Genomic DNA, 104,255 nt, shown 5'->3' on the forward strand with positions numbered 1-104,255 from the left:
GCCCGTTGAGCAGCGCGTGCAGGCCGCGGTAGATGGACATGCCGGGCAGGAACGGCGTGACGCCGGCGATGGCGGTGACCAGCGGCGGGATGGAGGAGCGGCGGGAGAGCAGGCCGCCGGCCAGGCCGACGGCGGTGGCCGCGGCGCCGGCGGCGGCGACCGGGTTGACGCCGGCGGGCAGCAGCAGCCAGTAGTAGAGGATGGAACCCAGCAGCGCCGTGGCCCCGGAGACGCCGAGCGCCTTCCACCCGGCGTTGGAGGCCAGGGCGAAGCCGACGCTGGCGAACGTGCCGGCCAGGACGCGCACCGTGGATTCGGCGAAGTTGGGGTCCGAGGCGACGCTGATCGGCGGCAGGGCGATGCCGATGAAGGCCGTGACCTCGAAGCCGATGGCGATGCCCGCGACGATGCCGCCGGTGAGCAGCATGGTGTCGAAGAACCGGGCCGAGCCCGTCACGGGTGCGCCGGTGATCCCGTCCTGCAGCGATTGCACCAGGGTGAGGCCGGCGAGCATGACGATGATGCCCGACGCGATAATTCTCGACGGCTGCAGCTCGATGCCCACGTACGCCGATCCGGCATACGCCAGCGCCGCGGTGAACGTGGCCAGGAAACCGCCGGTGGCGTTCTGGAAGAACGGCGGCAGCGCGCGGACGTTGAGCTCGCCGATCGTGGCGACGATGACCGCCGTGACCACCGCCGCGATCACCGCGACCAGAGGTCCGCCGCCGAGCAGCACCGACACCGATGCCGCCATCGCGGCCCACCCGAGGTAGATGATCCGCAGCCGGTAGAGGGGTGGTGCGGCCTCGATGGCGTCGGCCCGCTCGACGGCGTCGTCAAGCGACACCTGCCCGCCGCGGATCGCCCGCAGCAGGGCATCGACCCGGCGCAGGCGGTGGAAGTCGACGGCCGGCGCATCGACGACGCGCATGGCCGTCACCGGCGTCCGGCGGGCGCCGATGAGGTGGTAGACCGTCACCGACGTCAACGTGATGTCGACCTGCACGCGCGTGAGGCCATACGCCGACGTCACCGCCTTGATCTGCAGGGCCGTATCCGAATTGCCCGTGCCGCAGGACAGCAGCAGGCCGCCGAGCTGCGCCGCGAGGTCGAGGACCGAGGTGACCTGGTCGGGATCGGTGTAATCGATCGGCGCCAGGGGCAGCGGGGTCCGCGTCGACTGGACCAGGTCCACCGTCGACTGCGGGCCGAACAACGCCCCGCGCACCTTCGTCCGCAGCTTCCCCGCGAATCCGGGGACCGCCGCGGCCGTGGTCGCCTGCTGCTCCTCTGCCATGATCCTCCCGTCGAGTCCCGCGCGGTTGCCGCGCCGCGGGGAGTCTACATGCGAGTTCGCCCGCGTACACGCGCCGGTGCGTGTCCGGGACGGCGAGGCGACGGGGTAGAATCCCGAGCCATGCCGGAGTGGCGCAATTGGTAGCGCGCCCGCCTTGTAAGCGGATGGTTGTGGGTTCGAGTCCCATCTCCGGCCCCAATCGTGGAGACATTGCGCAGGCCAGGACGTTCAGCGTCCTGGCCTGCGGTCGTCGGTGGTGGTGGGCGGCGGTGGTGGTTGGCGGCGGGGTGCCGGGAGCTCGGGATGTGGGCGGCACCCCCGCGGGGCGGTGGGCGTCGCGAAGCAAAAACCGCGTGACCTGGGGCGCGCCCAAACTAAACCGTTAATAGTGATTCACCCCCGCAGGTATTTCGGTCGGCGAAACCTTGCCCGTTAATGGCGATTCACGCAATACTGTGGCCCACGCAACACATGTGATCCAGGCCACGATTCCGGCCCACCGCTCCCGCGCACCCCGCCGCTCCCACGCACAAGGACCCGACATGAACGCTCCCGTTTCCCCCGCCCCCGGTCTCGACCGCACCGTCCATCCCGGCGCCCCGCACCAGCCGCACCATCCGAAGAGGGTGCGCGCGCTGTCGCAGGACGACGAACGCTTGTCGACGCCCGGCCACACCCGCGACAGCGAAGCATTCCGGGCGGCGCGCGACACTCTGCTGGCCACCCGCGCCGATTACGACGGTGCGCGCGACGCCTTCGAGTGGCCCGAACTCGAGGACTTCAACTGGGCGCTGAACTGGTTCGACGTCATCGCGTACCACAATCCCGAGCCCGCCCTGTGGATCGTCGAGCCCGACGGCTCCGAGGCGATCTACTCCTTCGACCTCATGCGCCGCCGCTCGAATCGCGTGGCCAACCACCTGCGCGGGCTGGGCATCGGCCGCGGCGACCGGATCATGCTCATGCTCGACAACCAGGTCGAGCTGTGGGAGACGCTGCTCGCCGCGATGAAGCTCGGCGCCGTGGTCAGCCCCGCTTCCATTCAGTTGCCCGCCGCGGAGACCCCGGAGCGGCTGGAGCGCGCGCGGATCAAGATGGTGGTCACCTCGCGGCGCTACCTCGACCGCTTCGCCGACGTCTCCGAGGGCGACGACGTCATCCTGCTCGCCGCCGACGAGGACGAGGAGCCGATCACCGGCGACGGCCGCATGCCCACGATCCCGGTGCTCAACTTCCACGACGCCTACATCGCCTCCGACGAGTTCGAGGCCGACGGCCCGACCCGCCCCGACGACCTGCTGCTGCTCTACTTCACCTCCGGCACGACGTCGAAGCCGAAGCTGGTCGCCCACACCCACGCCAGCTACCCGGTGGGCACGCTGACCACGATGTACTGGCTGGGCGTGCAGCCCGGCGACGTGCACATGTCCATTTCGCAGCCGGGCTGGGCCAAGCACTCGTGGTCGCAGGTGTTCGCGCCGTGGTCGGCGGAGGCGTGCATCTTCATCTACAACACGGACCGTTTCGACGCCGCCGCGCTGATGGGCCAGCTCGACCGCTGCGGCGTGGACACGTTCTGCGCGCCGCCGACGGTGTGGCGCATGTTCATCCAGGCGGACATGACGGGCATGTCGCGCGTGCCCCGCGAGGCCCTCGGCGCCGGCGAGCCGCTGAATCCCGAGGTGATTTCGCAGGTCGAGCGGGATTGGGGCGTGACCATCCGCGACGGTTACGGCCAGACCGAGACCACGGCCCTGGTGTGCAACTCGCCGGGCCAGAAGGTCCGCCCCGGGTCGATGGGCCGCCCCTGCCCGGGCGTCGACATCGTGCTCGTCGACCCGGAGACCGGCGAGCTGGTCGACGACGGCGAGATCTGCGTGGTCATGGACGGCCATCCGCTGTTCCTCACGCCGGGCTACCACGAGGACGAGGCGAAGACCGGCGCCGTCATGTTCGACGGGCACTATCACACGGGCGACCGCGGCATCCGCGACGAGGACGGCTACATCACCTTCGAGGGCCGCATCGACGACGTGTTCAAGGCGTCGGACTACCGCATTTCGCCGTTCGAGTTGGAGTCGGTGCTGCTGGAGCATCCGGCGGTTGCCGAGGCCGCGGTCATCCCGTCGCCGGATCCGCTGCGCCTGGCGGTGCCCAAGGGCGTCGTCCGCCTGGCGGCCGGTGCGGAGGAGAACCTGGACACCGCGAAGTCGATCATGGCGCACACCGCCGATCGCCTCGCCGGTTTCAAGCGCGTCCGCCGCCTGGAGTTCGCCGATGACCTGCCCAAGACCGCGTCGGGCAAGATCCGCCGCGTCGAGCTGCGCAACAGCGAGCTGGCCCGGCCGGAGCCCGAGACCGATCCGAAGGCGCCCGTCGAGCTGCGCCGCGAGCGGGAGTACTGGGAAAAGGACTAGAACTTTCCTGCTTTGCGACGGCCCGCGCCCCCGTCGTCCCCGGTTCATCCCCGGGGCGCCGGGGGCGTTGCGCTGTCGTCACAACTGTCACATCAGTCCCATGCGTCCCAATTGTGGAGTATGATGGCATGTGCTCAATGGGGCGCCCCGACGGCGTCCCGCACAAGACGAGTTCCCGGGAGGGCGCATGTCGGACCACACTTTCGCCAGGCAGTCGATGACCATTCCGGCCGACGATGCCCGGGGCGGACGGCGTCGTCGCAAAGCGACCACCGTCGCCGGCGCGGCGCTGGGCGCGCTCGTGCTCGCCGGGGGAGGGTTCTTCGCCGGCGCCGCCGTGGCCGGATCGGGCGACGGGGCCACGGACATCGCGTACGAGTCGGCGTTCTTCGGCTCGGCGTCGCTGGGCTCCGGGTCGCTGGGGTCGTCGTCGGGGCGCGATGAGCCGGCCCCCGAAGATGGCGAGACGGGCGCGGGCGAGGACGCTGTGGACCGCTCCGCGGATGGCGCCGGCGCCACCACTGCCGACACGTCCGAGGCCGCCGACGCCGACGCCGAGGCGCCGTCCCCGGAGGCGGGCAAGAGCAGTGGCCGCACCGGCTACGCCGTGCGCGGCGACGTCGTCGAGATCGAGGGCGAGGACGTCCTGGTCTGCGCCACCGGCAATGGTCTGGGGCTCAGCCACGTCGGCGTGACCCTGGCGGCCGGCGCCGACGGCGAGGCGACCCGCGCGGAGGCGGACCGCCTGTGCGGCGAGGCGTTCCGCGTCATGGGCGCGCTCGTGCTCGGCGATCCGGGCGGCGACCTGCTGGGGACCTCCCGCGACATCACGGTGTCCGACCGCGGCTACCAGTGCCGCCCGGTCGCCGAGAAGGTGCTGCGCTGCACCGGCGACGACGGCTCGCTGGTCACGCTCTGGTCGGCCGCTCCCTAGCCACTCCTTGGCCACTCCCCGCACCGCGCGGATGCTCCCCCGGACAAAAGCACCTATGCTGGGGGCGATGTCGGAGGGGCGCTCGAGGGCCTCTGCAAGGCGCCGCTCCCTCCATTGCCGTGGCGCCGCCGTGCGCCCGTGCGGGAACAGGGAAGGCAGGGTGGCGAATGTCGGAGATATTGTACGTCAGTGGGGCGAACATGGGGATGTCGCGCATCGCCGAGGGCCTGACGCGCCACGTCGCGCCGGATGTGACCGTGTATTCCGCGGGCATCGACGTCGATCCCGGCCACCGCGGCGTCGACGAGGATGCGCGCCGGGCCTGCGCCGAGATCGGCGCCCGCTGCGACGGTGATCCGCTGCAGTTGACGCCGTCGCTGGCCGACCGCGCGGACGTGGTGGTCATCCTCGGCAACATCGACGTCTCGGACCACGTCGCGCCGGACGTCGACACGCAGCGCTGGGACATCCGCGACCCCGCCGACGACGGCGTGGAGGGCGTGGACAGGTACCGGCTGCTTCGCGACGACCTGCGCATCCGCATCCTCGCCGTCCTCGAGGAACTCGGCGAGGCCCCGAAGGCGCTGTAAGGTCCGGCCGTCTCCGCAGGAACAACTCCGTCCGCCCCACTGCAGCGGCGCGCGGTTGCGCCGCCTAGTGTTGGTAGGCATGAAAATAGGACCGTCTCTTCGCCGCACCCTCGTCAACGCCGCGGGGACGTCGCTGACGCCGAATCGCCTGCGCCACCTGCTCAACGCGTGGCCGCCGCTGGCGGCGATGGGCATCCGCATCACGCACATCGCGGACGACTGGTCGCGCGGCCGCCTGGACCTGCGGCTCAACCGCCTCAACGCGAACATGCACGGCGCGGCCTTCGGCGGCACGCTGTTCTCCATGACCGACGTGCTCTTCGGCACGCTGGTCATGCAGCGCCTGGGCGTCGACCGTTACGAGGCCTGGACCCGCACCGGCTCCTTCGAGTACATCCAGCCCGGCCGCCGCGGCGCCTACCTGGAGGTCGAGGCCTCCGACGAGCTCATCGCGCAGATCCTCGACGAGACCAAGGGCGGGTTTTCCACGGTCGTGCCCTACACCTCCGTCATCCGCGACCGCGATGGCGGGATCGTGGGCATCGGGCAGCAGGACCTGTACGTGCGGGCGCGGGGGATCGGCAAGCCGCCGGCGAATCCGGCGCAGATCGAGCACGTCGCCGGCTCCAACCTCATCGCCGCCGGCCGCACCCTCGCCCGGCTGGGGCTGCGCGGACCGGAGCACCGCGAGCGCCTCACCGAGCACGAGCGCGTCGCCCGCCGGTGCGTGCGCCCCGAGGCCCGCGCCGTCGCCTGGCTCGACGGGGTGCTCGACCTGGGCGAGGTGACCGTCGACGATTACCGCGCCGCCGGCCTGCCGGGCGTCGTCATCGAGGCGCTCACCGCCGAGCGCCCCTCGGCCGCGGCGATGTCGCTGCGCGCCGAGGTCGTCGAGGCCCGGGAGTCGCTGGGCAAGTACTGACGCCCGCCTGCACCGCCCCGCCGCCGGGAGTACCGTGGCGAACACCGTTGAATCGCGGTCACCATCGTTGGCCGGTTTCGGCGGCGCACGACGGCAGCAGATGAACGACGGAAGGTGGTTCGGCGTGAGCGGGATGAAGGGCAATTACGCGCGGCAGTTGGTGGAGACGCTGGCGGCGCAGGGGGTGCGCCGCATTTACGGGCTGGTGGGCGACAGCCTCAACCCGGTCGTCGACGCGGTGCGCCTCAACGACGACATCGAGTGGATCCACGTCCACAACGAGGAGTCCGCCGCCTTCGCGGCCGGCGCCGAATCGCTGATCACCGGCGAGCTCGCCGTGTGCGCGGCGTCGTGCGGCCCCGGCAACACGCACCTGATCCAGGGGCTTTACGACGCCCACCGCAACGGCGCCAAAGTCCTGGCCATCGCCTCGCACATCCCATCGCCCATGATCGGCTCCTCCTTCTTCCAGGAGACCCACCCCGAGCTCATCTTCCAGGAGTGCTCGGGCTACTGCGAGATGGTCAACTCCGCGGAGCAGGGCGCGAAGATCCTGCACGGCGCCATCCAGTCGACGATGGCCGGCAATGGCGTGTCCGTGCTGGTCATGCCCGGTGATCTCGCGTCGGAGGATGCCGTGGCCGCTCCCGCGCTGGGGTCGAAGGTGGTGGCGGCCGGGGGCGTCGTCAAGCCGGACCCGTCCCAGGTCGACGACCTGGCCCGGGCCATCAACGACGCGGAGACGGTGACCTTCGTGGTCGGCGCGGGCGCCGCCGGTGCTCGCGATGATGTCCTGGAGCTGGCGCGCAGGCTCAAGGCGCCGGTCGGGCATTCGCTCGGCGGCAAGGAGATCATCCAGCACGACAACCCGCACGACGTGGGCATGTCCGGGCTGCTCGGCTACGGCGGGCTGCAGAAGGCGATGGACGACTCCGACCTGCTCATCATGATCGGCACCGACTTCCCGTACACGGATTTCCTGCCGAGCGACAACGTCGCGCAGATCGACGCCAACGCCGCCAACCTCGGCCGCCGCACCACCGTGGCGCATCCCGTGCACGGCGACGTCGGCGAAACCGTCCGCGCCCTGCTGCCGCTGGTCGCCGAGAAGAACGACGACTTCCTGGTCAAGATGCTGCGCCACCACGAGCGCGAACTCGAGCACGTCATCGAGGCCTATACCCACGACGTCGAGGACAAGACGCCCATCCACCCGGAGTACGTCGCCCGCGTCCTCGACGAGCTTGCCGACGACGACGCCGTGTTCACCGTCGACACCGGCATGTGCAACGTGTGGGCCGCCCGCTACATCACCCCGAACGGCCGCCGCCGCGTCCTCGGGTCGTGGCGCCACGGCACCATGGCCAACGCGCTGCCGCACGCCATCGGCGCGCAGGCGCCCGACCGCGGCCGACAGGTCATTTCGATGTCCGGCGACGGCGGCCTGGCCATGCTGCTCGGCGAACTGCTCACCGTGCGGCGCTCCGGGCTGCCGGTGAAGACGGTGGTGTTCAACAACTCCTCGCTGGGCATGGTCAAGCTGGAGATGCTCGTCGAGGGCATGCCCGACTACGGCACCGACCACGACGACGTCGACTACGCCGCCGTCGCCTCCGCCCTGGGCATGCGGTCGGTGCGCATCACCGACCCGAAGCGGCTGCGCCAGCAGCTCGCCGACGCGCTGTCCCACGACGGGCCCGTGCTCGTCGACGTGGTCACCGACCCCGACGCGCTGTCGATGCCGCCGGAGATTTCGCTGGAGCAGGTCGCCGGGTTCACCAAGGCGTCCGTGCGCACCGTCCTCGACGGCGGCGTGGGCAAGATGGTCGAGCTCGCCCGGGCCAACCTGCGCAACATCCCGCGGCCGTAGGGGAAGGCGGAGGGGAGTAGCTCAGCTCAAGAAACTCAGCCCAGCAGCTCCGCGATCAGTGCGGCGACGCCGCGATCGTGGGGCTGCCGGTGGTGGGGCACTCCGCGGCCGAGGCGCTCCTCCAGCCTGATGACGGTGGCGCCCGGATACTCGTCCGGCGTCAGCGCGCAGTCGCCGGGCACGATGCGGTCGGCGTCGGTGATCAGGTCGAACCACTGCGGCAGCGCCGCATCGGGGAACTCACGCGCGGCCCGCACCACCTCCGGCACGCCGCCATCGCCGGCGAGCAGTTCGTCGCGCAGCCTCATCTGATCGGCCAGCGCCGGCCCGAACGTCGCCCTGACCAGCGGCATCGGCACCCCGCGCGGCCCGCGCACGCCACGGTGCGAACCGGAAAGGCAGATGACGCGGCGGACGGAGGCGTCGTCAAGCACGGGACCGTCCCCCAGCACCGGCCGGCCCCGCAGCATCCCCGCGACCATCAGCCCCGCCAGCAGGCCGCCCTGCGAATGCCCGACCAGATCCACGCGATCGGCGCCCGTGGCCCGCAGCGTCGCGCGAACGATGCCGGTGACCTCCGCCAGATTCGCGGCCAGCGGCGCCGTGCCGCGATCACCGTAGGTCGGCGTGACGACGACCCTTCCCCCGCCCAACAACCCCTCCGCCAGCGCACCCCAATTGCCGCCGTTGGCGACCGTCCCGTGGAGGCAGACCACCGGCGGGGCGGGAGGGGGCGTTGGGTGGTCGGGCGCTGGATGGTCGGGCGGGCCTCCCACGTCGAGCACCCCGGCGGGGATGAACCCCGTCGGCGGGAACTTCAGCAGCAGGGGCTTCACTGCTCGGGGGCGTCGGTTTCGTTGGGGGCGTCAGTGGTGGCGTCGCGCTTCGAGGGGGCGCTGCTTGAGGTGGCGGTGTCGTCGTCAAGCTCTGTGTCATCGTCACCGCCGCGGCCCCACTTGAACTTGGTGCCGTTGCCCTTCGACTCCGCCAGCTGCTGCAGGCCCGACAGGCCGGCGCGCTCGGCCCAATCGGAGAAACCCTCCCGGTACATGAACGCCGACAGCAGGGAGGCGAAGCTGGTGAGGTTCGCGGCGTCATCGTCGCCGTTGCCGTTATCCCCGCTGCCGCCACCGGCACCGACTCCGTCGAGGAGGCCCTCTTCGCCGAGCTCCTCGCGTGCCGCATCCGCGCGGGCATCCGAGCTGGAGCCGCCTCGCGAGCCGCCGGCCCCGCCGTCACCGTCGCCGTCATCCCCGTCTGCGACGAACGCGCCGCCCGAGAACGACTCGTTGACCAGCTGCAACAGCTGCTCGCGCACCAGCGCCCGGACGCGGCGGTCGGTGGCGACGTGCTCATGCATGACCACCGCCTGCGGGAAACGGTCCTGCACCCAGATGTTGTCGACCGCCCCGCTGCCGCCATCGTCGAGGAAACACGACGACGGCGGGCTGATCAGCTGATCCGTGCGGCTGGCGATGCACGTGTACGTCACGCCCGGCGCCGTGACGTCGCGGCGCGCGATGTCCTCCAGCAGCGGCGAGCCCGTCAGCTGCTCGATGCCCGACTGCCCCCAATACGACTGCACGAAGTTGTTGACCAGCGACTTCGTGCCCGGGATCTTCAGCAGCCCCGCCGCCACCCCGCCCAGCGACGTCCCGTGGTTCGGCGCCGCCAGGCACACGACGTGGCGGGTGAACTGGGGGTCGCGGAACGACAGCAGCGTCGCCAGCAGACCGCCCTGCGAATGCCCGACGATGATCGCCCGCCGGCCGCCGGTGGCCACCAGCACCTGCCGGATGTACGCCGCCAGCTGGTCCATCGAGTCCGTCAGCGGCCCCGTCGCCCGGTACCCGTAGTCCGGGGCGAACACCGCCCAACCGTCCTTGCGCAGCTCGGCGCCGAGGTCCTCCCACACGCCCTTGGCGTGGCCGGTGCCGTGGATGAGCACGATCGGCCACGGGCGTTTCGGCGACAGCGTCGCGCGCCAGTCGTCCTCGAAGATCCCGCGCCGCGTGCGGTACGTGGCGTAGGGGACTTGCGGGGTGTCGTCGGCCATTACGCCAGGTCCGTGGTTCCCAGTGCGGCGCGGAGCTTGTCGGCGGCCTCGTCCATTTTCGCGGGGTCGGGGTCGCGGTCGATGGTGGAGAAGTCGTAGCCGCTCATGTCCGACGCCGGGAAGACGTGGATGTGGGCGTGCGGCACCTCGAAGCCGGCGATGAGGTAGGCGGCGCGCGGGGCGTCGAACGCCTCGACGACGGCCTTGCCCACCTTCTGCGCGACCTCGTTCAAGTGTGCCCACAGTGCCGGGTCGGCGTCGGTCCACTTGTCCACTTCCTCGACGGGAATGACCAGCGTGTGGCCGTAGGCGACGGGTTCGATGGTCAGGAACGCGACCACCTTCTCGTCGCGGTAGACGAAGCGGCCGGGCAGTTCGCCGTTGATGATCTTCGTGAAGACGGTGCTCATGCCGCCCAGGGTAGCGGCCAACCCGGATGACCCGCAGGGGAAAGGTTGTGCACAGGGCCCGGGTTCTCCACAGCTTGACGACGCCCACCTCCTCCACCACCGCCCTCCATCCCCGCCTTCGGCGACACTGGTGCAGGGGCGGGGAGCGCACCGCGGGAAGACACGGAGTGGGGGACACGACCATGGGGGAGAGGGCAATGGGGAATTCGGCGGCGGGGGAACCGGCGGTCGGGGATGACCGAAGGAGCGGTGTGGGCGAAGGGGGTGGGAGGGTGGCGTCGTCAAGCAATGATGAGGTGCCCCGGACCTGGCCGCCGCCACCGTGGACCGTGCCGCGCACGCGCGCCGAGATGATCGCCGGGCACGGCATTGGCGCCGAACGATCGTGGACCCGCGTGCGGCAAGGGATGTACCTGCCGCGCGACGTCGACGTGACGCCGCAGGTCACGGCGCTGGCGGAAGTGCGAGCGCGGCCGTCGGCGACACTGTCCGGCGCGACCGCCGCCCGCGCCTGGGGGCATCCGTGGGTCGCCGCGTGCGTGCCCGAGATCGTGCTCGTGCCCCGTGTGCCAGCGGAGGCGTCGAAACGTGCCGCTGCCGGCGGTCAGGGCGACGGGATCACCGTCATCACGAGCAGCCGGCGGCCCGTCCACGGGACCGAACGATGTGTGCTGTCCATCGATGCCGCGGCAGCAGGCGCGAAGGGTGGCAGCGCGAATGGTGGAGGTGCGGAGGTGAGCATCCCGATCGCGTCGGTCGTCGACGTCACCATCGACTGCGTGGCCGCCCTGCCTGACGACGAGGCCATCGCCTTCCTCGACGGCGCTCTCCGCGCCTGGGGCATCGGCGATCAGCTGCGCACGTGGGCCGGCAGTAGCCGTCGGGCGGGTGCGAAACGCATGCGCGAACTGCTGGACTGGGCCGACTGGCGCGCCGAGTCGCGGCCCGAGAGCCTCCTGCGCACCAAGCTCCGGCGCGCCGGGCAGGGGCAATGGGTGCCGCAGTTCATGGTGAACGTCGCGAGCGGAAAAAGGTGGGTTGACCTGGGGGATCCCGACTACCGCATCGACCTCGAGTTTCTCGGGCAGGGGCATTGGCAGGACGCCGAAGCGCGGCGCGCCGATGCACAGCGCGTCAACGAGCTGCGCGAGGTCGGCTGGACCATCATCGAGGTGACGATCCTCGACGTGTTCCGCGATTTCGACCAGCTCCTCGAGCGCATCGAGCAGCATCGCCGACGCATCGACGCCGAGCGGGCGCGGGATCTCGCATGGCGCCGCAACAAGACCGTCGAGGCGGCACGGAGGATCGTCAATCGCTGGTTCTCGTGATCGGGGCGGTGTCGAGGCGCGGATTGGCGACCGCGTCGACGCTGGTAGTGACCATTTCTGCGGTTCGAAAACGCGAAGCTCGCCGTATGGCGCTGTGCCGGACTGTCGGCTCGCCCTCGACCGAACGTTCGATGCGAGGGGTTAATGCCGTTGCGGGGCCTTCACGCGCGATTTTCGGCATGTGCTCCACTTAGGGCTTCACATAGAACGATTGGAGAGCTCAACGGATTCAATTTCCTGCACTTCATGGTGATCCGGAGGGGCACCGATGCTCTGAGGTTGAATTTTGAAGGGTGCTTTTCTTCAAGTTCAGAGTTTTCGTGACCGTTAAGGGGCGCACGAAAACTCGGAAATTGAATTCAGGCGTTTTCAGGGTCGTCGGATGGTCTGGGTCGCGCCTCGGGAGGGGCTCGCGGAGGGCACGTGAGGTGGCTGGGCGGCTCGATGGGCACGGGTCGGCGAGAGCTTGGCGCGACTCGGGGCAGAACGTTCGCGCGCGGGGTGCCGGCGGAGGGGTCTGGGTTGGTGCGGGGAGGCTTGGGGAGTTGCTGGGAGTTGGCGCGCGGGGTGCCGGCGGAGGGTTGGGGAGTTGGGGGGAGGAGGGTTGAGGAGTTGGTGCGGGGAGGGTTGAGGGTGGCGTGGGGAGTGCGGCCGGTGCGCGGGGAAGAGGGCCGGGATCGGCGAATCACATTCGTGACATTCGCGGAACGGGGGTAATTTTCGGCCGAATTTTCAGGCCTCGATTCGCGTGCTTTACGACGTCCCGCGCCCCACTTTTTCGATCATCCGATTGATTTCCGGTGTGACGGATGTGAACTGGAAACGAAAGCGATTACCGATTTCGGGGGTGTCCGCACGGGCGGGTTCTTCGGGAAATCCATGGAAACCGCACCGAAACTGCGCCAGTTCGGGGCTTGACGTGCGCGGATGGCGATCATCGATTATTGCGCAAGGGTGGCGTGGCAAGGGCGCGGGCGGTCGACTGTAAAGCGGGGGTAATCGACCGCTCCGATCGGATGCGCGGATTAATCGCCCTGGCGAAAATTGTCCGCGGGGTGAGCCCGTGGGGCGGTCGAGGTAAGAGGGCCGCGAAGGGTGCGAATCGCCCCCGCCGGACACGGCCGGGCCCCGAAACATGGTGGTCACGGTGGTGTTCGGCGGGGACGAGGGGGAGGGGACGCACCCGCGCTTCGGGGGGAATTGCAGCGCTGTCCCCGGCAATCGACCGAGCATCGGACCCGGCATACCGGGCACCGGACGGTCGGCGCGAGGGGAGAGCGCGGCAACCGAAGGCCCGACCGGCATCCGGGAACGATGGGGGCATTCCGCCGGATGCGGGAATCGGGCACCGCTCACCCCCGCGAGATCGGCCGCCCGCGCCGCGCATGGGGGAGGGAGCGTGCGCGGGCGGCCAGAAGAAAAGGACGCCGCACATTCAGGCCCTGCACTCACCGGCCGCCGGGAGAGGAGGGGCGGAATGGGGTGGAGGTGGACGTCGCAAAGCAATGGGGTGGTGCGAAATGTGGGCCGCGACCTGGTGCGTAGAATCGCGGGCATGCGCATCCTCGTTATCGGTTCCGGTGCCCGCGAGCACGCCCTCCTCCATTCCATGAGCAAGGACCCGCAGGTCGGCGAGTCCGATCTGCACGTCGCGCCGGGCAATGCCGGCATGTCCGAGTTGGCCACGATGCATCCGGTGAAGGTCGACGACCCCGCCGCGTGCGTGGCGCTGGCCGATGAGATCGCCCCGGACCTGGTCGTCATCGGCCCGGAGGTTCCGCTGGTCGCGGGCGTGGGCGACGCGCTGCGCGACAAGGGCTACGCGGTGTTCGGGCCGAACAAGGATGCCGCGCGCATCGAGGGGTCGAAGGCGTTCGCGAAGGACGTCATGGCGGCGGCGAACGTCAAGACCGCCCACGCCGAGGCGATCCAGCCGGGCGCCTCGGACGCCGACATCGATGCGGCCATCGACCGTTTCGGCCCGACCTGGGTGGTCAAGGACGATGGTTTGGCCGCGGGCAAGGGCGTCGTGGTCACGCCGGACCGCGCGGAGGCCCGGGCGCATGCCGCCGATGTCCTCGCCGCGGGCAACCCGGTGCTGCTGGAGTCCTTCCTCGATGGCCCCGAGGTCAGCCTGTTCTGCCTGGTCGACGGCGAAACGGTCGTGCCGCTGCAGCCGGCGCAGGACCACAAGCGCGTCGGCGACAACGACGAGGGCCCCAACACCGGCGGCATGGGCGCCTACGCCCCGCTGGAGTGGCTGCCGGCCGACGGCGTGCAGCGCATCGTCGACGAGGTCTGCGTGCCGGTGGCCAAGGAGATGGTCGAGCGCGGCTGCCCGTTCCAGGGCCTTCTTTATGCGGGGCTGGCGTGGGGCGCGGATGGCCCGTCGGTGGTCGAGTTCAATTGCCGTTTCGGTGACCCGGAGACGCAGGCGGTGCTGGCGCTGCTCGAGTCGCCGCTGGCCCAGGTCCTCCACGCCGCGGCAACGGGCACGCTGGCCGAGCAGCCCGAGCTGCAGTGGCGCGACGGGTACGCCTTGACGGTGGTGCTCGCGGCCCACGGTTACCCGCAGGACACCCGCACGGGCGACGCCGTCACGGGTGCGCAGCCGGGCCGCGAGGACGAGGGCGTGCTCCACGCCGGCACGGCGCTCGACGCCGACGGCACCATCGTTTCCGCAGGTGGCCGCGTGCTCAACGTCGTCGGCGTCGGCGACACGCTGGAGCAGGCCCGCGAGCGCGCGTACGCGGTGCTGCCGACCCTGGGCCTCGACGGGTCGCATTACCGCACGGACATCGCGCTGCCGGCGGTGGAGGGCCGCATCACCATCCCCGGCTAGGCGGGTGCGGCACGCGCCGCTTCTGCTTTGCGACGCCCCCGCGCACAGGTCGGAAGGTCTGGGCGCGGGGGCGTCGTAAAGCATGGATAAGCTGGGGCCATGATGCCTTCGACGCGCTCGGCCGTTGCCCCGTTCCATGTCATGGACGTGCTGGCGGCGGCGCAGGAAAGGCAGCGCAGCCACGGTGACGCGCTGTTCCTGTGCGCGGGGCAGCCGTCGACGCCTGCGCCGCGGCGGGCGCTGGAGGCCGTGCGGGATGCGGTGGGGGCGCAGATCCTGGGGTACACCGAGGCGACGGGGATTCCCGAGCTCAAGCGGGCCATCGCCGACGACCACAACCGGCGGATGGGGCTGCGCGGGGGAGCCGGGCAGGTGGCGCCGCAGGTGGCGCCCGAGGATGTGGTGGTGACGACGGGATCGTCGGGAGGGTTCGTCACCCTGTTCCTGGCGGCGCTGGATCCCGGCGACGACATCGTGCTGGCGCGGCCCGGCTACCCGGCGTACCGGAACACGCTCGGCGCGCTCGGGGCCAACGTCGTCGAGATCGACTGCGGGCCGGAAACGCGGTTCCAGCTCACCGTCGAACTGCTGGAGGGGCTGGAGCGGGTGCCGAGGGCGGTGATCGTCACCAGCCCGGACAACCCGACGGGCACGATCATCGACGGCGACGAGCTCGGCCGGATCGCCCGCTGGTGCGAGGCCAACGACGTCCTGCTGGTCAGCGACGAGATCTACCACGGCATTTCCTTCGGCCGCGAGTGCGTCAGCGCCCGGGAGTTCAGCGACGCCGCCGTCGTCGTGGGCTCGGTGAGCAAGTACCACTCGATGACGGGGTGGCGCGTCGGCTGGCTGATCATCCCCGAATGGCTGCGCGGCCCGTGCGACCGGCTGGCGGCAAACCTGACCGTGTGCCCGCCGGCGGTGTCGCAGTTCGCGGCGATCGAGGCGTTTCACCCGGAGTCCATCGCCGAGCTCGACGGGCACGTGCGCCGCTACGCCGCCAACCGCGAGCTGCTCATCGAGCGCCTGCCCGAGGCCGGCTTGGGCACCTTCGCCCCGCCGGACGGGGGCTTCTACATATACGCCGACGTGTCGCACCTGACGGACGACTCGCTGACGTGGGCGCGGCAGCTTCTCGACGCCACCGGGGTCGCCGTCGCGCCGGGCATCGACTTCGACACCGCCGCAGGTCACCACTGGGTTCGCCTGTGCTTCGCCGGGTCGACGGAGGACATGGCGGAGGCGTGCCGGCGGATCGGGGAATTCACCGGGCGGTAATCCGCGCGATCCGGGGCTCGTGGAATACTTGGGTCCGTGGCCAACAAGAAGAAGATCGCAAACGTCCTGGCAAACCGCTACGCGTCCGCGGACCTCGCGGAACTGTGGAGCCCCGAGCACAAGATCATCCTGGAGCGGCGGCTGTGGATCGCCGTGCTCAAGGCGCAGGCGGCGCGCGGCATCGAGGTGCCGGAGGGCACCGTGGAAAAGTACGAGGCCGTCATCGACCAGGTGGACCTCGACTCCATCGCCGAGCGCGAGCGCGTCACGCGCCATGACGTGAAGGCCCGCATCGAGGAGTTCTGCGCCCTGGCGGGCACGGAGCACATCCACAAGGGCATGACCAGCCGCGATCTGACGGAGAACGTCGAGCAGCTGCAGATCCTCCAGTCGCTGCGGGCCGTGCGCGACAAGGCCGTCGCCGTCGCCGCCCGCACCGCCGAGAAGGCCGCCGCGTACCAGTCGCTGGTCATGGCGGGCCGCTCCCACAACGTCGCCGCGCAGGCCACCACGCTGGGCAAGCGCTTCGCGTCGGCCGCCGACGAGATGCTGCTGGGCATCGAGCGCGTCGAGGGGCTCATCGATCGCTACCCGCTGCGCGGCATCAAGGGCCCGATGGGCACCGCGCAGGACATGTTGGATCTGCTCGACGGCGACGAGGCCGCGCTGGCCTCGCTGGAAACCGAGATCGCCGAGGGCCTCGGCTTCTCCCGCGTCTTCGACTCCGTCGGCCAGGTCTACCCGCGCACCCTCGACTTCGACGCGCTGTCCGCGCTCGTCGAGCTCGGCGCCGGCCCGTCGTCGCTGGCCACCACCATCCGCCTGATGGCGGGCAATGAGATCGTCACCGAGGGCTTCAAGGAAGGCCAGGTTGGATCCTCGGCCATGCCGCACAAGATGAACGCCCGTTCGTGCGAGCGCGTCACCGGCTTCCAGGTCATCCTGCGCGGTTACATGACCATGCTCTCCGAGCTCGCCGGCAACCAGTGGAACGAGGGCGACGTCTCCTGCTCCGTGGTCCGCCGCGTCGCGCTGCCGGATGCGTTCTTCGCCATGGACGGCATGTTCGAGACCTTCCTCACCGTCCTCGACGAGTTCGGTGCGTTCCCGGCCATGATCGACCGCGAGCTGGAGCGCTACCTGCCGTTCCTGGCCTCCACGAAGGTGCTCATGGCCTGCGTGCGCGCCGGCGTCGGCCGCGAAGAGGCCCACGAGGTCATCAAGGAGCACGCCGTCGGATCCGCCCTGGACATGCGCGAAAAGGGCGCCGAGCAGTCGCTCGTCGAGCGTCTCGCCGCCGACTCCCGCATCCCGCTCGACGAGGAGGGCCTGCGCGCCGCGCTGGCCGACCGCCACGCCTTCATCGGCGCCGCGGAATCCCAGGTCGATCGTGTGGTGGCGCGGGTGAACGAGCTCGTCGAGAAGCATCCCGAGGCCGCGGCCTACGCACCCGGGGACATCCTCTAAACCGGAGATTCTTCTGGTCCGCCGACCAACGGGGTACCCCCGCATCTCCCCCGAGGAGTGCGGGGGTTGTCCTATCTGTGCACGTGCCATGCAAGGAAGCGTTGGCGAAAGTCCAGGTCGATGCCAGTTCCGGGGTGAGGCGATGACCGGGCGGAATATCCCGTGGGGGTTCCGTGCAGGGCCCTTGGCAAGATGAATGGCTTCAGGTTAGCCTTACTTCGGCTTGCTGGACGCTGTTCAATTTTTGCACTGCCGGTGCAACGACACCGCGTCCGGCATGTCCAGCACTTCCAGCACTGCCACCGACACCACCGACTCCACCGTAAAAGAGGTTCTTTGATGCGCTTCACCACGCGCCTGACCGCCGCCGCCGTCGCGGTCTGCGGTCTCGCCGCCGGCCTGGTCGCCTGCGGCACGGACGACGACACCACCGCCGCCGGCCAGGGCTCGTCGCCCGCCGATGGCCCGCTGGTCATCTACTCCGGCCGCAGCGAGGACCTGGTCGCGCCGCTGATCGAGGACTTCGAGGAGGAAACCGGCATCGACGCCGAGGTCCGCTACGGCAAGACCTCCGAGCAGGCCCAGCTGCTGCTCACCGAGGGCGACAACACCCCGGCGCACGTCTTCTTCTCCCAGGAGGCCGGCGCGCTCGGCCTGCTGCAGGACAAGGGCATGCTCGCCGACATGCCGAAGGACCTGATGGACAAGGTCCCGGCCGGCTTCTCCTCCGAGGAGGGCAAGTGGGTCGGCGTCACCGGCCGCGCCCGCGTGGTGGCCTACGACAAGGACACCGTCGACGAGGCCGACGCCCCGGCGACCGCCGCCGACATGGTCGACCCGAAGTGGAAGGGCAAGATCGCCGTCGCCCCGGGCAACGCCTCCTTCCTGTCCTTCGTCACCGCCATGCGCGTGGCCGAGGGCGAGGACGCCGCCCGCGAGTGGCTGGAGAAGCTCGCCGCCAACGAGCCGAAGACGTACGAAAAGAACGGTGACGTCCTCGAGGCCGTGAACACCGGCGAGGCCGAGGTCGGCCTGATCAACCACTACTACTGGTACTCCGCCGCCGCCGAGCAGGGCGCCGACAACATGCGCGCGCAGCTGAAGTTCGGCGCCGACGGCGACCTGGCCGCGCTGGTCAACGCCACCGGTGCGGGCATCCTCACCGGCGGTGCGGATCGCGAGGACGCGAAGAAGTTCGTCGAGTTCCTGCTTTCCGACGCCGGCCAGAAGTACTTCGCCGACGAGACCTACGAGTACCCGCTCGTCGACGGCGTCGAGGGCCCGGAGGGCGTGCCCGCCCTGGATTCGCTGAAGGTCCCGGACGTCGACCTGTCGCAGCTCGGCACGGTCGAGGAGACCGCCGCCCTCATCGACGAGGCCGGTCTGACCGTCAATTGATCCCCGCTCCCGCCACCGTCGGCCGCCGCGCATCCGCGCGTCGGCCGTTTCGGCGTTTCCGGGGCAGGGGCACGGCCGGCTCCAATCCCGTCCTGCTGACGCTGGCGCTGCTCACCGTCGCGGTGGTGGCGACGCCACTGGTGTTCCTGCTGTCGGAGGCGCTGGCCGCTCCCGGTGACCGCATCGCGGATGCGCTGCTGCGCCCGCGGACGCTGCGGTTGACGGGCAACACGCTGGCGCTGGCGGCCGGTGCGGTGGCGGGCACGTTGCTGGTGGGCGTGCCCACGGCGTTCGCGCTGGTGCGCACGAATCTGGTGGGCCGCCGCTGGTGGCAGGTGGCGGCGTGCCTGCCGTTGGCCATCCCGTCGTATGTGGCGGGACTGGCGTGGGTCAGCGCCACGCCGCTGCGCGGGTACTGGGGTTCGCTGCTGGTGCTGGTCCTGGTGACCACGCCGTACGTCACCCTGCCGGTCGCCGCGGCGCTGCGCAGGGCGGACACGGCGGTGGAGGACGTCGCGCGGACGCTGGGCCTCGGCCCGCTGCGCGCGTTCCTGACCATGACGCTGCCGCAGATCGCCCCGGCCGCCGGCGCCGGTGCGCTGCTGGTGGCGCTGTACGCGATTTCCGAGTTCGGCGTCGTGGCCATCATGCGCTACCCGACGCTCACCCCGGCGGTGCAGACCGCCTTCGCCGGCACCTTCAACCGCGAGCTCGCGATGGTGCTGTCGCTGCTGCTGGTGGTCATGGCGCTCATCGTCGTCGCCTGCGAGCGCGCGCTGCGCCGCCCGGCCACGGCGATCCGCGTGCGCGGGGATCACGCACCGCCGGTCCGGCTGTCGCCGATGGGCCAGGCGGGGGCCTGTCTCGGCTTGGCGACGGTCTTCGTCTCCTCCGTCGGCGTCCCCGTCTACGTGCTGCTCGATCGTCTGGCGCGCAGCGTCGCCGGCCATGAGATCGAGACCGAGCGCATGCTCGCCGCGGCGCGGACGACGGTGCTCCTCGGCTTCGCCGGCGCGGCGGTGGCGACGCTGCTGGCGTTGCCGATCGGCATCCTCGCCGCCCGCCGCCGCTCGCGGGCCGTGTCCGGCCTGGAGGCCGCGACGTTCCTCGGCCACGGGCTGCCCGGCATCGTGCTGGGCCTGTCCATGGTCTACCTGGCGCTGGCCGTCGTCCCGGCGCTGTACCAGACCCTGGGACTGCTGGTCATCGCCTACGGCATCCTCTTCGTGCCCAAGGCCATGGGCTCGGTGCGCACGTCGATCGCGCAGGTCCCGGTGTCGCTGGAGGACGCCGCGCGCACGCTCGGCCGCTCGCCGTCGCGCACGTGGGTGGAGGTCACCGGCGCCCTGTCGTGGCCGGGCATCGCGGCCGGCGCGATGCTGGTGGCGCTGACGGTGATGAAGGAATTGCCCGCCACCCTGATGATGCGCCCGACCGGCGTGGATACCCTGGCCACGCGCCTGTGGCAGTTGTCCGACATCGCCGCCTACGGCGCGGCGGCCCCGTATGCCCTGATGCTCATCGCGGCCGCCGCCGTGCCCGCACTGGTGCTCGCCCGCAACCCCGGAGGAACGCGATGACAGCCTCGTCCACCACCGCCGCAGCTCCCGCCCTTTCCGTCGCCGGCCTGTGCGCCGGTTACCCGGGCGCCGTCCGCGGCGCCGCCGACGCACCGGTGCTCCACGACGTCACCCTCGACGTCCCCGAAGGCGAGCTGTTGGCGGTCCTCGGCCCCAGCGGCTGCGGCAAGACGACGCTGCTGCGGGTGCTGGCCGGCCTCATGCCCGCCACCGCGGGCACCGTCGATTTGGCGGGCCGCCGCGTGGTCGACGGCCCGTCGGGCGTGCCGCCGGAGCGCCGCCGGGTGGGGCTGGTGCCGCAGGATGCGTCGCTGTTCCCGCATCTCGACGTCGCCGACAACGTCGGTTTCGGCCTCGGCCGCCGCCTGCCGCGCCTGCCGTTCACGCGCCGCGGCCGCCGCGTCCCCGACCGGGTGATGGAGCTGCTCGAGGTCGTCGGCATCCCGGAGCTCGCCCACCGCATGCCGTCGGAGTTGTCGGGCGGCCAGGCCCAGCGGGTGTCGCTGGCGCGGGCGCTGGCCCCGGAGCCGGATCTGGTGCTGCTCGACGAGCCGTTCTCCGCCCTCGACGCGTCCCTGCGCACCCGCCTGCGCGGCGAGGTCCGCGACATCCTCGCCGCCCACGGCGCGACGGGCCTGCTGGTCACCCACGATCAGGACGAGGCCCTGTCCACCGCCGATCGCGTCGCGGTCGTCGATGCGGGCCGCGTGGTCCAGTGCGATGTCCCGCAGGAGGTCTACGCCCGCCCCGCCACCGCGTGGGTGGCCGGTTTCGTGGGCACGTGCTCGCTGTTGCGCGGCCACGCCGAGCCGGGTGGCGCGGGGGTCACGTGCCGGTTGGGGCGGGCACGTCTTGCGGTTCCGCGTGACGACGCCCCGGCGTCCGTCGTCGTCCGCCCCGAACACGTCGTGCTCCGCGCCGGTGGGGAAGCGGGGGCCGCGGGCGTGCCCGCGGAGGTCACGAGCGTCGAGTACTCCGGCCACTCCACCATGTACGGGCTGCTCGCGGGTGGGGGCGGGGACGTCGAAAAGCTCCTTGCCCGCGAGCACGGCCCGGCCCGCTTCGCCATCGGCGACCACGTGATCGCCGAGGCGGCGGCACCGCTGCACGCGGTGCCGGCGGGCTAGAGCTCGGCGGCCGTCACCGATCGCACGTGGTCGGCGCCGACCCCGGGCGCGGTCTCGACCAGGCGCAGGCGGGGGCGCGTGCCGGACCGGTCGACGTCGATGACGGCGAGGTCCGTGATGATCCGATCGACGATGTCGCGCCCGGTCAGCGGCAGCGTGCACCGCTCGACGATCTTGGGCGAGCCGTCCTTGGCCACGTGCTCCATGAGCACGATCACGCGGCCGGCGCCGTGGACCAGGTCCATCGCGCCGCCCATGCCCTTGACCATCTTCCCGGGCACCATCCAATTGGCCAGGTCGCCGTTGTCGGCGACCTGCATGGCGCCGAGCACCGCGACGTCGATCTTGCCGCCGCGGATCATGGCGAAGCTCTCGGCGGAGTCGAAGAACGACGCCCCCGGCAGCGTGGTCACCGTCTCCTTGCCCGCGTTGATCAGGTCCGGGTCGACGGCGTCGCGGGTGGGGTAGGGGCCCACGCCGAGGATGCCGTTTTCCGACTGCAGGACCACGGTGCGGCCCTCGGGGATGTGGTTGGGCACCAGCGTCGGCATGCCGATGCCCAGGTTGACGTAGGCCCCATCGGGCAGCTCGGCGGCGGCGCGGGCCGCCATCTGGTCGCGGGTCCAGCCGGTCATCGGACGGTCACCTTCTCGATTCGCTTGTCGACGTCGTGCCCGACCTCCACGATCATGTGCACGTACACGCCGGGCAGATGGACGTGGTCGGGGTCGATCTCGCCGGGCTCGACGAGCTCCTCGACCTGGGCGATGCAGACGCGCCCGGCCATGGCCGCCGGTGGGCCGAATTGGCGTGCGGCCTTGTTGAACACCAGGTTGCCGTGCCGGTCGCCGCGGGCTGCGTGGACCAGCGCGAAGTCGGTGACGATCGACTCCTCGAGGACGTAATCGACGGGCTGGCGGTGATGGGTGGCGAAGGCGCGGATCTCCTTCGGGGCCGAAGCGCGGGCCACGGTGCCCGTGGCGTCGTAAAGCATCGGGATGCCGCCGTCGGCGACCTGCGTGCCCACGCCGGTGCGGGTGTAGAACGCGGCGATGCCCGCGCCGCCGGCCCGCAGCTTCTCCGCGAGCGTGCCCTGCGGCACCAGCTCCACCTCGAGCTCGCCCTCGAGGTACTGGCGCGCGAACTCGCGGTTCTCGCCGACGTAAGACGAGGTCATCTTCCGGATCCGCTTCGCGTCGAGCAGCTTGCCCAGCCCCCAGTCGTCGATGCCGCAGTTGTTGGAGACGATGGACAGGTCGCGGGTGCCGCGCTCGAGCAGGGCCTCGATGAGGGCGATCGGGTTGCCGCAGACTCCGAAGCCGCCCACGGCAATCGACGCCCCGTCGGGGATGCCGGCGACGGCCTCGGCCGCGGTGGCGATGGTCTTGTCCAGTGCCATCAGCTCGCCGTCCATCCGCCGTCGATGGTGTAGGACGCGCCGGTGACCATGCCCGAATGGCCCGAGGCCAGCCACGTCGCCAGCGACGCGACCTCCTCCGGCTCCACCAGGCGCTTGACGGCCGATTCGGTGAGCATGATCTTCTCCACGACCTCCTCGGGGGCGATGCCGTGGATGTCGGCTTGGTCGGCGATCTGCTTTTCGACGAGCGGCGTGCGCACGTACGCCGGCTCGATGCAGTTGGACGTCACGCCGTGGGGCGCGCCCTCGAGGGCGGTGACCTTGGAGAAGCCCTCCAGCGCATGCTTGGCGGACACGTACGCCGACTTGAAGGCGCTGGCGCGGGACCCGTGGATGGACGAGATGTTGATGATGCGCCCGAAGCCGCGCTCGTACATGGCGGGCAGCGCCGCGCGGGTGAGCAGGAACGGCGACTCGACCATGAGGCGGTGGATCAGGCGCCACGCGGCCGGGTCGAACTCGTGGATGGGGGCGATGCGCTGGATGCCCGCGTTGTTCACCAGGATGTCGACGTCGAGCCGGATGTCCTCGAGCGCGGCGGTGTCGGAGAGATCGAGGGCCCAGGTGTCGCCGCCGATGCCGTCGGCAAGCGAGCGGGCCGTGTCGCCGTCGATGTCGCAGACGGTGACGTGGGCGCCCGCCCTGGCGAAGGCCCGCGCGCAGGCGGCGCCGATGCCGGACGCCGCCCCGGTGACGAGGGCCCGGCGGCCGGAGAGGTCCAGTCGGTTCGGATCGAGGGGGATGCGTGCCATGCGTGGTCCTGTCTGGTTGGTGGTTGATTTAGAAGGCGCCGAGGGAGACCGCGGCGACGAGCAGCGCGACGACGAGGACGGGGCCGACCATGGTGATCATGGCGACGTCCTTGTACGACTGCCGGTGAGTGAGCCCGCAGACGATGAGCAGCGTGACCACCGCTCCCGAATGCGGCAGCGTGTCCAGGCCGCCGGCGGCCATGGCGGTGAGGCGGTGCATCACCTCGAGGCTCGTGCCGTCGGCCTCGGCCATCGCGCGCAGTTCCTCGCCCAGGGCATTGAGGGCGATGGTCATGCCGCCGGACGACGACCCCGTCAGGCCGGCCGTGATGGAGATGGTGACCACCGAGGTGATCACGGCATTGGCGCCCATGTTGAAGATTGAGTCGCGCACCAGCGCGAACGCCGCGACCGAGGCGACGACGGCGCCGTAGCCGACCTCCGAGGCCGTGCTGAAGGCGGGGAGCATCGACTGCTTCGCGCCATCGGCGAACGCCCCGGCCAGCTTCCGGCGGTGCCGGACGTTGAGCGCGAGGATGACCAGGATCGCGGCGACGATGCCGACGAGGACCGCCCACAGCGCCGCGCGGGCGGACAACTCGATGGAGCCGTACTTCTCGTCCGCGAGATATCCCCAGTCCATGGCCGGGAAGATGACCAGGGTGCACAGGAAGTTGACCGCGAAGACCGTGAACAGCGGCAGGAACGGCACCCAGCGGTTCGGCGGGGACAGAGCGTCGCCGGAGTGCGCGGGGGCCGTCCCACCGGCCCCGGAACCGGCGGCATCGTCGATGGCGTGGTGGGCGGCGGAGAAGGTCTCGCCGCCGCGGGCCATCGCCCGGCGCCGGTATTCCAGCCAGGCCATGCCGAAGGCCAGGATGCCCGCCGAGCCGACCAGGCCCACGGCGACGCCGGCGAAGGAGCCGGTGCCGAAGAACTGGCCGGGGATGATGTTCTGCACCTGGGGCGTGCCCGGCAGCGCCGTCATGGTGAAGGTGAAGATGCCCAGCGCGATCGTCGCCGGGATCAGCCGGCGCGGGATGTCCGCCGCGCGGAAGAGCTCGCGGGCCAGCGGGTACATGACGAAGGCGACCACGAAGAGGCTGATTCCGCCGTACGTCATCAGCGCCGAGGTGATGACGGTCGCCGCGATCGCGCCGCCCGCGCCGACCCACGAGGTGACCGTGGTGGCGATGGACTTGGCGTAGCCGGTGACCGTCATGAGGATGCCGAAGATCGCGCCGGTGAGGAACACCGGGAAGTAGCTGCCGATGAACTTCGCCATCGCCGGCATGAAGATCTCGGTGTACGACGCCAGGATCGGTGCGCCGGAGAACAGCAGCGCGACGATCGACGAGATGGGCGCCGCGATGATCACCGGGACGCCGCGGTAGGCGAGGGTGATCAACAGCGCGAGGGACAGCAGGATTCCGATGATCCCGAGGATCATGGGCGCCTCCTTGTGGGGGAAGGGACTGGGGTCCCCGGTGCGGCGCCCGCATCTTCAGGAGGTGATGCGGGTCACTCGCGCCGGGCGACGCTGATCAGGATGTCCCGGCGCATGTGGCCCGCGCTACATCGCGGCGTTCAATGTTTCGGCGTGAAATTCGTATCCCGCTACGAAGTTCATCGGCGGGAGGGGCCCATCGACGCCAGCGCCCACGACACCTCGATGAGGTGCTCCACGTCGCCGAGGTCGGCGCCGGTCAGCTCGGAAAAGCGCCGCAGCCGGTAGCGCAGCGTGTTCGCGTGGACCGGGATCGATGCGGCGGCGGCCGGGATGCTCATGCGGTTGCGCAGGTAGGCGCGCACCGATTCGATGATGTCCTCCCGGATGGCTCCGGCGCCGTCGAGCGGCGACAGGTAGCGGTGGCGGAGCAGGTCGGTGGTGGCGGGGCTGGCGTGGACGCCCATCCGCCAGGACAGGCGCTCCAGGTCCACTAGCCGGCTCGCCCCCACGGCATCGGCGGCGCGCAGGGCGACCGACGCTCCCTCGAAGGAGCGCGGCAGGTCGGCGAGCAGCGCCGGCTCGCCGAGCGCGATGGTTTGGCCGGGCTCCGGCGCGGACTCGTCGACGTCCCCGACGAGGATGCCCACGATCATGTTGGAGCGCACGGCCGTCAGCGCGCGCACGCCCGCGGCATGGGCCCACTTGTGAATCTCGCGCTCGCCGGCGTGGCCGGACCGCGGCCGGGCGGGGGCGGCGAGCGCCCGGACGGGGACGTCCGCGGGCACGTCGTAGGCGGCCGCGCCCCTCATCAATTCGGCCGCGTCCATGGAGTCGGACACGGCGGCGCCGATCCACGCCGAGCGCCGGGTCGAGTCCGCCACCGCCCGGGCGATCTCGCGGTCGCGGTACACGGCGGTGGCGCGGGTGGAGAAGACGTCGCCGAGGGACCACAGCAGCGTCGAGCATTCCAGCACCTGGTCCGACGGGATGCCGGACGCGGGCGCGAGCTCGATGAGCCGCTGCAGGATCACGGTCATCGACGTGCGGAAACCGCAGAGCACGTTGCCCAGGGACACGCCCTGCCCGAGCCGTTCGATGGCCAGCGCGTCGGCTTCGGGCACGCCCTCCGGGGAGGGCTCGCCGCCGTTGCGGATCGTCCGGATGCTCAGCTCCAGATTCCGCCGCGCCGACGCCGCGAGCGCCTCGGTGGGCACGACGTCGTACCCGGGCACGGAGGCCCGCAGGCGCTCCACGGTGAGCGTCACTATCCCGCGGTCCTGCTCCAGCGCGGTGAGCAGCTCATCCCATCGGGCCTGCGGCGCGGCGGCGGTGTCGGTGGTCATGACGGAACAGGGTAACCGTCCCCGTCCCGAATCGATTCCGCCCGCGCTCGTGGCGCGACGTTAGTTGGATTCCTCCACCACGCCGCACAGGGTGCGGTCGCCGGCGTCGCCGGTCTTCTTCGTGTCCGCGTCCGGGCCGTCGGGTGCGTAGCGCTCGGGGACGTTGGCGAAGTTGTCCGGCTTGGAGTGGACCATGACGGCGGAGCCGTCGTCGTCGACGAGCAGGTCGCGGGTCAGCCGGTCCGTGGTGAACTCCATGGTCGCGGTGCCGTCCTCGCCGACCAGCAGTGGCGGCATGTCGCCGGCGTGGCCGGTGGAGCCATCGGGGTTGCCGTGGCCCTCGGCGTCGGCGTCGCCGGTGAGGTGGCCGCCCGCGGAGAGGAAGTCGCCGGTCTTGTCGCCGTCGGGGGATTCGCTGTCCGGCTCGCACTTTCCGGTGCCGTGGATGTGGAAGCCGCGGAAGCCGGGCTCGAGGTCGCGGGCCTCGACGGTGACGGTGACCATGTCGCCGTCCTCGGCGAAGGTCACGGTGCCGGCGTCGTCGCCGTCGGCGGTCTTCAGGGCCGCGGTGGCGAAGCCCTCGTCGTCAGCGGCGGCCGACGTGCTGGTATCCGACTCATTGCTTTCCGACGTTCCGGCGGCCGCGGATTCGGTGACGGTGGTGGTCTCGGTCGTGGCGTCGCCGCCGAGGTTGAATCCGCCGTCGGCGCAGGCCACGAGGCCGAGTCCGAGGGTGGCGGTGCCGAGCGCGGCGGCGGTCGTGCGGGTGGTGGTGCGCAGTCGCATGGTGTCTCCCTGTGGGCCGTGCTTCGTTGTGATGGTCGTCACAGAAGTTTACCTGCGTTCACCCGGTCCGTGTGGCGCCCGGGCGCGGGCCGGCCGATCCGGGCGAGGTTGTAATGTCGGATCCGTAGCCCGGCCAGTCCCCGGCAGTCACCCGGAAGAAAGCGTGGAGAACGTCATGTGCCTCGGCATTCCCGCCCAGATCGTCGAGATCCCGGATCCCGCCCGCGCGAAAGTCGCGATCAGCGGGGTCGAGCGGATGATCGCCACGGATCTGCTTCTCGACGAAGAGCTGGCCGTCGGCGATTGGGTGCTCGTCCACGTCGGTTTCGCGCTGAGCAAGATCGACGAGGAAGAAGCAGCCCAGACGTTGACGCAGATCGAACGGCTCGGCGGGGACGTGTTGGCCGACGAAGTCGATTCCTTCACCACCAGCCGGATCGAATGAGCGGGGGAGCGCCATGAAGTACGTCGATGAATTCCGGGACCCGGAGGCCGCGAAGAAGCTGCTGCGGGCCATCGAGGCCAACGCGGCGAAGCTGGAGCGGTCGATTTCGCTGATGGAGGTCTGCGGCGGCCACACGCACACCATTTACCGCTATGGCCTGGAGAATCTCCTGCCGGAGAACATCGAGCTGGTCCACGGCCCGGGTTGCCCGGTGTGCGTGATCCCCATGGGCCGGGTGGACGATGCGCTGTGGCTGGCGGCGCAGGACGACGTCATCCTGACCACCTTCGGTGACATGATGCGGGTGCCGGGCTCGGACGGGTCGCTTCTCGACGCCCGCGCGAGGGGCGCGGACGTCCGCTTCGTGTACTCGCCGCTGGACGCGCTGAAGATGGCGGAGGACAACCCCGACAAGCACGTCGTCTTCTTCGCCGTGGGATTCGAGACAACTGCGCCGTCGACGGCGGTGACGTTGGAGGCTGCGCGTCGCAAAGCAATCCCGAACTTCTCGGTGTTCTCCAATCACGTCACCATCGAGCCCCCGCTGCGCGCGATCGTCGACGGCGGGGAGACGGGCGTCGACGGGTTCATCGGCCCGGGCCACGTGGCCACGGTGGTGGGCACGAAGGCGTTCGATTTCCTGCCCGGCGAGTTCGGCATGCCGTGCGTCGTCGCCGGCTTCGAACCGCTCGACGTGCTGCAGTCGGTGGCGATGCTCGTGGAGCAATTCGTCTCCGGCGACGTCGCGGAGGGCCGGGCGACCGTGGGCAACCAGTACGCCCGCGTGGTCCGGGCCGAGGGCAATCCTGCGGCAGAAGCGCTGCTCGACCGCGTGTTCACCGTCCGCGACCGGTTCGAATGGCGCGGGCTGGGCTGGCTCGACGACTCCGGCCTGGGCATCGCGGAGGAGTACGCGCAGTGGGACGCGGAAAAGCGCTTCACCGTCCCCGGCGCGCTGATCCCCGACCCCGTGGCCTGCGAATGCGGGTCCGTCCTGACCGGGCGGATCAAGCCGTGGGAGTGCCGCGTGTTCGGCACCGCGTGCACGCCGGATACGCCGATCGGCACGTGCATGGTCTCGCCGGAGGGCGCGTGCGCGGCGTACTACAACTTCGGCCGCATCGACCGCAAGGTCACCGTCGAGCTGGGCTCGCGCCCGAGCTGACCCGACAGCAGGAGAAGCAGTGGATCCCAAAAACCGCCTCAACGACGACGAGGACCGGGTCAACGCCAACATCGGCCGCGTCCGCGCGCGCAGGCACAGGCTTCGCGACGATCACGTCACCCTGGCCCACGGCGCCGGCGGCAAGGCATCGGCCGCGCTGGTGGAGAACGTGTTCTGGGAGATCTTCGGCGGCGACGTGCTGCCCGACGGCGGGGACTCGGCGGTGCTGCCGCTGGACGGTTTGCTGGGCGCGGGCGCGGGAGATGGAGGTGCGGCCGCCGGCTCGCTGGCCATGTCCACCGACTCCTACGTGGTCAACCCCATCGAGTTCCCCGGCGGCGACATCGGCGAGCTGGCGGTCAACGGCACGGTCAACGATCTGGCGGTTGCGGGTGCGGTGCCCAAGGCCATCACCGCGGCGTTCGTGTTGGAAGAGGGCCTGCCCATCGAGGTTCTGCGGCGCATCGTCGAGTCGATGGCGCGCGCGGCGGAGGCGGCGGGCGTGGGCATCGTCGCCGGCGACACGAAGGTCGTGCCGCGCGGGGCGTGCGACAAGCTGTACATCACCACCGCCGGCGTCGGCGTCGTGCCCGCCGGCCGCCGCACCGGGTACTCGGAAATCGAGGAAGGCGACCGCATCATCGTCTCCGGGCCCATCGCCGATCACGGCATGGCGGTGATGATGGCCCGCGGCGACCTGGCCATCGACGCCCCCATCCAGTCCGACACCCGCGCCGTCAATGGCCTGGTGGAGGCCCTGTTCGCCGCCGTGCCCGACGTCCGCTTCCTGCGCGACGCCACCCGCGGCGGCCTGGCCACCGTCATGAACGAGCTCGCCCGCGGCTCCGGCAAGGGCATCGCGCTCGATGACGGCGCCATCGCGGTGCGCGACATGACCCGCGCCGCCTGCGACATGCTCGGCATCGACCCGCTGTACGTGGCCAACGAGGGCACCTTCGCCGCCGTCGTCCCGGAGGCCGCCGCCGACGCCGCCGTCGCCGCGCTCCACGACGCCGGTGCGCCGGAGGCCCGCGCCATCGGCCGCGTCGTCGCCGAACCCGCGGCGTCGGTCGTGCTGGTCACCGGCTTCGGCGGCACCCGCATGGTGGACATGCTCGTCGGCGATCCGCTGCCGAGGATCTGCTAGCCCGGCGTCGTCCGGGACGCGAGCAGTCCCGCCATCGCCTGGCCCACGGCGAGCCCGCCATCGTTGGCGGGCACCACGCGGTGTTCCAGGAGCGCCAGCCCACGGGCTGCGAGGTCCTCGCGCAGCGCCGAGACGAGGATCCGGTTGAGCGCGCAGCCGCCGGTCACCCCGACGATCGTCGTGCCTGCAGTCTCTGCGGCCAGCGTTATCTGTTCGCCGATGATGCGCGCCAGGCCAACGTGGAAGCGCAGGGCGCGAACGGCCGGATCGCCGGGTTCGGCCAGCTCCTCGAATAGCTCGGGGATCGTGGTGGCGGCACCTTCCGTCACGCCCACCTCATCCACCGCCGTCCGCGCCAGATGCTCGAACTCCATCGCGGCCTGCGCCTCGTAGCTCACCGCGCCGTCGTCCCAGGTCGCGCCGCATCCGGCGAAAACGGCGGCGGCGTCGAAGATCCGGCCCAGCGACGTCGATGCCACCACGCCTACGCCCGCGGCCAACTGCGATTCGAGCAGCGCGCGCTCGGGGGCGGCGTTGGCGGGAATCACCTCATCGAGCACCTCGCGGACCACCGCATCCAGCCCCCACGACCGCGCGACGCACACCGCGGTCCGCCACGGCCGCTCCACCGACCGGTCGCCGCCGGCGAAGTCGAAGGCGGGCACGTGCCACGTCCGGGACCAGCTGCGGAGATCTCCGTGACTGCTTCCTCCGCCCAGCGTCAGAATCTCCCCGCCCCAGATCGTCCCATCGGTGCCGTACCCGGTGCCGTCGAGCGCGGCGACGACCGCCGGCCCCTCGGCGATCCCGTGTTCTGCCAGCAGCGACAGCGCGTGCGCGTAATGATGCTGCACCCCGACCAACCGCACCCCCGGCTCATCGTCGGCGAACCGCTCGGCCCACGCCGTCGTCGCGTAGTCGGGGTGCAGATCATGGATCACGAGCCCCGGCTCGACCCGCCGCATCGCCAGCATCCGCTCGACCGACTCCCCGAACGTCGCCTGCGACACGGCCGAGCGCATGTCCCCGATGTGCGGCGACACGTGCGCCATCGCACCCACGCCGCCCTCACCGCACACGCCATCGACGACGGCGAACGTGTTCTTCAGCTCTCCCCCGACGGCGAGGACGGGGGCGGGCGCGGTGTCGTCGGCACGCGAAAAAGGGAGAGGAAGCGGCAACGGCGCGACGCCGCGCGACCGCCGCACGGGGCGCTCGCCGAGGAACACCGAATCCTCCACGGGCACGTGAATACCCCGATCATGCAGCAGAAACGCATCCGCGATATGCCCCAGCCGCGCCCGCGCCGCCGCATTGCCGTGGCACAGCGCCTCGCCGGGCGGGTTGCCGGACGTGGCCACGAGAGGCTTGTCGACGACAAGCTCGTGCAGCGGCGAATACGCCACCATCACCCCGATGTCGCCGAGGCCCGGGGCGACCGATGGGGCCAGCCCGGTGCCGGCGCGGATCGGCGCGATGACGATCGGATGCGCGGGCGAGGTGAGCAGGGCAAGCTCCGCGTCCTCGAACCTGGCGAGGCGCTCGGCGGTCGTGGCATCGGGGACCATCACCGCGAAGGGCTTGGCGGGGCGGTGCTTGCGGCGGCGGAGCTTTGCGACGGCCTCGTCGTTGGCGGCGTCGCACATGAGGTGGAAGCCGCCGATGCCCTTCACCGCGAGGATGGCGCCGTCGTCGAGGAGCGCGCGGGCGCGGGCGATGGTGGCGGCGACGGACGCGGGGGAAGACGCGGAGCCGGGTTCCTCCAGCCACAGCCGCGGGCCGCAGTCGAAGCAGCTGATCGGCTGCGCGTGATGGCGGCGGTTGCCCGGGTCCGCGTACTCGGCGGCGCAGGCCGGGCACATGGGGAACTCTCGCATCGTGGTGTTCGGGCGGTCGTAGGGGACGTCCTCGATGATGGTCAGCCGCGGGCCGCAGTTGACGCAGGTGATGAAGGGGTAGCCGAAGCGCCGGTCGGCCGGGTCGCGCATCTCCGCCAGGCAATCGGGGCACGTGGCGACGTCCGGCGGCAGCAGCGTGGGGGCCCCGCCCGCGCGCCGGGAGTCGAGGATGGTGAAGCCGGACTCGCCGTCGTCCAGCGGCAGATCACGGACCTCGTGGGCGAGGATGTGGGACAGCGGAGGGGCGTCGTCAAGTACGTCCTCGATGAACGCATCGACCACCCGAGATTCGCCCTGGACCTCGATGAACACCTCGCGGTCGTCATTGCCGCAGAAGCCCGAGACGGCGTGCCGCGCGGCGACGGCGGCGACGTGCGGGCGGAACCCCACACCCTGGATCACGCCGCGCAGCAGGTGCTCGCGCCGGATATCGCTCATGATGCGAGCTTAACCGTGGGGGCTGGGGCTCAATCGCGCAGTTGAAACGGCGTCGCCGGTCGGCTGGGATTCCACCATTGATCAAAGGACTCCACGGCTTGTAGGATCAGGGGCGTAGAGATCGTTCATGTGAACGACTCCGCATTGCCGGACCCCGTTACCCCTGGTAGCGGGGTTTCGTGCGTGTGGGCCAGACGCGATATCGGCCTCGGCCACGGATCGTGGCCACGCGCTCCCACAGCTGGTTCTGGAGCTTCACCACCTTCGGGGCGGCCTTTTTCTGGGTGAGAATCCTGTTTGCGATGTACGTGCACAGGTCGGCGGCTTGGAGGCCGCGGTGGACACGTGAGTCGTAGAAGTCCAGTGAGCTGATCCTCGCGAGTTTCGAGCTTTTGAATCCGTAGGTTCCGTTCGCTTGGTAGCTGACGAACTCCTTGCGTCCTTCTTCGGCCGTGTAATGGTCATCGAGGTAGACCGTCACGGTCTCGTCGTGCTTTTCGGCGAACTCGTTGATCCGTTCGAGGATGAACCCGATGCTGATCGTCCGGTGATTGAATGGCCGCGCATAGCGTTGAGACTGCGCGACTCGGTCGATGCACTCGACGTAGAGCGATTCCGCGTGTTCGTCGATGATGGTCATGGCCTTGAGATAGACGGCGGCGCATAGCCGGACCGGCAGGCCCTTCCAATCGCACTTTTGCTGCATCATGTCGTGCCCGTGCAGTTCCGCTGCCCTCGGAATGGGCGTCGACCTGCTGTACTGCACCATCAAGTCATCCAATGCTCGGTTCAGTGGTTCGAGTTCGTCTTCGCTGACGATGAGAGCCGACAGAAAGAAGTAGTCGGCATCGGATTCCGACTCGTCGATGAACGCGTGCAGCATGGGGCGAGAGTATCCCGGGCGACGGATGACGTCGCTCGGCCAAAAGGCGGTGCCAGAGCGGCGGCCTGCCATCACCGGCCTGTTGGCGCCGTGTGGATGTTGAGTCCCCGATAACAGGTGTTCAGCGCCCGCTTCGCGAATGTGCCCAATCTAACGCCGGGCCCAATTTTGCTGATCCGGCCATATCGTTGCAGGTCACGGCTCCGCCCGTGTGCACGTTCCCCGCCAGCACCTCGCCATCACCGCACCCGCACCCCGAGCGGGCTACATGGAATTCAAATACGGGTCTAAGGTGGGTCATATGCATGAGGTGGCCTTGAGCATGCAACTGGCCCGAATCGTGGCCAAGGCTGCCGATAACCGAAAAGTCCTGGTCGTTCGGCTGGAGATCGGTGCACTGCGTCAGGTGGTGCCCGAGACGCTGGCCCACGCCTGGGGGTTCGTGGTCAAGGACACCAACCTTGGTGCGTCGCGCCTCGACGTCGATTGGAAGCCGGTGGTGCTGGAGTGCCCCGCCGGGCACGTCGCGGAGCTGCCCGAGTCGTGGGGGTTCGACTGCAGGACCTGCGGGGAGCCGGCGAAAGTCGTGGGCGGCGAAGAGTTTCGGGTGCTGGACATCGAACTTGGGCCGCCAACAGAGCCAACGCGGGAAAGAGCGTGAGATGGGTCGCTTCCACAGGCACGACGACGGCACGGTGCACGCGCATGACCATGGGGACCATGCGCACGAGCACCCTCACACCAACGCCGACAGCGCCGAGCACGGCGACCACACCGGGTACGACACGGGCCGCGAGCGGGTGCAGATCCTGGAGGACATCTTCACGGAAAACGATGTCCGCGCCGCGGAGAACAGGGCGCTTTTCGACGACCACGGCGTCGTCGCCATCAACGTCATGAGCTCGCCCGGCTCGGGCAAGACCGCTCTGCTGCGCCATGCGCTGGAGGATCTGCGGGGGAAGGTCCGGGTCGGGGTGATCGAGGGGGACATCGAGACGCCGCTGGATGCGGAGCGGCTGGAGGGCTTCGGGGCGCAGATTTCGCTGCTCAACACGGGCAATGGCTTCGGCGGCGAGTGCCATCTGGACGCGCCGATGATTTCCTCGGCGCTCAAGGGCCTGGATCTGGCGGAGCTGGATCTGGTGTTCATCGAAAACGTGGGCAATCTGGTGTGCCCGGCCGAGTTCGAGGTCGGCGAGCACCGCAAGATGATGGTCTACGCGGTCACGGAGGGCGAGGACAAGCCGCTGAAGTACCCGGTGATGTTCCGCTCCGTGGAGGTGGTGGCGGTGAACAAGGTGGATCTGCTGCCGTACCTGGATTTCGACATGGATTTGTTCCTGGCCAATCTGCGCGCGGTGAATCCGGGCGCGAAGGTCTTCGAGGTTTCCGCCAAGACGGGCGAGGGCCTGGGGCCGTGGCTGGAGTGGCTGCTCGCGGGGGAGGGGAACTGATGTCCCTGGCATCTCCTTCGCCGAACTGCCCCGACAATGCTTGCTTTACGACGAACTCATGGGCGGCAACACCACCCGCCCGTTACGAGGATGACGGGGGTGGTCTCCGCCGATCGCGGCGCCGGCCCTCGGATCCGCTGCGGACTGGGAGGACGCGGATATGAACATCGGCCATGGCTGGCGGGGTGAGACGCTCGCCGAGAATCTGGAGAAGTCGGGCGTCTCGCGCCGGGACTTCATGAAATTCTGCGGCGGGCTCGCCGCCATCTTCGCGGCGGGGTCGCCCGCCATGGCCGGGGCGCAGGAGCTGACGCCGGCCGCGGAGGAGATCGCCGACAAGCTCGGCGCGGTGAAAAAGCCCAACGTCGTGTGGCTGCAGCTGCAGGAGTGCACCGGCTGCATGGAGTCGGTGCTGCGCTCGGGCGGGTCGACGGTGGAGGACCTGGTGCTCAACCACCTGTCCATGCCGTACAACGAACTGCTCATGGCGCCGTCGGGCCACGCGGCCGAGGAGGCGCTGGACGAGGCCAACAAGGAACCGCACATCCTCGTGGTCAACGGTTCGGTGCCCATGAAGGACGACGGCATCTACTGCACCATCGGCGGCAAGTCGTCGGAGCAGGTGCTCATGGAGGCCGCGGAAAACGCCACCGCCATCCTGGCGGTCGGCGCCTGCGCGGTGTGGGGGTCGGTGCAGGCGGCGAAGCCGAACCCGACCGGCGCGGTGGGCATCGACGAGCTGATCACGGACAAGCCGGTCATCAACGTCGCCGGCTGCCCGCCGATCGGCGAGGTGATCACGGCGACGATCACGTACATCCTCACCCACGGCGAGTCGCCGAAGGTCGACGCCGAGGGGCGCCCGCTGTTCGCCTACGACCAGCGCATCCACGACTCCTGCCCGCGCCGCGCGCATTTCGACGCCGGCCAGTTCGTGCGCACCTTCGACGACGAGGCCGCCCGCAACGGCTGGTGCCTGTACGAGGTCGGCTGCAAGGGCCCGTCGACGTTCAGCCCGTGCCCGATCATCCAGTGGAACCTCAAGTCGGGCTGGCCGATCGGCCAGGGCCACCCGTGCATCGGGTGCACGGAGAAGGATTTCTTCGACAAGTTCACCCCGTTCTACGAGGAGCTGCCCAACGTCAGCGGCTTCGGCGTGGAATCCACCGCCGCGAAGGTGGGGCTGGGCGCCGTCGGCGTCGCGGCCGCCGGCGTGGCGGTGCACGCGGGGATCACGACCATCAAGCAGATCGGCATCCGGCAGAAGTCGGGTGACGAAAGGGTGATCGCCAAGTTCGGCGAGGGACCCGACGTCGGTTCGGCCGGCCGCGCCGTCGACGCCCACGACAACATGCCCGGCGATGTGACGGGGAAGGACAGCTAAATGGCCACCGAGAGACTCGTCATCGACCCGCTGACCCGCATCGAGGGGCACCTGCGCATCGAGCTGGAGCACGAGGACGGCAAGATCACGGACGCCTGGAGCGAGACGACGATGTTCCGCGGCATCGAGGAGATCTGCCGCGGCCGCGACCCCCGCGACGTGTGGGCCTTCGTCGGCCGCATCTGCGGCGTGTGCACGGGCGTGCATTCGGTGGCCTCGGTCGTCGCGGTGGAGGACGCCATCGGCTCGACCCCGCCGCCGCAGGCCCGCCGCATCCGTGACCTGGTGCTGGGCTCGCAGGAGGTCCACGACCACGTCGTGCACTTCTACCACCTGCATGCCCTGGACTGGGTCAACGTCGTCTCGGCCGCCGAGGCCGACGTGGACAAGGCCCTGGAGTTCGCCAAGTCCATCGGCTCGACGTGGCGCGGGAACACCTTCGACAAGTTCACCAAGGTCAAGGAGACCCTCAACCAGGTCATCGAATCCGGGCAGCTGTCCATCTTCACGGGCGGTTACTGGGAGCACCCCGATTACCGCCTGCCCGCCGAGGCCAATCTCATGGCGGTGTCGCACTACCTCGACGCCCTGGAGTTCCAGCGGTCGATCATCCGCATCAACACGGTGTTCGGCGGCAAGAACCCGCACCCGAACTTCCTGGTCGGCGGCATGGCGTGCTCCATCGACCCGGACAAATCGGAGACGGTCAACCAGGTCCACCTGGACCAGGTGGAGACGTGGGTCGCCGAGATGCTCGAGTTCGTCACCGACTGCTACTACCCGGACGCCGTGGCCATCATGGGCGTCTACGACGACTACTTCGACATCGGCGCCGCCGCCCCCAACTTCTTGGCCGTCGGCATGGCCGGCGCGACGTTCGCCGGCGATCCGGCCAAGTCCCGCCTGGACACGGTCCACTCGGACGTGACGCCGGGCGTGATCCTCGACGGTGACTTCAGTAGGGTCGCCCCCTTCGATCCGTCGAAGATCGAGGAGTTCGTCGCCTCCGCGTGGTTCTCCTACGAAGACGGCGACGACAAGGGCCTGCACCCGCTGGTCGGCGAGACGACGGTGGACTACACCGGCCCGAAGCCCCCGTACGACTGGTTGGGCGACGACGAGAAGTACACGTGGTCGAAGGCGCCGCGCTACGACGGCCGCGTCATCCAGGTCGGCCCCGTCGCCCGCGTGCTCAATGCCTACATCCAAGGCGAATCCCGCACCAAACAGCTCGTGGATGAGGCCGTCGACAAGCTCGGCATTCGCATCGAGCAGATGAATTCCACGGCGGGCCGCACCTTCGCCCGCGCCGTCGAGGCGGTGACCACGGCGGAGTACATGGCCGAGGTGACCATGCCGGCGTTCGTCGACGGCATCCGCGGCGGCGACATCGACGTCTTCGACGCCACCAAGTGGGAGCCGTCGAGCTGGCCCGACGAGTGCTCCGGCATGGCGTTCACCGAGGTCGCGCGCGGCATGCTCAGCCACTTCACGTCCATCAAGGACGGCAAGGTGAGCAATTACCAGGCCGTCGTGCCCACCACCTGGCTGGCGGGCGGGCGCGACCCGCAGGGCCGGCTGGGGCCCTACGAGGAATCGCTTGCCGACGGCCACCCGCTCGTCGATCCGGAGCAGCCCCTCGAAGTGATCCGCACCATCCACTCCTTCGACCCCTGCATGTCCTGCGCGGTCCACGTGCTGGATGCCGAGGGGACGGAGATCTTCAAGACGGTGACGTCATGACCGCCCCCGACAAGAGCCCAGACAAGAGCCCGGATAAGGGCCGCGAGGCCGAGGCCATGTCGGCCGAGTCGATGCGGGAGCCGGGGTCGCCGAGGCGGATCATCGACGGCGACGAGTACGTCCGCATCGACCTGTGGTCGGCGGGGCTGCGGTTCCAGCATTGGGCGTCGGTGCTGCTCATCGTGGTGATGTCGGCGACGGGCTGGTACATCATGGACCCGTTTTTCGGCCCGGATGCGGCGAGCGCCGCGGCGTCGGGGGAGACGGGCTACCTGATGGGCTACATCCGGTTCATCCACATCCTCTCCGGGTTCCTGTGGTGCGGCGTGGCCCTGGCGCGGCTGTTCATGCTGTTCTTCGCGCGCGGCCGGCAGTCGCGGTGGAAGGCGCTGTCGCCGTTCCACTCGAAGGCGGACGTCAAGGGGCTGTGGGACGTGACGCTGTACTACGCGTTCCTGAAGAAGCACGCCCCGCTCTACATCGCGCACAATCCGCTGCAGCAGCTGTCCTACACCGGCATTTACGTGATGTGCCTGTTGCAGCTGCTCACGGGCCTGGCGCTGTACGGGTTGTACGACCAGTCGAATTGGTTCCTCATGGTGCTGTCGTACCCGGTGCATTGGCTGGGCATTCCCACGGTGCGCCTGATTCACGCGGTGCTCATGTTCCTCATCTGGGTGTTCGTGGTCATTCACGTGTACCTGGCGGTGAGGTCGGATGTCGTCGAAAAGCACGGCGGCATTTCCTCCATGATCAACGGCGGAATGTGGCTGCACCGTGACGCGCGCCCGGTCGACGGCGAGCGCGTCGGCCCGCCGGCGAGGGCCGACCGCAGGCGCGGGCGGAGGGCGCGGTGAGCGGTCCGGGGATCACGGTGCTGGGCGTCGGCAATGCCGTCATGGGCGACGACGCCGCGGGCCTGGAGATCCTCCGCCTGCTCAAGGCGCGGGTCATGGGCGGCTCGGGCAGCGTCGACGTCGATGCCCTCGTGCCCCTGGCCAGCGCGTCGGCGTCGCCGTCGGTGCCGGGAGGGCTGGGGCTTTACGACGCCCACCTCGACCCCGCTTCGGCCACCGCCACCGATGTTGCCGCGGGCCCCGGCGGCCGGATCGGCGACGTGGCGTTCGTGGAGGGCGGTACGTCGGGCCTGGAGCTCGTCGGCGTGGTCGGCGAGGCGCGCAAGCTGTTGGTCCTCGATGGCCTGACGGGGCCGGGGGAGCCCGGTGACGTCGTGGTGCTGGAGGGCGACCAGGTGCCGCGGCTGTTGCGGTCGAAGTTGTCGCCGCATCAGGTGGGGCTGCTGGATCTGCTGGCCACGGCGCGTCTGCTGGGCCATGAGCCGGAGCTCGTCGGCGTGGTCGGCGTCGTGTGCGCCAGCGCGGAACTGGAGGTGCGGCTGACCCCGGAGGTCGCCGCCGGGCTGCCCGCGGCGGTCGATGCCGCCGAGGAAGTGCTGGCGCGGTGGGCCGCGGGCTAGGTGTCCACGTCCACTTCCCGGATGGCGAACTCCCGCCCGTGCCGCAGGTCGGCGGTGGGCGCGCCGCATTCGGGGCAGGCCAGGGCGAAGAACTCGTCGATCTCCCGCTCGGCCTCGCACGCCGGGCACCACACGGTGGCGGCAATGACCTCGACGTCCAGGTCGGCGCCCTCGCAGACGGTGCCGCCGGCGGCCAGAGGCCACGCGGCGTACAGGGCGTCTTCGATGACCCCGGCGCGGGTGCCCACGTCGAGGGCCACGCGCCGCACCCGGCGCCCGTCCGCCGCATCGGCGATGACCTCGACCACGCCCGTCAGGAGCCCCAATTCATGCATGCCCCAAGTGTGGCACGGCGTCCCATTGTGAAAGCGTTGATCCCATGAGCGAGACCATCCACCTGGACCAGTTGGTCGACCCGTTCGAGGCGAAGGTCGTCGTCGTGCGCGATGACGCGGGCGCCATCGTCGACGCCCGTTTCGACCTCGCCGGCCTGCCGCGCCTGGACCCGATGCTGGCGGGCAAGGACGTCGCCGGCGTGCCGGACCTGGTGAAGATGCTCTGCGGCATCTGCCCCGTCGCCCACCACCTCGCGGGCGTCGCTGCGCTGGAGTCTCTGGCGGGCACCACCCCGGATGACCTCCCGCGGCCCGTGCGCGATCAGCGGCTGCTGCTCCATCACGGCAGCGTCCTCGATTCGCTGGCCTCCCGCTTCATCGGCCGCGACCGCGAGCTCGCCGTGCGCCTGCGCCGCCTGGGCAAGCTGGCCATGAAGGCCGCGGGCGCGCCGGGCCATTTCCCCGGCGTCGCCATCCCCGGCGGTGTGCGCGTCCCCGTCGATGCGGAGGCGCTCGCCGACCTTGCGGGCCAGCTTCCCCCGCTTGACGACGACCTCGCGCACCTCCTCGGCCACCTCCCCCAGTCGGCTGCACGGACGAGTTTCGCGGGCCTCGACGTCGCCGTCGTCGATGCCGACGGGCGCCTCGATCCGCTGGGCGGCCACGTCGGCGTGCTCGGCCCCGGCCCCATCCACCAGACCTTCACCGCCGCCGAATGGGCCTCCCGCGTCACGGAGTCGCGCCCAGGCGCCCCCGACCCGCGGCCCGTCATCGAGGTGGGCGGAAAGACCTGGCTCTACCGCGTCGGCCCGATGGCGAGGGCCCGTTTTCGCGACGGCGGCGCGGCCGTCTCCGATCCTTTCCGGGCGCAGCTGCTGACGCTGGCGGATTCGGTATCCGCGCTAATGGGATTGGCCGAATCTCTGGCGGGCGTACGCAATGCGAGCGCGGCGGTGGGGGAGACGGCGTCGTCGTCAAGCAAGCGTGCGGGGACCGGGATCGGCGTGGTCGACGGCCCGCGTGGCCTGCTCGCGCACGAGTACGCGGTGGATGAGGCGGGGACGGTGGCCGGTTGCCGGATCCTCACGCCGACCGCCCAGAACGAGGCGTGGCTGGCCGGCATGCTCCGCGAATCGCTTGCGGCAGTCGGCGACGACAATGCGGAGGCCTGGGCGGAGTCGGCGATCAGGGCGGCGGACCCGTGCCTGCCGTGCACCTCGGCACCCGAGGGCGGGATGGGCGTTAAGTTGGAGGACGAGCGGGACGAGCTGAAGGAAGGCGGCCGCTGACATGTGCATCGGGGTTCCCGGCAAGATCCTGGCCATCCGCGACGGGCTGATGCCCATGGCCGACCTCGACTTCGGCGGCACCGCCCGCGAATGCTGCCTGGCCTACGTGCCGGAAGCGCAGGTGGGGGACTATGTGCTCATCCAGAACGGGTTCGCCATGGACGTCATCGACGAGGCGTCGGCGAAGGCGTCCCTGGAGGCGATCGCGGAATTGGGTCTTGCACCTGACCCTGCGTCAGGTGATTGAGTCCAGTTCATGCGAGACACGACTCACCAAGGCGACGGCACCGAGCTGACCATCGGCGAGGCCGCCGAGCTGCTCGGCATCACCGTGCGGGCGCTGCGGCACTGGGAGTCGATCGGGCTGCTCGTGCCGTCGTGGCGGACGCTCGGCGGGCACCGGCTCTACGTCGACGACGACCTGGAACGCGCGCAGCGGATCCTGGTCTACCGCGAAATCGGGCTGCCGCTGTCGGAGGTCCGGGAGCTCGTCGACGGCGGCGGCGACGCCCGGGAACACCTGGAGCGCCAGCGGCGCCTGTTGGCGGAGCGCGCCTCGCATCTGCGCCGGATGATCGGCGCAGTCGACGACATGTTGGAGGAGATGACCGTGTCCAAGAACGGCAAGAACAACAAGAACGGAAAGAAGATGGATCCCCGCGCCGCGGCCGAGAAGTTCGGCGGCGGGTGGCGCCAGGACTACGCCGACGAGGCGGAGGAGCGCTGGGGTGGCACGGAGGCGTGGGCGCAGTCGCAGGAGGCCAACGCCAACCGCACCGAGGGCGAGTGGGCGGAGATGTTCGCGGACCAGGAGAAGATCGTCGCCACGATCGCGGAAGCTGTCGCCGACGGCACCGATCCCGATTCGGGGACCGGCCGCGAGGTGTCGGCGATGCACCGTGCGGGCATCGCGAAGCACTACGAGTGCACCCACGGCCGGCAGGTGCTGCTGGCCCGGATGTACCTGGCCGACGAGCGTTTCCAGCAGTCCTACGGCGGCATCGAGCCGACCCGGTGGTTGGTCGCGGCCATCGAGGCCGACGCCCGCGCCAACGGCGTGGACCCGGAGAACGCTTCCTGGGGCTGACCTCCCTCTTTCCCCTTCGGCTTTTCACCTTCCGCGTGCCCTCCGTTCAGCTCAGAACGGCGGGACCTCGGGGTACTTTGCCTGCTTCTCCTTGTCCTTGATCGGCAGCCCGGTCTCGGGGTCGGTGCCGTCGGCGTCGGGACCGTAGAGCTTCGGCCAGAGGTCGACGGCCTCCTCCCGGGCTTTCTCGGTCCTGGCGTTGGCCGCCTCTTCCGCGGCCATCCGCCGGCGGTTGTGTTCGGCCCGGGCGCCCGTCAGCCGCGTGACCCGTGCGTCGAACGTCTGGCGGCCGAATCCGGCCAGCGGCCCCTGCGGAACCGTGGAGAAGCGATGCTCGCCGTCGGCGCTGGTCCAGACCTCGTCGCCGTCGGGGTGCAGTTCGATGTCCCACAGCTTCGAGGTCTTGACGTTGTGATGTCGCCGGCACAGGCAGTGCATGTTCTTCGTGTCGGTCGGGCCGCCATTGGCGGGGTCGTTCGCGTCGAAAGCGGCGACGTGGTCCTTGTCGCCCCGGTGGGCCGGGCTGTTGCAGCCGGGGAACCGGCACACGCCGTCGCGGCCCTCGAGGAACGCGACCATCGCCTCCGTCGGCGCATACCCCTCGGTGTCGCCGTGGGACGCGATGCGCAATCCGGTGATGCGGGCGACCCACTCGTCGGTGGCCACCGCGTCGAGCCAGCCGGGGCCCGACATCCACGCCGGTCCGCCCGCCACATCACGGTAGAGGTTGAACGTCACCTTCACGCCGGCGGCGGTGCCGCGCAGAGCATGCAGGAGCGCATCGTTGCGGGAGCAGTGGTGGGCGGCGGCGATCGCATCGACGATCGCCAGCGCCTCCCTCGCCAGATCCGCCCGCATCCCGATGTGCCACAAGGTGTACCTGGGGGACCGGTCGTCGATGTCGAAGTCCGCTCCGGTGGCCGGGTCCGGCACCGGTTCGTCGTCGGGGTCGGGTGGCCTGGCCATGGGCTGCAGGTCGCCGATGATCCGCGACAATTCCGACGCCAGCGACCGGTAGCCCACCAGCGCCTGACCGTGCCGCTTCGGCGCGAGATACCGCAGGAGGCGATCGGTGAACGCCTCCAGATGCTCGTCATCCAGCGGAATCACGGCGCGGGCGATCATCCGCACATGGGACAGCGGCAGAAACGGCCGCTGCTCCAGGAGATCGCCAAGATCGGTGAGCCGGTCGAGCATGAGCCCGATGTCGCAATAGTCCAGCCCCGCCGCATGCGTGATCCCGAGCCGCGGGGCAATGCGCGCGAGGTGATCCTCGACGTCGGCGGGGCCGCTCGGGCAGGCGAGAACCGCGACGCGCAGGTCGCGGGCATTGCGTTCCAGTCCCGCCGCACACAGTGGGTCGCCCGGGGTCTCGTGCGCGAAGAGGGTGCCGGGAAAGCTGCATCGGTCGTCGTGGTGGTCCGGGCAGGGGCAGGTGTCATCCGCCATCGTCAATCCCCGAAAATCGAAGGTGTCGAAAGACCGTATGAATCCATGGCCGCGCGCCAGGGCCGGCGATGACGCCATGAACTCGTGGGTGCCCTCCCAGTCCCTGTCGTGAGAGGGGCGATGACAGAACCTCCCCTTGCCATCGACCCCCACGCTACTCCCATTCGAACGCCTGCGCTACCCCAGGCCCCAGAATCTTCCGGCGAATCGGGTCCCGATGGGCGTCGCAAAGCAAAGGACGCGGTCAGGCGCGGTGCCGTACCCTCGCTGCCATGAGCGAAAAGCACCACGAGCCCGTCACGGACCTGCCGGACGCGGGCGCGGACCGCCCCCGCGCCGTCATCGTCCATGGCTACAACGGCTACCCGGCCAAGCATTGGTTCCCGTGGCTGGCCGCGGAGCTGGTCGGCGCCGGCTTCCCGGTCACCCGCGTGGCCCTGCCGAATCCGTCGCGCCCGCACCCCGTGGCCTGGGCGGATGCGCTCGCGGAGCAGGCGGGGTCCCTCGATGGCGCCGTCGTCGTGGCGCATTCCCTCGGTTGCTTTACGACGCTCCGTCACCTGGCCCACAACCCCGATCAGGCGTTGGCCGGGCTGGTGCTGGTGGCCGGATTCGATCAGAAGGGCAGTGAGCTCGTGCGGGGGTTCGCCGATGAGCGCGAGGCGCTGAGCCAGCTCGACCCGTTCATCGGTGACGGCGTGGACACTCCGGCGCTGCTGCCGCAGTTGGGGGAGGTCACGGTGATCATGTCGGATGACGACCACATCGTGCCGAAGGTCTTCTCCGAGTCGATGGCCGAGCGCCTCGGCGCCGAGCCGGTCGTGGTGTCCGGTGCGAAGCACTTCCTGTATTCGGATGGCGTCACCGAGGTGCCCGCCGCACGGGATGCGGCGCTGGCGGTGTTGCGGACCAGGGAGCCCTGATGCTCGAGCTCACGCCCTCCGCCGCCCGCGCAGCCCGGTGCCGCGCGCAGCTGTTGACCGCGAAGGACCGCGCCGCCGATCCCGTGTCGGCGGTGCGCCACATGCTGGCCTTGCAGGCGCAGAACGCGAAGGCGGCGCGGTGGGCCGTGGGCATCCGCACCAGAAACCCGAAGTATTCGGAGGGGCAGGCGGCGCTGGAGTCCGGCGCGCTGATCCGCACGTGGCCCATGCGCGGCACGCACCACATCATGGCCGCCGAGGACGTCTCCTGGCTGACGGGGCTGTGTTCCCACCGGGCCCGCTCGGGTGTCGAGACGCGCCGTGCGGCGCTCGGCCTGACGCTTGACGACGTCCTCCGTGCAGGCGCCGCCCTCTCCGAGGCCACCACCGACCCCGATCGGCTGCCCGAGCACATCGCCGAGAAGGCCGTGCCCTTCGTCGGTCCGCGCGGTGCCGCGGTGGCGCTGACCCGTGAGGGGGTCCGGGCGTTGTGGGAGAGCGTGGGCATCGATTCGTCGTCGAGCCGCGGCTCCCACATGCTGCGCTTCCTGTGCGAGGAGCGCGTCCTCGTCCAGGGCCCGCCCGTCGGTACCGCGGACACCTTCACCGTGTTCGAGGCGTGGGTGCCCGAGTCTGAGGAGGGGGAGACCGAGGAATTGCTGCGCCGTCTCGTCGTCACGCATCTGCGTGGCCGGGGACCCGCGCAGGTGTCAGATATCGCGTGGTGGTCGGGGCACACGCGGGCGACCATCGCGAAGGCGGTGGAGGCCGCCGGCGATGCCGTGACGGAGGTGTCCGTGGCCGGGCGGCCGCACCTGATGCTGGCAGAGGCCGCCGAGGAGGCCGCGGCGAATCCGAACGCCCGGCCGCCGCGCGGGCCGATCGCGCTGCCCGCGTTCGACGAATACATGATGGGCTACGGCGACCGGACGCTGGCGCTGGACAAGGACGCCGAGCCGGAGCTGTTCACGCTGATCGGCCCGACCATCAACGGCCTGGTCAATCGGGCGACGATGAAGGCCGGGCGGATCGTCGACACCTGGGACGACGACCACCCGGCCGCATCTGACTACCTGAAATTCGCGGGGCGGTGAACTACACGTCCCGCACGTGACCCGTGAAGTGCGGGCGCCGCTTCTTGCGGTCCCACGCCACGATGTCGGTGCCGCCGCGGCCCTCGCCGTCGACGACCTCGCCCGCGCGGGTGATGGCGACCATCACCGTCGCCGGCACGATGACCGGCGCCGCGAACTCGATGTGGAACTCGAACGGCGCGCCGCCCGGGACGTCGGACTCCGCCAGCGCGCGCGAGGCGGTGTACATGCCGTGGGCCACGACGCCGGGCATGCCCAGCGCCTTCGCCGTCAGGCCCGTGACGTGGATCGGGTTCCAGTCGCCGGAGACCTTCGCCCACGTGCGGCCGATGGAACCGGGGATCCGCCACTGCGCCGTCGGGCGCGGCACCTTGAACTGCGGCCGCTTCGAGGAACCGGCCGAATCGTCGAGGGGCTCGACGTCGTCAAGCTTCTTGCCCTTGGCCAGGTACACCGAGGTCTCCTCGACGAGCACCTCGCCATTGCTGGTCACGGTCGCCTCGTGGACGATCTCCGTGCCGGAGCGGTGCGCGCGGAAACCGGCCACGCGGACCTCCACGTCGACCTCCGAGCCCACCGGAACCGGCTTCAGCTGGCGGTACGTGTTCGACGTGTGGATGAGGCCCATCATCGGCAGCGGGAAATCATCCGCGGCCATGAGCTCCATCTGCAACGGCATGATCAGCGCGTGGACGTGGCCGAAGAAGGCGGAGCCCGCCACGTGATCGACCGGCGGGGCGCCGGCGACGCGGCGGAAATCCTCGTCGCGCGACGCCGAGACCTTGACGCCCTTGACGGCCAGCGCCGGGGTCTTCAGGGTCGACGAACGGTTGGTGCGCTTGCCGCCCGTCGCGGCCTTCGCGTACAGCGGGACCAGCGACGGAACGGAGGACAGGACTTTGGCTTCAGTCATGCCGGCGCCCCCTACTGACCCACGATGTTCTGGCCACAGACGCGCAGAACCTCGCCGTTGACGCCCAGGCCACGGTCGGAGACCAGGAACGAGATCGCCTGCGCGACGTCGCCCGGCTGGCCGCCCTGCTGCAGCGAGTTCACGCGGCGCGCGACCTGGCGGTTGACGAACGGGATCGACGCGGTCATGTCGGTCTCGATGAAGCCCGGGGCGACGGCGTTGATGTTGCCGCCCAGGCCCGCCACGCGCTCGGCGGTGGCCTCGACCATGCCGATCACGCCGGCCTTCGAGGTGGCGTAGTTGGTCTGGCCGCGGTTGCCCGCGATGCCCGACGTCGACGACATGGTGGCGATGCGCGGCGAGTTCTGGAACGCCTCGTGCGCCAGCAGCTGCTCGTTCATGGTCAGCTGCGCCTCGATGTTGACGGCGATGACCGAGCCCCACTTGGCCTCGTCCATGTTGGCCAGCATCTTGTCGCGGGTGATGCCCGCGTTGTGCACCACGATGTCGAGCTTGCCGAAGCGCTGCTGCGCCGCATCCGCGATGCGGTTGCCGGCGTCGGCCGAGGTGATGTCGAGCTGCAGGGCCAGGCCGCCGAGCTCGTTGGCCACCTTGGACAGGGCGTCGCCGGCCGGGGGCACGTCGATGACGATGACGTCGGCGCCGTCGGCCTTCATCTGGCGGGCGATGGCCGCGCCGATGCCGCGGGCGGCGCCGGTGATCGCGGCGACCTTGCCGGCCAGCGGCTTGTCCCAGTCGGCCGGGATCTCGCCGGCATCGGAGGAAACGGTGAGGAACTGGCCGTCGACGAACGCCGAGCGGCCGGAGAGGAAGAAGTGCAGCGAGGACACCACGGACGGGGCGGTGACGCCGACGCCGTCGTGGACGAGGATGCCGTTGGCGGTGGCGCCGCCGCGGACCTCGTGGCCCATCGAGCGGACCAGGCCCTCGGCACCGCCGCGGGCGGCGTTGACGGCGACGTCGATATCCTCGCCGTGCTCCGCCTTCGCGCGGGAGATGACGATGAAACGCCCGCCCTTGTCCAGCTTGCGCAGGTGCTTCGCGGCGTTGAGCACCGGCTCCTGCAGCTCCTTCGGGCGCGCGGCCTCGGTCACGACGACCACGATGGCGCCGATCTTGTCGTCGCCGGCCTCGTCGCGCCGGACGTTGAGGTCCCAGTCGGCCAGCTGCTTTGCGACGGCATCGGCGTCCGCGCCGGAACCGGTCACCAGCACCTTGTCGTTCTTCAGCAACGGGTCGCCCGCCTTGTGGCGGCGAAGGTGCGGGGGCTGGGGAAGGCCGAGGGACTTGGCGACGCCCGTGAGCGGACCGCCGGTGACCAGTTCCTGGTACTTGTCTGCCATGTCAGATGCTCCTTGTTCGGTATTCGCGGGGGTTACGGGCGGGCTTCGAGGATGGCGACGACGCCCTGGCCGCCTGCGGCGCAGACGGAGATGAGGCCGCGGGCGACCTCGCCGGTCTCGTCGGCCTTGGCGCGCAGCATCTTCGCCAGCGAGGCGGTGATGCGGCCGCCGGTGGCGGCGAAGGGGTGGCCGCAGGCCAGCGAGGAGCCGTTGACGTTGAGCTTCTCGCGCGGGACGGAGCCCAGCGCGCCGTCGAGGCCCAGCTTCTCGCGGCAGTACTCCTCGTCCTCCCACGCCTTCATCGTGGCGCAGACGGTGCCGGCGAAGGCCTCGTGGATCTCGAAGAAGTCGATGTCGTCGAACGTCAGGCCCTGGCGGGCCAGCAGGCGCGGGGTGGCGTAGGCGGGGGCCATGAGCAGGCCCTCGTCGCCGTGGACGAAGTCGACGGCCGCCGACTCGACGTCGACGACGTCGGCGAGCACCGGCAGGCCGCGCTCGGCTGCCCACTCCTCGGAGGCGACCAGCACGGCGGAGGCGCCGTCGGTCAGCGGGGTGGAGTTGCCGGCGGTCATGGTCGGCTCGGTCTCCAGGCCGCGGCCGAAGACGGGCTTGAGCTTGCCCAGCTTCTCGGCGGTGGAGTCGGCGCGCAGGTTGGTGTCGCGGGAGACGCCCTTGAACGGGGTGATCAGGTCGTCGAAGAAGCCCTCGTCGTAGGCGCGGGCCAGGTTCTGGTGGGACTTGGCGGCGAGCTCGTCCTGCTCGGCGCGGGTGACGTTCCACTCGGCGGTGGTCAGGGCCTGGTGCTCGCCCATGGACAGGCCGGTGCGCGGCTCGCCGGTGCCCGGGGCGGCCGGGGCGAAGTCGGCGGGGCGGATGGCGGACAGCGCCTTGACGCGGCCCATGGTGGTCTTCTGGCGGCTGGCGTTGAGCAGCGCCTTGCGCAGGCCCTCGGACACGGCGATCGGGGCGTCGGAGGTGGTGTCCACGCCGCCGGCGATGCCGGCGTCGATCTGGCCGAGCTTGATCTTGTTGGAGATCGACGACAGCGCCTCCATGCCGGTGGCGCAGGCCTGCTGGATGTCGTAGGCCGGGGTCGTCGGGTCCAGGGCGGAGCCGAGGACGCACTCGCGGACGAGGTTGAAGTCGCGGGAATGCTTGAGCACGGCGCCGGCGGCGACGGAGCCGAGGCGCTCGCCGGCCAAGCCGTAGCGGGCGACGAGACCGTCGATGGCGGCGGTGAGCATGTCCTGGTTCGACGCGTCGCTGTATTCCTTGTTGGAGCGCGCGAACGGGATGCGGTTGCCGCCGACGATGACGGCGCGGCGCGGTGCGTTCTGAGTGGGCTGGGTCGTCATGTGACTGGTGCCTTCCTTGATCCCTATGTGTGATCTGAGTAACTAAATGTAGACATTATCCCGAATTGCGACCCATGTCACCCCGTTGCGCAAAAGATCGTGCGACCACCCCCCGGGGGAGGAGGGGTAAGAATGTCCGCGTGAGCCCACTCGAAAACCTCCCCGGCATCGCCGATCTGTCGCTGACGGGGCCGAAGGCCCAGATCGCCGTGATCCTCGCGCTGCTGCTGGCCCTCGCGCTGATCATCCGGCCGCCGAAGGCGCGGCGCGGGCCGCGCGGCTGGTTCACGGGCCCGGTGCTGGTCACGGGGGTGGTGGCGTGGTCGATCGTCGCGTGCGTGTGGCTCCTGCTGGAGGTCATCTGGCGGCCCTTCCCCGAACAGGTCCCCGGCGCCATGTACCTGGCCGGCGGGGTGGCGCTCCACGTGGGGTTCTTGGCCGTCGTCAAGCCCTTGGCCACCCGCCGCAGGAACCTGGCCCTGACCCTGCCCGTGGCGCTGGTCGCGGTGGTCGCGGCGCTGCTGCAGGCGAACATCACCTACCAGCTGTATCCGACGGTGGCCACGCTCGACCCGACCGCGGGGCCCGAGGAGTACGACTACGCCGCGCTGCCGTCCGTGCGCGATCGGCGCGACGGCGGCGTGGTCACGCAGGTGAAGCTGGGCAATTCCGCCAGCGGTTTCGCCGCCCGCGATGCGCAGGTCTACCTGCCGCCCGCGTACTTCGACCGCGACCGCCCCCGGCTGCCCGTCATCGTGCTGGTCCACGGCGTCCCCGGCTCGCCGGCACAGTGGTTCGACGAGGGCCGCGCCGGCGAGGCCCTCGACTCCTTCGCAGCCGCCCACGAGGGCCGCGCGCCCGTCGTCGTCGCCGTCGACGCCAACGGCGAGACCTTCAAGGACACCCTCTGCGCCGACTCGCCGGTCACCGGCGACAAGCCGATGACCTACCTGGCCACCGACGTCCCCCGCGCGGTCAAAGAGCTTTTCGACGTCTCGGCCGACCCCGCCGAGTGGGCCATAGCCGGGCTGAGCCGCGGGGGATCCTGCGCACTGCAGGCGTCGCTGCAGAACCCCGGCACGTATCCGACATTCTTGGCCATGTCCCCGCAGAAGCACCCCGTCGACGAGAACCTGAAGCAGACCGTGGACAAGTACTTCCGCGGCGACCGCGCCGCCTACGACGCCATCGACCCGCTGGCCATGCTCGAGCGCGGATGGGCGCAGCCGTCCGGCGATGGCGCGGTGCCCGTGGCGGGCACCATCATCGCCGCCGTCGACGACGAGGAGGACGGCGACGCCGGGCGGGCGCTGGCCGACGCCGCCAACCGCGCCGGGTTGCCGGTCGTGTACTCCGAACGGCCCGGCGGGCACACCTGGCGGATCTGGGCCGCGGGCTTCCGCGACTCCCTGCCCTGGCTGTCCGCCCGATTGGGGTTGACCGGGGAAGACTGACCGGGCGGGGTCTATGCTCTATCCCCATGCGACCCGAACTTTCCGCGTACAGCCACCTGACGGCGGGCAAGGTCCGCGAGATCTACGAAATCGACGACGACACCCTGCTCATGGTCGTCTCCGACCGCATCTCCGCGTACGACCACATCCTGGACACGCCCATCCCGGACAAGGGGCGCGTGCTCACCGCGATGAGCGTCTTCTTCTTCGGGGAGCTCGACTTCCCCAACCACCTCGCCGGCCCCGCCGACGACGAGCGCATCCCGGCCGAGTCGCTGGGCCGCGCGCTGGTGTGCAAGAAGCTGGAGATGCTGCCGTTCGAGTGCGTCGCCCGCGGCTACCTCACCGGCTCCGGCCTGGCGGAGTACCGCGAGTCCGGCACCGTCTGCGGCATCGAGCTGCCGGAAGGCCTCACCGAGGGGTCGAAGCTGCCCGAGCCCATCTTCACCCCGGCCACGAAGGCCGAGATCGGCGACCACGACGAGAACGTGCCGTTCTCCCGCGTCGTCGACGCGCTGGGGGAGGACCGCGCCAACGAGCTGCGCGACGCCACCCTGTCCATCTACTCCCGCGCCGCCGAGCTGGCGCTGGAGCGCGGCATCATCCTGGCCGACACCAAGTTCGAGTTCGGCGTCGGCGCCGACGGCTCCCTGGTGCTCGCCGACGAGGTGCTCACCCCGGACTCCTCCCGCTACTGGCCAGCGGACTCCTACGTGGAGGGCCAGGTCAACCCGTCGTTCGACAAGCAGTTCGTGCGCAACTGGCTGACGTCGGCGAAGTCCGGCTGGGACAAGAACGCCGGCACGCCCCCGCCGCCGCTGCCCGGCGGCGTCGTCGAGGCCACCCGCGAGCGCTACATCGAGGCCTACGAGCGCATCTCCGGCCGCCGGTTCTCCGACTGGATCGGGGACCCCGCGTGACGGATGCCCCCATCGCCGCCCGCCGCCCGCACGTCCGCGCCCACCACGGCCGGGAGTTCGCCGACGACTACGAGTGGTTGCGCGACAAGTCCGACCCGGAGGTCATCGCGCACCTCAATGCGGAAAACGCCCACACCGATGCGATGACCGCCGATCTCGGCGATCTGTCGGAGGCGATCTTCGGCGAGATCAAGTCCCGCGTGCAGGAGACCGACATGTCGGTGCCGGTGCGCTCCGGGGACTGGTGGTACTACTCCCGCACGCTGGAGGGGAAGTCCTACGGCCTGTCGTGCCGCATGCGCGCCGACGGCGACGACTGGACCCCGCCGACCATCCCCGATGCCGCGCCGGGCGAGGCGGTGGAGGGCGAGGAGATCCTCCTCGACCTCAACGAGCTGGCGGAGGGCCACGAGTTCTTCTCCCTCGGCGCCGCCTCCGTCACCGTCGACGGCACGCTGCTGGCGTACTCGACCGACGTCGTCGGCGACGAGCGCTACGAGCTGCGCATCAAGGACCTGCGCACCGGCGAGCTCTACGGCGACGTCATCTCGGGCATCGCCGCGGGCGCGACGTGGGTGGGCTCGGACCACCTCTTCTACCAGCGGCTCGACGAGGCCTGGCGGCCGGATTCGGTGTGGCGCCATACCGTCGGAAAGCCCGCGTCCGAGGACGTCCGTGTCTTCCACGAGCCGGACGAGGCCTACTGGGTCGGCGTCGGCACCACCCGCAGCGAGAAGTACCTGATCTTCGAGGCGGGCTCCAAGATCACGTCGGAGACCTGGTTCCTCGACTGCACCGACCCGACCGCCGAGCCGGCGTGCGTGCGCCCCCGCGAGCGCGGCGTCGAGTACGACGTCGACCACGCGGTCATCGGCGGCGAGGACGTCTGGCTGGTCACCCACAACATGACGGGCCCGAATTTCGCGCTCGGCGCCGTGCCCGTGGGCAGCTTCGATTCGGTCGCCGACCTGCGCGAACTCGTCGCCCACCGCGACGATGTCCGCGTCGAGGGCGTCGATTGCTTCGCCGGCCACCTGGTGCTCGCGTACCGGTCGGGGGGCATCGGCAGGCTCGCGCTGGCGGACTCGCTTGACGACGCCACCGTGGAATTCTCCGAAATGGACTTCCCGGAGGAGCTGTACACCGCCGGTTCGTCGGGCAACCCGGAGTGGGAGGCGCCCGTGCTGCGCTATTCCTACGGGTCGTTCACCACGCCGACGGAGGTGTGGCAGCTCGACGTCGCCACGGGCGAACGCGAGATGCTCAAGCGCCAGCCGGTGCGCGGCGGCTACGAGCCGTCGGAGTACGTGGCCACGCGGCGCTGGGTCACCGCCCGCGATGGCGCGCGGGTGCCGGTGTCGCTGGTGCACCGCGCCGACCTTGATCTGTCGCAGCCGAATCCGCTGCTGCTCTACGGCTACGGGTCCTACGAGGCCCCGATCGACCCCGGGTTCTCCGTCGCGCGCCTGTCGCTGATGGACCGCGGGATGATCTTCGCCATCGCCCACGTCCGCGGCGGCGGCGAAATGGGCCGCGCCTGGTGGGAGCAGGGCCGGGGCCTGACCAAGAAAAACACGTTCACCGACTTCATCGACGTCGCCGACGATCTGCTGGCCGCCGGCATCACCGCCCGCGACCGCATGGTCGCCGACGGCGGCTCGGCCGGCGGCATGCTCATGGGCGCGGTGGCGAACATGGCCGGCGACCGTTTCGCCGGCATCGAGGCCGTGGTGCCCTTCGTCGACCCGCTGACGTCGATGCTCATGCCCGAGCTGCCGCTGACCGTGGTGGAGTGGGACGAGTGGGGCGACCCCTTCCACGAGGAGGAGGTCTACGACTACATGGCCTCCTACGCGCCGTACGAAAACGTCGAGGCGAAGAAGTACCCGCCGATCCTCGCGGTGACCAGCCTCAACGACACCCGCGTGCTGTACGTGGAGCCGGCGAAGTGGATCGCCAAGCTCCGCGAGGTCGCCGGCGGCATCGAGGGCAACGGCCCGTTCCTGCTCAAGACGGAGATGAGCGCCGGCCACGGCGGCGTCTCCGGCCGCTACGCCAAGTGGCGCGAGACCGCGTTCCAGTACGCGTGGCTCCTGCGCGCCGCCGGAGCCGCCTGACCCGAAAGAAGATGATGGACATCTACGAGGCCATCGGCCGCCGCCGCGACGTGCGACGCGAGTTCGATGGCGGCGTCATCGCCGACGACGCGCTGATGCGCATCCTCGGCGCCGGCCACGCCGCGCCGTCGGTGGGGCTGTCGCAGCCGTGGGATTTCCACGTCGTGCGCCGGCCCGAGCGCCTGCGCGCGTTCGCGGACCACGTCGCCGGGTGCCGCGAGCGGTTCGCCGATTCGCTTCCCGACGACCGCCGCGGCACCTTCAACCCCATCCGCATCGAAGGGATCGTGGAGTCGGGCACCGGCATCGTGGTGACGTACGACCCGGACCGCGGCGGCCCCAACATCCTCGGCCGCCACACCATCGACGACACCGGCCTGATGTCGGTGGCCCTGGCCATCCAGAACATGTGGCTCGCCGCGACGGCCGAAGGCGCCGGGATCGGGTGGGTCAGCTTCTACGAGGAAGAGTTCCTGGCGGAGTTCATCGGCGTCGCAAAGCCCGTGCGTCCCGTGGCCTGGCTGTGCCTGGGACCCGTCACCCACCTGGCCGAGGTCCGCGACCTGGAGGCGTTCGGGTGGCGCAAGGGCCTCGAGCTCGACGAGGTCGTGCATTGGGATTGAGTGGCGGGGGATTAGCCCTCCGTTAGCGCGGGCGTCGGGTGGCCGTCACCGGGAATTCACCCCGGGGTGCTTTCCTTGGCCGCATGACCGCCATCTCGCCCGCCCTCGTGGTGTCGGTGTCGGGCATCCGGGATGACCGGCTGCTCGACGCCGCACGTTTCATCGCCGCCCTGGAGTACCGGGGCATCTCGCCGTCCCTGCTGGTCGCCCCGCATTTGGGCGGGGACTGGTCGCTGCGCGATTCGCCGGCGGTGCTGGATTGGGTGCGACGGCGGCGCGACGAGGGCGCCGAGATCCTGCTGGCGGGCTACGACCAGTCCGACCGCGGCCGCCGCGGCGAGTTCGCCGCGCTCGACCCGCACGAGGCCCGGCTGCGGCTGACCGCGGCGACCCGGCAGATGCGGGCGCTGAGCCTGGACACCGACATGTTCGCCCCGCCGCGCTGGCTCATGTCGCCGGGCACGCTGGAGGTGCTGCCGGACCTGGGCTTCCGCATCGCCGCCGACCTCCACGGCGTCCACGACCTGGTCACCGGCGCCACCGACCCCACCCGCGTGCTGGCGGTGGGCGAGGGCTTCGGCGCGGCGCGCTGGTGGCGCCGGGCGATGCGCAACTCCGTCAACCGCGCCATCGCCGACGGCCGACCCATCCGCATCTCGGTGTCGGCGGCGCGGCTGCGCGACGAGAAGGTCCGCCGCGACATCCTGCGGCTGCTGGATCTGGCCATGTCCGCCGGCGTCGCCCCGGCGGGCTATGGCGCGGTGCCCCTACGATGGGCGGCATGAGTTCCCTTTACGACATCCCCGTCACCACCATCGACGGCCGCGAGACCACGCTGGCGGACTGGGCGGGCCACGTGCTGCTCATCGTCAACGTCGCCAGCGAGTGCGGCCTGACGGAGCAGTACCGGGCGCTGCAGGAGCTGCAGGACGAGTTCGCCATGCGCGGCTTCTTCGTGCTCGGCTTCCCCTGCAACCAGTTCGGCGGCCAGGAGCCGGGGGACGAGGGGCAGATCGCCGAGTTCTGCTCCTCGAACTTCGGCGTGACCTTCCCCATGTTCGCCAAGATCGACGTCAACGGCGAGAACGCCCACCCCCTGTATCAGCGGCTGACGCAGGTCGCCGACGCCGACGGCGAGGCCGGGGACGTGGCGTGGAACTTCGAGAAGTTCGTCGTCGACGACGCCGGCGAGATCGTCGGCCGCTTCCGCCCCCGCACCGAGCCCGACGACGACGCCATCGTCGACCTCATCGAGGAGCATCTGCCGGTGTAGCCTCCGGCTGCTCCAGCCGCCCGGTCGCGCCCCAGCCCATGATCCCGCCGCGATTGCGTAGGTTCATGCTGGCCAGGCCGACGCCGCCGAGTTCGTCGCCGCCGACGGTGACCACGTCGCCGTGCACCGCCACCACCATGTTCACGTGGTGGCCCAGCGGCCCGGGGTAGTCGTAGAAGATCAGGTCGCCGATCTGCGGCGAGAACTCCGGGGCGTCCTCCGCCGACACGTAGGCGCCCCGCGCGGCCATGGCGTCGGCGAGTTCGAGGGTGTCGGCGATGAGCCACGCATCGGTCTTCCCCGGCTTCTCGCCGCGCACCGGCAGTCCGGCCTCGTTGAGCACCCACGAGACGAATGCCGCGTCCCACGGCCCCTCCGGATCGGGGGAGGTGTCGCCAAGCGAAGAGTCCCCGCCGTCCTTGGGCCCGACCGTGCTTTCCGACGGCCCGGCCCCCTCGTCGCCCCGCGTGAAGTACCGGGCGCCGCCGGGCTGATCCTCGTGCTGGACGCGGGTGATCTCCACGATTTTCTGCTGGTAAACGGGGCGTTCGGGATCGGGGTCGGGGAAGGTGCCGCCGCGCCACGCCAGCAGGTTGACGGGGCCCCAGAGCGTCATCACGGCACCGAAGGCGAAAACGAGGGCCAGCAGCGCAACCGGCCACGGGGCGGGGCGGAAGCGGCGGGGGCGGTCGGCGTCGGTCATGGGGTCAGGATAGCGGCGGCGGGGGACGGGCCCGCCCCTAGTAGAGTTGTCCGCGGATATGCGTCCCGCGACCAGGCGGGGCTTCCCACCAAACAACAGGAGCACTTACGTGGCGCGTGTAGTTGTCAATGTGATGCCCAAGGCGGAGATCCTCGACCCGCAGGGCCAGGCAGTCCACCGGGCTCTGGGGCGCATCGGCGTCTCCGGCGTGTCCGATGTCCGGCAGGGCAAGCGGTTCGAGCTCGAGGTCGACGATTCCGTGTCCGACGAGGACCTGAACCGCCTGGCGGAAACCCTCCTGGCCAACACGGTCATCGAGGACTTCGAGGTCGTGCGCGGGGAGGGCAAGTGACCGCCAAGATAGGCGTCATCACCTTCCCCGGCACCCTGGATGACGTCGACGCCGCCCGCGCCGTGCGGCTCGCCGGCGCCGAGCCCGTCGACCTCTGGCACGCCGACGCCGACCTGAAGGGCGTCGACGCCGTCGTCGTCCCCGGCGGCTTCTCCTACGGTGACTACCTGCGCAGCGGCGCGATCTCCGCGCTGGCGCCGGTCATGCGCTCGGTCATCGACGCCGCGGGCACGGGCATGCCGGTGCTGGGCATCTGCAACGGCTTCCAGATCCTCACCGAGGCCGGCCTGCTGCCGGGCGCCCTGACCCGCAACGAGGGCCTGCACTTCGTGTGCCGCGACATTCACCTGAAGGTGGAGAACACGGCCACCGCGTGGACGTCGTCGCTGTCCGCCGGCCAGGAGATCCTCATCCCGTCGAAGCACGGCGAGGGCCGCTTCCAGGCCACCCCGGACACCATCGCCGAGCTGGAGGGGGAGGGCCGCGTGGTGTTCCGCTACGCCGACAACCCCAACGGCTCCGTCAACGACATCGCCGGCGTGTGCAGCGCCGATGGCCGCGTCGTGGGCCTCATGCCGCACCCGGAGCACGCCGTCGAGGCGCTGACCGGCCCGTCGCTCGACGGTCTCGAGCTGTTCCTGTCCGCCGTCTCCACCATCGGCGCGTAAAGGGAGGATCGACATGACCGATAATCACGTCAACGTCCACGACGACACCGTCGACAACGCCGCCGTGACCCCGGAGCTGGCCCAGCCCTGGGCCGAGCTGGGCCTGAAGGAGGACGAGTACGGCCGCATCCGCGAGATCCTCGGCCGCCGCCCGACCGACGCGGAGCTGGCCATGTACTCCGTCATGTGGTCGGAGCACTGCTCGTACAAGTCGTCGAAGGTGCACCTGCGCTACTTCGGCGAGACCACCACGGACGCCATGAAGGAGAAGATGCTGGCGGGCATCGGCGAGAACGCCGGCGTCGTCGACATCGGCGACGGCTGGGCCGTCACCTTCAAGGTCGAGTCCCACAACCACCCGTCCTACGTCGAGCCGTACCAGGGTGCGGCGACCGGCGTCGGCGGCATCGTCCGCGACATCATGGCCATGGGCGCCCGCCCGGTCGCCGTGATGGATCAGCTGCGCTTCGGTGCGGCGGATGCCCCGGACACGCAGCGCGTGCTGCCGGGCGTCGTCGCCGGCGTCGGCGGCTACGGCAACTGCCTGGGCCTGCCCAACATCGGCGGCGAGACCGTCTTCGACGAGTCCTACGCCGGCAACCCCCTGGTCAACGCCCTGTGCGTCGGCGTGCTGCCGGTGGAGGACCTCCACCTGGCGTTCGCGTCGGGCACCGGCAACCGCGTGGTGCTCTTCGGTTCGCGCACGGGCCTCGACGGCATCGGCGGCGTGTCGGTGCTGGCCTCGGACACCTTCGAGGAGGGCGCGGAGCGCAAGCTCCCGGCCGTGCAGGTCGGCGACCCGTTCGCCGAGAAGGTGCTCATCGAGTGCTGCCTCGACCTGTACAAGGCCGGCGTCGTCGTCGGCATCCAGGACCTCGGCGGCGCGGGCCTGTCCTGCGCGGTGTCCGAGCTGGCGGCCTCCGGCGACGGCGGCATGAACGTCAACCTGGACAACGTCCACCTGCGCGCCGAGAACATGACCGCCGCGGAGATCCTGTCGTCCGAGTCGCAGGAGCGCATGTGCGCCGTCGTGAAGCCGGAGGACATGGACGAGTTCATGGCCATCTGCGCGAAGTGGGACGTCATCGCGTCCGACATCGGCGAGGTCACCGACGGCACGAACCTGGTGATCACCCACGGCGGCAAGACCGTCGTCGACGCCCCGCCGAAGACCATCGCCGACGAGGGCCCGACCTACCACCGGCCCTACGCCCGCCCCGAGTGGCAGGACGCGCTGCAGCGGGATCCGGAGCTGGCCCGCCCGGCCTCCTCCGAGGACCTGCGCAAGGCCGTGCTCGATCTCGCGGCGTCGCCGGCGCTGTGCTCGCGCGCGCACATCACCGAGCAGTACGACCGCTACGTCCGCGGCAACACCGTCGCCGCCAAGCACGCCGATGCGGGCGTGCTGCGGGTCAACGAGGAGACCGGCCGCGGCGTGGCCATCGCCACCGATGCGTCGGGCCGCTACACCAAGCTCGATCCGCGCACGGGCGCCCGCCTGGCGCTCGCGGAGGCCCACCGCAACGTCTCCGTCACCGGCGCCATGCCGTACGCGGTGTCCAACTGCCTGAACTTCGGTTCGCCGGAGAACCCGGACGCCATGTGGCAGTTCGCCGAGGCCGTCCGCGGCCTGGCCGATGGTGCCGCCGAGCTGGACGTCCCGGTCACGGGCGGCAACGTGTCGTTCTACAACCAGACCGGCGATGAGCCGATCCTGCCGACCCCCGTCATCGCGGTGCTGGGCATCGTCGAGGACGTGGAGAAGGTCATCGGCAACCGCCTCGCCCAGGACGGCGCCGGCGACGAGGTCCTGTACCTCCTCGGCGACACCGCCGATGAGCTGGGCGGGTCGATCTGGCAGCAGGTCGCTCACGGTGCGCTGGGTGGCATGCCCCCGGCCATCGACCTTGCCGACGAGGAGAAGCTCACCGAGTTTTTCCACGGCACCATCGCCGCCCGCGGCTCGCATTTCGCCACCGCGGCGCGCGACCTGTCGGAGGGCGGGCTGTCGCAGGCGGTCGTCGAGGCCGCGGTCCAGTCGGGCGTCGGCATCGAGCTTTCGCTTGACGACGTCTCCGCCGACCCGTTCGTCGCCCTCTTCTCCGAGTCGGCGTCCCGCGCCCTCGTGGCCGTCCGCGAGGCCGACGCCGCCGAGTTGGAGGCCCGCGCCTCCGAGGTGGGCGTGCCGTTCGCGCAGGTCGGCCGCGTGCTGGATGAGCAGGTCATCCGCGTCTCCGGCGGGGACGTCTCCTTCGAGATCCCCGTCTCCGAGGCGGAGTCCGCCTGGCGCGACACCCTGCCGAACCTGTTCGCCCACGCCGCCGGCGCGAACTCGGTGGTCGAGGGGTAGCACCCGAGACCCGCACAAGTGGGGCCGCTCCGATAATGGAGCGGCCCCACTTTCGTGCGCGTGGGTTATGCCGGCGTCGTTCCGCTGATCATGTGGTACGCGGTGAAGATCAGCCAGGATCCGAACATGAGGATCGCCGGCGAGAAGGCCGCGACGACGGCCAGCACGCCGAGCCCGATGCTCTTCGCCCGGATCGCCGCGACCAGCGCGATGACGCCGAGGATTCCGCTGGCCCACCAGTGATACAGCGCGTCGTCGTCGACGAAGAAGCCGAATACGATGGCGATGATGATCGCCGCAGCCGACGCGACCAGCGAGACCGTCCGTGCCGGAGTGTTCATGTGATTGGCCCTTCCAGTTGATTCGCAAGTACAACCTAAGATAGGTGCTAAGGAGAGAATATAAAAGCGTAAAAGTATCAATCTTGCCGGGCGTCCCCCTCGAGGCAGTGTCCGCCCCTCGGATACGGTGGGGGAATTGAAACGGGCCGGGACGTCGTAAAGCAAGGCCCATCCCGTGCGACAGGAAAGTGGAGATCAGATGAGCAACACCGCCACCCCCAGGAGAAAGCCGGCGCCCGGCATGGTGCCCGCCGTCATCGCGCTGGTGGTGGTCGTGCTGCTGATCATCGGCGTCGGCGGCTACATGATGTGGGGCGATTCGGGCTCGAGCACGGCCGCGGGCCCCGCGACGACGACTGCCGCGTCCGGCGAGGGCGGCACCCCCGACGAGGGCCTGAGCTTCCTCGCCCGTCGCGACGAGGGCGACCCCATGGCGATCGGGCCCGTGGACGCGCCGGTCGTGCTGATCAACTACTCCGATTGGCGCTGCCCGTTCTGCGCGAAGTTCGCCCGCGACATCGAGCCGGCGCTGGTGTCGGACTACGTGGAGACCGGGAAGCTGCGCATCGAGTGGCGCGACATGCCCATCTTCGGCGACGAGTCGATGATCGGCGCGCGGGCGGGGCGAGCAGCGGCGGAGCAGGGCAAGTTCCATGAGTTCCACGAGGTCGTCATGGCCGCCGCCCCCGAGCGCGGGCACGCGAACCTGACCGAGCAGACGCTGATGGGCTTCGCCGAGCAGGCGGGCATCCCGGACCTGGAGAAGTTCCGCGGGGACATGACGTCGGAGCGTTTCGACGAGGCCATCAACAAGGATGCCGAGGAGGGCGCGCTGTACGGCGTGAACTCGACGCCGACGTTCATCGTGGGCAAGCGGGCGATCGTCGGTGCCCAGCCTTTGGAGCAGTTCCGCGAGGCCATCGAGTCGCAGCTGCCGGCCGGGGCTGGGGAGTAGCCGCGTGGGAGTCGGTTCGATCGGGTTCGCGGGGGCGTTCCTCGGCGGGTTGTTGTCGCTGCTGAGCCCCTGTTCGGCGTTGCTGCTGCCGTCGTTCTTCGCGTACGCCTTCGACGGCGTGGGCAGGTTGGCGCAGCGTACCGCCGTGTTTTACCTGGGCATGGTCCTGGTGCTCGTGCCGGTGGGCGCGGGCGTCGGGGCCGTCGGGTCGTTGCTGACCATTCATCGGGGGACGGTGACGCTCATCGCCGGCCTCGTGGTCATTGCCTTGGGCATGTTCACGGCGCTGGGTGGCGGGTTCAGCGTCGGCGGGAGCGCGGGGCGCAGTGCGACGGCTCGGGGGACGGGCGTGCTCAACGTCTTCGTGCTCGGCGCGGTCTACGGATTGGCGGGGTTCTGCTCGGGGCCGTTGTTGGGTGCGATTCTGACGGTCGCGTTGGCCGGTGGTTCGGCCGTCGTGGGCGGTGCGCTGATGGCGGTGTATTCGTTGGGCATGGTGGCGCCGTTGTTGGTGCTGGCGGTGTTGTGGGAGAAGTTCGATCTTGGGTCCCGGTCCTGGCTGCGCCCGCGCACGGTGAAGCTCGGCCCGGTGCGCACGAATTCCCTGTCCCTCCTCGCGGGCATCGTGCTCGTGGTGTTGGGCCTGCTTTTCCTGGTCACCGGCGGCACCGCCGGGCTGGGCGGTGCGACGACGGTGGATCAGCAGTTCGCGTTGCAGCAGTGGTTGTCCGAGGTGTCCGGCGCCGTGTCGGATGCGTGGCTGCTCCTCGGAATTCTCCTCATCGTTGCCGTTGGGTTGGTCGTGTACCTGTTCCGCGCTCGCCGTTCGGGGGACGGGCGGACGGAAAACTCCGCCGCCGCGTCCTCCGAATAGCTTTCTTCGTGGGGCCGACCCGAGGAAGGGGACGGGCCGCTGAGGGGGCCGGCCCGGTTTTCTGGAACCGGGCGGGGGCCGGGCAGATGCTCTCGTGCCCGTCGGAGGTCCCGTTGAAAGGAAAAGGTCGGGAACTGGGGGAATCAGAACGGAACCGTCGGGTCGGGGCCCAGCGGGTCCGGCGGCTCCGGCCGCATCGTCGGGTCCGCATCGATCGACGCACGGCGGATCCACGTTAAGCAGTTCTCCGACCAGCCCCGCCTACTGCCGGCGCGCTGCGGTGAGACTCCCCAGAATGCGTCGGCCTCCGGATTCTCATCGGCCAACCATCCAAATCGTGCCCCGGACTCGTCGCGTGCCTTCTCATCGGGCACTCCGGATTCGCCCCGTCGTCGGGATTGGTTGGTCCGCCCCGATGATCGGGCCTCCCACCCCGGATCCCACACGGGATCCTCGACTGCCGGCCATCCGTCATCGGCGGCGTCGGCCAGGCACCGTGCCTCTTCGGCGACCTCCCTGTCCGGGTCATTGAGGGGGCCGGCGGTGAACTCGGCAAGTGCCCTCTCATAGTCCGCGGTGGCCTTCGCATGCGCGGCCAGCGCCTCGGCAATCTCTGCTCGGTGCATCGCCTCAGCCGCCTCAGCTTCGGCCCGCATCCGCTGTGCATTGGCGCCGCGGATGGTTTTGGACAGTCGGGTGGCGCGCTGATCGAAGGTCTGCCGCTTGATGTGCGCGATCGGCCCATGGGGCACCGAGGTGGCGAAGGCGGCACCGGTGTGGTCGAACCAGTCGACGGAACCGTCGTCGTTCATCACCGCGTTCCAGTGTCGGCTGGTTTTCAAGTTGTGGTGGTGCTGGCACAGGCACTGCAGATTCCACGTCGCCGTCACGCCGAGCAGGTTGGAAGTGTCGCCGGCGATGAACGCAGCACCAGCAGCTCCACCAGCGGCATCTCCCTCACAGGTTCCGCCACCGATGACCATCCCCGGTGCACCCTTCATGGCGTCGGGGTCGTAGTTGATGACGTGGTCGATCTGGCACCTGTGCGCCGGCACATCACACCCAGGGAACCGGCACCCGCCATCGCGGGCACGCACCCTCGCCTTCTGCGCATCCGAGGGCACGTAGCCATCGACCTGGGAGTCCGCGGACAGGCGAACGTCATCGCAGCGCTCGAGCCATTGCTTGGTCAGGTACTTGGGCAGCCAGCCGGCGCCGTCGAGCCACAAGCGCAGCTCGCCATCATCGGCGCCTGCGTCGGTGTAGACGTTCATGGTGACCTTCGCCCCGGCGAAATCACCGCGCGACATGGCCATCAAGGCGTCGGCGAGAGTGCAATCGACGCCTGCCTTGATCTTCGCGTCGCGGATGGCGCGGACGGTGGCCTCGAACTCGGCCATGCGGTCCTGGCGCAGACACACCTCCATCGCCCCGAAGTCGCACGGGTAGTCATTGACGATGGTCACCTTCTCCGCCTCCAGGGCCTTCTTCTCCTCCTCATCGGGAGGTGTGGAGATGGGTTCGACTGCCTCGATCATGGCGCGGAGCTTGCGCATGAAGTTCTTCTGGCCCGGCAGTGCCTGAAACTCCTTGTTGGGGATCAGGTACTCGAGGATCAGCTTTTCGACGTCGGCGAGGTGCTCGTCGGAGACGGCGATGGTGGCATCGGCGATCTTCGCCAGGCGTTCCAGGGGCAGTGCCCCGGAGTAGGCGAAGTCGAGGATGCGGGGCATGTGGGCGAGCATGGTGCCGACGTCGCAGTAGATCTCCGCCCAGTACGGTGTGACACCGAGGCGGGTGGCGATGGAGGCGATGTGGGAGTCGACGTCGGCACCGCCGTCGGGTGTGGCGGCGATGGCGGCGTCGATGTTGGCGATATTGCGGGCCCTCCCCGTGGTGGCGACGGGTTCATCGCGTTCGGTGACCCACCGCTTGCGGGGAGGAGGCGGCTCGGATGGCCGTTGCCTGTTCTGCTCGTGTTGGTTGTGGTGGTGGTCCGGATCGTCGTGCTCTTCGGCTGCGTCATGGTCGAAAGCCATGAAGATTCCCCCGGGAATGCGAGTACGGATCGAAAGTGGATCTACGTGTGATCGCTGGTGCTGATCTGCCCTGACGCGGAACCAAACCCCCGGCCCCGCCCCTATGTCTTGCTGTACTGCCTTGCTTCACCATTGATCATACACCCGTTCGAGCGATCGAAGGTGAACGGGAGGTGACGGTTTGGCAACTTTTAGCAGCGCAAACGGGACATAATCCCACCTGGCGCCGTACAATGTTCCATCCCGTGAGGTCGAACGTAAGCGCTACTTTGGGCGTTTCTGTGCGGTCGACTGTGGGGTCGGCTGCATGCAGCACGGCATGCAGCACGGCATGCAGCACGGCACGCAGCACGGCACACCGCACCCGCAGGCCGCACGGCCGGGCACGGGATCGTCGTCAAGCACAGGCAGTGCGGCACCGGCACGTATCCTTGGCGGGCCCCATCCCACGAGCGAAAGCGACGATCGATGACCGACAAGCCCACCGTCTACTTCCTGTGCAACACCAACGGCGGCAAGTCGCAGATGGCCGAGGCCATCCTGCGCCTGCGCGCCGGTGAAGCGGGCCGGGACATCGAGGTCCTCTCCGCGGGCCGCACGCCCGCCGACGCCATCAACGCCGGCTCCGCCGCCTCCGTCGCCGGCATCGGCGCCGACATGTCCGCCGGCACGCCCGCCGCCATCGACGGCGACGTCATGCGCTCCGCCGACCGCGTCATCGTCGTCGGCGGCGCGGACATTCCCGCCCACGACGGCATGAAGGCCACCATCGAGCGCTGGGACGTCGACGAGCCCAGCCGCCGCGGCATCGAGGGCGAGGAGCGGATGGACATGATCCGCGACGAGATCGACGGGCGGGTCAGGAAGCTTCTCGACGAACTGTGACCGCCCCCGCGGCCACCACCACCGCCACGGCCGCCACGGCCAGCGACAACCGCTGCCACAGGCCCAGCCACAGGTTCGGGCCACCGATCTCGTGGAGCCCCGACGTCACCGCCACCGCGGCCAGAAGCACCAGGAACACGGCGGCCAGCACCCGCCGTCCCAGCACCCACAGGCCGACGCCGACCAGCGCCATCCCGGCGGCGGCCGTCGACGAACAGATCGAATGGGCCAGCACGGCGGACTTGTCCGCCTCCGACAATGCCGCCGACGCCCCCGGCCCGACGGTGGTCACCGTGGGCATGCGGAAGATCGAATCCGCCACCGTCGCCCCGCCCCACAGCACCAGGCCGGCGGGCACGAGCAGGCGGCGCCACACGGCGGCGATGACCAGGCCGATCACCGCCAGCAGCGTCCCCGACACCGTGTCCAGGCGCGCGAACAGATCCCCGTGCGGCTCGGTGCGCGCGGCCAGCTCGGAGGCGTAGGACCGCAGCGGATCCACCCCGTTGGGCAGGAACCACTCCAGCACCCACCCCGAATACACCACTGCCGCGACTATGGAGAGGGCGATTGCGGCGGCGCGGGCCGTCGTCAAGCGGGAACCGGACAACCTAGACCCGGCCCAACGGACCGACCAGCGGCAGGGGCTGGTAGGCGTCGCGGAGTTCCTTCAGCGACAGGTCATGGGCGTGGAGGCGCTTGTCCTCGTCCGTCGTCGGCTGGAAATGGGGGACGGGCTGCGGCTTGAAATCATCGTCGATGGCCACGTACGTCATCGACGAATGCAGCGCCAGCTCCAGGCCACCGCGGCCCTTGCGCGGCTCGCCCGAATGGACGTGGACGCTCATGTGCATCGACGTGTTGCCCGTGCGCAGGATCCGCGCCCGGACCTCGACCAGATCGCCGATGTGGATGGGCTTGTAGAACCGCACGCCGCCCGCGTACACCGCGATGGTCTGGCGGCCGGCCCAGTTCATGGAGCACGCCGACGCGGCCTCGTCGATCCACTCCATCGCCGTGCCGCCGTGGACGTTGCCGCCCCAGTTGACGTCGGACGGCTTGGCCAGGAAGCGCGTGACCAGCTCCGGCGCCGACGACTCCGCGGTGTACACCTGGGCGCGCATGGCGGCCTCGATGTCGCGGCGCAGGTCGAAGCGGGAAATGGCCGCCTCCTTGATGCGCTCTTCCTCGTCGGTCGTCGGCTCCCACATGGGCACCGGCGTCGGCTTCCGGTTCTCGTCCATGGCCACGAAAATGACCAGGCAGTCGGCGGCGCGCGTGAACTCGCCCTCGCGCGGGTCGCGGGACAGCACCTCGTTGACGATGTGCATCGACGTCCGCCCCGTGTACGCGATCTTCGAGCGGACCTCGACGATGTGGCCCGACGGGATCGGGCGGTCGAAGTGGATGTGGCCGAAGTAGGCGGTCACGCAATACTGGCCGGACCAGCCGGTGGCGCAGGCGTAGGCCGCCTTGTCGATCCATTGCAGCACGCGGCCGCCGTGGACGCTGTTGGAGCCGGCCATGAGCACGTCCGTGGGCGCGGCGAGGAAGCGGAGGGTCACCGAAGGCGAAGGCATGGCGTCAACCATAATGCGGGCATGTCCAAGAAGGTCGATGCAGTCGAGTTGAGGGCCGCGATGGCCGCAGTGGAGGGCTGGTTGCTTGACGACGCCCCGGCGTCCCCGCGCCCCGCCCGCGCCCAGGTGGCCGCGGCCGTGCGCCTGTCCGCCCGCATGCTCGCCGACGAAGCGCCCGGGCACAGCGTGGAGCTGCGCGTGCCCCCGTTCGTGGCGGTGCAGTGCATCGAGGGGCCGCGGCACACCCGCGGGACGCCGCCCAACGTCGTCGAGGTGACGCCGCGGACGTGGCTGCGATTGGCGCTCGGCCTGGTCGGATTCGACGAGGCGGCGCGGCGGGCGGGGGAGGAGCCCGGCGAATCGATGGACGTCTCGGGCACCCGCGCGGGGGAGCTGGCCGGGCACCTGCCCGTGTGCCGTTTGGGGTGAGCGGGCCCGGCCGGTTTGGCCCGGGGCCCGGCGGCGCGACTATCCTTGTCCGCGTGGCCGATACCCTGAACTACGGTTCCCCCGCCCCGGCGTCATCCCCGTCACCAGCCTCCCCGCTCGACGATCTCGGGGAGCAGCAGCCCCGCGAAGAGTGCGGAGTGTTCGGCGTCTGGGCGCCCGGCGAAGACGTCTCCAAGCTCACCTACTACGGGCTGTTCGCGCTGCAGCACCGCGGCCAGGAGGCCGCCGGCATCGCGGTGGGCGACGGCGACCAGATCCTGGTCTTCAAGGATCTCGGCCTGGTGTCGCAGGTCTTCGACGAGCAGTCGCTCGACGCCCTCAAGGGGCACATCGCGGTGGGGCACACGCGGTACACCACGGCCGGTTCGCCGTCGTGGGAGAACGCCCAGCCCATGTTCCGCATGGCGCCGGACGGCACCGACATCGCCCTGGGGCACAACGGCAACCTGATCAACCACGTCGCGCTGGCGGAGGAAGCCGCCGGGCTGGGGCTGGTCGACATCTCCGACCACCTGCCCAGCGACTCCGACATCATGTGCGCCCTGCTGGCCCACGAGACCGGGCTGGTGGCCGAGGAGCGCCGCGACGACGAAAACGTGGCGCACACCGACACCACCGTCGAGGCCGCGGCGACGCGCCTGCTGCCGCGGCTGGAGGGCGCGTTCTGCCTGACCTTCACCGACGGCGAGACCCTCTACGCCGCCCGCGACCGGCACGGCGTGCGCCCGCTGGTGCTGGGCCGGCTGGCCAACGGCTGGGTCGTGGCGTCGGAGACCTGCGCGCTCGACATCGTCGGCGCGTCCTTCGTGCGCGAGATCGAACCGGGCGAGCTGGTGGCCATCGACGCCTCCGGCGTGCGCTCCAGCCGCTTCGCCGATGTCGCGCACAAGGGCTGCATCTTCGAGTACGTCTACCTCGCCCGCCCGGACTCCGTCATCCGCGGTCGCTCCGTCAACGCGGTGCGCCTGGAGCTGGGCCGCCAGCTGGCCCGCGAGTTCCCGGCGGAGGGCGACCTGGTCATCCCGGTGCCGGAGTCCGGCACCCCGGCTGCGGTCGGCTACGCGCAGGAGTCGGGCATCCCCTTCGGGCAGGGCCTGACCAAGAACGCCTACGTCGGCCGCACGTTCATCCAGCCGTCGCAGACCATCCGGCAGTTGGGCATCCGGTTGAAGCTCAACCCGCTCAAGGAGGTCATCGCCGGCAAGCGCCTGGTCATCGTCGACGACTCCATCGTCCGCGGCAACACCCAGCGCGCGCTGATCCGCATGCTGCGCGAGGCCGGCGCGGCGGAGGTGCACGTGCGCATCGCGTCGCCGCCGGTGAAGTGGCCGTGCTTCTACGGCATCGACTTCGCCTCGCCGGGCGAGCTCATCGCCAACGGGCTGCCGGAGGAGGACGTGGTCGACGGCATCGCCACGGCCATCGGCGCCGATACGCTGGGCTTCGTGTCCGTCGAGGGCATGACCGAGGCCTCCGAGCAGGCCCCCGCGGACCTGTGCCGCGCCTGCTTCGACGGCAAGTACCCGCTGGGGCTGCCCGACGGCGACGCCAACGCGGAGGCCGTGGCGCGCATGCAGGCGGCTACGCTAAACGGCGGATCCTAGAAATTCACACGACAAGCGGGAGACGAGAAGCGGACATGACCGACAACCAGAACACCGGCGCGTCCTACGCCGCAGCGGGCGTGGACATCGAGGCGGGCGATCGCGCCGTCGAGCTGTTCGCCCCCATCGCCAAGAAGGCGACGCGGCCGGAGGTGCGCGGCGGGCTCGGCGGGTTCGCCGGACTCTTCGCGCTCGGCGAGTACAAGAAGCCGCTGCTGGCCGCCGCCTCCGACGGCGTCGGCACGAAGCTGGCCGTGGCCCAGGCGATGGGCAAGCACGACACCATCGGCCGCGACCTGGTGGCCATGGTCGTCGACGACCTGGTGGTCTGCGGCGCGGAGCCGCTGTTCCTGCAGGATTACATCGCCATCGGCAAGGTCGTGCCCGAGCACGTCGCGCAGATCGTCGCCGGCATCGCCGAGGGCTGCATCGACGCCGGCTGCGCCCTGTTGGGCGGCGAGACCGCCGAGCACCCGGGCGTCATGGAGCCCGACGAGTACGACGTCTCCGCCACCGGCGTCGGCGTCGTCGAGGAGGACAAGGTCCTCGGCCCCGACCGCGTGCGCGAGGGCGACGTCATCATCGCCATGGCGTCGTCCGGCCTGCACTCCAACGGCTACTCGCTGGCCCGCCACGTCCTGCTCGAGCACGCCGGACTGCCGCTGGACGAGCACATGGAGGACTTCGGCCGCACCCTCGGCGAGGAGCTGCTCGAGCCGACCCGCATCTACGCCAAGGATTGCCTGGCGCTGATGGCGGAGTCGGAGGTCCGCACCTTCTGCCACGTCACCGGCGGCGGCCTGGCGGGCAACATGGCCCGCATCATGCCCGAGGGCCTGGTCGCCGACATGGACCGCGCCACCTGGACGCCGGGCCCGATCTTCCGCACCATCGCCGAGCTGGGCCGCGTGTCCCGCGAGGAGATGGAGAAGACGTTCAACATGGGCGTCGGCATGGTCGCCATCGTCGCCCCGGAGGACCGCGACCGCGCCCTGGCCATGCTCACCGCCCGCCACATCGGCGCGTGGGAGCTCGGCGTCGTCCGCGCGGGCGAGGATCGCGCCACCCTGCGCGGCGACCACCCGCGCTTCTAGGCCCCGAAAGCCCCGAAAAGGGGGCGGGCCCGGCCAATCGGCCGGGGCCCGCCCCCTTTTCGCTACTGATGAAACGCTGGCTGCATCAACGGCTGTCGCCGCTGTTCCAGTCCTCCCAGTCGGAGTAGTCATCGTAAGCGCCGTCGTCGTCCGACTTGCTCACGAGCTCCCGCTGGAGCCGCTCCAGATCCATATCCGGAGTATCGTACTTCAGCTGACGAGCAACCTTCGCCTGCTTTGCCTTGGCACGGCCGCGACCCATGGCCTGACCCCCTTGTTTAGGTCGGGGCGCGGCACGGGGATTCGGCCGCCCCTCCATCATCTAATGCGTCAATTCCTGGTTGACACCATAGCCCATCCGGGGGCGCGACGTTGACGCCCACCCGGCAAGTCATGCCGCAGCGGCGGGGCGCACCAGGGGGCGGGGGCCCTGACCTGGGCTTAGGGAGGCGAAAGTGATGTGGAACCGTTATCCGCGAATCACCGACCCCGGAGCTTGTCGACGGCCGCCCGCCCCGGGCGCACCGAATCATCCCGATCCACCGTCGACGGGTCCACCGCGACGGCGACGCCGCCGGCCGTGAGCTCCACGCCCACCTGCGACGACCTCTTGACCAGCGCCAGCGCGATGGGGCCGTACTCGTGGTGGTCGACGACGGTGCCCACCCGGCCGACGGTGCGCTTGCTGGCGACGACGGCGTCGCCGGGTTCGGGCAGGGCGGAATCCGAGCCGTCGACGTGCAGCAGCACCAGGGTGCGCGGCGGCCGCCCCAGGTTGTGGACGCGCGAGACCGTCTCCTGGCCGCGGTAGCAGCCCTTCTCCAGGTGGACGGCGGGGCCGATCCACGCCGGGGACTCGTGGGGGATCATCTTCTCGTCGATGTCCAGGCCCGGCTCCGGGTGCAGCGAGGCCACGCGCTCGGCCTCCCACGCCATCAGGCCGGTCGGCTTCGCGCCGGCGTCGACCAGGCGGTCCCAGGCGGCGGGGAGGCCATCGCGGGCGACGAACACGTCGCGGGCGCCCGCCGCCGGCCACGTCGCACCGCGCACCGGGGTGCCGTCTTCGGCGACCGCCACGGCGCCGGCACCGGGATCGGGCAGGCCGGCGGCGGCCAGGACGTCTCCGGCGGCGGGGCCGAGGACCGAGAGGATCGCCAGATCCGCATGTTCCACGGAGACGTCGGAGCGGAAGATCATCATGGTCAAAAACCGGTGGAGGGACTCCGCGCCGAGCACGGAGACGTCGACAAGCACCTCATCCTCCAGCACCGCAATGCCCATGTGGTGCAGGACCCGGCCCTGCGGGTCCAGATCCAGCGCCTCGGAGGCGAAGCCCGGGAGGGCGTCGTCGAGCTTCTGGGAAAACAGCGTGTTCAGCCACTCCAGGCGATCCGGGCCCGACACCCGCAGCACGCGGCGGTGCGATCGGTCCACGAGCGCGGCGGAATCGTGGATCGCCCGCTGCTCGACCAGGGGCGAGCCGTAATGCCACGCGACGCCCGCCCGCCCACCGGGATCCCCCTCCGGGACGGCGACCGCCCCGGGAACGTGATGGACGATCGGACTGAACTCATCGAAGGTCACGGCGCCCATGGTAACGCGACCGGTGGGGAATAGGCTATGGGGCATGACAGCCCCGCAGCACGACATCGTCCTCGTCGACGTCCTCTCCGGCGACGCCCCCCGCGTCGCCGACGCCGCCGCGCCCTTCCTGTACCCGGATGACCTCGGAGCCGTGCGCGGCGACGGGGTCTTCGAAACGCTGCTGGTCAGAGACGGCCACGCGTGCAACGTCGCCCGCCACGAAGACCGGTTCCTGTCGTCGGCGCAGATGCTGCAGCTTCCCGCGCCGGAGCTGGAGCGGTGGCGCGAGGCGTCCGAGCTCGCCGTCGCGCAATGGAACCGCGGGGCGCTGGACCGGGCCGCCGTCGACGGCGCGTCGGCGGACGGGTCGGTCACCCACCGCGACGCCTCGATGCGGTGGGTCTACTCCCGCGGCCGCGAATCGACCGGGCGGCCGACCGGCTACATCATGGTCACCCCGGCCGCCGGCGCCGCCGAGGCCCGCGAGCGCGGCGTGCGCGTCATGCTCGCCGAGCGCGGCTTCGAGCTCGACCTGGGCAACCGCGCCCCGTGGGCGCTCATCGGCGCCAAGACGCTGTCCTACGCCGCCAACATGGCCGCGCTGCGCCACGCGAAGGAAAACGGGTTCGACGACGTCATCTTCACCTCGTCGGAGGGCAACCTGCTCGAGGGGCCCACGTCGACGATCGTGCTCGTGCGCGGTCGGCGGCTGCTGACCCCCAACCCCGGCGAAGGCGTCCTGCCCGGCACCACCCAGGCCGCGCTGTTCGACCACGCCGCGAGCAAGGGCTGGGAGTGCGTGCCCGCGCAGCTGACGCCGGAGGACCTGCGCGCCGCCGACGCCGTGTGGCTGGTGTCCTCGGTCCGCATCGCCGTGCGCGCGACCTCCCTGGACGGCGAAGAGCTCCCGTCGCCCGGCGCCGCAGCGGAAGCCGAGTTCAGGGAGCTCTGCGAAGAAGCCCTCGCGCGCTAACCCGCCCAGCGCTTGAGCTGCGCGGACATGCGCGGGAAGAAGTCGTCGCCGCGCAGGCGCTCGTCGACCCACCCCAGGTCGTTGTTCGGCATCAGGCCGTACAGGCGCTTGCCCGGGCCCAGCGACGCCGGGCCGGTGGCCGTCACCATCGTCGACGCGGCCTGGACCTCCCAGGCGCGCTCGGTGACGGGCTTGCCGTAGTAGATCTCCACCACGCCGGTGGAGTGGGTGCACAGGAACTCGATCTCGTCGTCGTCGTTGATGCGCCAGAAACCCGACTCGCGCAGGTCGGGGCCGATGACGTTGTCGTCGTCGTCGATCTTCCAGAACCGCGACTCGTAGGACAGGTAGTTCTCGCCGTCGTGGCTGAAGACGATCTGCTGGCCGAAGCGGTACTGCCCGTCGACGACGGTGTCCGCCTGGCCCTCGCCGCGCCACACGCCGACCAGGGGCAGCAGCGCCAGCAGGCCGTCGTGCAGGTTGGGGCCGTGCCGCAGGTTCGCGGTGTCCTCCGCGATGGGCAGGCCCGGCAGGTCGTCGATGTTGCGCCCGGCGGTCGATTCCGACTGCTGCGCCGCATGGTCGATGGCCGCGTTGCCGTCGAGGCGGCGGGGAACGTCGCCCGTGTTCTCGTTGGTGTCGTTCATGCCCACGACACTACTGGGAAGGCCGACCGGCCCGGTCCCCGTCCCCGCCGAGTTCCGGTTCGGGCGTGGCCACGGGCAGGAAATCACCCGGGGAGACGTGCCGGTAGCGCTCGTCGCCCTCGATGAAGATCGACCCGCCGGCCACGTAGATGCGGGTGGGGCGCTGGCGCAGCGGCAGCTGGACGCCCGACAGCTCCAGCCCGAAGGACGGCAAAATGGCGTCCACCGTGGCGTCGGAAAGCTCCTCGCCCCGCAGCACGTCCTTCGAATCCGGGCCTTCCGGGCCCGAGATGACCTCCACCGGGATGAACTCCGCGTCGCCCTGCAGGATCCGGAGCTTGACGACGACCTCCGCGGGAGCCGACCAGCCCGGGGGAGTGGCCTCGAAAATGGCCTCCGTCTCCCAGCCGCCGGCGGGGGAAATGTCCTCGTGGTTCTGGATGGCCAGGTCCGTGAAGCCGAACTGGCGGCCCAGCGACAGGCCGTCGAGCTGCAGTTTCGTGTGGTAGCGCTCGGTGAAGGCGTTGTCGAAGTCGCCCGACCACACCGACTCGCGGGGGATCTCGACGTCGACGGCGCCGGACTCCACGGACACCAGGCCGAAACCCTCGATCTCCAGGTCGCGGGCGCGGACCTGGATCGAGCTCCACCGGCCCGTGAAGAAGGACGAGGCGTACGCCGCGCCGCCCAAGCTGACGTAGGGATCGGCGGGCAGATTCATGTCCTCGCGGATCTGATTGGCCAGATTGCGCTCGGCGTGGATGGCCAATCCGAGGTCCGCGCCGACGGCCAACAGCGCGACGGCGCCGACGGTGGCGGCCGCGCGCGCGACCGGGCGGGAAATGCTCACACCCCCATTAGTACCGCATGCATCTCCGGTCGAGAATCCGCGCCCGTTAAGATGAACCTGGTAAACGACCCCGAAGAAGCGGAGTGTGCTCCCGTGCGCCTGGCCCTCGTCAGCAACGACCCCCAGGTCCGTGAGCGCGTGCCCAACATCGGCCTGCTCAACCACGACATCATCCGGCTGCCCGCGACCGAGGGGTCGGCGACGCTGCTGGAGGACGTCACCGTCGCCATCATCGACGCGACGGGCCCCAACCTGCTCGCCGCCCGCGAGCTGTGCCGCACCATCGCCGGCGCGAACCCCGACATGCCGGTCGCGGTGCTGGCCGCCGACACGGCGCTGATCGCCATCGACGGATCCTGGGCCATCGACGATTTCCTGCTGCCGGGCGCGACGCCGGCGGAGATCGACGCGCGGCTGCGCCTGCTGCTGTCGCGCCGCCCGGTGCCGGTCACGGAGCCGGAGGAGAGCCCGGTGCTGGTCCTCGGCGACCTGGTCGTCGACGAGCACACGTACACCGCGCGCCTCAACGGCACCCCGATGGACCTGACGTTCAAGGAGTTCGAGCTGCTGCGCTTCCTCGCCCGCAACGCCGGGCGCGTGTACACCCGCGAGCAGCTGCTTCAGGACGTCTGGGGCTACGACTACTACGGCGGCACGCGCACCGTCGACGTCCACGTCCGCCGCCTGCGCGCGAAGCTGGGCCACCGGCACGAGGGGCTGATCGCCACCGTCCGCAACGTCGGCTACAAGGCCGTCGAGCCCGAGGAGGAGCAGCAGTGACGTTCCGGATCGTGGAGGGTGCCCCGGATCCCGCCGAGGCCCGTGACCTGCTCGCCGCCGTCGAATCCGCCGATGGCGTCGAGCCCTTCGGCGAGGCGTTCGTCCGCGGGTTGTCGGACCCCGCGGCCGGTCACCGGCACCTGCGGGTGCTTGACGACGACGCGCTCGTCGGATTGGCCGGCGTGGCCGAGGATTCCGCCGAACTGGCCATCGCGGCGGGCAGCCGCCGCCGTGGGGCGGGAAAGGCGCTGCTCGAGGGTGTCGACGGGCTCGTCGGAAAGCAGCTGCCCGTGTGGGCGCACGGGGACGTGCCGGGGGCGCGGGAGCTGGCCACGGCGACCGGCCGGCGGGTCGTGCGGGAGCTGCTGCAGATGACGGCCCCGGCCGACGTCGTGGCCGGGCTCGGCGACGAGGATGCGCTGGAGGGGATCCGGCTCGAGGACCTCGCCGCCGCGCGCGAGCGGATGGGGGAGGACGCCGTCGACGAGGCGTGGCTTGCCGTGAACAACGAAGCCTTCGATTGGCACCCCGAACAGGGCGGATGGGACCTGGCGCAATTGCGGCGCGGGCGCGGGGTGGAGTGGTTCGACCCCGCCGGCGTGCTCTTCGCCGTGGATGAGGAGGCAGGCGCGATCGTCGGTTTCCACTGGACCAAATGGCACGGCGGGGGCGTCGGCGAGGTGTACGTCATCGGGCTGGCGGGCGCGGCGCGCGGCCGAGGCGTCGGCGGGTGGCTGACGCGCGCGGGAATGCGGCATCTGCGCGAACGGGGCGCGGATCGGGTAATCCTGTACGTGGAGGGGGACAATGAGCCGGCGGTGCGGACGTACGAGCGAACCGGCTTCGACGTTACGCGGCGCGACGTCATGTACGGCGTGTGAGAGACGTCTCAGGTCGAGACCAGGAAGTACTCTTCGCGTTCACTTTGCGTTCATCTAATGCACGGGATCCGGCAACCATGGGCCGATACGTTCCACAGTCAGCGGAGTCCGACCGGACTTCGGCGACTCCATTTCGGCGGGTTCTAGCAACCGGGCCGGGAGGGGTCGATACGACAGCCCCGTCGGGCCGAGCGCCCGATACCGAGAATTTTCCCGGAGGAACACCCGTGCTGAAGAACACCCGCCGCCGCGCCGCCGTCCTCGGCCTCACCGCCGTCGCCGGCCTGACCCTGTCCGCCTGCTCCGAGTCCGGCTCCAACGCCGAGTCCCAGGTCGAGGGCCTCACCGAGACCACCGGTGAGCTGCAGGGCGAGGGCGCGACCTCGCAGCAGCGCGCGATGGACCTGTTCGCGACCCTTTTCGAGACCAACTCGCCGGGTTCGACCCTGTCCTACAACGCCACCGGCTCCGGTTCGGGCCAGTCGCAGTTCATCGCCAACACCGTCGCGTTCGCCGGCTCCGACTCGCCGCTGAAGGACGAGCAGATCGAGGACGCCAAGCAGCGCTGCGGCGGCAACGACGCCTGGCACCTGCCCATGGTCATCGGCCCGGTGGCCATCGCCTACAACCTCGACGGCGTCGACGTGGCCCTGTCCCCGTCCGTGACCGCCCAGATCTTCGACGGCAAGATCACCAAGTGGAACGACCCGGCCATCGCCGAGCTCAACGAGGGCGTCGAGCTGCCGGACACCGACATCTCCGTCATCTACCGCTCGGAGGAGTCGGGCACCACCGACAACTTCATGAAGTTCCTGACCTCCGCCGCGCCGGAGGACTGGTCGCACGAGGCCTCCAAGTCCTTCCCGACCGCCACCGGCTCGGGCGCCAACGGCTCCGCCGGCGTCGTCGACCAGGTCGCCCAGATCCCGGGCGCCATCACCTACGTCGAGGCCGGCTTCGCCAAGGACAAGGAGCTGGGCGTCGCCAAGATGGACTTCGGCAACGGCCCGGTGGAGCTCAACGCCGACACCGTCGGCGCCGCCATGGACCAGGTCGAGTTCAAGACCGAGGGCAACGACATGGTCGTCGACGCCGAGGCGCTGTTCGCCATGGACGCCGAGGGCGCGTACCCGCTGGTCCTGACCACCTACGAGATCGTCTGCTCCGCCGGCTACGACGAGACCACCCGCGACCTGGTCAAGAACTTCTTCAAGGTCGTGCTGGAGGAGGGCCAGAACCAGGAGCTCGAGGATCTGGGCTACATCCCGGTCCAGGGCAACTTCAAGCAGAAGCTCTCCGACGCCGTCGACGCCATCCAGTAAGACGGTTCGACCGCGGTGGCCGGCCCCGAGCGCCGGCGACCGCACCCCCACAGTGACACCGCGGCCGACTGGCCCGACTTTTCCCCGGAGCGGGGAGGACGAGGGCCCGTCGGCCGGTGGTGCGCCCGGGGGAGCACCACCCCACAGCTCACCAGCTAAGGAACATCAATGACCTCTTCCACTTCCGCTCCGGGAGAACCGGCGATGGCCGAGAAGGACCCGGCCGACGGCGCCGCCGCCCTCAACTCTCCGCGCCTGCGCTCCGGCGAGGAGCCGTCCGGCGAAGCGCCGGTCGTGGCCAAGGGCGTCGTCCGTCCCGGCGACCGGATCTTCAAGATCCTCTCGGTCGGGGCCTCGTCGCTCGTCACCGCGTCGATCATCGCGATCGCCATCTTCCTGTTGCTCCGCGCGCTGCCGTCCATCGGCAACAACGAGGCCAACTTCTTCACCTATTCCGAACGCTGGAACCTGAACGACACCTCGGCGATGTACTTCGGCATCCCGAACCTGTTCCTGGTGACGGTGGCGGTCTCGGTGCTCGCCCTGATCCTGGCCATGCCCGTCGCACTGGGCATCGCCATCTTCCTGACCAGCTACGCGCCGAAGAAGGCCGTCAAGCCGCTGGGCTACCTGGTCGACCTGCTGGCCGCCGTGCCGTCGATCGTCTACGGCCTGTGGGGCTTCATGGCCCTCGGCCCGGCGCTGGGCGGTTTCTACAACTGGGCCGCCGGCAACCTGGGCGGGATCTTCCTGTTCGCGACCTTCCCGAACTCTCCGGCGTTCGAGACCGGCCGCAACCTGTTCACCGGTGGCGTGGTCCTGGCGATCATGATCCTCCCGGTCATCGCGGCCACCACCCGCGAGGTCTTCGTCCAGACGCCGCGCGGCCACATCGAGGCCTCGCTCGCGCTGGGCGCGACCCGCTGGGAGACCGTCCGCCTCGCCGTCCTGCCCTTCGGCAAGTCCGGCTACATCTCCGGTTCGATGCTCGGCCTCGGCCGCGCGCTCGGCGAGACCATGGCCCTGTACATGGTCATCTCCCCGTCCGACGCGTTCCGCGGCTCGTTCTTCGAGGGCGGCACGACATTCGCCACCGCGATCGCCAACGCCGCCCCGGAGTTCAACGACGACCTCAAGGCGGGCGCCTACATGTCCGCCGGCCTGGTCCTGTTCTTCCTGACCTTCGTGGTCAACTCCGCCGCCCGAGTCATCGCCAAGAAGTAGGGAGCAGACAATGGCAACCGCACATCAGGCAGTCATCGACAAGGACCCGAGCGGGAAGGTCTCGACCTCCGAGTCGGCGTTCACCCCGATCAAGGGCTCCCGCAAGGCGGGCGACAAGTTCGCGACCGTCATCATCTACGCCTCCATGGCGCTGGCGCTCATCCCGCTGGGCTGGGTCCTCTTCGAGGTCATCACCCGCGGCTTCCCCATCGTCACCTCCGCCGAGTGGTGGTCCACCTCGCAGCTCGGCGTCACCGTCGGCTCGCAGGCCGGCGGCGTCGCGCACGCCATCATCGGCACGCTGGTGCAGGCGCTGGTCACCTCGATCATCACGGTGCCCTTCGGCATCTTCGTGGCCATCTACCTGGTCGAGTACGCGGGCAACTCCCGCCTCGGCAAGATCACGACCTTCATGGTCGACATCCTCTCCGGCGTCCCCTCGATCGTCGCGTCGCTGTTCATCTACTCCATGTGGGTGGTCATGTTCGGCATGTCGCGCTCGGGCTTCGCGGTCTCGCTGGCCCTGGTGCTGCTGATGCTGCCGATCGTGGTGCGCAACACCGAGGAGATGCTCCGCGTCGTCCCCGCGGACCTGCGCGAGGCGTCCTACGCGCTGGGCGTGCCCAAGTGGAAGACGATCGCCAAGATCGTCCTGCCGACGGCACTGTCCGGCATCGTCACCGGCATCATGCTGGCCATCGCCCGCGTCATGGGCGAGTCCGCCCCGATGCTGATCCTGGTCGCGACGTCGCGAATCATCACCTGGAACCCGTTCGGCCAGTCGCAGTCCTCGCTGCCGCTGTTCATGCTCGACATGTACAAGGCGGGCAACACGGGCGCCGCGTTCGACAAGATGTGGGGCGCCGCGCTGACGCTGGTCCTCATCATCGCGTTCATCAACATCGTCGCGCGGGTCATCTCCGCGAAGTTCTCCGTCAAGCAGTAACGGCCGCCGGCCCCATTCACAGGAAAGAGACCACGAATCATGGCCAAGCGCCTCGATCTCAACAACGTCGACATCTTCTACGGTGACTTCCACGCCGTGAAGGACGTCAACCTCCACGTCCCGCCGCGCTCCGTGACCGCCTTCATCGGCCCGTCCGGCTGCGGCAAGTCCACCGTGCTCCGCTCGCTGAACCGCATGCACGAGGTCATCCCCGGCGCGTACGTCAAGGGCGAGGTCCTGCTGGACGGCGAGAACATCTACGGCCCGAAGATCGACCCGGTGTCGGTCCGCAACACCATCGGCATGGTGTTCCAGCGCCCCAACCCGTTCCCGACCATGTCCATCGAGGACAACGTCGTCGCCGGCCTGAAGCTGTCCGGCGAGAAGAACAAGAAGAAGCTCAAGGAGGTCGCCGAGAAGTCCCTGCGTTCGGCGAACCTCTGGGAAGAGGTCAAGGACCGCCTGGACAAGCCGGGCGGCGGCCTCTCCGGTGGCCAGCAGCAGCGCCTGTGCATCGCCCGCGCCATCGCGGTCGAGCCCGAGGTCCTGCTCATGGACGAGCCCTGCTCGGCCCTGGACCCGATCTCCACGCTGGCGATCGAGGACCTGATCCACGAGCTGAAGGAAGACTTCACCATCGTCATCGTCACGCACAACATGCAGCAGGCCGCGCGCGTGTCCGACCAGACCGCGTTCTACTCGCTCGAGGCGACCGGCAAGCCCGGCCAGCTCGTCGAGGTCGGCCCGACGAAGAAGATCTTCGAGAACCCGGACAAGAAGGAGACCGAGGACTACATCTCCGGTCGCTTCGGATAGACCCGGCACCCCGCTTTACGACGGCCCCGCGCCCACCGCACCAGGTGGGCGCGGGGCTTTCGCGTCGGGTGGGGGACATGGGCGGAGCCTCATGGAGGAGCAAGTAAAACGCCCCACGCGAATCGCGTGGGGCGTTGTCCCGCGTGAGGTGCGGGGAACCGACCAGAACCGACTAGGAGTTGAAGTGGCGCTCCAGGTCGTTGAGGCGCTTGCTGATGGATGCGCGGCGCTCCTCGGTGTCCAGCTCGCGGAGGTAGTCCTCCTGCTTGTAGCCGGTGGCCAGGTAGATGACGCGGGCGGCGACGGCGACGCCGTGGTCGGCGTAGCGCTCGAAGTAGCGGCTCAGCAGCGTCACGTCCACCGTCTCGGCCGGGCTGTGGGCCCACTCCGGGGAGGTCGTCAGCGTGAACAGGTGGCTGTGGATGTCGTCGATCGCGTCATCCTCGTCGTTGATGCTCAGCGCCGACGCGACGTCGTAGTCGATGAGCACCTGGCGGGTGTCGTGGGTGATCTTGTCGGACACCGCGGCCATCTCGCGGAAGAAGCCCTCCACCTGCTCGGGCAGCGCCTTGCCGGGGTGGCGGCGGCGGGCGGTGTTGGCGATGTGGACGGACAGGGCGCCCATGCGGGCCATGTCCTCGACGATGTAGATGCCGGAGACCACCTGGCGCAGATCGCCGGCCACGGGGGCCTCGCGGGCCAGCAGCTCGAAGGCCCGCTCCTCCGCGGAGATGCGGAATTCGTCGAGCTTGTCCAGGGAGCTGAGCACGGACTCGGCGGCCTCGAGGTCGCCGTCGAAGAGCGCCTTGCAGGCGGCGCGGTGCATGCCATGGACGTGGTCGCACATGACGATCAGGCCGTGGGCGAGGTTGTCCATTTGTTCGCGGTAAACGGTGCGCATGGTCACCCATAGTAGGACCTTGCGGGCGCTTTCGCCTGTTGGGAGAATTTCGCCCCCGAACGTGGGGCGATCAGCCGCCGGAATGCATCAAATCCGCGCCCTCGGGCACGGTTTCATCCTCCGGGTCGTCGAGCCACCCTTCCGGCAGGACCACCTTTCCCGGGGAGCCCTGGCGCCCGCGGGCACCGTCGGCGTCGTCGGGGAGGGCGCCGGCGTGGGGGCCGTCGTAAAGCGGGGCGAGGACCGCGTCGAGCTCGTCGAGCGTGGCCACGCGCGCGAGGGAGGAACGGACCTCCGAGCCGGCGGGATAGCCTCGCAAGTACCAGCCGATGTGCTTGCGCAGGTCGCGGCAGCCCTTGCGCTCGCCCTCGTGCTCGACCAGGAGCCCGGCATGGCGGCGGATGATGCCCGCGACCTCGCCGAAGGTCGGGGGAGGCGGCACCGGCAGGCCGCGCAGCTCGGCGGAGAGCTCCGCGAACAGCCACGGGCGGCCCAGGCAGCCGCGGCCGACGACGACGCCGTCGCAGCCGGTCTCGCCCATCATGCGGCGGGCATCGCCGGCGGCGAAGATGTCGCCGTTGCCCAGCACCGGCACCGAGGCGTGGCCTGCGTCGACCATGTGCTCCTTCAGGCGGGCGATCTGGGACCAATCGGCCTCGCCGGAGTAGCGCTGCGACGCCGTGCGGGCGTGGAGGGCGACGGCGACGGCACCGTTGTCGGCGGCGATGCGGCCGGCGTCGAGGTGGGTGTGGTGGTCGTCGTCGATGCCGACGCGGAACTTCACCGTCACGGGGATGTCCGTGCCCTCGGTGGCGCGCACGGCGGCGGCGACGATGTTGCCGAACAGCCGGCGTTTGTACGGCAGCGCCGACCCGCCGCCGCGGCGCGTGACCTTGGGCACGGGGCAGCCGAAGTTCATGTCGATGTGGTCGGCCAGGCCCTCGTCGACGATCATCTTCGCCGCCCGGTAGGTCCACTCCGGGTCGGTGGTGTAGAGCTGCAGGCTGCGCGGGTTCTCGTCGGCGGCGAAGGTGGTCATGTGCATGGTCTTCTCGTTGCGCTCGACCAGCGCGCGGGCGGTGACCATCTCGCAGACGTAGAGCCCGGCGACGGTGCCCATCCGCTCGCGCTCCTGCTCGCGGCACAGCGTGCGGAACGCCACGTTGGTCACGCCCGCCATGGGGGCGAGCACGACGGGGGAGGCGAGCTGGTGGGGGCCGATGCGCAGGTCAGTCACGGTCGCATTGTCGCACCAGGTGGGCGGGGAGCGAAATCGCTTTGCGACGGCCTCCCGCCCACCCCGGGGGTGGTTTGTTGCGGGACGCTATGTAGTTTGTGTGAAGGGCCATTAACTCAAACGGAAGGGCATCGCCGTGCACGATCATCTCGACCTCTCCCCGGAAGCGCTGCTGGAGCACATCACGCCCGGGACGAAGATCCTCGTGCCCGTGGCGGCGTGCGAGCCGACGGCGCTGCTGGACATGCTCGACGCCCACGCCGACCAGCTCGAGGACGTGCACGTCTACCAGATGTGCACCGAGTCGGTGCGGCCGTACCAGATGGGGGAGTACCCCGGGAAGCTCACGCACCACGACTTCTTCCTCGGCGGCGGGTCGCGCAAGGGCCACGGCAACGGCACCTCGGAGCTGTACCCCGTCAACTTCTCCATGATTCCCGAACTCGTCCGCGAGCACGTCAAGCCGGACATCCTCATCGCCGCGGTGTCGGAGCCCGACGAGCACGGGTACATGTCCCTCGGCCTCGGCGCCGACTACTCCGTCCAGTTCATCGGCAACCTGCCGGTCTTCGGCGAGATCAACGCGAAGGTGCCGCACTCCTTCGGCCAGAACCAGATCCACGCCCGCGAGATGGTCGGCGCCATCCGCTCCGACGCCGACGTCCTGGAGGTGCCGCCGCTGCTGCCGGCGGAGGGGTCCGCCGAGCACCGCATCGCCGAGCTCATCGCCCCGGAGATCGAGGACCGCGATTGCCTGCAGCTGGGCATCGGCAAGCTGCCCAACGCCATCCTGGCGATGCTCGGCGACCGCAAGGACCTGGGCGTGCACACCGAGCTGATGTCGGACGGCGTCATGGACCTCGTCGAATGCGGCGCCGTGACGGGCCGGTTCAAGCGTTCGCACCAGCGCCAGTGCGTGGCCACGTTCATCATGGGCACCCGGAAGCTCTACGACTGGGTCGACCGCAACCCCGCCGTCTACCTCGATTCGGTGGAGCGGACCAACGACCCCTTCCTCATCGGCCTGGAGCCGAACATGGTCAGCGTCAACGCCACCACCGAGGTCGACCTGCTGGGCCAGGCGGCGTCGGAGACCGTCGCCGGGCGCTTCTACTCCGGTTCCGGCGGCCAGCTCGACTTCGCCATCGGCGCCCGGCGGTCGAAGGGAGGCCGCGGCTACATCGTGTGCCCGTCGGTCACCCGCGACGGCACGAGCAAGATCAAGGTGCAGCTCGGCCCGAACTCCCCCGTGACCACGCACAAGAACTACATCGACAACGTGGTCACCGAATACGGCATCGCCCGGCTGCGCGGCACCGACTACTCCACGCGGGCGCGGCGGCTCATCGAGGTCGCCCACCCCGACCACCGCGAAGACCTCTACCGGGAAGCGCGGGAACTGAACATCATTTCTCGGCTGTCGGCGGAATGAGGCGTCGCAAAGCAAAAAAGCCCGCCCCGGACTGGCCGGGGCGGGACGGGGCCTAGTAGTTGGCCGGCGGATCGCTGGCGGGGAAGGTCTCCTCCAGCTCCTGGTCGACGTCCTGCTCGCTGGGCTGGGCGCCGCCCGGATTCTCGTCGGCGTCGTCCTTCGGGTCGTGGTTGCGGTCGTTGCGCGGGTCGGTCATCGTGCCCCTCCTATGGTTGGTGCGGTCGTGGCCCAAGTGTACGTCGTGAACCAGCGGGGCGGCGAGAACAATGTGATCCGCGACATGCGGGCCAATTGACGGGTGGGGGACGACCGTCACGGATACGGTCAAGGCCATTGGGCCGCACGGCGCCACAGAGCCGCGGCACGACGACCACAGGGGAACCGCATGAAGAAGAACCGGACCGCGTCGGCCATCGCCGCGATGATCACCGTCGGCGCGACGTTCGCCGCCCCGGCCGCCGCCGGCGCGATCACCGTCGGCCCGGGCTCGCCCATCCGCATGCCCGAGCCCGGCGCCGTCGTCGACGGTGGCCGCCACGTCCAGACCGGCATGTGCTCCACCAGCGTGCCCGGCACCGTCACCGACGCCGACGGCACCCGGCACCGCGTCCTGATCACCGCCGGCCACTGCGTGAACAAGGAGGGCCACGAGCAGCTGCCGAAGTCCTCCGGCGTCATCTACGCCCCCACCCACGACGGCGACGTGCGCATCGGCGAGGTCGGCCCCGCCGCGTTCCCCATCCCCGACCCCAACGACGCCGGCGCCAACCAAAACGTCCTCGACTCGTCGTTCAACGGTTCGGACTACGCCTTCATCGAGCTTGACGACGACATCGACGCCACCTCCATCAGCTACTCCGTCGACGAAAACGGGGCCGCCGGCGGCGAGGGCGTGCAGATGACCGGCGTCGTCGACTACCGCGAGCTGCGCCCCGGCGAGGTCGCCGTGGACAACTTCGGCCAACCCATTTGCTCCGACGGCGCGCGCACCGGCCGCAACTGCGGCGTCCAGGTCTTCCGCGTCCGCAACGGCGTGTGGGCCGTGTCCAACCTGGGCAAGGGCGACTCCGGCGGCAACGCCTACGACCCGCGCACCAACGAGGTCATCGGCATCAACTCCATGGCCGTCGGCCCCGTCTCCCGCTACCAGCCCGCCGACCAGGCGCTGCAGGACGCCTACGGCATCGAAGACGGCAAGGTCAACGAGCACTTCCAGGTCGAGGAATCCACCGCACCGCACAGCGACTTCCGCACCATCGGCCAGGACATGGCCGCCGACGAAGCCTGGGCCGCCGAAAACCAGCCCGCCGAGCAGGCGCCGGGGTCGTCTATCCCGCAGATCCCGGGGCTGCCCGAGATCCCGCTGCCCGAGGTCCCCATGCCCGAGCTGCCGCTGCCGTCCCTGCAGCTGCAGGCGCAGTAGGAGACACCCCCCGACCCGCTTTTCGCAGCCGGGCGGGGGAGCGGTAGGATTTGCACGTCGTCGCGTCGGGCCACAGCTGCCCGGGCGCGGCGCGGGCCTCTAGCTCAGTTGGTAGAGCTGCGGACTTTTAATCCGTAGGTCGTGGGTTCGAGCCCCACGGGGCCCACTACAGGCGTTTTGTCCGCGAATCACCCCGCCCCATGTGGCGGGGTTTTTTCGTGCCTTTGCGCAGGTGAAACGGTGCGGGCAAGATGGGGGTCAGGTTGCCCGGGGTTGTCGCATATTGCCGCCGGGCGCCCGTCAAGAGCCACGTAAGAGCCACACCCCATGCCCCCTCTCTCTCGCGTAGGCTCCGCGATGTCGGATCGGGAGATTGGATCGGGGCCGCAATGCCACGCGGCCCGTAGCGGCGTTGGATCTCCATTCGCGGCCCCGTGGACCGGCCGGCGGCGCTGAGGGGCATATGGCGTCGTTTTTTCATTTCCGCTGTTCAAGGCGGCATTGGCCGTCGTCAAGCGAGCCGGAATCTGCCGTGGCACGGACCTGAAAAGAACCTATTCAAGATCGTCCCGTGCGTGGCCTTCGAGAGCGTCACGTACGGGACGAAATTGAATGTCAGACCCCCCTTTTCTTCAACTTCATCCCGTGCGTGCTCCGTGGAGGCGGCGCGCACGGGACGGAATTGAATCCGTGGGTCGATACCAATGAAATTCCATGGGTGGTTGGGCGGCCGAGTGGCGCAGTGATGGCGTGGCCGGGTAGCTGATGGCTGGTGGACGGGCGATGGGCATGCGGAAGCGGTTTGTCCGCCCCGCTTTACAGGTGTAAAAAGTTTACATGCGTAAAATCCAGAGTCCGCCGGGGCTGGCGTCCCGGTCGCGCGACAAACTCCGCGCGGCCGCCGCCACGCTCCTGGACCAGCGGGAGCCGACCGACGTCACCATCACCGACCTGGTCAACGAAGCCGGCGTCAGCCGCCCCACGTTCTACGCCGTCTACCGCGACCTCTCCGAGGCCTGGGCCGACGCCGCGGTCCTCCGCCTGGAGCAGGCCTTCGACGGCATCGACCCCGCCGCAGACGGCTTCGACACCGGCGACATCGGGCGGATCCTCGAGGTCATCGGCACGGCGGTGGCACGGCTCGAGCCCCACGTCGACTTCATGCACCGCGTCCTCGCCGGCCCGGGCGGCCCCGAGGTGCTGCGGCAGTCCATCGACTACCTCGCCGCCCGCATCCTCGCCGCCCCGACGTTCGGCGCGCGCCTCGCCGGCGGTCCGCTCGCGCCCGAGACCGCCGCCCGCGCCATCGCCGCGTCGATCGCGTGGACCGCAGTGCAGTGGGCCTCGGACGAGGACCGCGGCCCGTTGGCCGACCTCGTTGCCGACCTCGGAGTCCTGCTCGTCCGCGGCGTCGACGGCGGTCTGGGGGAGGGGCGATGACCGACGAGCGCACCTCCCGCGACCCCCGCCGCACCTTCATGTTCTGGCTGGCCCCGACGCTGGCCGTCGCCGTGCTGGCGGTCTTCCTCGCCGGCGCCTACCTCGGCGGCAACGTCAATCCGCGGGCGAATCTGCATGGATTCCCGGTGGCCATCGTCAACGCCGACCGCGGCGCCGGCACGATCGACGGCGGCGAACTGAAGGCCGGCGACCAGGTCGTGGACGGGCTCGTCGAGGGCATCGACGCCGGCCAATTCGACCTCCGCCATCTCACCGGCGACGAGGCCATCGAGCAGATGGCACGCGGCGAGCTCTACGGGTCGATCGTCATCCCGGAGAACTTCAGCGCCCGCCTCAACGCGTGGGGCATCGGCACGTTGGTCGGCAATGACGTCGTGGCCCCCGAGATCCGCATCGTCTCCAACCCGAGCGCCGGGCTGGGCGCGTCGACGATCGTGAAGGAAATGGGGTTCGAAGTCGGCGATCAGGTGGACGTGGCCGTCGGTAAGCAATTGCTGGAACGCGTCCAGTCCGCGGCCGCCGACGCCGACGCGCAGCCGACCGGCACGGCGCTGGCCGCCGCAGCCCACCCGGTGGACGTGAAGTTCGAGGACTTCCACCCTCTGCCTGACGGCACCGGCAACGGCCTGTCCGCGTTCTACTGGACGCTGCTCATCGTCCTGGCGGGCTTCACGGGCGCGATGGTCACCGGGCAGATCGTGGACAACCGGCTGGGAATCCACTCGCTGGAATGGGGCCCGATCTTCGTGCGGCACCCCCACCACGGCGTCTCGCGGTTGGGGACGCTGGTGGCCAAGTTCGGCATGTCCGCCACGCAGGGGGCGCTGGTGGCGGCGCTGTACGTGCTCATCGGCACGATCGTCGGCATGCCGCTGGCCTCGCCGTTCGCGCTGTGGGGCTTCACGGCGACGATGATCGTCGCCGTCGGCTGGGTCAGCCATGCCATCAATGCGCTGCTGGGCAATCCGGGGCTGATAGTCAACCTCATCGCGTTCATCGTGCTGGGGCTGCCGTCGGCCGGCGGCACGCTGCCGCTGGAGGCCGTGCCGGAGTTCTTCCGGTGGCTGGGGCTGATCTCGCCGATGCACCAGATCTACCTCGGTTCGCGGTCGATGCTGTACCTCGACCGCACGTGGGATTCGGGCGTCGGGCAGGCGCTGATCTACGCGGGCGCGTCCGTGGCCATCGCGGTGGCCGTCGGGGCGATCGCCGCGGTGTGGTTCGATCGGAAGGGCTGGCGCCGGGCGGGCCTCGCCGATCCCGGAAAGCGCCCCGAACCTGCGGTTTTGTCGGGCGGGATGGCGTAGGCTAATCTTTGATGCGTTGCCGCGGGGCACGACCCCGCGCTCAACGCGAAGACGAGCTCCCTTCGTCTAGCGGCCTAGGACACCGCCCTTTCAAGGCGGCAGCGCGGGTTCGAATCCCGTAGGGAGTACCACTCCCCGAATGGGAGCACAACAGAACATGGCCCTGTGGCGCAGTTGGTTAGCGCGCCGCCCTGTCACGGCGGAGGTCGCGGGTTCAAGTCCCGTCAGGGTCGCCATTTTCTGGCGAAGGCGGTCATCCACCATTGGTGGGTGGCCGCCTTTTTTTTGCTTTGCGACGGCCACCGTTTCCCCGCCAATCCCGCCCATTGCGGCGGCGTCCGCAAAATGTGCCGATTTGCGTCCTGAGCTGCGGATTTGTGCCGCCGTCAACGCGCTGTGTAGAGTAACATCTCGTGCACGGACAACGTTCGTGTGCGGCATAAGGCCCTGTGGCGCAGTTGGTTAGCGCGCCGCCCTGTCACGGCGGAGGTCGCGGGTTCAAGTCCCGTCAGGGTCGCCGACATTCCCCTCGGGGTTTGTTCGGCCAGATAGCTCAGTTGGTAGAGCGTCCGCCTGAAAAGTGGAAGGTCAGCGGTTCGACCCCGCTTCTGGCCACAATATGCCGATGAAAACCGGGGAGTCACCGAAAGGTGGCTCCCCGGTTTTCGTTATCCCGTCCTTATTCCCGCGGGGGAAAGGGCCCCTCGGTAAGGTCAATGCCCATGACTACCGAATACGCATCGGCGGGGACGATGTCCGGCGATGAGTCGCTGCCGTCGGTCATCCGACTGTTCCTGTTCACCGACGACGCCGGCCGGCAGGCCGCCGCGGACACGATCCGCGGTGCCCTCGAGGAGTTCGTCCCGGGCTCCGGCGCCACGGTCTACCAGGACGTCATGCCAGACGGGGAGCAGGGTTCCTCCATGCAGGACGAGTGGCGCGAGGCCAACCCCGGCGTCGAGGTGGGGGACCGGGCGCGCCAGCGCCTCACCGTCGTCGTCCCCGGCCTCTCCCATGCGGAGCTGGCCGACCTCTCCGGCCCCCTGGCCGACGTCGTCAGCCCCGGCTGGGGCACCGGCGTCGCCGCCGAGCGCGCCCACGGCGAAGGCTCCGTGCCCTGCCGCGTCGCCGTCGGCCGCGCCGACGAGCAGCCCGGCACGCCGCCGGTCGCCGTGGATCACCGCAGCGTCTGATAACTGCGGCGTCTGATAACTGCGGCGTCTGAACGTATCCTGTGGGAAAAGGCACCAACAGTAAGGAGCATGACCATGGCGCACACCATCGACCATGACGAGGCCGCCCACCGCTACGTCCTCGTCGTCGACGGCGAAGAGGCCGGCTTCGCGGCCTACGAGCCCGCCGAAGGCGCGCTCGACTTCAACCACACCGTCGTCCACGATCAGTTCCAGGGCCAGGGCCTGTCCAAGCCCCTGATCCAGGCCGCCCTCGACGACGTCCGCCTCAACGGCGGCAGCATCATCCCGACCTGCTCGGCCGTCGAGCGGTTCATCTCCAAGAACCCCGACTACGCCGACCTGGTGGCGTAAACGCCAAAACCGGCCCCCACGGCATGACTGCCGAGGGGGCCGGTTTTTCGTGCGCCGGGCCGTCGCAAAGCCCGGGACAGCTAAATGAAGTCGCCGTCGCCCTGCACGTACACCGCCGGATCGAGCAGCGGCTTGTGCTCCTCCGGCTGGCGGGCACGGGCCTTGCCCGGGATGCCCACGACGATGGAATCCGGCGGGCAATCGCGAGTGACCACCGAATTGGCGCCGATCGCCGACCCCGCGCCGATGACCACCGGGCCGAGCACCTTCGCGCCCGCGCCCACCGTCACGTTGTCCTCCAGCGTCGGGTGGCGCTTTACCTTGGCCAAGCTGCGGCCGCCCAGCGTCACGCCGTGGTACAGCATCACGCCATCGCCGATCTCCGCCGTCTCGCCGATGACCACGCCCATGCCGTGGTCGATGAAGAAACGGCGGCCGATGGTCGCGCCCGGGTGAATCTCGATGCCCGTGAGGAACCGCGCGAACTGCGCGACGATGCGCGCCAGGCCCTTCGCCGCCCCGCCCCGCTCCCACAGGGCATGGGCCGCGCGATGCGCCCAAATGGCGTGCAGGCCCGAATAGACCAGCGCATTCTCCACGTCGCCGCGGGCCGCGGGATCATGCTCGCGGGCGTTGTCCAGGTCCTCCTTGAGGAGCCTCAGGAACGAAGTCATGGTGACCAACTTTACATAGCGCACCGCCGGCGGCCCGGGGTGAGCGGAACGCCGGCGGCAGCGGTGGAACGGGACTAGTCGCGCAGGTCCTCGTAGAGGATGGAGGAGACGTAGCGCTCGCCGAAGTCCGGGATGATGACCACGATGGTCTTGCCCTCGGCCTCGGGGCGCGCGGCGACCTCGAGGGCGGCCTTGACGTTGGCGCCGGCCGAGATGCCGCCGAGGATGCCCTCCTTGGCGGCGAGCTCGCGGGAGACGCGGATGGCGTCGTCGTTGGTGGAGGTGATGACCTCGTCCAGCAGCTCCTGGTCGAGGACCTCGGGGATGAAGTTCGCGCCGATGCCCTGGATCTTGTGCGGGCCGGCCTTGCCCTCGGTCAGCAGCGGGGAGTCCGCCGGCTCGACGGCGACGAGCTTGACCTCCGGGTTGTGCTTCTTCAGCGTCCGGCCGGCGCCGGTGATGGTGCCGCCGGTGCCGATGCCGGCGACGAAGTAATCGACGTTGCCGTCGGTGTCGGCCCAGATCTCCTCGCCGGTGGTGGCCGCGTGGACCTCCGGGTTGGCCTTGTTGGCGAACTGCGAGGCGAGGATGGCGTTGTCGGTGTTCTCGACGATCTCGTTCGCCTTGTTCACCGCGCCCTTCATGCCCTCGGAGCCCGGGGTGAGCACCAGCTCGGCGCCGAAGGCGCGCAGCACGACGCGGCGCTCCTGGCTCATGGTGTCCGGCATGGTGAGGATGACCTTGTAACCGCGGGCCGCGCCGACCAGCGCCAGGGCGATGCCGGTGTTGCCCGACGTGCCCTCGACGATGGTGCCGCCCGGCTTGAGCTCGCCGGAGGCCTCCGCGGCGTCGATGATGGCCTTGCCGATGCGGTCCTTGACGCTGTTGGCCGGGTTGTAGAACTCCAGCTTCGCGACGACCGTGCCCGGCAGGCCCTCGGTGAGGCGGTTGAGCTTGACCAGCGGGGTGCCGCCGATGAGGTCGGTGATGTTGTCGTGGATGGTCATCCAGTCGGGTCCTTTCTCGTTTGCTTCGTCGGTCGGCGAGTCTACGCGGCGCCCCGCACTTTGTACAGACAGGTTCGTCTAGTTTGGGGCCGGGGGCACCTGGTCGCGGGGTGCGGTGGTGGGCGCGGTGCGGGCGGCGCGGGGTGTGGCGGCGGGGTGCGGCTGGGTGAAAACTGAAATAAGTCTTAGGATGGCCCCAGATCGTCGGTGGACGGGAACGCCCTGCAATTGGGCGGCGGCCCTCGCCACTGTGATCGGGGTGACCCCGTTCCGGCACATGCCACCGGATCACGCGCGGCCGATGGAAAGGGCGCGCGGGATCCGGGAAGGCGCCGGAGCGGACGGCGCGAGCCGGCCCCGTCAGCCAGGAGACCGGCCGGTGATCTGCCCCGGCGCCGTCCGCGCCGGGTGGCACTGTGCGCCGCCGCGAGGTGACGGGGGCGCGTGAGGATGAAAATTTCATGCATATCGCAGAGGGCTTTTTGCCCGTCGGCCATGCGGTGGGGTGGACGGTGGCCGCGGCCCCGTTCGTCGTCCACGGCGCGTGGCGCGTCAACAAGCTGCTCAAGGAGAAGCCCGGCACCGGCCTGCTCCTGGGCGCGGCCGGAGCGTTCGTGTTCGTGCTCTCGGCCCTGAAGATCCCGTCGGTGACCGGCTCGACGTCGCACCCGACCGGCACCGGCCTGGGCACCGTGCTGTTCAGGCCACCGGTGATGGCGGTGTTGGCCACCATCGTCCTGCTGTTCCAGGCGCTGCTGCTCGCCCACGGCGGCATCACGACGCTCGGCGCGAACGTGTTTTCCATGGGCATCGTCGGCCCGTGGGTCGCGTGGGGCGGCTACGTCCTGACCAGGCGCCTGGGCGGCGGATTGCTGCCGGCGGTCTTCGTCGCGGCGTTCCTGGCGGACCTGTCCACGTACGTGGTCACGGCCACCCAGCTGGCCCTGGCGCACCCGGCCGACCCGGGTGGATTCGGTGGCGCGCTGGCGACGTTCCTGTCGCTGTTCGCCATCACGCAGATCCCGCTGGCCGTCATCGAGGCGCTGCTGACGGTGCTGGTGGTCAAGGCCCTGCGCACGGTCGCGGAGAAGGAACTCTTCTCCCTGGGCGTGCTGAAGAAAAAGGAGCTTTCCGACGTCTCGATCGCCGGGGAAGTGGAGCCCGACGGGGAAGCCGCGCGGCCCGAGCAGAAGGAGGCCGTGCGATGAGCGCGCAGGTGAAGCGCTCCGGCGCGGGCGTGACCGTTGGGCTGATCGTGTTGGCGATCGTCATCGCGGTGTTCCCCATGTTCTTCAACTTCGCCGGCGACGTGGAGGAGCCCTTCGGCGGCGCCGACGGCGCGGCCACGGAGGTCATCGAGGAATCCAACCCGGACTACGAGCCGTGGTTCGAGCCGGTCATCGGCGAGCTGCCCGGCGAGGTGGAGTCCGGCATCTTCGCGCTGCAGGCGGGCTTGGGCGCCGGCGTGCTGGGCTACGCCCTGGGCTTCTACCGCGGCCGGGGCCGCGGCACCGGTAGCGACGAGGGCAAGAGGCGGGGGACCGCCTAGCGTGAATGCGCTGGAAGTGGCCGCGGCCGGGAGCCGGTGGGCGCGGCGCAACGTCGGGGACAAGGCGCTGCTCTGCGGTGGCCTGCTGGTGCTGGCCATTTCGCTGCCGCCGTGGCCGGCGGCCGCGCTGATCATCGCCGCTGTGTCGGCCTCGGCGGTCGTCGCGCGCGTGCCGGCCGGGCTTTTCCTCGCCCTGTGGGCGGCGCCGGCCGCGTTCGTCGCGGTCGGCATCCTGCCCCTGCTGTTCTCCATCACGCTGGACGGGGTGGTCTGGTCCCCGACGGGGCCGCAGCGGGCGGCGGAGGTCGTGGCGCGGGCGACGGCAGCGATCGGCTGCACGATGCTATTTACCGTGACCACCCCGCTGTCGGAGGTCCTCGCGTGGGCGGGCCGCTCCGGCATCCCGCGCACTCTGACGTATCTGGCCGAGCTCATCTACCGGATGGTCGGCACGTTGGCCGGCACCGCGGCGATGATGCACGAGGCCCAGGCCCAGCGCCTGGGGCATCTCACCCGCCGGGGCCTGCTCACGGGCGTCGCGGCGCAGTCGGCCAATCTGTTCGTCCTGTCCTTCCAGCGGGCCCGCCGGCTGGGGGAGGGCCTGGAGTTGCGCGCCGAGCCGGGCGCGGCCGACGTCCTGGTCCGCGATCGTCCCCGCGACGGCCGGTTCCTCGTCGCCGCCGCGGCGGTACTCATCACCGTCGTCGTCGCCACGGCTCTGGTCAGGGGGTGGCTGCCATGAGCATTCTCTCCGCACATGGCATCGGTTTCCGCCACCCCGGCGTGCAGGTGCTGTCCGGCGTCGACCTCGACGTCGTCGCCGGGGAGCGCCTGGCATTGTTGGGGGCCAACGGCTCGGGAAAGTCGACGTTGCTGCGCCTGCTGGCCGGCGCTATCCGGCCGACGTCCGGCCACCTGGAGTTCGACGGTTCGCCCTATTCCTACGGCCGCCGCGGCCGCAATCACCTGCGGCGGCGCGTGCAGTTGGTGCTGCAGGACCCGGACGATCAGCTCTTCGCCACTTCCGTGGCCGCCGACGTGTCCTATGGCCCCGTCAATCAGGGCTTGCCCGATGACGAGGTCCGCGCCCGCGTCGACGAGGCCATGGCCGCCGCCGAGGTCGCGGACCTCGCCGACCGCGTCCCCCACCAGCTGTCCTACGGGCAGCGCAAGCGGGTGGCGCTGGCCGGTGCGCTGGCCATGCGGCCCGACGTGCTGCTTCTCGACGAGCCCACCGCCGGCCTTGATCCGGCCGCAACCCGGAAGCTGCTGGCCACCCTCGTCGGGCTCCACGACCGCGGCGTGGCCGTGGTCATGGCGACCCACGACGTCGACGTCGCCTGGTCCTTCGCCGCCCGCGCCACCGTCCTGGTGGACGGGGGAGCGGTCACCGGCGACGCCGCCGACATGCTGCTCGATCCCGCACTGGCGGCCCGGGCCCGGCTGTCGCTGCCGTGGGCGCCGATGGTGGCCAAGGCGCTGGGCCGGGATCCCGCGAGCATCCGCGGGCCGGAGGACCTGCTCGGCGGGTAGCCGCCGCTACAGGGTGGCCCGCACCTTCCGCGCGGCCGTGACCAGCGCGCCCAGGGACGCCCGGGTCTCGGGCCAGCCGCGGGTCTTCAGCCCGCAGTCGGGCACCACCCACACCCGGTCGGGCCCGAGGACCCGGGCGGCGTGGCCGATGCGTTCGGCGACCTCGTCCACGCCGGGAACGCGCGGGGAGTGGATGTCCCACACACCGGGGCCCAGCGGCAGATCGAAGTCCGACGCGGCGATCGCGTCGACGAGGTCGAAGCCGGCGCGTGCCGCCTCGATCGTGGTCACGTCGGCGTCCATGTCCCGGATGAGATCGAGGATCGACGCGAAGTCCGAGTAGCACATGTGCGTGTGCAGTTGGGTGGAGTCGGCGAGGCCCCCGGTGGCGGTGCGGAAGGACTCGACCGACCACTCGGCGTACTCCGCACGGTCCTCGTCGCGCAGGGGCAGGAGTTCGCGGATCGCGGCTTCGTCCACCTGGATGACCTTGGCGCCGGCGGCCTCCAGATCCGCGCACTCGGCGCGGATGGCCAGCGCCACCTGGTGCGCCGTGTCGGCCAGCGGCTGATCATCGCGGACGAAGGACCAGGCCAGCATGGTCACCGGGCCGGTGAGCATGCCCTTGACGGGACGGTCCGTCATGTCCTGGGCGGCACGGAACCACCGCACCGTCATGGGCTGCGGGCGGGAGACGTCGCCGTGCAGGATCGGCGGGCGCACGCAGCGCGTGCCGTAGGACTGCACCCACGCATTCGACGTGCAGTGGAAGCCCTCGAGCTGCTCGGCGAAGTACTGGACCATGTCGTTGCGCTCCGGCTCGCCGTGGACGAGCACGTCCAGGCCCAGTTTCTCCTGCTCGGCGATGACGTGGACTATCTCGCGGACCATCGCGGTCTCGTACGAGCGTTCCGAGGATTCGCCCCGGTTGAACGCCGCGCGCGCGGCGCGGACCTCGGGGGTCTGCGGGAAAGAGCCGATGGTCGACGTCGGCAGTGGTGGCAGATCCAGCGACCGTCGCTGGGCCTCCCGGCGCAGCGGGAACGGGGAGCGATCGTGGACGCCGCCGTCCCGGCGGGGCACGTCGGCGGGGCCGTCGATGGAGTCCTCCGCGTCATCGGGTGCGGTGGCTGCGGTCACGGTGTCCGCGAGGATCCCATTGCGGCGGATCCGCTGGCCGCCCGGGTGATGCAGGGCGCGGGCCAGCGAGACGACCTCGATGATCTTCTCCTCGCCGAACGCCAGGCGGGCGCGCAGCTCGGGACGGTCCGCCAGCGACGGTTCCGCCGCCAGCGAATGTGGCACGTGGAGAAGCGAACATGACGTGGACACCGCCACCGGGTGCGACTGCGCGACCTCCGCGAGCGTGGCCAGAGCCCGGGCGCAATCCGTGCGCCACACGTTGCGGCCGTCGACGACGCCGGCGACGATCAGCGTCGATTCGGGCACCTCCGACAGGTCCGGCGCCGCCCCCGCCACGTAATCGACGCCGATGGCATCGACCCCCGTGCCCGCCAGGGCATCGACCGCCCGTTGGGCACCCGTGAAGTAGGTCTGGGCCAGCACCCGCAGCCCGCGCCCGTGCGCGTGGTCGACCAATCGGCGCCACTGCGCCGACACCCCGGCATCGCGCCGGGCGGGCAGATGATCGGTGTTGAGCGCGGGCTCGTCGAGCTGCACCCACGCCACGCCTTCGTCGGCAAGCGCATCGAGGACGGGCAGGTACGCGTCCACCAGCTCGGGCAGGCGGTCCAGCGGCTCGCCCGCGGCGCCGCCGGCCATCTTCGACAGGGCCAGGAACGTCGCCGGGCCGATGAGCACCGGGCGCGCCGGTACGTGGAGGCGCCGCGCCCGGCGCACCTGGGCCACCGGGAACGAGGGGTCCGGCGCGAAGGGCCGGCCGGGATCCAGTTCGGGCACCAGGTGGTGGTAGTTCGTGTCGAACCACTTGGTCATCTCCAGCGGAGGGGTGCCCTCCGCCCCGCGGGCCGCCGCGAAATAGCGGTCCAGCCACGCTGGCAGCAGCTCACCGGAGCCGGGCCCGGCCACGTGGTCGGGGATGGAGTCGACGCGGGCCGGCAGGGCGCCGACCATCGCGGCCGTGTCGAGCATCTGGTCATAGAAGGAAAAGGTGCCGGCGGGCACCGAATCCAGCCCGGTCGCCGCGGCGCGGGTGAGCCTGCGGTCGATCAGTTCGGCGGCGGTGCCGGCGAGTTCCGGCGCGGTCGCCGGGTCACACCAATAGGCCTCGACGGCCTTCTTCAATTCTCGGTGGGCACCGATGCGCGGGAATCCCGGCACGGTGGCAATGAACGGCGGGCGCGGGCCCGCCGGGGTCGCATGTGCGGTCATGGGGTGATCTCCTCGATCCTCGTCAAGAAAGACCGGGGCCGCCCGTGGGCGCCCTCGGTGGACCGGCCCGGATGAGCCGGTGCAACGGCAGGTATTCGGGCTCGCCGGCGTCCGCCCGATCGGGCGGGGGCCTACCGGCCGTCGCTTCCCGGGGAAACCCCAGTGCCTGTGACGGCTTTCGTTCCGGCATACCGCTGCGGGACAGCTCCGGATTCTCACCGGATTCCCTCTTGCGTCCGACTCCCCGCGACGCTCGCGGGGGCGGAACCTGTTGCGTGGCTCACCATAGGGGAGAATTCGCAAAATGGAAACTTGCTCAGCGAAGCGTGCCCACGTGACCGTCGTAAAGCGAGGTGGGGAATGGTGTTCGCGTGCGTCAAGCTGGGGCGCGAAGAGTTAACACTGGCTTCGCAAAATTAGCGAGCGGGTGATCTCCGTGGAGTAGTTTTGCCCCCGGGTAGATTTCGTGACTCCCGTCACATACGTTCTCAGTTAGTGACCATTAACCGAAACGCGACGGGCGCACGCCCGCGACGAAGGGAACACCTGGCATGAGCATCCGCATCCCCCACATCATCGGCGGCGAAGAAGTCCACGCCGACGGCGACGTCATGGACGTCACCATCCCCTCGACCGGCGCCGTGCGCGGCACCGTCGGGCTCGCCGACCGCGCGCTCGTCGACCGCGCCGTGGCCAACGCCAAGGAGGCGCAGAAGCAGTGGGGCGCGTTCAGCCCGCTCAAGCGCACCCGCGTGCTCAACGAATGGATCCGCCTGATCCGCGCCAACGCCGACGACATCGCCCGAGACCTGTCGCTCGAGCACGGCAAAACCTTCCCCGACGCCCACGGCGACCTGCAGCGCGGCCTCGAGGTCGTCGAATTCTCCCTCGGCGCCCCGCACCTGCTCAAGGGCGAATTCTCCGAGTCTGTCGGCACCGGCGTCGACGTGCATTCCGTCCGCCAGCCGCTCGGCGTCGTCGCCGGCATCACCCCATTCAACTTCCCCGCCATGATCCCGCTGTGGAAGGCCGGGCCCGCGCTGGCCGCCGGCAACGCGTTCATTCTCAAGCCCTCCGAGCAGGACCCGTCCGTGCCGGTCACCCTGGCCAAGCTGTTCCTCGAGGCCGGCGGCCCGCCCGGCGTGCTCAACGTCGTCCACGGCGCCCATGACGCCGTCAACGGCCTGCTCGAGCACCCCGACGTCAAGGCCATCGGCTTCGTCGGCTCCACGCCCGTCGCCGAGCACGTCTACGTCACCGCCGCGAAGCTGGGCAAGCGCGCCCAGTGCTTCGGCGGCGCCAAGAACCACATGATCGTCATGCCCGACGCCGACCTCGACCGCGTCGTCGACGCCCTCATCGGCGCCGCGTACGGCTCCGCCGGCGAGCGCTGCATGGCCATCTCGGTGGCCGTGCCGATCGGTGACGAGGTCGCCGACGCCCTGCGCGACGCGCTGGTCGAGCGCATCAACGAGCTCAAGGTCGGCCACTCGCTCGACCCCGACGCCTCCTATGGCCCGCTGATCACCCCGCAGGCGCTCGAGCGCGTCCGCGACATCGTCGGCTCCGCCGAGGGCGAGGGCGCGACCCTGGTCATCGACGGCCGCGACTCCGGGGCCACCGACGACGAGTTCGAGGGGGAGTCGCTCGCCGACGGCCTGTTCATCGGCCCGTCGCTCATCGACGACGTGAAGCCGGGGATGCGCTGCTACGACGAGGAGATCTTCGGCCCGGTCCTGTGCATCGCCCGCGCCGCCGACTACGAGGAGGCCCTGGCCCTGCCCAACGACCACGAGTACGGCAACGGCGTGGCCATCTACACCCGCGACGGCGACGCCGCCCGCGACTTCGCCTCCCGCGTCGAGGTCGGCATGGTCGGCGTCAACGTGCCGATCCCCGTCCCGGTGGCCTTCCACACCTTCGGCGGCTGGAAGCGCTCCGGCTTCGGCGACCTCAACCAGCACGGCCCGGACGCCTTCCGCTTCTACACCCGCACCAAGACCATCACCACCACGTGGCCGAAGGGCCCGCGCGAGGGTGCGTCGTTCAACATGCCGATCCTCGGCTCCTAGCCGCCGGCCGACGCCCGCAGGAACCGAAGGAAGAGCAGGAAGAAGCCCATGACCTGGATCACCGAAGACCAGAAGATGCTCGCGGACACCATCGACGCGTACGTGGCCAAGCACATCGCCCCGAATGCCGCCGAGTGGGACGCGACCCACCATTTCCCCGTCGACGAGATGCGCGGGCTCGCCGAACTCGGCGTCGGCGCCCTGTACTGCTCCGAAGACCACGGCGGAACGGGCCTGACCCGCTCCGATGGCGTCGTGGTGTTCAACCGCATCGCCCGCGGCTGCCCGGTGACCTCGGCGTTTTTGTCCATCCACAACATGGTCACGTGGATGGTCGACGAGTTCGGCACGGAGTCGCAGCGCGCGGAGTTCATCCCGAAGCTCGCGGCGATGGAGATCATGGGCTCCTACTGCCTCACCGAGCCCGACGCCGGTTCGGACGCCGCGGCGCTGTCCACCCGGGCGGTCAAGGACGGCGACGAGTGGGTGCTCGACGGCGTCAAGCAGTTCATTTCCGGCGCCGGTGCCTCGGACGTCTATCTGGTCATGGCCCGCACGGGCGCGGAGGGCGCCAAGGGCATCTCCGCGTTCCTGGTGGACAAAGGCACCCCGGGCCTGTCCTTCGGCCCGAACGAGAAGAAGATGGGCTGGCGCAACCAGCCGACGGCGCAGGTCATGTTCGACGGCGTGCGCGTGCCGGCCGACCGCCTCATCGGCGGCGAGGAGGGCCTGGGCAAGGGCTTCACCATGGCCATGCGCGGCCTCAACGGCGGCCGCATCAACATCGCGGCGTGCGCGCTGGGCGGCGCGGAGTTCGCCTTCGGCCGCGCGGTGTCCTACCTGAAGGACCGCAAGGCCTTCGGCGGCACGCTCATCGACAATGACGCGCTGCGCCACCGCATCGCCGACATGGCCGCGGGCCTGCAGTCGTCGCGCCTCATGCTCTCCCACGCCGCCGACGCCCTCGACGCCAAGTCGCCCGGGTACCCGGAGGCCTGCGCGATGGCGAAGCTGCACGTCACGGAGACCTGCTTCCACATCGCCGACGAGGCCCTGCAGCTCCACGGCGGCTACGGCTACCTGGAGGAGTACGACGTCGAGCGCATCGTCCGCGACCTGCGCGTCATGCGCATCCTCGAGGGCACCAACGAGATCATGCGCATGATGATCGGCCGCGCCGCCGCCAAGGGCGCGCTGGCCTTCTAGTTTTCTGCTTTACGACGACCCACCCCACCATCGAGGAGCGAGAATCCAGATGAGCACCACCGACATCCGCACCGTGGCCGTCATCGGCCTGGGCAACATGGGCGGCCCGATGGCCGCGAACCTGGCCAAGGCCGGGCTGACCGTCCACGGCTCCGACCCGTCGCCGGAAGCGCGCCAGACCGCCGCCGATGCCGGCGTCACCGTCCACGAATCCGCCGTCGACGCGGTGACCGCCGCCGACGCCGTGGTGACGATGCTGCCCAACGGGACAATCGTCGGCGCGGTCTACGACGAGCTGCTGCCCGCCTCGCCCGGCGGCGCGCTGTTCATCGACTCGTCCACCATCGCCGTCGACGATGCCCGCGAGCTGTCCGCCCGTGTCGCCGCGGCGGGCCACCGCCACGTCGACGCCCCGGTGTCCGGCGGCGTCGCCGGAGCCGCGGCCGGCACGCTGGCCTTCATGGTCGGCGGCGATGCCTCCGACGTCGAGCGCGCCCGCCCGGTGCTCGAGCACATGGGCCGGTCCATCGTCCACTGCGGCGACTCGGGCGCCGGCCAGGCCGCGAAGGTCTGCAACAACATGGTGCTGGCCATCGAGCAGATCGCCATCGGCGAGGCGATGGTCCTCGGCGAGAAGCTGGGCCTGGCCCCGGAGGCGTTCCACGAGGTCGTGTCCAATTCCACCGGCGCCTGCTGGTCGCTGACGGTCAATTGCCCGGTGCCCGGCCCGGTGCCCACGTCGCCGGCGAACAACGGATTCAAGCCCGGCTTCGCCACCGCGCTGATGGACAAGGACCTCGGCCTGGCCGAGCACGCCCTGGACACCGCCGGCACCTCCGCGCCGATGGGCCGCCTGGCGCGGGACCTGTACTCGCGATTCCTGGCGGACGGCAACGGGGGCCTGGACTTCTCTGCCATCATTGAACAGACCCGGGCCGATGGCGCGGCCTCCGACGAAAGGAACTAGAAGAACCCATGTCCGAAGGCACCTACGAGACCATCCTCACCTCCGTCGAGGGGCGCGTGGCCACGATCACGCTCAACCGCCCCAAGGCGCTCAACGCCCTGAACACGACGGTCATGAAGGAGCTCGCCGACGCCGTCGAGGGCTTCGACCGCGACCGCGGCATCGGCGCCATCGTCATCATCGGCTCCGAGAAGGCCTTCGCCGCCGGCGCCGACATCAAGGAAATGAAGGACCTGTCGTACAAGGACGCGTACCTGGACGACCTCTTCTCCGGCTGGGACCGCCTGTCGCGCGTGCGCACTCCGATCATCTCCGCCGTTTCCGGCTACGCCCTGGGCGGCGGCTGTGAGCTGGCGATGATGGGCGACATCATCCTCGCCGCGGACAACGCCAAGTTCGGCCAGCCCGAGATCACCCTGGGCGTCATCCCCGGCATGGGCGGTTCGCAGCGGCTGACCAAGGCCGTCGGCAAGTACAAGGCCATGGACCTGGTGCTCACCGGCCGCCAGATGGGCGCGGAGGAGGCCGAGCGCGCGGGCCTGGTCTCGCGGATCCTGCCGCTGGAGGGCTTCGCCGACGAGGTCGCCGCGATCGCGAAGACGGTCGCCGAGATGCCGCTGACCGCCTCCTACATCGCCACCGACGCCGTCGACCGCGCCCAGGAGACCACGTTGGCCGAGGGCATCCACTACGAGCGCCGCGTGTTCTACTCGCTGTTCGCCACCGCCGACAAGCAGGAGGGCATGAGCGCCTTCGCGGAGAAGCGCAAGCCCGAGTGGGAGCGCTGAGCCCCTCCCGCCCCCGGAGCCTGCGCCGGGGGTGGGAATCGCGTGCGGAGCGACGGATATCCGTGATTTAGATGAAGATATTACCGATTCGCGGGGGTGGGGGATCCGTGAAAATGTGAGTATCGCCTCAATGCAGGGGCACCCTTTTGGAGGGTATAGTTTCCGTTGTACGGAAACGCGCCCCCCGCTCGGGGTCACCTGGCGGCGGCGCGCAGGCAGGGCAGCAGGAGGCAGGTTCATGGATCCCAACCGAATTCTGGACGACGACGAAGTGATCAAGTCGTCCCTGGTCACCCTCAAGAACGCGACGGGGATCCCGGTGACCATGTACGCCGAGGTGATCGACGGCGGAAAGATGCAGATCAGCCATTGGGTGGGGCTGCGCACGCCGGCGATGCACAATCTCGTCATCGAGTCGGGTGCGGGCGTCGGCGGCAGGGTGATGTCGACCAGGCGCCCGGTGGGTGTCAGCGATTACCTCCGCGCGAAGGTGATTTCGCACGAGTACGACCAGAACATCAAGGACGAGGGCCTGCATTCGCTCGTCGCGGTGCCGGTCATCGTCGCCCGCCAGGTGCGCGGCGTGCTCTACGCCGGCGTGCATTCGTCGGTGCGGTTGGGGGACAAGGTGCTGGAGGAGGTCACCATGACCGCCCGGTGCCTCGAGCAGGATCTGTCGGTGGCCGACGCCTGCCGCAATCTGGACCGCGCGTCCGGCGGCAAGGGCGGGCGGGTGATGAACGGCGCCGAGTGGGAGCAGGTCCGTTCCACCCATTCGAAGCTGCGCATGCTGGCCAACCGCGTCGACGACGACAAGCTGCGCCAGGAGCTCGAGGAGCTTTGCGACCAGATGGTCACGCCCGTGCGCGTGAAGCAGACGACCAAGCTGTCGGCCCGCGAGCTCGACGTCCTGGCCTGCGTCGCGCTGGGCCACACCAACGTCGAGGCGGCGGAGGAGATGGGCATCGGCGCCGAGACCGTCAAGTCCTACCTGCGGTCGGTGATGCGCAAGCTCGGCGCGCACACCCGCTACGAGGCGGTCAACGCCGCCCGCCGCATCGGGGCGCTTCCCTGACGGCCGTTTTCCGGCACAACTTCCTTGCTTGACGACGGATCGGCGTGAGCGCCGGTTCGTCGTCAAGCTCTTTTCATGCCCTAGGAACCGCCGACCTTGTCGGGGCCGCGCTCGCCGCCGGGGACCCACAGGACGTCATCGCCGTCGTTGGCCACGCGCGAGAGAATGAACAGCAGGTCGGACAGGCGGTTGAGGTACTTCGCGGGCCAGGACGACGTGGTGTCCGGGAACTCGCGGACCGCGGTCCAGGCCTTGCGCTCCGCGCGGCGGGCGACCACGCGCGCGGAATGGAGCAGCGCACCCGCCTTCGTGCCGCCCGGGAGGATGAACGACTTCAGCGACGGCAGATCCTCGTTGAACGAATCGCACCACTGCTCCAGGCGCGTGACGTACTCCTCCGTGATGCGCAGCGGCGGGTACTTCGGGTTCTCCTCGATCGGCGTGGCCAGGTCGGCGCCGGCGTCGAAAAGGTCGTTCTGGATGTGGCGCAGCACCGCGGCGATCTCCTCCGACGGCTCGCCGAGGACCAGGACCTGGCCGAGGACGGCATTGGCCTCGTCGCAATCGGCGTACGCCTCCAGGCGCGGATCATCCTTGGGCACGCGGCTGAAATCCGACAGGCCGGTGGTGCCGTCGTCGCCGGTGCGGGTGTAAATGCGGGTCAAGTTAACGGACATGTCCCCACTCTAGGCAGGGGCGGGGGAAATGTGGTTTCGTTGGTGCCGTGGCGAATGAACGATTCCTGGTCAAGGGCGGCGCGCGGCTGAGCGGGCAGGTCCGCGTATCCGGCGCGAAAAACTCCGTGCTCAAGCTCATGGGTGCCGCGCTGCTGGCCGAAGGCACGACGGTGCTGACCAACTGCCCGGCCATCGACGACGTGCCGCTGATGCAGAACGTCCTCGAGGGGCTGGGGTGCACCGTCGAGCGCGACGGCGACGTCGTGCGCATCGACACCCCCGCGGAGCTGTCGCCGAAGGCCGACTTCGACGCCGTGCGGCAGTTCCGCGCTTCCGTGTGCGTGCTCGGGCCCCTGACCGCGCGGTGCCGCCAGGCCGTCGTTGCACTGCCCGGCGGCGACGCGATCGGGTCGCGGCCGCTGGACATGCACCAGTCCGGCCTGGAAAAGCTCGGCGCGCGGACCTACATCAACCACGGCTGCGTGGTCGCCGAGGCCGAGAGCCTGCATGGCGCGCACATCAAGCTCGACTTCCCGTCCGTCGGCGCGACGGAGAACATCCTCACCGCCGCCGTGCTGGCCGACGGCCGCACCGTGCTGGACAACGCCGCCCGCGAACCCGAGATCGTCGACCTGTGCGACATGCTCGTGGCCATGGGCGCCCGGATCGAGGGCGCGGGGTCCAACACCATCACCGTCGATGGCGTGGACAAGCTCGAGCCGACCACCCACGCAGTGGTCGGCGACCGCATCGTCGCCGGCACCTGGGCGTATGCGGCGGCGATGACCGGCGGCGACGTCACCGTCGGCGGCATCAGCCCCAGCCACCTGCACCTTCCGCTGCAGAAGCTGAAGAACGCCGGCGCCCACGTGGAGACGTACGGCAGCGGCTTCCGCGTGCGCATGGAGGGCCGCGCGAAGGCGGTGAACTACCAGACCCTGCCGTTCCCGGGATTCCCCACCGACCTGCAGCCCATGGCCATCGCGCTGGCGACGGTCAGCGAGGGCGTCAGCGTGCTCACCGAGAACGTCTTCGAGTCGCGGTTCCGCTTCGTCGACGAGATGATCCGCCTCAACGCCGACGCCACCGTCGACGGCCACCACGTGATGATCCGCGGCAAGGAGCGCCTGAGCTCCGCCCCGGTGTGGTCCTCCGACATCCGCGCCGGCGCGGGCCTGGTGCTCGCCGGCCTGTGCACCGAGCCCGGTGACGTCACCGAGGTCCACGAGGTGTTCCACATCGACCGCGGGTACCCGGAGTTCGTGGAGACCCTCAACGCGCTCGGCGCCGACGTCGAGCGCGTTCGGTAGGGGAGCGGGCCCGCGCCGTTTTACGGCGTGACGTGGCGTTTTGCGTTCGCGAACGGCCCGTGTGTAATGTTCTGGGAGTCAGCGAGGCCGACGCCGCAAGGCGGAACGGAAGCTGGCTGGGGGAAGAGCCACAAACAATCTGGCCGACACCGTTTGCGCGGTGGAGATCGGATGTGCTAAGTTCTTCTCTTGCTGCTCAACGCGGTCGGGCAAGGTCCGGTTGGCGAGAGTGTGCGTGTGTTTTTTGAGAACTCGATAGTGTGCCGATGTACTATTTTTTGTGTTGATTTTGGTGAGTGCCAGGAGTTTCTGGTTG

The 104,255-nt window shown here is 70.0% G+C and carries 98 protein-coding genes, 6 tRNA genes and 2 riboswitches (1 of these 106 running past the window's edge); of the genes, 70 read left to right on the plus strand and 34 right to left on the minus strand.

Annotated features, from left to right (window positions below; all coding sequences use genetic code 11):
- On the minus strand, positions 1–1,300 hold the 5' portion of the coding sequence (locus ACFWGD_RS09480; RefSeq protein ID WP_377778421.1) for a threonine/serine exporter ThrE family protein. It extends 302 nt beyond the left edge of the window; the window shows 1,300 of its 1,602 coding nt (coding positions 1–1,300); its start codon is at positions 1,298–1,300; the stop codon falls past the left edge of the window.
- A 122-nt stretch (positions 1,301–1,422) separates the two neighbouring features.
- On the opposite strand from ACFWGD_RS09480, the gene ACFWGD_RS09485 reads away from it, so the two are divergent.
- The 6 genes from ACFWGD_RS09485 (at position 1,423) to ACFWGD_RS09510 (ending at position 8,033) form a co-directional block, all read left to right on the plus strand.
- A tRNA-Thr gene (locus ACFWGD_RS09485) sits at positions 1,423–1,498 on the plus strand.
- Positions 1,499–1,842: 344 nt separating this feature from the next.
- Positions 1,843–3,717: an AMP-binding protein gene (locus tag ACFWGD_RS09490; RefSeq protein WP_377778422.1), complete on the plus strand. Its 1,875-nt coding sequence runs from the start codon at positions 1,843–1,845 to the stop codon at positions 3,715–3,717.
- 187 nt (positions 3,718–3,904) lie between these two features.
- On the plus strand, positions 3,905–4,651 hold the full coding sequence (locus ACFWGD_RS09495) for a hypothetical protein (RefSeq protein WP_377778423.1): 747 nt from the start codon (positions 3,905–3,907) through the stop codon (positions 4,649–4,651).
- Between the two features lie 167 nt (positions 4,652–4,818).
- Complete coding sequence (locus tag ACFWGD_RS09500; RefSeq protein ID WP_377778424.1) at positions 4,819–5,241, plus strand: low molecular weight phosphatase family protein; 423 nt, start codon at positions 4,819–4,821, stop codon at positions 5,239–5,241.
- 79 nt (positions 5,242–5,320) lie between these two features.
- Positions 5,321–6,163: a PaaI family thioesterase gene (locus tag ACFWGD_RS09505; protein WP_377778425.1), complete on the plus strand. Its 843-nt coding sequence runs from the start codon at positions 5,321–5,323 to the stop codon at positions 6,161–6,163.
- A gap of 133 nt (positions 6,164–6,296) precedes the next feature.
- Positions 6,297–8,033, plus strand: coding sequence for a pyruvate dehydrogenase (locus tag ACFWGD_RS09510; protein WP_377778529.1), 1,737 nt, complete (start codon positions 6,297–6,299; stop codon positions 8,031–8,033).
- 35 nt (positions 8,034–8,068) lie between these two features.
- Here ACFWGD_RS09510 and ACFWGD_RS09515 read toward each other — a convergent pair whose 3' ends face one another.
- Genes ACFWGD_RS09515 through ACFWGD_RS09525 form a run of 3 tightly spaced genes read right to left on the minus strand, consistent with a single transcriptional unit; the run spans position 8,069 to position 10,499 of the window.
- Positions 8,069–8,869: an esterase/lipase family protein gene (locus ACFWGD_RS09515; protein ID WP_377778426.1), complete on the minus strand. Its 801-nt coding sequence runs from the start codon at positions 8,867–8,869 to the stop codon at positions 8,069–8,071.
- Positions 8,866–10,089, minus strand: coding sequence for an esterase/lipase family protein (locus ACFWGD_RS09520; RefSeq protein ID WP_377778427.1), 1,224 nt, complete (start codon positions 10,087–10,089; stop codon positions 8,866–8,868). The genes ACFWGD_RS09515 and ACFWGD_RS09520 overlap by 4 nt, the downstream gene beginning before the upstream one ends.
- Entirely contained in the window at positions 10,089–10,499 is a 411-nt protein-coding gene (locus ACFWGD_RS09525) for an HIT family protein (RefSeq protein WP_377778428.1), read from the minus strand. Before ACFWGD_RS09525 ends, ACFWGD_RS09520 begins: the two co-directional genes overlap by 1 nt.
- Positions 10,500–10,750: 251 nt before the next feature.
- On the opposite strand from ACFWGD_RS09525, the gene ACFWGD_RS09530 reads away from it, so the two are divergent.
- From ACFWGD_RS09530 to ACFWGD_RS09560, 7 genes are all read left to right on the plus strand, one after another.
- Entirely contained in the window at positions 10,751–11,830 is a 1,080-nt protein-coding gene (locus tag ACFWGD_RS09530; RefSeq protein WP_377778429.1) for a hypothetical protein, read from the plus strand.
- Between the two features lie 1,555 nt (positions 11,831–13,385).
- On the plus strand, positions 13,386–14,672 hold the full coding sequence (purD, locus tag ACFWGD_RS09535) for a phosphoribosylamine--glycine ligase (protein WP_377778430.1): 1,287 nt from the start codon (positions 13,386–13,388) through the stop codon (positions 14,670–14,672).
- 99 nt (positions 14,673–14,771) lie between these two features.
- A complete protein-coding gene (locus ACFWGD_RS09540; protein ID WP_377778431.1) occupies positions 14,772–15,950 on the plus strand; it encodes a pyridoxal phosphate-dependent aminotransferase in 1,179 nt (392 codons plus the stop codon).
- A 36-nt stretch (positions 15,951–15,986) separates the two neighbouring features.
- Positions 15,987–17,417 carry an adenylosuccinate lyase gene (purB, locus tag ACFWGD_RS09545; RefSeq protein WP_377778432.1) on the plus strand — a complete coding sequence of 477 codons (1,431 nt, stop codon included), beginning with the start codon at positions 15,987–15,989 and terminating at the stop codon, positions 17,415–17,417.
- Between the two features lie 339 nt (positions 17,418–17,756).
- Positions 17,757–18,815, plus strand: coding sequence for an iron ABC transporter substrate-binding protein (locus ACFWGD_RS09550; protein WP_377778433.1), 1,059 nt, complete (start codon positions 17,757–17,759; stop codon positions 18,813–18,815).
- Entirely contained in the window at positions 18,812–20,395 is a 1,584-nt protein-coding gene (locus ACFWGD_RS09555) for an ABC transporter permease (protein WP_377778434.1), read from the plus strand. Before ACFWGD_RS09550 ends, ACFWGD_RS09555 begins: the two co-directional genes overlap by 4 nt.
- Positions 20,392–21,522, plus strand: coding sequence for an ABC transporter ATP-binding protein (locus ACFWGD_RS09560; RefSeq protein WP_377778436.1), 1,131 nt, complete (start codon positions 20,392–20,394; stop codon positions 21,520–21,522). The genes ACFWGD_RS09555 and ACFWGD_RS09560 overlap by 4 nt, the downstream gene beginning before the upstream one ends.
- Here the strand turns inward: ACFWGD_RS09560 and ACFWGD_RS09565 are convergent.
- The 6 genes from ACFWGD_RS09565 to ACFWGD_RS09590 form a co-directional block, all read right to left on the minus strand.
- On the minus strand, positions 21,519–22,157 hold the full coding sequence (locus tag ACFWGD_RS09565) for a CoA transferase subunit B (RefSeq protein WP_377778437.1): 639 nt from the start codon (positions 22,155–22,157) through the stop codon (positions 21,519–21,521). The two genes, ACFWGD_RS09560 and ACFWGD_RS09565, sit on opposite strands and share 4 nt — an antisense overlap.
- Complete coding sequence (locus ACFWGD_RS09570; RefSeq protein WP_377778438.1) at positions 22,154–22,936, minus strand: CoA transferase subunit A; 783 nt, start codon at positions 22,934–22,936, stop codon at positions 22,154–22,156. The genes ACFWGD_RS09565 and ACFWGD_RS09570 overlap by 4 nt, the downstream gene beginning before the upstream one ends.
- A complete protein-coding gene (locus ACFWGD_RS09575; RefSeq protein WP_377778439.1) occupies positions 22,921–23,694 on the minus strand; it encodes a 3-hydroxybutyrate dehydrogenase in 774 nt (257 codons plus the stop codon). The genes ACFWGD_RS09570 and ACFWGD_RS09575 overlap by 16 nt, the downstream gene beginning before the upstream one ends.
- Positions 23,695–23,722: 28 nt before the next feature.
- Positions 23,723–25,144, minus strand: a complete 1,422-nt coding sequence (locus tag ACFWGD_RS09580) for a GntP family permease (RefSeq protein ID WP_377778440.1) — start codon at positions 25,142–25,144, stop codon at positions 23,723–23,725.
- A gap of 176 nt (positions 25,145–25,320) precedes the next feature.
- Positions 25,321–26,487, minus strand: a complete 1,167-nt coding sequence (locus ACFWGD_RS09585; protein WP_377778441.1) for a PucR family transcriptional regulator — start codon at positions 26,485–26,487, stop codon at positions 25,321–25,323.
- Between the two features lie 60 nt (positions 26,488–26,547).
- Complete coding sequence (locus ACFWGD_RS09590; RefSeq protein WP_377778442.1) at positions 26,548–27,273, minus strand: superoxide dismutase family protein; 726 nt, start codon at positions 27,271–27,273, stop codon at positions 26,548–26,550.
- A 175-nt stretch (positions 27,274–27,448) separates the two neighbouring features.
- Between ACFWGD_RS09590 and ACFWGD_RS09595 the strand changes: the two genes are divergently transcribed.
- Genes ACFWGD_RS09595 through hypE form a run of 3 tightly spaced genes read left to right on the plus strand, consistent with a single transcriptional unit; the run spans position 27,449 to position 30,030 of the window.
- On the plus strand, positions 27,449–27,718 hold the full coding sequence (locus tag ACFWGD_RS09595; protein ID WP_377778530.1) for a HypC/HybG/HupF family hydrogenase formation chaperone: 270 nt from the start codon (positions 27,449–27,451) through the stop codon (positions 27,716–27,718).
- A 13-nt stretch (positions 27,719–27,731) separates the two neighbouring features.
- On the plus strand, positions 27,732–28,883 hold the full coding sequence (hypD, locus tag ACFWGD_RS09600; RefSeq protein ID WP_377778443.1) for a hydrogenase formation protein HypD: 1,152 nt from the start codon (positions 27,732–27,734) through the stop codon (positions 28,881–28,883).
- 19 nt (positions 28,884–28,902) lie between these two features.
- A complete protein-coding gene (hypE, locus tag ACFWGD_RS09605; RefSeq protein ID WP_377778444.1) occupies positions 28,903–30,030 on the plus strand; it encodes a hydrogenase expression/formation protein HypE in 1,128 nt (375 codons plus the stop codon).
- Here the strand turns inward: hypE and hypF are convergent.
- A complete protein-coding gene (hypF, locus tag ACFWGD_RS09610) occupies positions 30,027–32,366 on the minus strand; it encodes a carbamoyltransferase HypF (RefSeq protein ID WP_377778445.1) in 2,340 nt (779 codons plus the stop codon). The two genes, hypE and hypF, sit on opposite strands and share 4 nt — an antisense overlap.
- 157 nt (positions 32,367–32,523) lie before the next feature.
- Complete coding sequence (locus tag ACFWGD_RS09615; RefSeq protein ID WP_377778446.1) at positions 32,524–33,249, minus strand: DUF3800 domain-containing protein; 726 nt, start codon at positions 33,247–33,249, stop codon at positions 32,524–32,526.
- Positions 33,250–33,550: 301 nt separating this feature from the next.
- Between ACFWGD_RS09615 and ACFWGD_RS09620 the strand changes: the two genes are divergently transcribed.
- The 6 genes from ACFWGD_RS09620 (at position 33,551) to ACFWGD_RS09645 (ending at position 39,307) form a co-directional block, all read left to right on the plus strand.
- Complete coding sequence (locus ACFWGD_RS09620; protein ID WP_377778448.1) at positions 33,551–33,910, plus strand: hydrogenase maturation nickel metallochaperone HypA; 360 nt, start codon at positions 33,551–33,553, stop codon at positions 33,908–33,910.
- A gap of 1 nt (position 33,911) precedes the next feature.
- Positions 33,912–34,703, plus strand: coding sequence for a hydrogenase nickel incorporation protein HypB (gene hypB / locus ACFWGD_RS09625; RefSeq protein WP_377778449.1), 792 nt, complete (start codon positions 33,912–33,914; stop codon positions 34,701–34,703).
- A 160-nt stretch (positions 34,704–34,863) separates the two neighbouring features.
- Positions 34,864–36,087 carry a hydrogenase small subunit gene (locus ACFWGD_RS09630; RefSeq protein ID WP_377778450.1) on the plus strand — a complete coding sequence of 408 codons (1,224 nt, stop codon included), beginning with the start codon at positions 34,864–34,866 and terminating at the stop codon, positions 36,085–36,087.
- Entirely contained in the window at positions 36,088–37,830 is a 1,743-nt protein-coding gene (locus ACFWGD_RS09635; RefSeq protein WP_377778451.1) for a nickel-dependent hydrogenase large subunit, read from the plus strand.
- Positions 37,827–38,687: a Ni/Fe-hydrogenase, b-type cytochrome subunit gene (gene cybH, locus ACFWGD_RS09640; RefSeq protein WP_377778452.1), complete on the plus strand. Its 861-nt coding sequence runs from the start codon at positions 37,827–37,829 to the stop codon at positions 38,685–38,687. The genes ACFWGD_RS09635 and cybH overlap by 4 nt, the downstream gene beginning before the upstream one ends.
- Entirely contained in the window at positions 38,684–39,307 is a 624-nt protein-coding gene (locus ACFWGD_RS09645; RefSeq protein ID WP_377778453.1) for a hydrogenase maturation protease, read from the plus strand. Before cybH ends, ACFWGD_RS09645 begins: the two co-directional genes overlap by 4 nt.
- Here the strand turns inward: ACFWGD_RS09645 and ACFWGD_RS09650 are convergent.
- Complete coding sequence (locus ACFWGD_RS09650) at positions 39,304–39,642, minus strand: hydrogenase maturation nickel metallochaperone HypA (RefSeq protein WP_377778454.1); 339 nt, start codon at positions 39,640–39,642, stop codon at positions 39,304–39,306. The genes ACFWGD_RS09645 and ACFWGD_RS09650 overlap by 4 nt on opposite strands.
- A gap of 44 nt (positions 39,643–39,686) precedes the next feature.
- Here ACFWGD_RS09650 and ACFWGD_RS09655 point away from each other — a divergent pair, with 44 nt between their 5' ends.
- Genes ACFWGD_RS09655 through ACFWGD_RS09665 form a run of 3 tightly spaced genes read left to right on the plus strand, consistent with a single transcriptional unit; the run spans position 39,687 to position 42,018 of the window.
- Positions 39,687–40,931 carry a reducing hydrogenase subunit alpha gene (locus ACFWGD_RS09655; RefSeq protein WP_377778456.1) on the plus strand — a complete coding sequence of 415 codons (1,245 nt, stop codon included), beginning with the start codon at positions 39,687–39,689 and terminating at the stop codon, positions 40,929–40,931.
- A gap of 1 nt (position 40,932) precedes the next feature.
- Positions 40,933–41,178, plus strand: a complete 246-nt coding sequence (locus tag ACFWGD_RS09660; protein WP_377778458.1) for a HypC/HybG/HupF family hydrogenase formation chaperone — start codon at positions 40,933–40,935, stop codon at positions 41,176–41,178.
- Between the two features lie 9 nt (positions 41,179–41,187).
- Positions 41,188–42,018: a MerR family transcriptional regulator gene (locus ACFWGD_RS09665; RefSeq protein ID WP_377778459.1), complete on the plus strand. Its 831-nt coding sequence runs from the start codon at positions 41,188–41,190 to the stop codon at positions 42,016–42,018.
- Between the two features lie 51 nt (positions 42,019–42,069).
- On the opposite strand, the gene ACFWGD_RS09670 is transcribed toward ACFWGD_RS09665, so the two are convergent.
- The gene (locus tag ACFWGD_RS09670; protein WP_377778460.1) at positions 42,070–43,467 is read right to left on the minus strand and encodes an HNH endonuclease signature motif containing protein; all 1,398 of its coding nucleotides are present in this window, start codon (positions 43,465–43,467) and stop codon (positions 42,070–42,072) included.
- Positions 43,468–43,739: 272 nt separating this feature from the next.
- On the opposite strand from ACFWGD_RS09670, the gene ACFWGD_RS09675 reads away from it, so the two are divergent.
- Positions 43,740–44,390: an RBBP9/YdeN family alpha/beta hydrolase gene (locus tag ACFWGD_RS09675; protein ID WP_377778461.1), complete on the plus strand. Its 651-nt coding sequence runs from the start codon at positions 43,740–43,742 to the stop codon at positions 44,388–44,390.
- Positions 44,390–45,484, plus strand: coding sequence for a winged helix DNA-binding domain-containing protein (locus ACFWGD_RS09680; RefSeq protein WP_377778462.1), 1,095 nt, complete (start codon positions 44,390–44,392; stop codon positions 45,482–45,484). Before ACFWGD_RS09675 ends, ACFWGD_RS09680 begins: the two co-directional genes overlap by 1 nt.
- A gap of 1 nt (position 45,485) precedes the next feature.
- On the opposite strand, the gene ACFWGD_RS09685 is transcribed toward ACFWGD_RS09680, so the two are convergent.
- From ACFWGD_RS09685 to ACFWGD_RS09695, 3 genes are read right to left on the minus strand one after another with little or no spacing between them, the layout of a single operon-like run.
- Positions 45,486–46,397, minus strand: coding sequence for a MaoC/PaaZ C-terminal domain-containing protein (locus ACFWGD_RS09685; protein WP_377778463.1), 912 nt, complete (start codon positions 46,395–46,397; stop codon positions 45,486–45,488).
- An 11-nt stretch (positions 46,398–46,408) separates the two neighbouring features.
- Complete coding sequence (locus ACFWGD_RS09690) at positions 46,409–47,761, minus strand: 3-oxoacyl-ACP reductase (protein ID WP_377778464.1); 1,353 nt, start codon at positions 47,759–47,761, stop codon at positions 46,409–46,411.
- 32 nt (positions 47,762–47,793) lie between these two features.
- Positions 47,794–49,116 (minus strand): acetyl-CoA C-acetyltransferase, encoded by a 1,323-nt coding sequence (locus ACFWGD_RS09695; protein ID WP_377778465.1) that lies wholly within the window; start codon positions 49,114–49,116, stop codon positions 47,794–47,796.
- Positions 49,117–49,256: 140 nt separating this feature from the next.
- On the opposite strand from ACFWGD_RS09695, the gene ACFWGD_RS09700 reads away from it, so the two are divergent.
- From ACFWGD_RS09700 to ACFWGD_RS09725, 6 genes are all read left to right on the plus strand, one after another.
- The gene (locus ACFWGD_RS09700; protein WP_377778466.1) at positions 49,257–50,570 is read left to right on the plus strand and encodes an alpha/beta hydrolase; all 1,314 of its coding nucleotides are present in this window, start codon (positions 49,257–49,259) and stop codon (positions 50,568–50,570) included.
- Positions 50,571–50,596: 26 nt separating this feature from the next.
- Positions 50,597–51,490, plus strand: coding sequence for a phosphoribosylaminoimidazolesuccinocarboxamide synthase (locus tag ACFWGD_RS09705; protein WP_377778467.1), 894 nt, complete (start codon positions 50,597–50,599; stop codon positions 51,488–51,490).
- A complete protein-coding gene (locus ACFWGD_RS09710) occupies positions 51,487–53,607 on the plus strand; it encodes a S9 family peptidase (RefSeq protein ID WP_377778468.1) in 2,121 nt (706 codons plus the stop codon). Before ACFWGD_RS09705 ends, ACFWGD_RS09710 begins: the two co-directional genes overlap by 4 nt.
- A gap of 14 nt (positions 53,608–53,621) precedes the next feature.
- On the plus strand, positions 53,622–54,230 hold the full coding sequence (gene bluB, locus ACFWGD_RS09715) for a 5,6-dimethylbenzimidazole synthase (RefSeq protein ID WP_377778531.1): 609 nt from the start codon (positions 53,622–53,624) through the stop codon (positions 54,228–54,230).
- An 83-nt stretch (positions 54,231–54,313) separates the two neighbouring features.
- Positions 54,314–55,015 carry a DUF2334 domain-containing protein gene (locus ACFWGD_RS09720; protein WP_377778469.1) on the plus strand — a complete coding sequence of 234 codons (702 nt, stop codon included), beginning with the start codon at positions 54,314–54,316 and terminating at the stop codon, positions 55,013–55,015.
- Positions 55,012–55,503: a glutathione peroxidase gene (locus ACFWGD_RS09725; RefSeq protein ID WP_377778470.1), complete on the plus strand. Its 492-nt coding sequence runs from the start codon at positions 55,012–55,014 to the stop codon at positions 55,501–55,503. Before ACFWGD_RS09720 ends, ACFWGD_RS09725 begins: the two co-directional genes overlap by 4 nt.
- On the opposite strand, the gene ACFWGD_RS09730 is transcribed toward ACFWGD_RS09725, so the two are convergent.
- Positions 55,478–56,206 (minus strand): CHAP domain-containing protein, encoded by a 729-nt coding sequence (locus ACFWGD_RS09730; protein ID WP_377778471.1) that lies wholly within the window; start codon positions 56,204–56,206, stop codon positions 55,478–55,480. The two genes, ACFWGD_RS09725 and ACFWGD_RS09730, sit on opposite strands and share 26 nt — an antisense overlap.
- Positions 56,207–56,315: 109 nt before the next feature.
- Between ACFWGD_RS09730 and purS the strand changes: the two genes are divergently transcribed.
- From purS to purL, 3 genes are read left to right on the plus strand one after another with little or no spacing between them, the layout of a single operon-like run.
- Positions 56,316–56,558: a phosphoribosylformylglycinamidine synthase subunit PurS gene (gene purS, locus ACFWGD_RS09735; RefSeq protein WP_082144605.1), complete on the plus strand. Its 243-nt coding sequence runs from the start codon at positions 56,316–56,318 to the stop codon at positions 56,556–56,558.
- Positions 56,555–57,226 (plus strand): phosphoribosylformylglycinamidine synthase subunit PurQ, encoded by a 672-nt coding sequence (purQ, locus tag ACFWGD_RS09740; protein ID WP_377778472.1) that lies wholly within the window; start codon positions 56,555–56,557, stop codon positions 57,224–57,226. Before purS ends, purQ begins: the two co-directional genes overlap by 4 nt.
- A gap of 13 nt (positions 57,227–57,239) precedes the next feature.
- Positions 57,240–59,576, plus strand: a complete 2,337-nt coding sequence (purL, locus tag ACFWGD_RS09745) for a phosphoribosylformylglycinamidine synthase subunit PurL (protein ID WP_377778474.1) — start codon at positions 57,240–57,242, stop codon at positions 59,574–59,576.
- A 65-nt stretch (positions 59,577–59,641) separates the two neighbouring features.
- Here purL and ACFWGD_RS09750 read toward each other — a convergent pair whose 3' ends face one another.
- Entirely contained in the window at positions 59,642–59,917 is a 276-nt protein-coding gene (locus tag ACFWGD_RS09750; RefSeq protein WP_377778475.1) for a hypothetical protein, read from the minus strand.
- 199 nt (positions 59,918–60,116) lie between these two features.
- Between ACFWGD_RS09750 and ACFWGD_RS09755 the strand changes: the two genes are divergently transcribed.
- The gene (locus ACFWGD_RS09755) at positions 60,117–60,872 is read left to right on the plus strand and encodes a DsbA family protein (protein ID WP_377778476.1); all 756 of its coding nucleotides are present in this window, start codon (positions 60,117–60,119) and stop codon (positions 60,870–60,872) included.
- A gap of 4 nt (positions 60,873–60,876) precedes the next feature.
- Positions 60,877–61,746 carry a cytochrome c biogenesis CcdA family protein gene (locus ACFWGD_RS09760; RefSeq protein ID WP_377778478.1) on the plus strand — a complete coding sequence of 290 codons (870 nt, stop codon included), beginning with the start codon at positions 60,877–60,879 and terminating at the stop codon, positions 61,744–61,746.
- A gap of 143 nt (positions 61,747–61,889) precedes the next feature.
- Here ACFWGD_RS09760 and ACFWGD_RS09765 read toward each other — a convergent pair whose 3' ends face one another.
- Positions 61,890–63,785, minus strand: a complete 1,896-nt coding sequence (locus ACFWGD_RS09765) for an HNH endonuclease signature motif containing protein (RefSeq protein ID WP_377778479.1) — start codon at positions 63,783–63,785, stop codon at positions 61,890–61,892.
- 468 nt (positions 63,786–64,253) lie between these two features.
- On the opposite strand from ACFWGD_RS09765, the gene ACFWGD_RS09770 reads away from it, so the two are divergent.
- Positions 64,254–64,670, plus strand: a complete 417-nt coding sequence (locus ACFWGD_RS09770) for a low molecular weight phosphatase family protein (RefSeq protein ID WP_377778480.1) — start codon at positions 64,254–64,256, stop codon at positions 64,668–64,670.
- Here ACFWGD_RS09770 and ACFWGD_RS09775 read toward each other — a convergent pair.
- Both ACFWGD_RS09775 and ACFWGD_RS09780 read right to left on the minus strand, forming a co-directional pair.
- On the minus strand, positions 64,645–65,217 hold the full coding sequence (locus ACFWGD_RS09775) for a DUF998 domain-containing protein (protein WP_377778481.1): 573 nt from the start codon (positions 65,215–65,217) through the stop codon (positions 64,645–64,647). The two genes, ACFWGD_RS09770 and ACFWGD_RS09775, sit on opposite strands and share 26 nt — an antisense overlap.
- Before the next feature lie 64 nt (positions 65,218–65,281).
- Positions 65,282–66,250: an acyl-CoA thioesterase gene (locus tag ACFWGD_RS09780; RefSeq protein ID WP_377778482.1), complete on the minus strand. Its 969-nt coding sequence runs from the start codon at positions 66,248–66,250 to the stop codon at positions 65,282–65,284.
- Between the two features lie 21 nt (positions 66,251–66,271).
- Here ACFWGD_RS09780 and ACFWGD_RS09785 point away from each other — a divergent pair, with 21 nt between their 5' ends.
- From ACFWGD_RS09785 to purM, 3 genes are read left to right on the plus strand one after another with little or no spacing between them, the layout of a single operon-like run.
- Entirely contained in the window at positions 66,272–66,679 is a 408-nt protein-coding gene (locus ACFWGD_RS09785) for a sterol carrier family protein (RefSeq protein WP_377778483.1), read from the plus strand.
- A gap of 53 nt (positions 66,680–66,732) precedes the next feature.
- Positions 66,733–68,304, plus strand: a complete 1,572-nt coding sequence (gene purF, locus ACFWGD_RS09790; RefSeq protein WP_377778484.1) for an amidophosphoribosyltransferase — start codon at positions 66,733–66,735, stop codon at positions 68,302–68,304.
- A 35-nt stretch (positions 68,305–68,339) separates the two neighbouring features.
- On the plus strand, positions 68,340–69,398 hold the full coding sequence (gene purM / locus ACFWGD_RS09795) for a phosphoribosylformylglycinamidine cyclo-ligase (protein ID WP_377778485.1): 1,059 nt from the start codon (positions 68,340–68,342) through the stop codon (positions 69,396–69,398).
- Positions 69,399–69,483: 85 nt separating this feature from the next.
- Here purM and ACFWGD_RS09800 read toward each other — a convergent pair whose 3' ends face one another.
- Positions 69,484–69,660, minus strand: a complete 177-nt coding sequence (locus tag ACFWGD_RS09800; protein ID WP_082719155.1) for a DUF3073 domain-containing protein — start codon at positions 69,658–69,660, stop codon at positions 69,484–69,486.
- A gap of 218 nt (positions 69,661–69,878) precedes the next feature.
- Positions 69,879–70,991, minus strand: a complete 1,113-nt coding sequence (locus ACFWGD_RS09805; protein WP_377778486.1) for a YgfZ/GcvT domain-containing protein — start codon at positions 70,989–70,991, stop codon at positions 69,879–69,881.
- Between the two features lie 34 nt (positions 70,992–71,025).
- Between ACFWGD_RS09805 and ACFWGD_RS09810 the strand changes: the two genes are divergently transcribed.
- On the plus strand, positions 71,026–71,955 hold the full coding sequence (locus ACFWGD_RS09810) for an aminodeoxychorismate lyase (protein ID WP_377778487.1): 930 nt from the start codon (positions 71,026–71,028) through the stop codon (positions 71,953–71,955).
- Here the strand turns inward: ACFWGD_RS09810 and ACFWGD_RS09815 are convergent.
- A complete protein-coding gene (locus ACFWGD_RS09815) occupies positions 71,952–72,602 on the minus strand; it encodes an FABP family protein (protein ID WP_377778488.1) in 651 nt (216 codons plus the stop codon). The genes ACFWGD_RS09810 and ACFWGD_RS09815 overlap by 4 nt on opposite strands.
- Positions 72,603–72,612: 10 nt before the next feature.
- Positions 72,613–73,452 (minus strand): DUF2993 domain-containing protein, encoded by an 840-nt coding sequence (locus ACFWGD_RS09820; RefSeq protein WP_377778490.1) that lies wholly within the window; start codon positions 73,450–73,452, stop codon positions 72,613–72,615.
- A gap of 51 nt (positions 73,453–73,503) precedes the next feature.
- Here ACFWGD_RS09820 and ACFWGD_RS09825 point away from each other — a divergent pair, with 51 nt between their 5' ends.
- The 6 genes from ACFWGD_RS09825 to pstB all read left to right on the plus strand — a co-directional run bounded on the left by ACFWGD_RS09825 (position 73,504) and on the right by pstB (position 79,421).
- The gene (locus tag ACFWGD_RS09825) at positions 73,504–74,232 is read left to right on the plus strand and encodes a winged helix-turn-helix domain-containing protein (protein WP_377778491.1); all 729 of its coding nucleotides are present in this window, start codon (positions 73,504–73,506) and stop codon (positions 74,230–74,232) included.
- A complete protein-coding gene (mshD, locus tag ACFWGD_RS09830; RefSeq protein WP_377778493.1) occupies positions 74,229–75,113 on the plus strand; it encodes a mycothiol synthase in 885 nt (294 codons plus the stop codon). The genes ACFWGD_RS09825 and mshD overlap by 4 nt, the downstream gene beginning before the upstream one ends.
- A 227-nt stretch (positions 75,114–75,340) precedes the next feature.
- Positions 75,341–76,435 carry a phosphate ABC transporter substrate-binding protein PstS gene (gene pstS / locus ACFWGD_RS09835; protein WP_377778494.1) on the plus strand — a complete coding sequence of 365 codons (1,095 nt, stop codon included), beginning with the start codon at positions 75,341–75,343 and terminating at the stop codon, positions 76,433–76,435.
- A gap of 168 nt (positions 76,436–76,603) precedes the next feature.
- Positions 76,604–77,659, plus strand: coding sequence for a phosphate ABC transporter permease subunit PstC (pstC, locus tag ACFWGD_RS09840; protein WP_377778496.1), 1,056 nt, complete (start codon positions 76,604–76,606; stop codon positions 77,657–77,659).
- A 10-nt stretch (positions 77,660–77,669) separates the two neighbouring features.
- Complete coding sequence (gene pstA / locus ACFWGD_RS09845; protein ID WP_377778497.1) at positions 77,670–78,605, plus strand: phosphate ABC transporter permease PstA; 936 nt, start codon at positions 77,670–77,672, stop codon at positions 78,603–78,605.
- A 39-nt stretch (positions 78,606–78,644) separates the two neighbouring features.
- Positions 78,645–79,421, plus strand: coding sequence for a phosphate ABC transporter ATP-binding protein PstB (gene pstB / locus ACFWGD_RS09850; protein WP_377778498.1), 777 nt, complete (start codon positions 78,645–78,647; stop codon positions 79,419–79,421).
- 172 nt (positions 79,422–79,593) lie between these two features.
- Here pstB and phoU read toward each other — a convergent pair whose 3' ends face one another.
- Entirely contained in the window at positions 79,594–80,322 is a 729-nt protein-coding gene (phoU, locus tag ACFWGD_RS09855; protein ID WP_377778499.1) for a phosphate signaling complex protein PhoU, read from the minus strand.
- A 70-nt stretch (positions 80,323–80,392) separates the two neighbouring features.
- Entirely contained in the window at positions 80,393–81,559 is a 1,167-nt protein-coding gene (gene dusB / locus ACFWGD_RS09860; RefSeq protein WP_377778500.1) for a tRNA dihydrouridine synthase DusB, read from the minus strand.
- 136 nt (positions 81,560–81,695) lie between these two features.
- On the opposite strand from dusB, the gene ACFWGD_RS09865 reads away from it, so the two are divergent.
- Positions 81,696–82,991, plus strand: coding sequence for an acetyl-CoA hydrolase/transferase family protein (locus ACFWGD_RS09865; protein ID WP_377778502.1), 1,296 nt, complete (start codon positions 81,696–81,698; stop codon positions 82,989–82,991).
- Positions 82,992–83,043: 52 nt separating this feature from the next.
- Here ACFWGD_RS09865 and ACFWGD_RS09870 read toward each other — a convergent pair whose 3' ends face one another.
- Positions 83,044–83,187 carry a hypothetical protein gene (locus ACFWGD_RS09870; protein WP_377778503.1) on the minus strand — a complete coding sequence of 48 codons (144 nt, stop codon included), beginning with the start codon at positions 83,185–83,187 and terminating at the stop codon, positions 83,044–83,046.
- A 189-nt stretch (positions 83,188–83,376) separates the two neighbouring features.
- On the opposite strand from ACFWGD_RS09870, the gene ACFWGD_RS09875 reads away from it, so the two are divergent.
- The 10 genes from ACFWGD_RS09875 to ACFWGD_RS09920 all read left to right on the plus strand — a co-directional run bounded on the left by ACFWGD_RS09875 (position 83,377) and on the right by ACFWGD_RS09920 (position 88,729).
- Positions 83,377–84,414, plus strand: a complete 1,038-nt coding sequence (locus ACFWGD_RS09875; RefSeq protein WP_377778504.1) for a hypothetical protein — start codon at positions 83,377–83,379, stop codon at positions 84,412–84,414.
- Positions 84,415–84,507: 93 nt separating this feature from the next.
- Positions 84,508–84,580: transfer RNA gene (locus tag ACFWGD_RS09880), tRNA-Lys, on the plus strand.
- A 671-nt stretch (positions 84,581–85,251) separates the two neighbouring features.
- Positions 85,252–85,854, plus strand: coding sequence for a TetR/AcrR family transcriptional regulator (locus tag ACFWGD_RS09885; RefSeq protein WP_377778505.1), 603 nt, complete (start codon positions 85,252–85,254; stop codon positions 85,852–85,854).
- Entirely contained in the window at positions 85,851–87,182 is a 1,332-nt protein-coding gene (locus ACFWGD_RS09890) for a YhgE/Pip domain-containing protein (RefSeq protein WP_377778506.1), read from the plus strand. Before ACFWGD_RS09885 ends, ACFWGD_RS09890 begins: the two co-directional genes overlap by 4 nt.
- Before the next feature lie 55 nt (positions 87,183–87,237).
- Positions 87,238–87,313: transfer RNA gene (locus ACFWGD_RS09895), tRNA-Glu, on the plus strand.
- Positions 87,314–87,341: 28 nt separating this feature from the next.
- Positions 87,342–87,418, plus strand: a tRNA-Asp gene (locus tag ACFWGD_RS09900).
- A 207-nt stretch (positions 87,419–87,625) separates the two neighbouring features.
- A tRNA-Asp gene (locus ACFWGD_RS09905) sits at positions 87,626–87,699 on the plus strand.
- A gap of 25 nt (positions 87,700–87,724) precedes the next feature.
- Positions 87,725–87,797, plus strand: a tRNA-Phe gene (locus ACFWGD_RS09910).
- Between the two features lie 107 nt (positions 87,798–87,904).
- Entirely contained in the window at positions 87,905–88,375 is a 471-nt protein-coding gene (locus ACFWGD_RS09915) for a hypothetical protein (RefSeq protein ID WP_377778507.1), read from the plus strand.
- Positions 88,376–88,414: 39 nt separating this feature from the next.
- Entirely contained in the window at positions 88,415–88,729 is a 315-nt protein-coding gene (locus ACFWGD_RS09920; protein WP_377778533.1) for a GNAT family N-acetyltransferase, read from the plus strand.
- A gap of 80 nt (positions 88,730–88,809) precedes the next feature.
- Here the strand turns inward: ACFWGD_RS09920 and epsC are convergent, their stop codons facing one another.
- A complete protein-coding gene (gene epsC / locus ACFWGD_RS09925; protein WP_377778508.1) occupies positions 88,810–89,403 on the minus strand; it encodes a serine O-acetyltransferase EpsC in 594 nt (197 codons plus the stop codon).
- 74 nt (positions 89,404–89,477) lie between these two features.
- On the minus strand, positions 89,478–90,410 hold the full coding sequence (cysK, locus tag ACFWGD_RS09930; RefSeq protein WP_377778509.1) for a cysteine synthase A: 933 nt from the start codon (positions 90,408–90,410) through the stop codon (positions 89,478–89,480).
- Between the two features lie 174 nt (positions 90,411–90,584).
- Positions 90,585–90,806: riboswitch (cobalamin riboswitch) on the plus strand.
- A gap of 65 nt (positions 90,807–90,871) precedes the next feature.
- Here cysK and ACFWGD_RS09935 point away from each other — a divergent pair.
- The 4 genes from ACFWGD_RS09935 to ACFWGD_RS09950 are packed head-to-tail and all read left to right on the plus strand — an operon-like array spanning position 90,872 to position 93,492.
- On the plus strand, positions 90,872–91,618 hold the full coding sequence (locus ACFWGD_RS09935) for an energy-coupling factor ABC transporter permease (protein WP_377778511.1): 747 nt from the start codon (positions 90,872–90,874) through the stop codon (positions 91,616–91,618).
- Positions 91,615–91,959 (plus strand): energy-coupling factor ABC transporter substrate-binding protein, encoded by a 345-nt coding sequence (locus ACFWGD_RS09940; protein WP_377778512.1) that lies wholly within the window; start codon positions 91,615–91,617, stop codon positions 91,957–91,959. Before ACFWGD_RS09935 ends, ACFWGD_RS09940 begins: the two co-directional genes overlap by 4 nt.
- Position 91,960: 1 nt before the next feature.
- Positions 91,961–92,701 carry an energy-coupling factor transporter transmembrane component T family protein gene (locus ACFWGD_RS09945; protein WP_377778513.1) on the plus strand — a complete coding sequence of 247 codons (741 nt, stop codon included), beginning with the start codon at positions 91,961–91,963 and terminating at the stop codon, positions 92,699–92,701.
- Entirely contained in the window at positions 92,698–93,492 is a 795-nt protein-coding gene (locus tag ACFWGD_RS09950) for an energy-coupling factor ABC transporter ATP-binding protein (protein WP_377778514.1), read from the plus strand. The genes ACFWGD_RS09945 and ACFWGD_RS09950 overlap by 4 nt, the downstream gene beginning before the upstream one ends.
- Positions 93,493–93,498: 6 nt before the next feature.
- On the opposite strand, the gene metE is transcribed toward ACFWGD_RS09950, so the two are convergent.
- The gene (gene metE / locus ACFWGD_RS09955) at positions 93,499–95,844 is read right to left on the minus strand and encodes a 5-methyltetrahydropteroyltriglutamate--homocysteine S-methyltransferase (protein WP_377778515.1); all 2,346 of its coding nucleotides are present in this window, start codon (positions 95,842–95,844) and stop codon (positions 93,499–93,501) included.
- A gap of 68 nt (positions 95,845–95,912) precedes the next feature.
- Positions 95,913–96,131: riboswitch (cobalamin riboswitch) on the minus strand.
- A gap of 264 nt (positions 96,132–96,395) precedes the next feature.
- On the opposite strand from metE, the gene ACFWGD_RS09960 reads away from it, so the two are divergent.
- The 5 genes from ACFWGD_RS09960 to ramA all read left to right on the plus strand — a co-directional run bounded on the left by ACFWGD_RS09960 (position 96,396) and on the right by ramA (position 101,952).
- The gene (locus tag ACFWGD_RS09960) at positions 96,396–97,916 is read left to right on the plus strand and encodes a CoA-acylating methylmalonate-semialdehyde dehydrogenase (RefSeq protein WP_377778516.1); all 1,521 of its coding nucleotides are present in this window, start codon (positions 96,396–96,398) and stop codon (positions 97,914–97,916) included.
- Between the two features lie 48 nt (positions 97,917–97,964).
- Positions 97,965–99,122 carry an acyl-CoA dehydrogenase family protein gene (locus ACFWGD_RS09965; RefSeq protein ID WP_377778517.1) on the plus strand — a complete coding sequence of 386 codons (1,158 nt, stop codon included), beginning with the start codon at positions 97,965–97,967 and terminating at the stop codon, positions 99,120–99,122.
- A gap of 49 nt (positions 99,123–99,171) precedes the next feature.
- Positions 99,172–100,089 (plus strand): 3-hydroxyisobutyrate dehydrogenase, encoded by a 918-nt coding sequence (gene mmsB, locus ACFWGD_RS09970; protein ID WP_377778518.1) that lies wholly within the window; start codon positions 99,172–99,174, stop codon positions 100,087–100,089.
- 8 nt (positions 100,090–100,097) lie between these two features.
- Positions 100,098–100,877 carry an enoyl-CoA hydratase gene (locus ACFWGD_RS09975; RefSeq protein ID WP_377778519.1) on the plus strand — a complete coding sequence of 260 codons (780 nt, stop codon included), beginning with the start codon at positions 100,098–100,100 and terminating at the stop codon, positions 100,875–100,877.
- A 238-nt stretch (positions 100,878–101,115) separates the two neighbouring features.
- Positions 101,116–101,952: an acetate metabolism transcriptional regulator RamA gene (gene ramA, locus ACFWGD_RS09980; protein ID WP_377778520.1), complete on the plus strand. Its 837-nt coding sequence runs from the start codon at positions 101,116–101,118 to the stop codon at positions 101,950–101,952.
- Between the two features lie 80 nt (positions 101,953–102,032).
- On the opposite strand, the gene ACFWGD_RS09985 is transcribed toward ramA, so the two are convergent.
- A complete protein-coding gene (locus ACFWGD_RS09985; RefSeq protein ID WP_377778521.1) occupies positions 102,033–102,629 on the minus strand; it encodes a cob(I)yrinic acid a,c-diamide adenosyltransferase in 597 nt (198 codons plus the stop codon).
- Between the two features lie 47 nt (positions 102,630–102,676).
- Here ACFWGD_RS09985 and murA point away from each other — a divergent pair, with 47 nt between their 5' ends.
- Positions 102,677–103,939: a UDP-N-acetylglucosamine 1-carboxyvinyltransferase gene (gene murA / locus ACFWGD_RS09990; protein WP_377778522.1), complete on the plus strand. Its 1,263-nt coding sequence runs from the start codon at positions 102,677–102,679 to the stop codon at positions 103,937–103,939.
- A 78-nt stretch (positions 103,940–104,017) separates the two neighbouring features.
- Here murA and ACFWGD_RS09995 read toward each other — a convergent pair.
- On the minus strand, positions 104,018–104,255 hold a 238-nt coding region (locus tag ACFWGD_RS09995), incomplete at its 5' end, for a hypothetical protein (protein WP_377778523.1).

The sequence above is a fragment of the Corynebacterium sp. NPDC060344 genome (assembly GCF_042725215.1).
Classification (GTDB): domain Bacteria; phylum Actinomycetota; class Actinomycetes; order Mycobacteriales; family Mycobacteriaceae; genus Corynebacterium.

Excerpts from the sequence above, each read along its gene's own strand:
- ACFWGD_RS09975 (WP_377778519.1), top strand. The coding sequence starts at position 100,098 with ATGTCCGAAGGCACCTACGAGACCATCCTCACCTCCGTCGAGGGGCGC.
- ACFWGD_RS09825 (WP_377778491.1), top strand. The coding sequence starts at position 73,504 with ATGAACCTGGTAAACGACCCCGAAGAAGCGGAGTGTGCTCCCGTGCGC.
- ACFWGD_RS09520 (WP_377778427.1), bottom strand. The coding sequence starts at position 10,089 with ATGGCCGACGACACCCCGCAAGTCCCCTACGCCACGTACCGCACGCGG.
- ACFWGD_RS09705 (WP_377778467.1), top strand. The coding sequence starts at position 50,597 with ATGCGACCCGAACTTTCCGCGTACAGCCACCTGACGGCGGGCAAGGTC.
- cybH (WP_377778452.1), top strand. The coding sequence starts at position 37,827 with ATGACCGCCCCCGACAAGAGCCCAGACAAGAGCCCGGATAAGGGCCGC.
- ACFWGD_RS09660 (WP_377778458.1), top strand. The coding sequence starts at position 40,933 with ATGTGCATCGGGGTTCCCGGCAAGATCCTGGCCATCCGCGACGGGCTG.
- ACFWGD_RS09670 (WP_377778460.1), bottom strand. The coding sequence starts at position 43,467 with ATGGCGGATGACACCTGCCCCTGCCCGGACCACCACGACGACCGATGC.
- ACFWGD_RS09495 (WP_377778423.1), top strand. The coding sequence starts at position 3,905 with ATGTCGGACCACACTTTCGCCAGGCAGTCGATGACCATTCCGGCCGAC.
- ACFWGD_RS09650 (WP_377778454.1), bottom strand. The coding sequence starts at position 39,642 with ATGCATGAATTGGGGCTCCTGACGGGCGTGGTCGAGGTCATCGCCGAT.
- ACFWGD_RS09730 (WP_377778471.1), bottom strand. The coding sequence starts at position 56,206 with ATGACCGACGCCGACCGCCCCCGCCGCTTCCGCCCCGCCCCGTGGCCG.
- ACFWGD_RS09815 (WP_377778488.1), bottom strand. The coding sequence starts at position 72,602 with ATGAACGACACCAACGAGAACACGGGCGACGTTCCCCGCCGCCTCGAC.
- ACFWGD_RS09805 (WP_377778486.1), bottom strand. The coding sequence starts at position 70,991 with ATGGGCGCCGTGACCTTCGATGAGTTCAGTCCGATCGTCCATCACGTT.
- ACFWGD_RS09785 (WP_377778483.1), top strand. The coding sequence starts at position 66,272 with ATGTCCAAGAAGGTCGATGCAGTCGAGTTGAGGGCCGCGATGGCCGCA.
- metE (WP_377778515.1), bottom strand. The coding sequence starts at position 95,844 with ATGACCGCACATGCGACCCCGGCGGGCCCGCGCCCGCCGTTCATTGCC.
- ACFWGD_RS09510 (WP_377778529.1), top strand. The coding sequence starts at position 6,297 with ATGAAGGGCAATTACGCGCGGCAGTTGGTGGAGACGCTGGCGGCGCAG.
- ACFWGD_RS09590 (WP_377778442.1), bottom strand. The coding sequence starts at position 27,273 with ATGCGACTGCGCACCACCACCCGCACGACCGCCGCCGCGCTCGGCACC.
- ACFWGD_RS09965 (WP_377778517.1), top strand. The coding sequence starts at position 97,965 with ATGACCTGGATCACCGAAGACCAGAAGATGCTCGCGGACACCATCGAC.
- ACFWGD_RS09950 (WP_377778514.1), top strand. The coding sequence starts at position 92,698 with ATGAGCATTCTCTCCGCACATGGCATCGGTTTCCGCCACCCCGGCGTG.
- pstC (WP_377778496.1), top strand. The coding sequence starts at position 76,604 with ATGACCTCTTCCACTTCCGCTCCGGGAGAACCGGCGATGGCCGAGAAG.
- epsC (WP_377778508.1), bottom strand. The coding sequence starts at position 89,403 with ATGACTTCGTTCCTGAGGCTCCTCAAGGAGGACCTGGACAACGCCCGC.
- ACFWGD_RS09665 (WP_377778459.1), top strand. The coding sequence starts at position 41,188 with ATGCGAGACACGACTCACCAAGGCGACGGCACCGAGCTGACCATCGGC.
- purL (WP_377778474.1), top strand. The coding sequence starts at position 57,240 with ATGACCGATAATCACGTCAACGTCCACGACGACACCGTCGACAACGCC.
- hypB (WP_377778449.1), top strand. The coding sequence starts at position 33,912 with ATGGGTCGCTTCCACAGGCACGACGACGGCACGGTGCACGCGCATGAC.
- ACFWGD_RS09490 (WP_377778422.1), top strand. The coding sequence starts at position 1,843 with ATGAACGCTCCCGTTTCCCCCGCCCCCGGTCTCGACCGCACCGTCCAT.
- ACFWGD_RS09680 (WP_377778462.1), top strand. The coding sequence starts at position 44,390 with ATGCTCGAGCTCACGCCCTCCGCCGCCCGCGCAGCCCGGTGCCGCGCG.
- pstB (WP_377778498.1), top strand. The coding sequence starts at position 78,645 with ATGGCCAAGCGCCTCGATCTCAACAACGTCGACATCTTCTACGGTGAC.
- ACFWGD_RS09655 (WP_377778456.1), top strand. The coding sequence starts at position 39,687 with ATGAGCGAGACCATCCACCTGGACCAGTTGGTCGACCCGTTCGAGGCG.
- ACFWGD_RS09525 (WP_377778428.1), bottom strand. The coding sequence starts at position 10,499 with ATGAGCACCGTCTTCACGAAGATCATCAACGGCGAACTGCCCGGCCGC.
- purD (WP_377778430.1), top strand. The coding sequence starts at position 13,386 with ATGCGCATCCTCGTTATCGGTTCCGGTGCCCGCGAGCACGCCCTCCTC.
- ACFWGD_RS09780 (WP_377778482.1), bottom strand. The coding sequence starts at position 66,250 with ATGCCTTCGCCTTCGGTGACCCTCCGCTTCCTCGCCGCGCCCACGGAC.
- ACFWGD_RS09935 (WP_377778511.1), top strand. The coding sequence starts at position 90,872 with ATGCATATCGCAGAGGGCTTTTTGCCCGTCGGCCATGCGGTGGGGTGG.
- hypF (WP_377778445.1), bottom strand. The coding sequence starts at position 32,366 with ATGAGCGATATCCGGCGCGAGCACCTGCTGCGCGGCGTGATCCAGGGT.
- ACFWGD_RS09875 (WP_377778504.1), top strand. The coding sequence starts at position 83,377 with ATGAAGAAGAACCGGACCGCGTCGGCCATCGCCGCGATGATCACCGTC.
- ACFWGD_RS09565 (WP_377778437.1), bottom strand. The coding sequence starts at position 22,157 with ATGACCGGCTGGACCCGCGACCAGATGGCGGCCCGCGCCGCCGCCGAG.
- bluB (WP_377778531.1), top strand. The coding sequence starts at position 53,622 with ATGGACATCTACGAGGCCATCGGCCGCCGCCGCGACGTGCGACGCGAG.
- ACFWGD_RS09615 (WP_377778446.1), bottom strand. The coding sequence starts at position 33,249 with ATGCTGCACGCGTTCATCGACGAGTCGGAATCCGATGCCGACTACTTC.
- ACFWGD_RS09500 (WP_377778424.1), top strand. The coding sequence starts at position 4,819 with ATGTCGGAGATATTGTACGTCAGTGGGGCGAACATGGGGATGTCGCGC.
- ACFWGD_RS09800 (WP_082719155.1), bottom strand. The coding sequence starts at position 69,660 with ATGGGTCGCGGCCGTGCCAAGGCAAAGCAGGCGAAGGTTGCTCGTCAG.
- ACFWGD_RS09620 (WP_377778448.1), top strand. The coding sequence starts at position 33,551 with ATGCATGAGGTGGCCTTGAGCATGCAACTGGCCCGAATCGTGGCCAAG.
- purM (WP_377778485.1), top strand. The coding sequence starts at position 68,340 with ATGACCGACAACCAGAACACCGGCGCGTCCTACGCCGCAGCGGGCGTG.
- ACFWGD_RS09885 (WP_377778505.1), top strand. The coding sequence starts at position 85,252 with ATGCGTAAAATCCAGAGTCCGCCGGGGCTGGCGTCCCGGTCGCGCGAC.
- ramA (WP_377778520.1), top strand. The coding sequence starts at position 101,116 with ATGGATCCCAACCGAATTCTGGACGACGACGAAGTGATCAAGTCGTCC.
- ACFWGD_RS09560 (WP_377778436.1), top strand. The coding sequence starts at position 20,392 with ATGACAGCCTCGTCCACCACCGCCGCAGCTCCCGCCCTTTCCGTCGCC.
- ACFWGD_RS09985 (WP_377778521.1), bottom strand. The coding sequence starts at position 102,629 with ATGTCCGTTAACTTGACCCGCATTTACACCCGCACCGGCGACGACGGC.
- ACFWGD_RS09960 (WP_377778516.1), top strand. The coding sequence starts at position 96,396 with ATGAGCATCCGCATCCCCCACATCATCGGCGGCGAAGAAGTCCACGCC.
- ACFWGD_RS09685 (WP_377778463.1), bottom strand. The coding sequence starts at position 46,397 with ATGACTGAAGCCAAAGTCCTGTCCTCCGTTCCGTCGCTGGTCCCGCTG.
- ACFWGD_RS09585 (WP_377778441.1), bottom strand. The coding sequence starts at position 26,487 with ATGACCACCGACACCGCCGCCGCGCCGCAGGCCCGATGGGATGAGCTG.
- ACFWGD_RS09630 (WP_377778450.1), top strand. The coding sequence starts at position 34,864 with ATGAACATCGGCCATGGCTGGCGGGGTGAGACGCTCGCCGAGAATCTG.
- cysK (WP_377778509.1), bottom strand. The coding sequence starts at position 90,410 with ATGACCATCCACGACAACATCACCGACCTCATCGGCGGCACCCCGCTG.
- ACFWGD_RS09750 (WP_377778475.1), bottom strand. The coding sequence starts at position 59,917 with ATGAACACTCCGGCACGGACGGTCTCGCTGGTCGCGTCGGCTGCGGCG.
- hypD (WP_377778443.1), top strand. The coding sequence starts at position 27,732 with ATGAAGTACGTCGATGAATTCCGGGACCCGGAGGCCGCGAAGAAGCTG.
- ACFWGD_RS09575 (WP_377778439.1), bottom strand. The coding sequence starts at position 23,694 with ATGGCACGCATCCCCCTCGATCCGAACCGACTGGACCTCTCCGGCCGC.
- pstA (WP_377778497.1), top strand. The coding sequence starts at position 77,670 with ATGGCAACCGCACATCAGGCAGTCATCGACAAGGACCCGAGCGGGAAG.
- mmsB (WP_377778518.1), top strand. The coding sequence starts at position 99,172 with ATGAGCACCACCGACATCCGCACCGTGGCCGTCATCGGCCTGGGCAAC.
- ACFWGD_RS09725 (WP_377778470.1), top strand. The coding sequence starts at position 55,012 with ATGAGTTCCCTTTACGACATCCCCGTCACCACCATCGACGGCCGCGAG.
- ACFWGD_RS09540 (WP_377778431.1), top strand. The coding sequence starts at position 14,772 with ATGATGCCTTCGACGCGCTCGGCCGTTGCCCCGTTCCATGTCATGGAC.
- ACFWGD_RS09570 (WP_377778438.1), bottom strand. The coding sequence starts at position 22,936 with ATGGACGGCGAGCTGATGGCACTGGACAAGACCATCGCCACCGCGGCC.
- ACFWGD_RS09755 (WP_377778476.1), top strand. The coding sequence starts at position 60,117 with ATGAGCAACACCGCCACCCCCAGGAGAAAGCCGGCGCCCGGCATGGTG.
- ACFWGD_RS09695 (WP_377778465.1), bottom strand. The coding sequence starts at position 49,116 with ATGACGACCCAGCCCACTCAGAACGCACCGCGCCGCGCCGTCATCGTC.
- ACFWGD_RS09675 (WP_377778461.1), top strand. The coding sequence starts at position 43,740 with ATGAGCGAAAAGCACCACGAGCCCGTCACGGACCTGCCGGACGCGGGC.
- ACFWGD_RS09870 (WP_377778503.1), bottom strand. The coding sequence starts at position 83,187 with ATGACCGACCCGCGCAACGACCGCAACCACGACCCGAAGGACGACGCC.
- phoU (WP_377778499.1), bottom strand. The coding sequence starts at position 80,322 with ATGCGCACCGTTTACCGCGAACAAATGGACAACCTCGCCCACGGCCTG.
- ACFWGD_RS09505 (WP_377778425.1), top strand. The coding sequence starts at position 5,321 with ATGAAAATAGGACCGTCTCTTCGCCGCACCCTCGTCAACGCCGCGGGG.
- ACFWGD_RS09690 (WP_377778464.1), bottom strand. The coding sequence starts at position 47,761 with ATGGCAGACAAGTACCAGGAACTGGTCACCGGCGGTCCGCTCACGGGC.
- ACFWGD_RS09940 (WP_377778512.1), top strand. The coding sequence starts at position 91,615 with ATGAGCGCGCAGGTGAAGCGCTCCGGCGCGGGCGTGACCGTTGGGCTG.
- ACFWGD_RS09595 (WP_377778530.1), top strand. The coding sequence starts at position 27,449 with ATGTGCCTCGGCATTCCCGCCCAGATCGTCGAGATCCCGGATCCCGCC.
- ACFWGD_RS09915 (WP_377778507.1), top strand. The coding sequence starts at position 87,905 with ATGACTACCGAATACGCATCGGCGGGGACGATGTCCGGCGATGAGTCG.
- ACFWGD_RS09770 (WP_377778480.1), top strand. The coding sequence starts at position 64,254 with ATGACCGACAAGCCCACCGTCTACTTCCTGTGCAACACCAACGGCGGC.
- ACFWGD_RS09550 (WP_377778433.1), top strand. The coding sequence starts at position 17,757 with ATGCGCTTCACCACGCGCCTGACCGCCGCCGCCGTCGCGGTCTGCGGT.
- ACFWGD_RS09720 (WP_377778469.1), top strand. The coding sequence starts at position 54,314 with ATGACCGCCATCTCGCCCGCCCTCGTGGTGTCGGTGTCGGGCATCCGG.
- ACFWGD_RS09890 (WP_377778506.1), top strand. The coding sequence starts at position 85,851 with ATGACCGACGAGCGCACCTCCCGCGACCCCCGCCGCACCTTCATGTTC.
- ACFWGD_RS09765 (WP_377778479.1), bottom strand. The coding sequence starts at position 63,785 with ATGGCTTTCGACCATGACGCAGCCGAAGAGCACGACGATCCGGACCAC.
- ACFWGD_RS09810 (WP_377778487.1), top strand. The coding sequence starts at position 71,026 with ATGACAGCCCCGCAGCACGACATCGTCCTCGTCGACGTCCTCTCCGGC.
- ACFWGD_RS09635 (WP_377778451.1), top strand. The coding sequence starts at position 36,088 with ATGGCCACCGAGAGACTCGTCATCGACCCGCTGACCCGCATCGAGGGG.
- ACFWGD_RS09580 (WP_377778440.1), bottom strand. The coding sequence starts at position 25,144 with ATGATCCTCGGGATCATCGGAATCCTGCTGTCCCTCGCGCTGTTGATC.